Annotated in this window: 79 protein-coding genes, 1 tRNA gene and 2 pseudogenes (1 of these 82 cut by a window edge); 34 read left to right on the top strand and 48 right to left on the bottom strand. The window is 59.4% G+C overall.

Annotated features, from left to right (window positions below; translation table 11 throughout):
• Nucleotides 1-524: 524 nt before the first annotated feature.
• The 11 genes from SOP95_RS06115 to SOP95_RS06065 form a co-directional block, all read right to left on the bottom strand.
• Nucleotides 525-1,169: a methionine ABC transporter permease gene (locus tag SOP95_RS06115; RefSeq protein WP_323606558.1), complete on the bottom strand. Its 645-nt coding sequence runs from the start codon at nucleotides 1,167-1,169 to the stop codon at nucleotides 525-527.
• Nucleotides 1,159-2,280 carry a methionine ABC transporter ATP-binding protein gene (locus tag SOP95_RS06110; RefSeq protein WP_323606557.1) on the bottom strand — a complete coding sequence of 374 codons (1,122 nt, stop codon included), beginning with the start codon at nucleotides 2,278-2,280 and terminating at the stop codon, nucleotides 1,159-1,161. The genes SOP95_RS06115 and SOP95_RS06110 overlap by 11 nt, the downstream gene beginning before the upstream one ends.
• Before the next feature lie 2 nt (nucleotides 2,281-2,282).
• Nucleotides 2,283-3,092 (bottom strand): MetQ/NlpA family ABC transporter substrate-binding protein, encoded by an 810-nt coding sequence (locus tag SOP95_RS06105; protein WP_323606556.1) that lies wholly within the window; start codon nucleotides 3,090-3,092, stop codon nucleotides 2,283-2,285.
• Nucleotides 3,093-3,211: 119 nt separating this feature from the next.
• Complete coding sequence (locus SOP95_RS06100; RefSeq protein ID WP_323606555.1) at nucleotides 3,212-4,570, bottom strand: LLM class flavin-dependent oxidoreductase; 1,359 nt, start codon at nucleotides 4,568-4,570, stop codon at nucleotides 3,212-3,214.
• Entirely contained in the window at nucleotides 4,570-5,763 is a 1,194-nt protein-coding gene (locus tag SOP95_RS06095; protein ID WP_323606554.1) for an SfnB family sulfur acquisition oxidoreductase, read from the bottom strand. The genes SOP95_RS06100 and SOP95_RS06095 overlap by 1 nt, the downstream gene beginning before the upstream one ends.
• Nucleotides 5,764-5,786: 23 nt before the next feature.
• Nucleotides 5,787-7,028, bottom strand: a complete 1,242-nt coding sequence (locus tag SOP95_RS06090; RefSeq protein WP_323606553.1) for an SfnB family sulfur acquisition oxidoreductase — start codon at nucleotides 7,026-7,028, stop codon at nucleotides 5,787-5,789.
• 215 nt (nucleotides 7,029-7,243) lie between these two features.
• Entirely contained in the window at nucleotides 7,244-8,005 is a 762-nt protein-coding gene (locus SOP95_RS06085) for a hypothetical protein (RefSeq protein ID WP_323606552.1), read from the bottom strand.
• A gap of 454 nt (nucleotides 8,006-8,459) precedes the next feature.
• Entirely contained in the window at nucleotides 8,460-9,215 is a 756-nt protein-coding gene (tcyN, locus tag SOP95_RS06080) for an L-cystine ABC transporter ATP-binding protein TcyN (protein WP_274075076.1), read from the bottom strand.
• Nucleotides 9,216-9,219: 4 nt separating this feature from the next.
• The gene (tcyL, locus tag SOP95_RS06075; protein WP_274075077.1) at nucleotides 9,220-9,885 is read right to left on the bottom strand and encodes a cystine ABC transporter permease; all 666 of its coding nucleotides are present in this window, start codon (nucleotides 9,883-9,885) and stop codon (nucleotides 9,220-9,222) included.
• Nucleotides 9,885-10,685 (bottom strand): cystine ABC transporter substrate-binding protein, encoded by an 801-nt coding sequence (tcyJ, locus tag SOP95_RS06070; protein WP_077186170.1) that lies wholly within the window; start codon nucleotides 10,683-10,685, stop codon nucleotides 9,885-9,887. The genes tcyL and tcyJ overlap by 1 nt, the downstream gene beginning before the upstream one ends.
• Before the next feature lie 292 nt (nucleotides 10,686-10,977).
• Complete coding sequence (locus tag SOP95_RS06065) at nucleotides 10,978-11,970, bottom strand: D-cysteine desulfhydrase (RefSeq protein WP_274075079.1); 993 nt, start codon at nucleotides 11,968-11,970, stop codon at nucleotides 10,978-10,980.
• A gap of 190 nt (nucleotides 11,971-12,160) precedes the next feature.
• Between SOP95_RS06065 and epsC the strand changes: the two genes are divergently transcribed.
• Complete coding sequence (gene epsC, locus SOP95_RS06060; RefSeq protein ID WP_323606551.1) at nucleotides 12,161-13,087, top strand: serine O-acetyltransferase EpsC; 927 nt, start codon at nucleotides 12,161-12,163, stop codon at nucleotides 13,085-13,087.
• Nucleotides 13,088-13,407: 320 nt separating this feature from the next.
• Complete coding sequence (gene betT / locus SOP95_RS06055; RefSeq protein ID WP_323606559.1) at nucleotides 13,408-15,363, top strand: choline transporter BetT; 1,956 nt, start codon at nucleotides 13,408-13,410, stop codon at nucleotides 15,361-15,363.
• 6 nt (nucleotides 15,364-15,369) lie between these two features.
• Here betT and SOP95_RS06050 read toward each other — a convergent pair whose 3' ends face one another.
• Complete coding sequence (locus SOP95_RS06050) at nucleotides 15,370-15,630, bottom strand: hypothetical protein (RefSeq protein ID WP_274075080.1); 261 nt, start codon at nucleotides 15,628-15,630, stop codon at nucleotides 15,370-15,372.
• Nucleotides 15,631-15,854: 224 nt separating this feature from the next.
• On the opposite strand from SOP95_RS06050, the pseudogene SOP95_RS06045 reads away from it, so the two are divergent.
• A pseudogene (locus SOP95_RS06045) lies at nucleotides 15,855-15,983 on the top strand (LysR family transcriptional regulator); the annotation flags it as partial.
• Between the two features lie 125 nt (nucleotides 15,984-16,108).
• Nucleotides 16,109-17,146, top strand: a complete 1,038-nt coding sequence (mgrA, locus tag SOP95_RS06040) for an L-glyceraldehyde 3-phosphate reductase (RefSeq protein WP_274075081.1) — start codon at nucleotides 16,109-16,111, stop codon at nucleotides 17,144-17,146.
• A gap of 90 nt (nucleotides 17,147-17,236) precedes the next feature.
• Here mgrA and tauD read toward each other — a convergent pair whose 3' ends face one another.
• The 7 genes from tauD to SOP95_RS06005 all read right to left on the bottom strand — a co-directional run bounded on the left by tauD (nucleotide 17,237) and on the right by SOP95_RS06005 (nucleotide 25,590).
• Entirely contained in the window at nucleotides 17,237-18,076 is an 840-nt protein-coding gene (gene tauD, locus SOP95_RS06035) for a taurine dioxygenase (RefSeq protein ID WP_323606550.1), read from the bottom strand.
• Between the two features lie 127 nt (nucleotides 18,077-18,203).
• On the bottom strand, nucleotides 18,204-19,037 hold the full coding sequence (gene tauC / locus SOP95_RS06030; RefSeq protein ID WP_323606549.1) for a taurine ABC transporter permease TauC: 834 nt from the start codon (nucleotides 19,035-19,037) through the stop codon (nucleotides 18,204-18,206).
• Complete coding sequence (tauB, locus tag SOP95_RS06025) at nucleotides 19,034-19,828, bottom strand: taurine ABC transporter ATP-binding subunit (protein WP_323606548.1); 795 nt, start codon at nucleotides 19,826-19,828, stop codon at nucleotides 19,034-19,036. The genes tauC and tauB overlap by 4 nt, the downstream gene beginning before the upstream one ends.
• Nucleotides 19,829-19,844: 16 nt before the next feature.
• Nucleotides 19,845-20,822, bottom strand: coding sequence for a taurine ABC transporter substrate-binding protein (gene tauA / locus SOP95_RS06020; protein ID WP_323606547.1), 978 nt, complete (start codon nucleotides 20,820-20,822; stop codon nucleotides 19,845-19,847).
• Between the two features lie 219 nt (nucleotides 20,823-21,041).
• Nucleotides 21,042-22,625 (bottom strand): glutamate--cysteine ligase, encoded by a 1,584-nt coding sequence (gene gshA / locus SOP95_RS06015; RefSeq protein ID WP_274075086.1) that lies wholly within the window; start codon nucleotides 22,623-22,625, stop codon nucleotides 21,042-21,044.
• A gap of 257 nt (nucleotides 22,626-22,882) precedes the next feature.
• The gene (locus SOP95_RS06010; protein ID WP_274075087.1) at nucleotides 22,883-23,266 is read right to left on the bottom strand and encodes a PaaI family thioesterase; all 384 of its coding nucleotides are present in this window, start codon (nucleotides 23,264-23,266) and stop codon (nucleotides 22,883-22,885) included.
• On the bottom strand, nucleotides 23,266-25,590 hold the full coding sequence (locus tag SOP95_RS06005; protein ID WP_274075088.1) for a Tex family protein: 2,325 nt from the start codon (nucleotides 25,588-25,590) through the stop codon (nucleotides 23,266-23,268). The genes SOP95_RS06010 and SOP95_RS06005 overlap by 1 nt, the downstream gene beginning before the upstream one ends.
• Before the next feature lie 360 nt (nucleotides 25,591-25,950).
• Between SOP95_RS06005 and ompR the strand changes: the two genes are divergently transcribed.
• Nucleotides 25,951-26,691 (top strand): osmolarity response regulator transcription factor OmpR, encoded by a 741-nt coding sequence (ompR, locus tag SOP95_RS06000; RefSeq protein ID WP_218441155.1) that lies wholly within the window; start codon nucleotides 25,951-25,953, stop codon nucleotides 26,689-26,691.
• A gap of 116 nt (nucleotides 26,692-26,807) precedes the next feature.
• Complete coding sequence (locus SOP95_RS05995) at nucleotides 26,808-28,121, top strand: ATP-binding protein (protein WP_274075089.1); 1,314 nt, start codon at nucleotides 26,808-26,810, stop codon at nucleotides 28,119-28,121.
• Nucleotides 28,122-28,275: 154 nt separating this feature from the next.
• On the opposite strand, the gene rimK is transcribed toward SOP95_RS05995, so the two are convergent.
• Together rimK and rimB are read right to left on the bottom strand one after the other, a co-directional pair.
• Nucleotides 28,276-29,181 carry a 30S ribosomal protein S6--L-glutamate ligase gene (gene rimK / locus SOP95_RS05990; protein WP_034148478.1) on the bottom strand — a complete coding sequence of 302 codons (906 nt, stop codon included), beginning with the start codon at nucleotides 29,179-29,181 and terminating at the stop codon, nucleotides 28,276-28,278.
• Nucleotides 29,178-29,657: a retropepsin-like aspartic endopeptidase RimB gene (rimB, locus tag SOP95_RS05985; RefSeq protein WP_046815336.1), complete on the bottom strand. Its 480-nt coding sequence runs from the start codon at nucleotides 29,655-29,657 to the stop codon at nucleotides 29,178-29,180. The genes rimK and rimB overlap by 4 nt, the downstream gene beginning before the upstream one ends.
• A 215-nt stretch (nucleotides 29,658-29,872) precedes the next feature.
• Here rimB and SOP95_RS05980 point away from each other — a divergent pair, with 215 nt between their 5' ends.
• The 3 genes from SOP95_RS05980 (at nucleotide 29,873) to SOP95_RS05970 (ending at nucleotide 33,115) form a co-directional block, all read left to right on the top strand.
• On the top strand, nucleotides 29,873-30,277 hold the full coding sequence (locus tag SOP95_RS05980; RefSeq protein WP_274075090.1) for an RNA-binding S4 domain-containing protein: 405 nt from the start codon (nucleotides 29,873-29,875) through the stop codon (nucleotides 30,275-30,277).
• A gap of 214 nt (nucleotides 30,278-30,491) precedes the next feature.
• Nucleotides 30,492-31,394, top strand: coding sequence for an Hsp33 family molecular chaperone HslO (hslO, locus tag SOP95_RS05975; RefSeq protein ID WP_323606546.1), 903 nt, complete (start codon nucleotides 30,492-30,494; stop codon nucleotides 31,392-31,394).
• 179 nt (nucleotides 31,395-31,573) lie between these two features.
• A complete protein-coding gene (locus SOP95_RS05970) occupies nucleotides 31,574-33,115 on the top strand; it encodes a phosphoenolpyruvate carboxykinase (protein WP_323606545.1) in 1,542 nt (513 codons plus the stop codon).
• Nucleotides 33,116-33,175: 60 nt separating this feature from the next.
• Here the strand turns inward: SOP95_RS05970 and SOP95_RS05965 are convergent, their stop codons facing one another.
• The 5 genes and pseudogenes from SOP95_RS05965 to SOP95_RS05940 form a co-directional block, all read right to left on the bottom strand.
• Entirely contained in the window at nucleotides 33,176-34,030 is an 855-nt protein-coding gene (locus SOP95_RS05965) for a DMT family transporter (protein ID WP_274075176.1), read from the bottom strand.
• A gap of 43 nt (nucleotides 34,031-34,073) precedes the next feature.
• Nucleotides 34,074-34,268 (bottom strand): annotated as a pseudogene (locus SOP95_RS05960) (DUF1493 family protein); the annotation flags it as partial.
• 233 nt (nucleotides 34,269-34,501) lie between these two features.
• Complete coding sequence (locus SOP95_RS05950; RefSeq protein ID WP_274075093.1) at nucleotides 34,502-34,789, bottom strand: helix-turn-helix domain-containing protein; 288 nt, start codon at nucleotides 34,787-34,789, stop codon at nucleotides 34,502-34,504.
• Nucleotides 34,790-34,791: 2 nt separating this feature from the next.
• Nucleotides 34,792-35,106, bottom strand: coding sequence for a type II toxin-antitoxin system RelE/ParE family toxin (locus tag SOP95_RS05945; protein WP_274075177.1), 315 nt, complete (start codon nucleotides 35,104-35,106; stop codon nucleotides 34,792-34,794).
• Between the two features lie 87 nt (nucleotides 35,107-35,193).
• Nucleotides 35,194-35,484, bottom strand: a complete 291-nt coding sequence (locus SOP95_RS05940) for a hypothetical protein (RefSeq protein ID WP_323606544.1) — start codon at nucleotides 35,482-35,484, stop codon at nucleotides 35,194-35,196.
• Between the two features lie 344 nt (nucleotides 35,485-35,828).
• Here SOP95_RS05940 and SOP95_RS05935 point away from each other — a divergent pair, with 344 nt between their 5' ends.
• The 3 genes from SOP95_RS05935 (at nucleotide 35,829) to SOP95_RS05925 (ending at nucleotide 39,669) form a co-directional block, all read left to right on the top strand.
• A complete protein-coding gene (locus SOP95_RS05935; RefSeq protein ID WP_323606543.1) occupies nucleotides 35,829-37,757 on the top strand; it encodes a RecQ family ATP-dependent DNA helicase in 1,929 nt (642 codons plus the stop codon).
• Between the two features lie 118 nt (nucleotides 37,758-37,875).
• The gene (locus tag SOP95_RS05930) at nucleotides 37,876-39,102 is read left to right on the top strand and encodes a 3-hydroxyacyl-CoA dehydrogenase (protein WP_323606542.1); all 1,227 of its coding nucleotides are present in this window, start codon (nucleotides 37,876-37,878) and stop codon (nucleotides 39,100-39,102) included.
• Nucleotides 39,103-39,249: 147 nt separating this feature from the next.
• Nucleotides 39,250-39,669 (top strand): acyl-CoA thioesterase, encoded by a 420-nt coding sequence (locus tag SOP95_RS05925; RefSeq protein WP_323606541.1) that lies wholly within the window; start codon nucleotides 39,250-39,252, stop codon nucleotides 39,667-39,669.
• A 70-nt stretch (nucleotides 39,670-39,739) separates the two neighbouring features.
• Here SOP95_RS05925 and SOP95_RS05920 read toward each other — a convergent pair whose 3' ends face one another.
• From SOP95_RS05920 to SOP95_RS05905, 4 genes are all read right to left on the bottom strand, one after another.
• A complete protein-coding gene (locus SOP95_RS05920) occupies nucleotides 39,740-40,237 on the bottom strand; it encodes a glycine zipper domain-containing protein (RefSeq protein ID WP_274075098.1) in 498 nt (165 codons plus the stop codon).
• 354 nt (nucleotides 40,238-40,591) lie between these two features.
• Nucleotides 40,592-42,940, bottom strand: a complete 2,349-nt coding sequence (locus SOP95_RS05915) for an FdhF/YdeP family oxidoreductase (RefSeq protein ID WP_323606540.1) — start codon at nucleotides 42,938-42,940, stop codon at nucleotides 40,592-40,594.
• Complete coding sequence (gene fdhD / locus SOP95_RS05910; protein ID WP_274075100.1) at nucleotides 42,937-43,776, bottom strand: formate dehydrogenase accessory sulfurtransferase FdhD; 840 nt, start codon at nucleotides 43,774-43,776, stop codon at nucleotides 42,937-42,939. Before fdhD ends, SOP95_RS05915 begins: the two co-directional genes overlap by 4 nt.
• A 92-nt stretch (nucleotides 43,777-43,868) precedes the next feature.
• Nucleotides 43,869-44,756 (bottom strand): LysR family transcriptional regulator, encoded by an 888-nt coding sequence (locus SOP95_RS05905; RefSeq protein ID WP_323606539.1) that lies wholly within the window; start codon nucleotides 44,754-44,756, stop codon nucleotides 43,869-43,871.
• A gap of 128 nt (nucleotides 44,757-44,884) precedes the next feature.
• Here SOP95_RS05905 and lysM point away from each other — a divergent pair, with 128 nt between their 5' ends.
• Complete coding sequence (gene lysM / locus SOP95_RS05900; RefSeq protein WP_323606538.1) at nucleotides 44,885-45,334, top strand: peptidoglycan-binding protein LysM; 450 nt, start codon at nucleotides 44,885-44,887, stop codon at nucleotides 45,332-45,334.
• Nucleotides 45,335-45,434: 100 nt separating this feature from the next.
• Here lysM and yrfG read toward each other — a convergent pair whose 3' ends face one another.
• Nucleotides 45,435-46,097: a GMP/IMP nucleotidase gene (gene yrfG / locus SOP95_RS05895; protein WP_323606537.1), complete on the bottom strand. Its 663-nt coding sequence runs from the start codon at nucleotides 46,095-46,097 to the stop codon at nucleotides 45,435-45,437.
• 90 nt (nucleotides 46,098-46,187) lie between these two features.
• On the opposite strand from yrfG, the gene nudE reads away from it, so the two are divergent.
• Nucleotides 46,188-46,754 (top strand): ADP compounds hydrolase NudE, encoded by a 567-nt coding sequence (gene nudE, locus SOP95_RS05890; protein ID WP_274075104.1) that lies wholly within the window; start codon nucleotides 46,188-46,190, stop codon nucleotides 46,752-46,754.
• Nucleotides 46,751-47,578, top strand: a complete 828-nt coding sequence (gene cysQ / locus SOP95_RS05885) for a 3'(2'),5'-bisphosphate nucleotidase CysQ (RefSeq protein WP_274075105.1) — start codon at nucleotides 46,751-46,753, stop codon at nucleotides 47,576-47,578. Before nudE ends, cysQ begins: the two co-directional genes overlap by 4 nt.
• A 63-nt stretch (nucleotides 47,579-47,641) precedes the next feature.
• Here the strand turns inward: cysQ and SOP95_RS05880 are convergent, their stop codons facing one another.
• The 4 genes from SOP95_RS05880 to rfbC all read right to left on the bottom strand — a co-directional run bounded on the left by SOP95_RS05880 (nucleotide 47,642) and on the right by rfbC (nucleotide 51,968).
• Entirely contained in the window at nucleotides 47,642-48,097 is a 456-nt protein-coding gene (locus SOP95_RS05880) for a YiiD C-terminal domain-containing protein (RefSeq protein ID WP_274075106.1), read from the bottom strand.
• Between the two features lie 40 nt (nucleotides 48,098-48,137).
• Nucleotides 48,138-49,532, bottom strand: coding sequence for a sigma-54-dependent transcriptional regulator (locus SOP95_RS05875; protein WP_274075107.1), 1,395 nt, complete (start codon nucleotides 49,530-49,532; stop codon nucleotides 48,138-48,140).
• Entirely contained in the window at nucleotides 49,529-51,337 is a 1,809-nt protein-coding gene (locus SOP95_RS05870) for a sensor histidine kinase (protein WP_274075108.1), read from the bottom strand. Before SOP95_RS05870 ends, SOP95_RS05875 begins: the two co-directional genes overlap by 4 nt.
• A gap of 82 nt (nucleotides 51,338-51,419) precedes the next feature.
• Complete coding sequence (gene rfbC, locus SOP95_RS05865; RefSeq protein WP_274075109.1) at nucleotides 51,420-51,968, bottom strand: dTDP-4-dehydrorhamnose 3,5-epimerase; 549 nt, start codon at nucleotides 51,966-51,968, stop codon at nucleotides 51,420-51,422.
• A 186-nt stretch (nucleotides 51,969-52,154) separates the two neighbouring features.
• Here rfbC and SOP95_RS05860 point away from each other — a divergent pair, with 186 nt between their 5' ends.
• From SOP95_RS05860 to SOP95_RS05845, 4 genes are all read left to right on the top strand, one after another.
• Nucleotides 52,155-55,067, top strand: coding sequence for an aminotransferase (locus tag SOP95_RS05860; RefSeq protein ID WP_323606536.1), 2,913 nt, complete (start codon nucleotides 52,155-52,157; stop codon nucleotides 55,065-55,067).
• A 265-nt stretch (nucleotides 55,068-55,332) separates the two neighbouring features.
• Nucleotides 55,333-56,211: an N-carbamoylputrescine amidase gene (aguB, locus tag SOP95_RS05855; protein WP_046815314.1), complete on the top strand. Its 879-nt coding sequence runs from the start codon at nucleotides 55,333-55,335 to the stop codon at nucleotides 56,209-56,211.
• Between the two features lie 5 nt (nucleotides 56,212-56,216).
• Complete coding sequence (gene aguA, locus SOP95_RS05850) at nucleotides 56,217-57,323, top strand: agmatine deiminase (RefSeq protein ID WP_323606535.1); 1,107 nt, start codon at nucleotides 56,217-56,219, stop codon at nucleotides 57,321-57,323.
• A gap of 244 nt (nucleotides 57,324-57,567) precedes the next feature.
• Entirely contained in the window at nucleotides 57,568-57,780 is a 213-nt protein-coding gene (locus SOP95_RS05845; RefSeq protein ID WP_274075112.1) for a hypothetical protein, read from the top strand.
• Between the two features lie 195 nt (nucleotides 57,781-57,975).
• Here SOP95_RS05845 and SOP95_RS05840 read toward each other — a convergent pair whose 3' ends face one another.
• Nucleotides 57,976-60,069, bottom strand: a complete 2,094-nt coding sequence (locus SOP95_RS05840) for a TonB-dependent receptor (protein WP_323606534.1) — start codon at nucleotides 60,067-60,069, stop codon at nucleotides 57,976-57,978.
• Nucleotides 60,070-60,512: 443 nt separating this feature from the next.
• Here SOP95_RS05840 and SOP95_RS05835 point away from each other — a divergent pair, with 443 nt between their 5' ends.
• From SOP95_RS05835 to SOP95_RS05820, 4 genes are all read left to right on the top strand, one after another.
• Entirely contained in the window at nucleotides 60,513-61,799 is a 1,287-nt protein-coding gene (locus SOP95_RS05835; protein WP_323606533.1) for an OprD family porin, read from the top strand.
• A gap of 323 nt (nucleotides 61,800-62,122) precedes the next feature.
• Entirely contained in the window at nucleotides 62,123-62,341 is a 219-nt protein-coding gene (locus SOP95_RS05830) for a tautomerase family protein (protein ID WP_175376510.1), read from the top strand.
• The gene (locus SOP95_RS05825) at nucleotides 62,338-62,982 is read left to right on the top strand and encodes a DsbA family oxidoreductase (protein ID WP_323606532.1); all 645 of its coding nucleotides are present in this window, start codon (nucleotides 62,338-62,340) and stop codon (nucleotides 62,980-62,982) included. The genes SOP95_RS05830 and SOP95_RS05825 overlap by 4 nt, the downstream gene beginning before the upstream one ends.
• Nucleotides 62,983-63,024: 42 nt before the next feature.
• Entirely contained in the window at nucleotides 63,025-63,735 is a 711-nt protein-coding gene (locus SOP95_RS05820) for an SDR family NAD(P)-dependent oxidoreductase (protein ID WP_323606531.1), read from the top strand.
• A 72-nt stretch (nucleotides 63,736-63,807) separates the two neighbouring features.
• Here SOP95_RS05820 and SOP95_RS05815 read toward each other — a convergent pair whose 3' ends face one another.
• Nucleotides 63,808-64,248, bottom strand: coding sequence for an Lrp/AsnC family transcriptional regulator (locus tag SOP95_RS05815; protein ID WP_033040011.1), 441 nt, complete (start codon nucleotides 64,246-64,248; stop codon nucleotides 63,808-63,810).
• 139 nt (nucleotides 64,249-64,387) lie between these two features.
• Between SOP95_RS05815 and SOP95_RS05810 the strand changes: the two genes are divergently transcribed.
• The 8 genes from SOP95_RS05810 to SOP95_RS05775 all read left to right on the top strand — a co-directional run bounded on the left by SOP95_RS05810 (nucleotide 64,388) and on the right by SOP95_RS05775 (nucleotide 72,464).
• On the top strand, nucleotides 64,388-67,435 hold the full coding sequence (locus tag SOP95_RS05810; protein WP_323606530.1) for an aminotransferase class III-fold pyridoxal phosphate-dependent enzyme: 3,048 nt from the start codon (nucleotides 64,388-64,390) through the stop codon (nucleotides 67,433-67,435).
• Nucleotides 67,436-67,648: 213 nt separating this feature from the next.
• Entirely contained in the window at nucleotides 67,649-68,437 is a 789-nt protein-coding gene (locus SOP95_RS05805; RefSeq protein ID WP_323606529.1) for an ABC transporter substrate-binding protein, read from the top strand.
• A 64-nt stretch (nucleotides 68,438-68,501) separates the two neighbouring features.
• Nucleotides 68,502-69,149: an amino acid ABC transporter permease gene (locus SOP95_RS05800; RefSeq protein ID WP_274075120.1), complete on the top strand. Its 648-nt coding sequence runs from the start codon at nucleotides 68,502-68,504 to the stop codon at nucleotides 69,147-69,149.
• A 10-nt stretch (nucleotides 69,150-69,159) separates the two neighbouring features.
• Nucleotides 69,160-69,819 (top strand): amino acid ABC transporter permease, encoded by a 660-nt coding sequence (locus tag SOP95_RS05795; protein WP_274075121.1) that lies wholly within the window; start codon nucleotides 69,160-69,162, stop codon nucleotides 69,817-69,819.
• Nucleotides 69,816-70,583 carry an amino acid ABC transporter ATP-binding protein gene (locus SOP95_RS05790; RefSeq protein ID WP_323606528.1) on the top strand — a complete coding sequence of 256 codons (768 nt, stop codon included), beginning with the start codon at nucleotides 69,816-69,818 and terminating at the stop codon, nucleotides 70,581-70,583. The genes SOP95_RS05795 and SOP95_RS05790 overlap by 4 nt, the downstream gene beginning before the upstream one ends.
• Before the next feature lie 518 nt (nucleotides 70,584-71,101).
• Entirely contained in the window at nucleotides 71,102-71,284 is a 183-nt protein-coding gene (locus SOP95_RS05785; protein ID WP_150747378.1) for a type II toxin-antitoxin system HicA family toxin, read from the top strand.
• A gap of 143 nt (nucleotides 71,285-71,427) precedes the next feature.
• Nucleotides 71,428-71,829: a type II toxin-antitoxin system HicB family antitoxin gene (locus SOP95_RS05780; RefSeq protein ID WP_323606527.1), complete on the top strand. Its 402-nt coding sequence runs from the start codon at nucleotides 71,428-71,430 to the stop codon at nucleotides 71,827-71,829.
• Nucleotides 71,830-72,017: 188 nt separating this feature from the next.
• A complete protein-coding gene (locus SOP95_RS05775) occupies nucleotides 72,018-72,464 on the top strand; it encodes a hypothetical protein (protein WP_323606526.1) in 447 nt (148 codons plus the stop codon).
• A gap of 102 nt (nucleotides 72,465-72,566) precedes the next feature.
• On the opposite strand, the gene SOP95_RS05770 is transcribed toward SOP95_RS05775, so the two are convergent.
• Nucleotides 72,567-73,376: a DNA cytosine methyltransferase gene (locus SOP95_RS05770; RefSeq protein WP_323606525.1), complete on the bottom strand. Its 810-nt coding sequence runs from the start codon at nucleotides 73,374-73,376 to the stop codon at nucleotides 72,567-72,569.
• Here SOP95_RS05770 and SOP95_RS05765 point away from each other — a divergent pair.
• Together SOP95_RS05765 and SOP95_RS05760 are read left to right on the top strand one after the other, a co-directional pair.
• On the top strand, nucleotides 73,268-74,119 hold the full coding sequence (locus tag SOP95_RS05765; RefSeq protein ID WP_323606524.1) for a phage integrase: 852 nt from the start codon (nucleotides 73,268-73,270) through the stop codon (nucleotides 74,117-74,119). The two genes, SOP95_RS05770 and SOP95_RS05765, sit on opposite strands and share 109 nt — an antisense overlap.
• 19 nt (nucleotides 74,120-74,138) lie before the next feature.
• Complete coding sequence (locus SOP95_RS05760) at nucleotides 74,139-74,342, top strand: hypothetical protein (protein WP_323606523.1); 204 nt, start codon at nucleotides 74,139-74,141, stop codon at nucleotides 74,340-74,342.
• 93 nt (nucleotides 74,343-74,435) lie between these two features.
• Here SOP95_RS05760 and SOP95_RS05755 read toward each other — a convergent pair.
• From SOP95_RS05755 to SOP95_RS05730, 6 genes are all read right to left on the bottom strand, one after another.
• A tRNA-Thr gene (locus SOP95_RS05755) sits at nucleotides 74,436-74,511 on the bottom strand.
• A 395-nt stretch (nucleotides 74,512-74,906) separates the two neighbouring features.
• Nucleotides 74,907-76,136, bottom strand: a complete 1,230-nt coding sequence (locus SOP95_RS05750; RefSeq protein ID WP_323606522.1) for a methyltransferase — start codon at nucleotides 76,134-76,136, stop codon at nucleotides 74,907-74,909.
• A complete protein-coding gene (locus SOP95_RS05745) occupies nucleotides 76,117-76,806 on the bottom strand; it encodes an ABC transporter permease (RefSeq protein ID WP_274075128.1) in 690 nt (229 codons plus the stop codon). The genes SOP95_RS05750 and SOP95_RS05745 overlap by 20 nt, the downstream gene beginning before the upstream one ends.
• Nucleotides 76,803-77,498, bottom strand: coding sequence for an ABC transporter permease (locus tag SOP95_RS05740; protein ID WP_046815302.1), 696 nt, complete (start codon nucleotides 77,496-77,498; stop codon nucleotides 76,803-76,805). The genes SOP95_RS05745 and SOP95_RS05740 overlap by 4 nt, the downstream gene beginning before the upstream one ends.
• 72 nt (nucleotides 77,499-77,570) lie before the next feature.
• On the bottom strand, nucleotides 77,571-78,317 hold the full coding sequence (locus tag SOP95_RS05735) for an ABC transporter substrate-binding protein (protein WP_274075129.1): 747 nt from the start codon (nucleotides 78,315-78,317) through the stop codon (nucleotides 77,571-77,573).
• A 13-nt stretch (nucleotides 78,318-78,330) separates the two neighbouring features.
• Complete coding sequence (locus tag SOP95_RS05730; RefSeq protein WP_007972784.1) at nucleotides 78,331-79,104, bottom strand: ABC transporter ATP-binding protein; 774 nt, start codon at nucleotides 79,102-79,104, stop codon at nucleotides 78,331-78,333.
• A 563-nt stretch (nucleotides 79,105-79,667) separates the two neighbouring features.
• Between SOP95_RS05730 and gabP the strand changes: the two genes are divergently transcribed.
• The gene (gene gabP, locus SOP95_RS05725; RefSeq protein WP_274075130.1) at nucleotides 79,668-81,059 is read left to right on the top strand and encodes a GABA permease; all 1,392 of its coding nucleotides are present in this window, start codon (nucleotides 79,668-79,670) and stop codon (nucleotides 81,057-81,059) included.
• Between the two features lie 77 nt (nucleotides 81,060-81,136).
• Here the strand turns inward: gabP and vapC are convergent, their stop codons facing one another.
• The 4 genes from vapC to SOP95_RS05705 all read right to left on the bottom strand — a co-directional run.
• Entirely contained in the window at nucleotides 81,137-81,544 is a 408-nt protein-coding gene (gene vapC / locus SOP95_RS05720; RefSeq protein WP_046815298.1) for a type II toxin-antitoxin system tRNA(fMet)-specific endonuclease VapC, read from the bottom strand.
• Nucleotides 81,544-81,774, bottom strand: coding sequence for a type II toxin-antitoxin system VapB family antitoxin (gene vapB, locus SOP95_RS05715; protein WP_274075132.1), 231 nt, complete (start codon nucleotides 81,772-81,774; stop codon nucleotides 81,544-81,546). The genes vapC and vapB overlap by 1 nt, the downstream gene beginning before the upstream one ends.
• Nucleotides 81,775-81,943: 169 nt before the next feature.
• Nucleotides 81,944-82,396 (bottom strand): hypothetical protein, encoded by a 453-nt coding sequence (locus SOP95_RS05710; protein ID WP_274075133.1) that lies wholly within the window; start codon nucleotides 82,394-82,396, stop codon nucleotides 81,944-81,946.
• Nucleotides 82,397-82,402: 6 nt separating this feature from the next.
• On the bottom strand, nucleotides 82,403-82,795 hold the 3' portion of the coding sequence (locus tag SOP95_RS05705; protein ID WP_274075134.1) for a hypothetical protein. Its footprint extends 24 nt past the window's final position; 393 of the gene's 417 nt are visible here — the last part of the coding sequence; its start codon lies beyond the right edge, outside the window; its stop codon occupies nucleotides 82,403-82,405.

Below are 82,795 nucleotides of genomic sequence, written 5' to 3'. Positions count from 1 at the left end.
CCTCGCTGCCGTTGGCTGTTTAGACTGCCACCGTGGCGCATTGACGCCTCGGCTGGGGCGAGTCCATCCAATTACAATGGATCGCGTCGGTCATCTGCAGGAGCTGGCTTGCCAGCGATGGCGGCCTTACGTATCGCCTACTAAACGATTGGGTGGCGGCTGTACGCAGGTTAGTAGGCCGGTCAATAGGAAAACCGGTGCACCCGAAGGTGCCACGCACAGCCACCATATTCCGCATGCGGCAAAGTGCCGACATGAGCATGGAAACGCTATGCGCCTATTGTTCCGGGCTACTAAACCCGATCACTGATGAGCAGTGACGGACCGAGACTAACCACGGAATTTGGCAGGCGCAAGCGAGCGGAATAATCTAGGAAACGTCCTGCAAAGGAAAGGGATTTAGCCTTCAGAATTGCCGATTTTCTTGTACGAAATATCGCCAAGATCGCAGCCTTCGGCAGCTCCTACAGGGTGTACACATTCCCTGTAGGAGCTGCCGAAGGCTGCGATCCTTTGATCTTGATCTAGCGTTTGTTCAACCCCCGAGCCAACCTATCCCCACCCAACTGAATCACCGCCACCAACGCCACCAGCAACACAATCACCGTCAGCATGATCTGACTGTCAAAGCGCTGATACCCATACCGGTACGCAATATCCCCCAAGCCACCCGCCCCAATCGCCCCGGCCATGGCCGATGAGTTGATCATCGTCACCAGCGTGATGGTGAAGCCCCCGACTATCCCCGGCAGCGCCTCAGGCAACAGCACATGCCAGACGATATGCCCACGTCGGCAGCCCATGGCCTGCGCCGCTTCGATCAAACCATGATCGACCTCGCGCAGGCTGACCTCGGCGATGCGTGCAAAGAACGGCGTGGCAGCGATGGTCAACGGCACCACGGCCGCCCACACGCCATAGGTGGTACCGACGATCAACCGGGTGAACGGAATCAGCGCCACCATCAGGATCAGGAACGGAATCGAGCGGAACAGGTTCACGAAGGCACCCAGTGCGCGGTTCAGCGCCGGGGCTTCGTAGATGCCGCCCTTGGAGCTGGTGACCAGGACTACCGCCAGCGGAATCCCCGCCAGCAGTGCGATCAACGACGACACGCCAACCATCAGGAAGGTGTCGATGAAGCCTTGCAGCAAGCGATCAAACCACATAACCCAGTACCTCCACCTGTTGCGCCCATTGGCCGGCGCGTTGACGCAATGCGTCGGCGCCCAGAGGCGAGCCGGTCACCGCCAGCAGCAGTTGCCCCAGCGCGTGCCCCTGAATCCGTTCCACACCGCCCTGCAACAGACGCACGCGGCCACCGAGTGCAGCGAACAGCGCGGCAAGGTCTGGTTCGGCATGGGCCGTTCCGGTGAATTGCAGGCGCAGCACCACGGCATCCTCCGAAGACTGCGCTTGTTGATGCAGGCGGCTTTGCAGCTCGGGCGGCAGGGCGTGTTGCAGTGGCGCGAGCAGGGTCTTGCTGACCTCATGCTGAGGGTTGCCGAAGACTTCCCAGACCGGGCCTTGCTCGACGATTTGTCCATGTTCCAGGACCACCACGCGATCGCAGATCTCGCGGATCACCGCCATTTCGTGGGTGATCAGGATGATGGTCAGGCCCAGGCGCTGATTGATCTCACCCAGCAGGCCGAGGATCGATTGGGTGGTCTCCGGGTCCAGTGCCGAAGTGGCTTCGTCGCACAGCAAAATCGCCGGGTCATGCACCAGCGCGCGGGCGATGCCGACGCGCTGTTTCTGCCCGCCGGAAAGCTGCGCCGGGTAAGCCTTGTGTTTGCCCTGCAGGCCGACCAGTTCCAGCAGTTCACGCACCTTCTGCTCGCGTTTTTCCTTCGGCACTCCGGCGACTTTCAGCGGCAACTCGACGTTCTGCCAGACGGTCTTGGCCGACATCAGGTTGAAGTGCTGGAAGATCATGCCGATGCGCCGACGCAGCGCCACCAGGCGGTCTTCGTCGAACTCGCCAATGTCCACCTGATCGATCAGCACGCGACCCGAGGTCGGTTGTTCGAGGCGGTTGATGGTGCGGATCAGCGACGACTTGCCGGCGCCGCTGCGGCCGATGATGCCGAACACCTCACCGCGCTGAATCGCCAGGTCGATGCCTTGCAGCGCCGCCACCGGTCCTTGCTTGCCGTCGTAGGTCTTACCCAGGCCGATGAAGCGCACGTGGGCCCGATTGAGCGCCGGGTGCAGTTCGGTCTGGTCAGCATTCTTGAGCGCTGGAATGTCCAGTCGCCGTTGCGTGGCTGCCGTCATGCTCAGCTCTCCCAGCCGGCTTGGTAGAGCTTGCCGTGGGCTTTATCCAGGGCTGCGCGAACGGCCGGCGAGTGTTGGTAGATGTCGACGAACTTGATCAGGCGCGGGTCGGTTTTGCTTTTCGGCTGGATCACGAACTGGATCACGTATTCCTTGTGGTCGAGGCCGTCGAACAGCAGGGCGGAGCCGGCGTCGAAGGTTTTCGCCAGGCGGATGTAGGCCGGGTAGCCCTGTACCAGATCAGCGTCGTCATAGGCGCGCACCAGTTGCACGGCTTCGACCTGCAGGATCTTGATGTTCTTCGGGTTGGCGATGATGTCTTCTTCGGTGGCCTTGTAGCCGACACCCGGTTTGAGCGTGATCAAGCCGGCCTTGGCCAACAGCTGCAAGCCTCGGCCGCTGTTGATCGGGTCGTTGGCGATGGCCACGCTGGCGCCTTGCGGCAGCTCGTCGAAGCTTTTGTATTTCTTCGAGTAGAGGCCGACGTTGTTGATGATCCCCGGGGCGAAGGGCACCAGGTCAAAGCCGGAGGCGTTCCTCGCGTTTTCCAGGAAGGGGATGTGCTGGAAGTAGTTCACGTCGATGTCGCCGGCGGCGAGGCTGACGTTGGGCGCGATCCAGTCGGTGAACTCCACCAGTTCGACTTTCAAGCCTTGTTTGCCGGCTTCTTCTACTGCCGCTTCCAGGGGAATGGCGAAGGCGGCGGTGGTGCCGATTTTCAGTGGGGCGTCGGCGGCGAACACTGCGCAGCTGAACAGGCCGAGGGCCAGGGCCAGTGCTTTGACTGGGTGGTTCAGGAGTTTTTTTGTCATGGTAGTTTTCCAGTCAGTGCATGAGTTTTGTGTTGTCTGGTCAGGCCTCATCGCCAGCAGGCTGGCTCCCACAGTGGGAATGCATTCCAAATGTGGGAGCTAGCCTGCTGGCGATGCTTTTAGCGTCGGTAGGCAGAGCCGGTATGCTGGCCAGGCAAATGCGCCTCGCCATGAAACAGCTTTTCGCGCAAGGACCCGTTGTCGTAGGCGGTCTTGTACGACCCGCGCCGTTGCAGCTCCGGAATCACCAGCTCAATGAAATCCACATAGCTTTCCGGCGTGACGATCCGCGTCAGGTTGAAACCGTCCAGCCCGGTTTCGGCGATCCACGATTCCAGCTCATCGGCCACTTGTTCAGGCGAGCCGACCACGGTGATGTAGCGTCCGCCGAGGGCGTGTTGGTCGAGCAATTTGCGTCGGGTCCAGTCGTTGTTCTGCAGGTTTTTGGTGGCGGACTGGATCGCGTTGCTCTTGACGTACTGGATCGGTTCGTCGATGGCGTACTCGGAAAAGTCGATCCCGGTGGAGGCCGAAAAATGCGCCACTCCCGCCTCGGCGCTGGCGTAGCCCAGGTATTCGGCGTGCTTGGCCCAAGCGAGTTCTTCAGTCGCGCCAACGATCACGTTCAAGCCCATGAACACCTTGATGTCCTCGGGATTGCGCCCGGCCTCGACGGCGCTGGCGCGGACCTTGTCCACCTGTACCTTGGTCGACGCCTTGGTCTGCCCGCTGATGAACACGCATTCGGCATGCCGCCCGGCGAACAGCAATCCGCGATCGGAACTGCCAGCCTGGAACAGCACCGGGGTGCGCTGCGGCGAGGGTTCGCACAGGTGATAACCCTCCACCTGATAGAACTCGCCCTTGTGCTCGACCTTGTGCACTTTTTCCGGTTGCGCGTAGATCCGTTGCTGCGCATCGTTGAGCACCGCGCCGTTTTCCCAGCTGCCTTCCCAGAGTTTGTAGAGCACTTGCAGGTATTCATCGGCCTGGTCGTAGCGGCGGTCATGCTCGACCTGTTCGCTCAGGCCCATGGCCTTGGCGGCGCTGTCGAGGTAGCCGGTGACGATGTTCCAGCCCACCCGACCGCGGCTCAGGTGATCCAGCGTGGACATGCGCCGGGCGAACAGGTACGGCGGTTCGTAGGTGAGGTTGGCAGTGAGGCCGAAGCCGAGGTTGCTGGTCACGGCAGCCATCGCCGAGACCAGCAGCAGCGGGTCGTTGACCGGCAGCTGGATCGACTCTTTGAGCGGCACATCCACCGAGTTCTGGTAGACGTCGTAGACGCCGACGATGTCGGCGATGAACAAGCCGTCGAACAACCCGCGCTCCAGCAGTTGCGCCAGTTCGGTCCAGTATTCGATCGTCTTGTACTGGGTCGAGGTGTCCCGTGGATGCGTCCACAGGCCATGGTTGATGTGCCCGATGCAGTTCATGTTGAACGCGTTGAGCAGGATCTTCTTTTTCGCGTCGGCCATCAGATGGTCCCCCGCAGCGGCGGGTTTTCATCGTTCAGGTAGTAATTGCCGACCGCGTGGTACTTCCAGCGCACCGGGTCGTGCAGTGTGTGCACCCGGGCATTGCGCCAGTGGCGATCCAGGCCGTGCTCGATCAGGGTGGCTTGGCTGCCGGCCAGTTCGAACAAGGTCGTGCCGGCGGCGAGGGAGATTTCGGTGCTGATCGCCCGGGCTTCGGCGACGGCAATCGACGCGGCGGCGACGCTTTCGGCATTGGTGTCGGACTGTGCCTTGTCGAGGAATTCCCCGGCGCGCTCCAGCAAGGCTTCGGTGGCGTGCAGGCGAATGCTCAAGTGGCCGAAGCTCTTGATGGTCAGCGGGTCGTCGGTGGCTTTTTCATGGGTGGCGTCGATCCACGGCCTGGTCTTGGTGCGCACGAAATGCAGCGCATCTTCATAGGCCGCGCGGGCGATGCCGGTGTCGATGGCGGCATGGAGAATCTGCGCCAGCGGGCCGACCGGGGTCGGGCGCTCGAACGCGCTTTGAAACGGGATCACGTCTTCGGCGGCAACAAAGACATCTTCGAACACCACTGAACCGCTGCCGGTGGTGCGCTGGCCGAAGCCGCTCCAGTCGTCGATCACGGTCAGGCCTTTACTGTCGCGCGGGACGATCGCCAGTTGCTGCACGCCGTTTTCATCGATCACGGAGGTCGGGATGCGCTGCGCGTAGATCGCGCCGGTGGCGTAGAACTTGCGACCGTTGATGCGATAGCCGTCACCATCGCGAGTCAGGCGGGTGACGCGGTCGTGGGCGGTTTTGGTACCCAGTTCGGCAAGGGCATTGCCGAATCGCTGACCGGCCAATACTTCAGCGTACAGACGTTTTTTCTGCTCTTCGTTGCCATTAACCCGCAGTACTTCGAGGGCGTAGAAATGGTTCTGCGGGATTTGCCCGAGGGAGCCATCCGCCTGGGCGATCAGGGCGATGACCTTGGCCAGGGTGACGTTGGAAACGCCGGCGCCGCCGTGTTCCTTGGGCACGCTGATGCCCCACAGGCCCGAGCGGGAAAACACTTCCAGTTCCGGGTGTGGCAAACGGCGTTCGCGGTCGCGCAGGGCGCTGTCGCGTTTGAAATCTTCGGCCAGGTCGCTGGCGACGATCAGGGCTTGCTCGTCGCTGGTGATGACCGCGACGTGTTGAGAAAGGGTCATGTGTTTCTCCAGATGTCTGGTCGTCAGATCCAGGAATGGCGAGCGGGCAAAGTGCCGTTCAGGTAATAGGCACCCACCGCGTGATATTTCCAGCGCACCGGGTCGTGCAGGGTGTGCACCCGGGCGTTGCGCCAGTGGCGGTCGAGGTTGAATTCGGCGAGGGTGGCGCGGCTGCCGGCCAGCTCGAAGAGCTTTTCGCTGGCCTGCAACGAGATCTCGGTGGTCAGCACTTTGGCTTCGGCCACGGCAATCGAGGCGCGGGCGGCAGACTCGGCGGTGAGCGGCGCGGCGCTCACCTGGTCGAGCACCTGCCCGGCCTTGCGCAGCAGTGCTTCGGCGGCGTGCAGTTCGATTTTCAGCTTGCCGATGTCGGCGATCACGTACAGGTCATCGCTGGCCCGTTCGACGTTGGCGTCGACCCATGGCCGGGCGCGGGTTTTGACGAATTCGATGGCGTCGTCGATGGCGCCACGGGCGATACCGGCGTCGATGGCGGCTTGAATCAGCTGCGAGACGGCGCCTTGGGTATTGGGTTTTTCATTGATCTTCCAGTTGTCCACCACCAGCTCGGCATCGACCCGCACGTTGTTGAGCAAAATGGTGCCGCTGGCGGTGGTGCGCTGGCCGAAACCGGACCAGTCATCGACGATGCGCAGCCCCGGCGTACCGCGACGGACGAAGGCCAGCACCTGCTTGCCGTCATCGTTGAGCGCCTTGACCGCGACCCAATGCGCGAACAGCGCGCCGGTGGAATAGAACTTCTGCCCGTTGAGGACAAACCCATCACCGTCGGCGGTAATGCGCGCCTTGAGTTCCAGGGTGTTTTTAGCACCGCGCTCCGGCCCGGTATTGCCGATTCGCCAGCCTTCCAGGACGCTCTTGAACAGCTGTTTTTTCTGCGCCTCGGTGGCGCTGCCGAGCACCAGGTTGAGAATGCCGAACTGGTTCTGCGGAATCTGTCCCAGGGCTGGGTCCGCCGCGGAAATGATCGCGAACACCTCGGCCAGGGTGACAAATGAAACCTGCGGGCCGCCGTACTCGCGGGGAATGGCGATGCTGCCCAGGCCGCTGCGGGTGAATTGTTCGATTTCCGACCACGGCAGCTTGCGCTGCTGGTCGCGCCGGGCAGCCTGCAGGCGAGCGACTTGCGCCAGCTCATGGGCGGCCTTGATGGCCTGGGCATCGTTGCGCAGCACGTGCGCGGGCAACAGCAAGGGGGCGATGTCCAGGTCACTCTGGACGATTGCATCAGCCAGACTGGACATCAGTGCCACTCCTTGGCTACACGCAATGCCCTGGCGATCTGCACTGGGGTGATTGTGTTCCGGACCATACCTACCTCACATCTCATGGAAACACCGCGGGGTGCGGCGAACGAAAACAAGAATGTCCGGTGGTCCGGTTTATATACCCTAAACGTGTATAAATGTTTTTTGAACTAACTTTTAGGAATATGTATAGAAGGTCAAGCTGCGCCTCATCACTTTCGTCGTTCGGCGGCATTGAGGTGTTCTTTTTTCGGCACCTTGAGATAGGGATTGGCACAACCAATCTTCAACGCCCGTGCTGGCGCCCAGCGCGAATTGTTGCCGACACGATCAAGGATGCAGTAAGTCACCTCCAGGCGCAGGTCTTCGCCGGCTTCGAGAATGATCGCCGGTGGCACCCAGATCTGAATCGGCTGGCCCACCTCACTCTCCTTGAGTGGCGGCAAATCCATGCGGGCATCGCCCCAGCGCAGGGTGATTTCGTCATCGGCGGCCATGTTCAGGTACGGCTCGATAGTGACTGGCACGCCGCGCTTGATCTGGTTGGGATTCACCCCCTGCCGGCAAATCGTTCCGGGAAGTTTTACCGGTGCCAGGCTCTGGTTCTCGTCGCCAGTCAGCGCAGTAGGCTGTCCACCGGGGCACTCGAGTTTTGACTGCAGCCGCCGGGCGGGCGATACGATCGGGGCCTGCCCGATTTGCATGATTCGATAGTGAACGCGAGAAGCGCCACTGGCGATAAAGCTCTCGGGTACCCGTAGCTGAACGGGTTGGCCGATCTCATTGGCCTTCAGGGCCCTCGAGGCGACGTAGCAGTTGTCCCAGAACAGTTCGATCAGGTCGCCTTCGTCCATCCCGGGGTAGGGTGGCACCTCGATCAGCAAGTGCGCGGCCGAGGCGAGGTTGATCCCGGCCTTGTGGGACTGCGCCAGTGTCGGGGCGGCAAGTTCGATTTTATTTGAGGTGCATGTCATGGAAGTCTCCTTGATGTTTTGCAATGAAGTCCGTTTCGGGAAACAACAGCAAAACCGTTCATTACTTTGATTTGAAATAATGATTTGGCGTGATCAGTGCCGCTGGCAGGAGACTAGATAAGAGTGCGCTGGAGTCAGTGTCAATAGAGTGGACTAGTTAAATGAAGTGCTGGGTGTTATTCAGAAAACTCCTACGCGTTAAAGTTAATAAGCCGTTCCGATGAGTCGACTTTACCTGCTCAAGGCGCCGTTTTATGAGGGGCTGGCGCATTATATGGGTTCACGATGCGCTTGGATGTCCAGTCGGCAAAACTGTTGCGCAATACATATATGTATCGAGTGCGCTGACAAGATGTGCTTGTCGTGCACGTACATTTAATTATGTAAGAGTAAGAGTTTGGTGCGGGGAGGGTGGCACTTCCATCCATGGAAGTTGACCGATGTTACGAGAGGTTTAGTTGTGGGCGTTGTTCAGGAACTTGCTGAGAAACTGTTTCGTGCGTTCTTCCTTGGGGTTGGCAAACAACGCCTTCGCTTCGCCTTGTTCGACGATCACGCCCTTGTCGAAAAACACCACACGATTGGCCACGTCGCGGGCAAACCCCATTTCGTGGGTGACGATGACCATGGTGCGATTCTCCTCGGCCAGGCTGCGAATGGTCGACAGGACTTCGCCCACCAGCTCCGGGTCGAGCGCCGAGGTCGGTTCATCGAACAGGATCACTTCCGGCTCCATCGCCAGCGCGCGGGCGATCGCCACACGCTGTTGCTGACCACCGGAAAGGCGGCGCGGGTAAGCGTCTTCCTTGCCTGCAAGGCCGACCCTGGCCAACAGCTTTTTACCCAGGGCAACGGCCTCGGCGTGCGCGATCTTCTTGACGATGATCGGGCCTTCGATAACGTTTTCCAGGGCGGTGCGGTGGGGGAACAGGTTGAAGTTCTGGAACACGAAGCCCACGTGCTGGCGCAAACGGCGCACCAGGCTCTGTTGCTGGTTAAGCGGGCGGCTGGTATCGATCTCGATGTCGCCGACCTTGATCCGGCCGCTGGTGGGTTCTTCGAGGAAGTTCAGGCAGCGCAGGAAGGTGGTCTTGCCCGAGCCGCTTGGCCCGATGATCGCCACCACCTCGCCTTCCTTCACTTGCAGATCGATGCCGTTGAGCACCACTTGACCCTTGAACTGCTTTGTCAGTTTTTCCACGACAATCATGGGGTCAGGACTCCTGGTCGTGCCGGTTGACCCGTGCTTCCAGCTGGTTCTGCAGGTGCGACAGCACCGTAGCCAGGACCCAGTAGATCAGCGCGGCGGCAAGGTACATGGTGAAGACTTCAAAGGTACGGGCGGTGATCAGCTGTGCTTGGCGGAACAGCTCCGGCACCTGGATGGTGGCCGCCAGCGCGGTGTCCTTGACCAGCGAAATGAAGCTGTTGCCCAGTGGCGGCAATGCGGTGCGCATCGCCTGCGGCAGGATGGCCCGGCGCAGGGTTTGCGCGCGGGTCATGCCGATACTGGCGGCAGCTTCCCATTGGCCGCGCTCGATGGAACTGATCGCCGAACGCAGGATTTCACAGGCATAGGCGGCCATGTTCAGCGAGAAGCCGATCAGGGCCGCCGGCAGCGGGTCGAGTTCCATGCCCAATTGCGGCAGGCCGTAATAGATCACGAACAGTTGCACCAGCAACGGCGTACCGCGAAAGAACGACACGTAGATGCGGGCGATCCAGCTGATCAGCTTGAAGCGCGACAGGCGCATCAGTGCCAGGCCGAAGCCCATCACCAGGCCGAAGAACATCCCGCCCAGGCTCAAGATGACCGTGTAGTAGGCCCCCTTGAGCAGGAAGGGCAGGGAGTCCAGTGCGAGTTGAAAAGCTTCTTCCATTATTGAGTGACGTCAGCGCTGAAGTATTTTTCCGAAAGCTTTTTCAGCGTGCCGTCGGCGCGCAGCTTGTCGATGGCCTTGTTCACGGCTGCCAGCAGTTCAGGCTCGCCTTTGCGCAGGGCAATGCCGGCCTCCTGGCGGGAGAACGCTTCACCGGCAGCGGTGGTGTCCTTGGCTTTCTTGGCGTATTCCAGCGCGGCCAGACGGTCGATCAGGATGGCGTCGATACGGCCGACACGCAGGTCCTGGAACTTGGTCGGATCGTCTTCATAGGTGCGCACGTCAGCGGTCGGCACGTTGGCCTTGACCCACTGCTCGTAGTTGGTGCCCAGGCCCACGCCGACTTTCTTGCCACCCAGGTCGGCCGCGGACTTGATGTTCAGCTCGGCGGCTTTCTTGGTCAGTACCAGCGCCTGGATTCCGGAAACGGTGTAGGGCTCGGAGAAGTCATACTTCTTCTTGCGCTCTTCGGAGATGGTCACCTGGTTGATCACCGCGTCCAGGCGCTTGGATTCCAGTGCCGCGAGGATGCCGTCCCATTTGGTCGGTTGCAGCTTGACCTTCACACCCAGCTCTTTGGCCAGGGCTTCGGAGAACTCGACTTCGAAGCCGGTCAGTTTGCCGTCGGCGTCGACGAAGCTGAACGGTGGGTAGGTGCCTTCCAGGCCGACGTTGATCACGCCTTTGTCCTTGATTTGTTGCAGCTGCTCACCGGCCACGGCCTGGCCAATCAGGCCGGCACTGAGGGCCAGGCCCAGCGAACCCACCAGCAGATTTCGACGTAGTGCGGAAAAATTCATGACAAGCCCCTGTGTTTTCTTATGGAAGACGCTTAAGGAAAGTTGGCAAATTCGGGATTTGGACGACTGCGATATCCTGCCCTAAAGCAGCGTATGCGTCTCGCTGCAAATTCGCCTGCGGCGTGACTATATGATGGTGCTTTTAGATTAGAAAATAATAAATTCTATTTTTCTTATTTCTTAAAGGAATATGAGTTGCCTGATGAAAAGATCGCAGCCATCGGCAGCTCCTACAGGGGATTGCGTACATCTGCAGGAGCTGCCGAAGGCTGCGATCTTTTGATCTTGGTTCTTACAAGAAGCTCGTATAGGCAAACAACGCCGGCGCCCCGCCGGTGTGCAGGAAGATGATCGGGCCCTCATCGAAACGTGAACGTCCGATCCCGTCCAACAAACCCGCCATGGCCTTGCCAGTGTAGACCGGGTCCAGTAACAGGCCTTCCTGGCCGGCCAGCAGCTTCACCGCTGCCAGCGTCCCGGCATTGGGCTCGCCGTAACGTGGCGAGAAATACTCGTCCCACAACTCGACCTTGAAACTCTCAGGCAACGTCACCCCCAGCAACTCGGCGGTACGCTCGGCCAGGCCCTGGACCTTTGGCCGCTGGTCTTCATCGCTGCGCGAAACCGTGACGCCGATGACTGGCAATTCCGGCAATACTTCGCTCAACGCCAATGCCAGGCCGCTGTGGGTTCCGGCGCTGCCCGAGGCGAGGACGACGGCGGCAAAATTCAGCCCGGTGTCCTTGATCTGTTCGGCCAGTTCCAGACCGGCTCGCACGTAACCCAGGGCGCCCAGCGCATTGGAGCCACCGATCGGCACCAGATACGGCTTCTTGCCGTTGCTGCGCAGGCGAGCAGCCAGGGATTGCAATTGCTCGTCGGCGTTATCCAGATTTTCGACCAGCTCGACCTTGGCATCGAACAGATCCAGCAACAGCCGATTGCCGTTGCCGACATAATTGGCGTCGTCGGTGCCCAGGGGGTTTTCCAGCAGGGCCACGCAGCCCAGACCCAGCTTGGCCGCAATGGCAGCGGTCTGGCGTACATGGTTGGACTGCAGCGCTCCCGCCGTGATCAAGGTATCTGCGCCCTGGGCCAGGGCATCGGCCGCCAAATATTCGAGTTTGCGCAGCTTGTTGCCGCCCATCGCCAGTGGGGTCAGGTCATCGCGTTTGACGTAGACGTCGCGCCCCAGCCAGGCCGACAAGCGTTCGAGTTTTTCGAGGGCGGTCGGTTGGCCCAGCAGGTCTAGACGGTTGAAGCGGGCAAGCTGTTGTTTGATCATGGGTCCGTACTGGCGGTGGAAGGTCTCTGGACTATAGGCACGCCACTTTGTCGGGGCAACCGTGAATCGCTTATAGCCGATTGTAATTACGACAGCACAATTGGTTCTTAATTTCGCTTGCGAGCCTTGCCGTAAAGTAATCGCCGTCAGTGCGGCCAGACTGTCCGGCCGCCCGTGAGGAGTTTTTACCGTGAGTGAGCGTTCCAGTCATTGGCAGTTGCAAACCATCGTTAGCCAACTGCGTACGGCACGTGAGCAGTGGCGTGCACAAAACGGCCGCGCCAGCGGTGAGCAGGGTGGTCGCGAGTTGCCGTCACGGGCCGCCATGGCGGAGATTCTCGAGGCACTCTGCGGGGCACTGTTCCCGATGCGCCTGGGGCCGGTAGACTTGCGCGAAGAGAGTGAGGATTTCTACGTCGGCCACACCCTCGATGTGGCGTTGAATGCGTTGCTGGCGCAGGCACGGCTCGAATTGCGCTATGCCGCCCGTCACAGCGCCCAGGCCGACACTGAGGTCGAGGCGAAAACCATTCAGATCATCCAGGACTTCGCCCTCGCGTTGCCGGGGCTGCGCAGTCTGTTGGACACCGACGTTCTGGCGGCTTATCACGGCGATCCGGCGGCACGCAGCGTCGACGAAGTGCTGCTGTGCTATCCGGGCATCCTGGCGGTGATTCACCATCGCCTGGCCCACCATCTATATCGCGCCGGCTTGCCATTGCTGGCTCGCATCAGCGCGGAAATCGCCCACTCGGCCACCGGTATCGACATTCACCCGGGCGCGCAGATTGGCCGCAGTTTCTTCATCGACCACGGGACCGGTGTGGTGATCGGCGAGACCGCGATCATCGGCGAGCGGGTGCGGATTTATCAGGCGGTAACCTTGGGTGCCAAGCGCTTTCCGGCGGATGAAGACGGCCAGTTGCAGAAGGGCCAGGCGCGGCATCCGATCGTCGAGGATGACGTGGTGATTTACGCCGGGGCGACGATTCTGGGGCGGATCACTATCGGCAAGGGCTCGACCATTGGCGGCAATGTCTGGCTGACCCGCAGTGTGCCAGCGGGCAGTAACCTGACCCAGGCCAATCTGCAACTGGATGACGGGGCTCAGAAGTAAGAAGCTGTCAGCAACCCCCTGTAGGAGCTGTCTCGTGCAACGAGGCTGCGATCTTTTCAGAAGCACCGCAAAAGCAAAAATCAAAAGATCGCAGCCTACGGCAGCTCCTACAAAAGCATGACCGCCGAGCCCTGGAATTAGTCCTTAGCCCCCTATTCATGTTTAACTTGAACGTTCATTCAAGTTAAACCGGTGGTTCGCTGCCCGCTCACAACAGGAGGCTTGCCTTTGCTGAGTCCGATTTCTACAGCCACGATTGACCCCTTCGAGGTGCACCTGCAATGAGTGCATCGTCCATTCCCCCAAGCGGCCTGGTCCGCATGAATCCGCCGGTGTTCTACTTCGCGGCGACCTTCATTCTGCTGTTCGGCATCGTGGTCATTGCCATGCCCGAACAGGCCGGCGCCTGGCTGCTGGCGGCGCAAAACTGGGCGGCCAACACGGTTGGCTGGTACTACATGCTGGCGATGACCCTGTATCTGGTCTTCGTGGTGGTCACCGCGTTATCGGGCTACGGCAAGATAAAACTCGGTGCCGACCACGACGAGCCCGAATTCAGTTATCTGTCCTGGGCCGGCATGCTGTTCGCCGCCGGGATCAGCATCACGCTGTTTTTCTTCTGCGTGTCCGAGCCCCTGACCCATATGCTGCAACCGCCCCAGGGTGAGGCCGGCACGGCGGATGCGGCGCGGCAGGCGATGCAGATCCTGTTCCTGCACTGGGGCCTGCATGGTTGGGGCGTGTTCGCCTTTGTCGGCATGGCGCTGGCCTACTTCGCCTACCGGCATAACCTGCCGCTGGCCCTGCGCTCGGCGCTGTACCCGCTGATCGGCAAGCGCATCAATGGCCCCATCGGTTACGCGGTGGACGGCTTTGGCATCATCGCCACGGTGTTCGGTCTCGGTGCCGACATGGGCTTTGGCGTGTTGCACCTCAATTCGGGCCTGGACTACCTGTTCGGCATTGCTCACACCCAGTGGATCCAGGTCGGCCTGATCACGCTGATGATGGGCGCGGCGATCATCGTCGCGGTGTCCGGCGTCGACAAGGGCGTGCGGGTCATGTCCGACATCAACATGCTGCTGGCCTGTGCGCTGCTGCTGTTCGTGTTGTTCGCCGGGCCCACCCAGCACCTGCTCAATACCCTGATCCAGAACGTCGGCGACTACCTCGGCGCCTTGCCGATGAAGAGTTTCGACCTCTACGCCTACGACAAGCCTAGCGACTGGCTGGGTGGCTGGACGGTGTTCTACTGGGCCTGGTGGATCGCCTGGTCGCCGTTCGTGGGCCTGTTCATTGCGCGGATTTCCCGTGGCCGCACCATCCGCGAGTTCGTTTTCGGCGTGCTCCTGATTCCGCTGGGCTTCACCCTGGCGTGGATGTCGATCTTCGGCAACAGCGCCATCGATCAGGTGCTCAACCACGGCATGTCGGCGCTGGGCATGTCGGCCATCGACAACCCGTCAATGACCCTCTACCTGCTGCTGGAAACCTACCCGTGGAGCAAGACCGTGATCGCGGTCACGGTGTTCATCAGCTTCGTGTTCTTCGTCACCTCCGCCGATTCCGGCACCGTGGTGTTGTCGACGCTGTCCGCCAAGGGTGGCAACCCGGATGAAGACGGGCCGAAATGGCTGCGGGTGTTCTGGGGCGCAATGACTGCGCTGGTGACCAGTGCGCTGCTGTTTTCCGGCAGCATCGATGCGTTGAAGTCCGCCGTGGTCCTGACTTCGCTGCCGTTCTCGCTGATTTTGCTGTTGATGATGTGGGGCCTGCATAAAGCGTTTTATCTGGAATCGCAGAAGCAGATTGCGCAGATGCATTCCCTGGCACCAGTGTCCGGTTCGCGGCGCGGTGGTTGGCGCCAGCGCTTGAGTCAGGCGGTGCATTTCCCGTCGCGGGACGAGGTCTATCGCTTCCTCGATTCGACGATACGCCCGGCCATCGAAGAGGTGTCGGCGGTGTTTATCGAAAAGGGCCTGAAGGTCGTGACTCACCCTGAGCCGGTCAATGACAGCGTCAGCCTGGAAATCGGTCACGGCGACGAACACCCGTTCATCTATCAGGTACAGATGCGCGGCTACTTTACGCCGTCATTCGCCCGCGGCGGCATGGGCTCCAAGGAACTCAACAACCGGCGCTATTACCGGGCCGAAGTGCATTTGAGCGAGGGCAGTCAGAACTACGATCTGGTGGGATACACCAAGGAACAGATCATCAACGACATCCTTGACCAGTACGAACGGCACATGCAGTTCTTGCACCTGGTGCGTTGAGCGGGTCTAGGCCTCGGTGGTCATCACCATGAACAACACCAGCGCCGCCACCGGGATACCGAACACGGCGCTGCCCACCACCAGTTCCGTGCCCAGCGGCTGGCCGGCATGCACCATGCCCACCGCGCCATTGATCAGCGTCAGGGCCAGCCACAGCACGATGAAGCTGTAGGCCAGGACCTGGCGGGGGAAGCCGATCTTTTCGCCGATGTACAGCATCAGGGCGAGCAGGATCAGGCCAAAAGTGATGATGATGGTGGTGTGCATGGTGTGTTTTGCCTGCCGGATGTGTATTGACTGGTCGGCCGCCTTCGCGAGCAAGCCCGCTCCCACAGGGTATCTCCTTTGAACATTAATCTTGTGAGCAACCGGGATCAATGTGGGAGCGGGCTTGCTCGCGAATGGGTCACTTCGATATCGGTTTGAGCATAGTTAAACCAACCCACCGTTCACTCGCAGAATCTGCCCGTTGACCCAAGCCGAATCCGGCCGCGGAAATTTATGTCGCCTCAGCGATCGCCGGACTGGGCCTGATCCAGTACCCGCACAACCGGCACATGTCGCCACGGGTTCGGGTGTTTGTGGATTGGTTGGGGGAGGTGTTTGCGGGGGCCGTTTGAATGGAAAAATGTGAAACGTTTCAGCCATTTTTCGAGTCTCAGGTTTTCTGGCGTTTGTCTGGGCGTATGCTGGGCGACTGGCAAAGCAGTCGAGACCAGATTCAAGACAGGCAAGAGAGGATTCGATGACTTACACCGCTGCCGAAAACCGCTACGACTCCATCCCCTACCGCCGCGTTGGCCGCAGCGGCCTGGTACTGCCGGCGCTGTCCCTGGGCCTGTGGCACAACTTCGGCGACAGCACGCCGATCGATACCCAGCGCGCGTTGTTGCGCACGGCTTTCGACCTTGGGATCAACCATTTTGACCTGGCAAACAACTACGGCCCTCCGTACGGCAGTGCCGAGATCAATTTCGGCCGTTTGCTGCGTGAAGACTTCAAGCAGTACCGCGACGAGCTGATCATTTCCAGCAAGGCCGGTTGGGACATGTGGCCCGGCCCTTACGGTCAGGGCGGCGGCTCGCGCAAGTACGTGCTTGCCAGTCTCGACCAGAGCCTGCAGCGCCTGGGCCTGGACTACGTGGATATTTTCTACTCCCACCGTTTCGACCCCGACACCCCGCTGGAGGAAACCGCCAGCGCGCTGGCCACGGCGGTGCAACAGGGCAAGGCGCTGTACATCGGCATCTCGTCTTATTCCGGGGTGAAAACCCGTGAAATGGCGGCGTTGCTCAAAGAGTGGAAAGTACCGCTGTTGATTCACCAACCGGCTTACAACCTGCTTAATCGTTGGGTGGAAAAGGACCTGCTGGACACCACCGATGAACTCGGCACCGGTGTCATTGCATTCACACCGCTGGCCCAGGGTTTGCTGACGGACAAGTACCTCAACGGCGTGCCGGCGGATGCGCGGGTCAACCGTCCTGGCGGTGGTTCGTTGCAGGCCTCGCACTTGTCCGAGGCCAACATTGCGCATGTGCGTGCACTCAACGAGATCGCCAGGCGTCGTGGCCAGAGCCTGGCGCAACTGGCGCTGGCCTGGACCCTGCGTGACCCGCGGGTGACCTCGGCGCTGATCGGTGCCAGCCGGCCGGAGCAGATCATCGAGAACGTCGGGGCGTTGAAGAACCTGAGTTTCAGTGCTGAGGAGCTGGCGGAGATTGACCGGTTTGCCCAGGAGGGTGGGATCAATCTTTGGGAGAAGCCTTCTACCGCTGAGTAAGCTGTAAAGCAAAAGATCGCAGCCTGCGGCAGCTCCTACAGGGGAACGCATTTCCTTGTAGGAGCTGCCGCAGGCTGCGATCTTTTGATCTTAAAAAAACGGCACATCTCCCAACACCGTCGCCCGCTGCATCACCCGCCGCGCCGGGCGATAGTCATCCACCGCGTAATGCTGGGTCACGCGGTTGTCCCAGAACGCGATGTCGTCTTTCTGCCAGCGCCAGCGAATGGTGAATTCCGGCCGGGTCGAATGGGCGAACAGGAACTTCAGGATCGCCTCGCTCTCGGTGTCCGATAGCTCGTTGATCTTCGAGGTGAAGCCCTCGTTGACGAACAGTGAGCGACGCCCGCTCACCGGATGCGTGCGGATCACCGGGTGCGACAGCGGCGGATTCTTGCGCCGTGCCTCTTCCCATTGGGCCAGCGCTTCGGGCGTGTTGCCATAGCGCTCCAGCGGAAACGAACGGGTGAAGTCATGGGTGGCGGTCAGCCCTTCGAGCAGGGTTTTCATCGGCGCCGACAAGGCTTCATACGCCGCGATGCCGCTGGCCCACAGGGTATCGCCGCCAAACTCCGGCAGCAGCTTGGCACTGAGCACCGCGCCCATGGCCGGGGTTGGCAGGAAGGTCACGTCGGTGTGCCAGATCGCGTTGTCGCGCACGTCTGTGACGGCGGTGTCGAGGATCAGTACCTCAGGTTGTTCCGGCACGTTCGGGTAGATCGGGTGAATGTGCAGGTCGCCGAAATTGGCGGCGAATCGCGCCTGCTGCTGCGGCGTGATCGGCTGGTCACGGAAGAACAGCACCTGATGCTTGAGCAGCGCCTGCTCTATGGCGTCGCGTTGTTCCAGGTTCAGCGGCTGGCTGACGTCGACGCCGCTGATTTGCGCGCCGAGGGCCGAGCTTAGAGGGACGATGGTCAGGTGGCTCATGGTGGTTCTCTTCAATCCGGGGCGTTCTTTTTGTGGGAGCGGGCTTGCTCGCGAATGCAGACTGTCAGGCAACAAAAAGTGACTGTCACACCGCTTTCGCGAGCAAGCCCGCTCCCACATTTAAAAATCAGTGAGCCTGGCCGTGCCATGGCACCAGTTTGCGTTGCAAGGCGCGCAGGCCCATCTCCATGGCGAAGGCGATCAGCGCGATCACCAGAATCCCCAGCACCACCACATCGGTGACCAGGAACTGCGCAGCCGACTGCACCATGAAACCCAGGCCGCTGGTGGCGGCGATCAGTTCGGCGGCCACCAGTGTCGACCAACCAACTCCGAGGCCAATGCGCACGCCAGTCAAGATATCCGGCAAGGCACTGGGCAGGATCACATGGCGAATCAACTGCGCGCGGGTCGCACCCAGTGACTGCGCGGCGCGCAGTTTCGCCGGGTCTACCGTGCGCACGCCGGTCGCTGTAGCGATGGCGATCGGGGCGAAAATCGCCAGGTAGATCAGCAGCACTTTCGACAACTCACCGATGCCGCACCAGATCACGATCAGCGGCAGGTACGCCAGCGGAGGAATAGGGCGGTAGAACTCGATCAAAGGATCCAGCACGCCCCGGGCAATCCGGTTGGCACCGATGGCGATGCCTACCGGAACGGCGGTCAGCACCGCGAAGCCGAGGCCCAGGCCGATGCGGCTGAGGCTCGCGCCCAGGTGCTGCCACAAGGTCGAATCCATGTAGCCGCTGGTGACCAGCAACCAGCCTTTTTGCAGCACGGCGGACGGTGGCGGCAGAAACAGTGGTTCGATCATTCCAGTGGCGGTGACCGCCCACCAGATGGCAACGAGCGCGACCAGGGTCAGCACGCTGATCCAGCGAGTGCTCAAACTGCGGCGCAGGGACGTGACCGTGGAGCCTGGCTTGACCGCTGCAACGGGAACTTCGTAGCTGCTCATGCGCGCTCCTGCCGCTGGGCGGCGCTGCGTTGGGAGAACACTTTGGCGAGTACGTGTTCGCGGGTTTCGATAAAGCGTGGATCGGACTTGATCGACCGGGCCGATTCCCCCGCGGCGTAGCGCTGGCCGAAATCCAGCTGCAGTCGCTCGACGATCTGCCCAGGATTCGGCGCCAGCAGAATCAGATCCGTGGCGAGGAACACCGCTTCTTCAATGTCGTGGGTAATCAGGAACACCGGCTTGGCGGTGCGCCGCCAGACTTGCAGCAGCAGCTCCTGCATCTGTTCGCGGGTGAAGGCGTCGAGGGCGCCGAAGGGTTCGTCCATCAGCAACACCCGCGGGTCGGCAGCGAGCGCGCGGGCCAGGCCGACACGTTGCTTCTGGCCGCCCGAGAGTTGCCAGATACGGCGGCTTTCGAAGCCGGAAAGGTCCACCAGCGCAAGCATTTCCCTTGCGCGGACTTCGCGTTGGTCCCGGGCAACGCCGGCCAATTCCAGGCCGAAACCTACGTTGGCCAGCACGTCCTGCCAGGGCAGCAAGGCGTCGTCCTGGAACACCACGCCGCGTTCGGCGCTCGGCCCTTTGACCGGCACGCCGTCAAGGGTGATGCGCCCGGCGCTGGGCTCGACGAAACCGGCAATCAGGTTCAACAGCGAAGTCTTGCCACTGCCGGACGGACCGAGGGCCACCAGCAACTGCTGGGGGCCGAGGGTCAGGGAAATATCCGCCAGCACTGGTGCAGGGCTGCCGGGGTACTGTGCGCTGATGCGCTCCAGCTGTAGCAAAGCCATCGTCATTAACTCCCGATCAATCCGTGATGAACTTGGCGCTGACGTACGGCGCGTAGTCCGGCAGCACAGCGTCGACCTTGCCTTGTTCCTTGAGGAACGCGGCGGTGTCGGTGATGGCCTTGGTGGTCGGCGCGCCGAGGGTGATCACCTGGTCAGCCGCCAGTGGGTAGACGTTGCCTTGCAGCAGCAGCGGAATGTCGCTGGCCTTGGCGCCGGAGAGTTTTACCAGCTTGTCGACGTTGCCTTGATTGGCCAACCAGGCTTGTGGGTCCTTGCGGTATTCGGCGTAGGCATCCAGGGTGACTTTGGCGAACGCGGTGACGATTTCCGGGTGCTTCTCGGCGAAGTCCTTACGCACGATCCAGGCATCGAAGGTCGGCGCACCGAACTTGGCCAGTTCGCCGGAGGTGATCAGCACTTTGCCGTTTTCCTTGGCTACACCGAGGGCCGGGTCCCACACGTAAGTGGCGTCGATGTCACCGCGTTTCCACGCGGCAATGATGGCTGGTGGAGCGAGGTTGAGCACGGTGACTTTCGAGGGGTCGATGTTCCAGTGCTTGAGCGCGGCCAGTAGGCTGTAGTGGCCGGTGGACACGAACGGTACGGCGATTTTCTTGCCGATCAGGTCCTGCGGGGTCTTGATCCCGGAACCGTCGCGGGCCACCAGGGCTTCGGCGGCGCCGATCTGGGTGGCAATCAGGAAGGTCTCCACCGGCACCTTGCGGGTGATGGCGGCTGTCAGCGGGCTGGAACCGAGGTAGCCGATCTGCACGTCACCCGAGGCGATGGCGGCGATGATGTCGGCACCGTTATCGAATTTGCGCCAGTTGATGTCGGCCTTGGTGGCTTTTTCATACGCGCCGTCGGCCTGGGCGACTTTTGCCGGGTCTACCGTGGTCTGGTAAGCGACGGTCACGTCAGCCGCCTGGGCAAACAGACTCGCCGCAGCCAGGGAGGCGGCCGCCAGCAAGCGAAGAGGGAAATTCAGTTTCATCGGGAAGCTCCTTGTCAGGCGACCGAGAGTCGGCGTGAAAAGGAGACTAAATGATATAAGAATCCGAAAATAAATAACTTTTTCGAATGAGCTTATGAGCGGAAAATTCTAAGAGTCTCTTTGTAGGAGCCGGCTTGCTGGCGAACCAGGCGGCGCGGTGTGACGGTTGCACCGCCTTCGCTGGCAAGCCAGCTCCTACAGGTTTTGCGTGATTTTCGATTAATTGCTGATCGCCAGGATGCTTGCCTGGTACGAGCCGACAAACACATCGAAATCACCGACTTCGTTCTGCTCCAGCTCCGCTTGCTGAGCCAGCGACGAACGCGCCCGCTCTTCAAACTTCGCCTGTTGCTCGGCCGGCAACGGCTCGCTGCGGAAAAACTCCGCGTGGACCCGGCTCTGACGCAGGGAGAACTGGGCAAAGCTTTCCTTATGCTCGGCCATGGCCGCCAGTACCTGGGCCGATGGCGTCAGGGCAGGGTTCTGGACCTTGGCCATCTGCGCGTCCAGCGCCTTGCTGTGGGCATCGCCGCCGTGGCTCTGATCCAGCAGCGCGGCCAGCGGTGCAATGCGCTCCAGCAATTGGCCAGCCCACTCCTTCAGGTCGACCGGTTGCCCGTCGCGTTGCAATTGCAGGCCCGGGCGACGACCTTCCTTGACCACGCTGAGGAAGTTGGAGGTCGCATTCCCGCAGCTGGTGTTGGTCAGCAACGGACTGTCGTTCAGCGCGCAGTACAGCAGGAACGCGTCGAGGAAACGCGACTCGGTGAGGTCGATGCCCATCGGCAGGAAGGGGTTGATGTCCAGGCAGCGCACTTCGACGTACTGGATGCCGCGGGCCACCAACGCCTGGATCGGCCGCTCGCCGGTGTAGGTCACGCGTTTCGGGCGGATGTTGGAGTAGTACTCGTTCTCGATCTGCAGGATGTTGGTGTTGAGCTGGACCCACTCACCGTCCTTATGGGTGCCGACTTCGACATAAGGCGGATAGGGTGTCGCCACCGCTTTGCGCAGGCTGTCGGTGTAGCTGTTCAGGTCGTTGTAGCACGGCGTCAGGCCGGCCTGGGCGTTGCTCTGGTAACCCAGGTCGCTCATGCGCAGGCTGGTGGCGTACGGCAAGTACAGGGTATCCGGGTCCAGCTGTTCCAACTGGTGCGAGCGACCACGCAGGAACCCGGCGTCCAGCGCAGGGGATGCGCCGAACAGGTACATCAGCAGCCAGCTGTAGCGGCGGAAGTTACGGATCAGCGCGATGTAGGACGACGACTGATAGTCGCGGTCGGTGCCGACAAAGCCTTCGGCCTGCTTGAGCAGCGGCCAGAGTTTTTCCGGCAGGGAAAAGTTGTAGTGAATGCCGGCGATGCACTGCATGGTCTTGCCGTAGCGCAGGGCCAGGCCCTTGCGATAGACGTACTTGAGCTGACCGATATTGGACGTGCCGTAGTAGGCGATCGGGATATCTTCCTCGGCCGGCAGCGGACACGGCATCGAGGGGCTCCACAGGTACTCGTTGCCGAGCTTGCTGTAGGCAAAACGGTGAATGCTGTCCAGGCTCGCCAGCGTATCGGCCGGGTCGGGCAGGGCCGGGGTGATGAACTCCAGCAGCGACTCGGAATAATCGGTGGTGATCTGTTCGTTGGTCAGCGCGGAACCCAATTCTTCCGGGTGCGGCGTTTGCGCCAGGCGACCTTCATCGGTCACGCGCAGGCATTCACGTTCGATGCCGTGAAGGCACTGTTCGAGCAGAGAGAGGTTTGCGCGCTCGCCGAGCAGAGCCAGGCGGCGGTTGAGAAGTTCGCTCAAGTTGGATTCCTTCACGCGTCAGTCGCCCCAATATGGGGGTGGGCAAGACGGTCTACAAGGGTGAAGTTAAAACTGGCGTTTTCGCCTGGTTTTGGAACTCGCCGCAATCGATGTGGGAGCGGGCTTGCTCGCGAAGAAGTTGTGTCAGCCAACAGATAATTACCTGACACACCGCCTTCGCGGGCAAGCGCGCTCCCACAGGAAATTCCGACGCTGTGGTCACAGCGCCGAAATTAACTCAAATCGATGACATCTAGCTACAGGACAGCGAACGTGCCTTGTGCTTTAGCGACCAGTTTGTCGCCTTGCATCACATCGGCTTCGACCACCAGCGTGCGCCGACCCGGGTGGATCACCCGGGCCGTGCACATCACCTCGCCGTCAGCGACGGCGCGGATGTAGTTGATCTTGCACTCGATGGTCGCGCTCTGCTGGTCAAAGCCGTGGGTGCTGGAGCAGGCCAGCCCCATGGCAATGTCCACCAGGCTGAACAAGGCCCCGCCGTGCAGCTTGTTGGCGCGATTGCGCAGTTGTGGCTCAAGCACCAGGGCGACTTGCGCCACCCCGGTTTCCAGGCTGTGCAAACGGCAGCCCAGCAGCTTGAAAAATGCGCTTTCGGTGTACCCGGCAGGGACGTCCATCAGCGCTTCTTCAACTGTTTGGCGTTGGCGAACAGCGACGCCATGGCGTTGTTGCTCGGCGCTGCGGCCGTGGTTTCCTTGCGCGGTGCGGTGTTCTGGGATTGGCGTGGCGCCGAACCCGGACGCGCACCACGGGCGCCGTCGATTTTCTCGCCCGGGGTGTCGCTCATGCGCATCGACAGGCCCACGCGTTTACGCGGGATGTCGACTTCCATGACCTTGACCTTGACCACATCACCGGCCTTGACCGCTTCCCGTGGATCCTTGATGAACTTCTCCGAAAGTGCGGAGATGTGCACCAAACCGTCCTGATGCACGCCGATATCGACGAATGCGCCGAAGTTTGTCACGTTGGTGACCACGCCTTCGAGAATCATGCCCAGCTGCAGGTCCTTGAGGTCTTCGACGCCTTCCTGGAACTCGGCGGTCTTGAACTCGGGACGCGGGTCGCGACCAGGTTTTTCAAGCTCTTGCAGGATGTCGGTGACCGTCGGCAGGCCGAAGGTTTCATCGGTGTACTTCTTCGGATCGAGGCGCTTGAGGAACGCGGCATCGCCGATCAGCGAGCGGATATCGCGGTCGGTCTCGGCGGCGATGCGCTGTACCAGGGGATAGGCTTCCGGGTGCACGGCGGACGAATCCAGCGGGTTCTCGCCGTTCATGACGCGCAGGAAACCAGCGGCCTGTTCGAAGGTTTTTTCGCCCAGGCGCGCGACTTTCTTCAGCGCCGCGCGGGTCTTGAATGCGCCGTGCTCGTCGCGGTGGCTGACGATGTTCTGCGCCAGGGTCGCGTTGAGGCCGGAGATCCGCGCCAGCAACGCCACGGAGGCGGTGTTGACGTCGACGCCCACGGCGTTCACGCAGTCTTCGACCACCGCATCCAGGCCACGGGCCAGTTTCAGCTGCGACACATCGTGCTGGTACTGGCCGACCCCGATGGATTTCGGATCGATCTTCACAAGCTCCGCCAGCGGGTCTTGCAGGCGGCGGGCAATCGAAACGGCACCACGGATCGAAACGTCCAGATCCGGGAATTCCTTCGAGGCCAGTTCAGACGCCGAGTACACCGAAGCGCCCGCCTCGGAAACCATGACCTTGGTCATCTTCATGGCTGGGTATTTTTTGATCAGCTCGGCGGCCAGCTTGTCGGTCTCACGGCTGGCGGTGCCGTTGCCGATGGCGATCAGGTCCACGGAGTGCTTGGCGCACAGGGCGGCAAGAATCGCGATGGTCTGGTCCCACTTGTTGTGCGGCACGTGCGGGTAAACCGTGGCGTGATCGAGCAGCTTGCCGGTGGAGTCGACCACCGCAACCTTGCAGCCGGTACGCAGGCCCGGGTCGAGGCCCAGGGTTGCGCGCGGGCCGGCCGGTGCCGACAGCAGCAAGTCGTGCAGGTTGTGGGCGAACACGTTGATCGCCTCGGTTTCCGCGCCGTCGCGCAGCTCGCCCAGCAGGTCGGTTTCCAGGTGGGTGTAGAGCTTGACCTTCCAGGTCCAGCGCACCACTTCGCCCAGCCATTTGTCGGCGGCGCGGTTCTGGTTCTGGATGCCGAACTGCTGGCCGATCATGCCCTCGCACGGGTGCATGGTGCCCGGCAGTTCGTCGCCGACCTTCAGCGCGGAGCTGAGGATGCCTTCGTTGCGACCACGGAAAATCGCCAGGGCGCGGTGCGACGGCATGCTTTTCAGCGGTTCGTCGTGTTCGAAGTAGTCGCGGAACTTGGCGCCTTCCTCTTCCTTGCCAGCGATCACGCGGGCACTGAGGGTGGCTTCCTGCTTCAGGTAGCTGCGCAACTTGTCGAGCAAGCCGGCGTCTTCGGCGAAGCGCTCCATGAGGATGTACTTGGCGCCTTCGAGGGCTGCCTTCACGTCGGCCACGCCTTTTTCGGCGTCGATGAAGCGCGAGGCTTCGGTTTCCGGGCTCAGGGTCGGGTCGTTGAACAGACCGTCAGCCAATTCGCCGAGACCGGCTTCCAGGGCGATCTGGCCCTTGGTGCGGCGCTTCTGCTTGTACGGCAGGTAAAGGTCTTCGAGACGGGTCTTGGTGTCGGCGAGCTTGATGTCGCGTTCGAGTTGCGGGGTCAGCTTGCCTTGCTCCTGGATGCTGGCAAGGATGCTGATGCGCCGTTCGTCGAGTTCTCGCAGGTAGCGCAGACGCTCTTCCAGATGACGCAGCTGGGTGTCATCGAGGCTGCCGGTCACTTCTTTCCGGTAACGGGCGATGAAGGGCACCGTGGAGCCTTCATCGAGTAGCGCGACGGCCGCTTCGACCTGTTGTGGGCGTACGCCGAGTTCCTCGGCGATGCGGCTGTTGATGCTGTCCATAAAACCACCTGACAAATTGTGAAAGCAGGCTCGCAGGCGCGCAGATAAAGGCCTGGCGAGTCTGGTTGAGCGGCCTGGCCTGCGCCGCTACCTGGATCAAAGGTATCCCGTTGACCCGTGAAATCGAACAATTACTGCCGGCGCCATGAAAATAAAAAGCAGCTGGCCGGCGTAACGATCAGACGTTGCCTGACACAAAAGGCCGCGCATTATAACCAGCGTTGCGTCCTTCGGGGACATCGCAGGTTGTAGGCATAATCCCCGGATTTCTGGCGATAAAGGAAAAATCTGCTAACAATGCACACGGTGCGTATAACGGCAGCTACGCCATAATGCGCGCCGAGATCAAAGGAGCATCCAATGAGCAGCACTGCACAAACTGCTGAAGGCGAAAAAATTCTTATCGTTGACGACGATCCAGGGCTGAGCAGCCTGTTGGAACGTTTTTTCGTCAGCAAGGGCTACCGCGCCCGCGCCGTACCGAACACTGAGCAAATGGATCGCCTGCTGGCGCGCGAAGTGTTCAACCTGGTCGTCCTCGACCTGATGTTGCCCGGCGAAGACGGCCTGACCGCCTGCCGCCGCCTGCGCGGCGCGAACAATCAAATCCCGATCATCATGCTGACCGCCAAGGGCGATGAGCTGAGCCGGATCAAGGGCCTGGAGCTGGGCGCCGACGATTACCTGGCCAAGCCGTTCAACCCGGACGAGCTGATGGCCCGCGTAAAAGCCGTCCTGCGTCGTCAGTCGGCTCCAGTGCCGGGCGCGCCGGGCAGCGAAGACGAAAGCGTGACCTTCGGTGACTACGAGCTGTCCCTGGCCACCCGCGAACTCAAGCGTGGCGAAGAAGTGCACATGCTCACCACCGGCGAATTCGCGGTGCTCAAGGCATTGGTGATGAATGCCCGCCAGCCATTGACCCGCGACAAGCTGATGAACCTGGCCCGTGGTCGTGAGTGGGATGCCCTGGAGCGCTCCATCGACGTGCAGATTTCCCGCCTGCGCCGGATGATCGAACCCGATCCGTCCAAGCCACGCTACATCCAGACCGTCTGGGGTGTGGGTTACGTGTTCGTTCCGGATGGCGCCGCCACCAAGTGATCGACGATTTGTAGGCGCGGGTTTGTGCGGGCAACGGGCAAGATGGCCTTGCCCGCAGACTCGCGACCGGCAATGTGCGAGCATCGCTCGCTCCTGCACGTGTTTAACGGTTACCCATGAAAACCCCGGTTTGGTTCCCCCAGAGTTTCTTCTCCCGCACCCTTTGGCTGGTGCTGATCGTCGTGCTGTTTTCCAAGGCGCTGACCCTGGTTTATCTGCTGATGAACGAAGACGTGCTGGTGGACCGCCAGTACAGCCATGGCGTCGCCTTGACGCTGCGCGCCTACTGGGCCGCCGATGAAGAAAATCGCGAAAAGATCGCCGATGCGGCAACCCTGATCCGGGTGGTGGGCGCCGGTGTGCCGGAGGGCGAACAACACTGGCCCTACAGCGAGATCTATCAGCGGCAGATGCAAGACGAACTGGGGGCCGATACCGAGGTGCGCTTGCGCATGCACTCGCCACCGGCGCTGTGGGTTCGGGCGCCCAGCCTGGGCGATGGCTGGCTGAAAGTGCCGCTGTATCCGCACCCGTTGCGTGGCCAGAAAATCTGGAATGTGCTCGGCTGGTTCCTCGCCATCGGCCTGCTTTCCACGGCCTCGGCGTGGATCTTCGTCAGCCAGCTCAATCAGCCCCTCAAACGCCTGGTGTATGCCGCGCGGCAACTCGGCCAGGGGCGCAGCGTGCGCCTGCCGATCAGTGATACGCCCAGTGAAATGACCGAGGTCTATCGCGCCTTCAACCAGATGGCCGAAGACGTCGAGCAGGCCGGTCGCGAGCGCGAACTGATGCTGGCCGGGGTTTCCCATGACCTGCGCACGCCGTTGACCCGGTTGCGCCTGTCGCTGGAGCTGATGGGCGACCATAACGACCTGACGGACGCCATGGTGCGCGATATCGAGGACATGGACGCCATTCTCGATCAGTTCCTGGCGTTCATTCGCGATGGTCGTGACGAGTCGGTGGAGGAGGTGGACCTGAGCGATCTCGTCCGCGAGGTCGCCGCACCGTACAACCAGAACGAAGAGAAAGTACAACTGCGCCTGGAGCCGATCCAGCCGTTCCCGTTGCGGCGGGTGTCGATGAAGCGGCTGTTGAACAACCTGATTGGCAACGCCTTGAATCATGCGGGCAGCGGGGTCGAGGTGGCGGCTTATGTGTCCGGGGATACCAGTGCGCCTTATGTCGTCCTGAGCGTCATGGACCGTGGCGCCGGGATAGATCCATCCGAGCTGGAAGCCATTTTCAACCCGTTCACCCGGGGTGACCGCGCTCGGGGCGGCAAGGGTACTGGTTTGGGACTGGCGATCGTGAAGCGGATCGCTTCGATGCATGGTGGCAATGTTGAGTTGCGCAACCGTTCGGGGGGCGGCCTGGAAGCGCGGGTGCGCTTGCCGTTGGGGCTGATGTTGCCGCGGGACGCTGTTTAAAACCCGATTTTTCAGTGGAGCTGATGGCCCCTTCGCGAGCAAGCCCGCTCCCACAGTGATCTGGGGTGTATCCAAAGTCTGTATTCACTGGAAATCACTGTGGGAGCAGGCTTGCCCGCGAAGGCGGCTTCCTTGCCACCAACAGATTCGGCGTTTAACCCTTTCCTTTGGTCCGAGTCATATTCGGCCCACCATTCTTCTCAAGATGCTCAATGATGATCCCCGCCACGTTCTTGCCGGTGGTGGTCTCGATCCCTTCAAGCCCCGGCGATGAGTTCACCTCCATCACCAGCGGCCCGTGATTGGAACGCAGGATGTCCACCCCCGCCACGGCCAGGCCCATGACCTTCGCCGCACGCAAAGCGGTCATGCGTTCTTCCGGGGTGATCTTGATCAGGCTGGCGCTGCCACCGCGATGCAGATTGGAGCGGAACTCCCCGGGCTTGGCCTGGCGCTTCATGGCTGCAATGACTTTGTCGCCCACCACGAAGCAGCGAATGTCGGCGCCGCCGGCCTCCTTGATGTACTCCTGGACCATGATGTTCTGCTTGAGGCCCATGAATGCCTCGATCACCGACTCCGCCGCCGTGGCGGTTTCGCACAGCACCACGCCGATACCCTGGGTGCCTTCCAGCACCTTGATCACCAGGGGGGCACCGTTGACCATTGCGATCAGGTCGGGAATATCGTCCGGCGAGTGGGCAAAGCCGGTGACCGGCAAACCGATACCCCGACGTGACAGCAATTGCAGCGACCGCAGCTTGTCCCGCGAGCGAGCAATGGCTACCGATTCGTTGAGGGGAAACACCCCCATCATTTCGAACTGGCGCAACACCGCGCAACCATAAAACGTGACCGACGCGCCGATCCGCGGGATTACCGCGTCGAAGCCTTCCAGCGGCTTGCCGCGGTAGTGGATCTGCGGCTTGTGACTGGCAATGTTCATGTAGGCGCGCAGGGTATCGACCACCACCATTTCATGGCCGCGTTCGGTACCGGCTTCGACCAGGCGGCGGGTGGAATACAGACGCGGGTTCCGCGACAGCACAGCGATCTTCATGCAACACCTGTGGAAGAGGTAGATACCGGGAACACCGGCTTGTCTTGTACATATTTGATGCCCGGATTGACGACCAGCTGGCCATCAATCAGGGCTTTGGAGCCGAGCAACAGGCGATAACGCATGGATTTGCGGCAGGCGAGCGTGAACTCGACCCGCCAGACCCGGTCGCCGAGGGCCAGGGTGGTGCTGATCACGTATCGCACCTGCGCATGACCGTTGGAGCTTTTAATGGTTTTTCTCGTCACCAGGGGTGCTTCGCAGCGGCGGTGACGCAACTGCACCACCGTGCCCAGGTGCGCGGTAAAGCGCACCCATTGCTCGCCGTCGCGTTCGAATGTTTCGATGTCGGTGGCATGCAGGCTGGAGGTGCTGGCGCCGGTGTCGATTTTTGCCCGAAGGCCCGCGACTCCCAAATCCGGGAGCGCCACCCACTCGCGCAGACCGACAACGGTCAAATGGTCAAATGTCTTCAAATTTGCTCAACCGGTAGAAACCGCTCTGGCCGCAAGCGGCAGAATTCGCGGTATTCACGCAGAATAATGGTTAAAAGGCGACAGATATCTACGGCCCGGATTTCCAGCCCCGCGAGGCAGTTCTGGAATGACTGCATTGTAATCCGAGACGGCTTAATTCTTGGTACGAGGAAACGGTAGTACAGTTCATCAATATTTCAGGATGAGGAAATTCCATGGCACAAAAAAACGAAGAGGATGACAAAGTCCGGCTCGATAAATGGCTGTGGGCAGCGCGGTTCTATAAAACCCGTGCCTTGGCCAAGGCGGCGATCGAAAGCGGCAAGGTGCACTGCCGGGGCGAGCGCTGCAAACCGGGCAAGGAGCCGCGTATTGGCGACGAATTCGTGATCCGTACCGGTTTCGAGGAGCGCACGGTGGTGGTCCAGGCGTTGTCGATCGTGCGCCGTGGTGCGCCCGAAGCACAGACGCTGTATGCCGAGACCGAAGCCAGCATCGCCAAGCGCGAGAATGCCGCGGCCGAGCGCAAGGCAGGTGCCTTGGGCGTGAGTACCGATGGTAAGCCGAGCAAGAAACAGCGGCGCGATCTGTTCAAGTTTCGCGGCAGCAGCAACGAGTGATTGACCGGAGCCACCGATCGCGCCAATCAGGCCAGGACTTGTAATTGCGCCTGTGCGTAGCCATATGAGGTAATTAGTCTGCCGTGTTTGTGCCATTCGTCGTAAAGCGCGCACAGCCACTGGCCTGCAGGCCATAACCAGGCAGCCATACGCTATAGCCAAGGCGTAACCTCGTTCTGTAAACACTTTTGTCACCTATTCAGATACCAGACTTATGACCGACTTACCGGATAACGACTTCACCCAACGCTTCATCTTCGATGACAGCGACACCCGCGGCGAGATGGTTTCGCTGGAACTCAGCTACGCTGAAGTCCTGGCCAAGCACGCCTATCCGGAGCCGGTTGCGCAACTGCTCGGCGAGCTGATGGCGGCTGCGGCGTTGCTGGTCGGCACCTTGAAGTTCGATGGCCTGCTGATTCTTCAGGCCCGCTCCGAAGGCCCGATTCCGCTGCTGATGATCGAGTGCTCCAGTGAGCGCGACATCCGTGGCCTGGCCCGTTATGAAGCGGACCGGATCGCACCCGATGCCACCCTGGCCGACTTGATGCCGGATGGTTCGCTGACGTTGACCATCGATCCGAAGCAAGGCCAGCGCTACCAGGGCGTCGTCGATCTGGACGGTGAAACCTTGTCCGACTGCTTCACCAACTACTTCGTCATGTCCCAGCAGATCGGTACGCGCATCAAGCTCTGCGCCGATGGCCGCCGCGCCCGTGGCCTGTTGTTGCAGCAACTGCCCGCCGATCGCCTGAAAGACGAAGAAGAACGCGCCGCCAGCTGGCAACACCTCACTGCGCTGGCGACCACCCTGACGGCCGATGAGCTGCTGGGCCTGGACAACGAAACCGTGCTCCATCGTCTCTATCACGAAGAGCAGGTGCGTCTGTTCGATGTGCAGAAACTGCGCTTCCGTTGCAGCTGCTCGCGCGAACGTTCGGCCAATGCGTTGGTCAGTCTGGGTATGGAAGACGCGCAAAACCTGGTGGTCGAACACGGTGGAAAAATCGAGATCGATTGCCAGTTCTGCAACCAGCAGTACCTGTTCGACGCCGCCGATGTCACCCAATTGTTCGCCGGAGCGGGTGTCGAGACGCCGTCAGATACCCGGCACTAAAACGGTTCAGCGCAGGTAAATTCACTGGAAAGTGGCGTAATAGCGCCGTTACGACGGGAGGGCCCTACTCTTTTTGGGCTTTTCTGGCATAATCCGGCCCACTTTTTTCGCGGTAGTAGTGCACGACTTTCTACTACAAAACGTTTGGAGCACTCGGCCACTGGCCGACGGGGAACCTCATGACGCAAGCCAATAACGCCGTGTACACCGATCTGAGTGTTGATGATCTGGTTAAAGAAGCCCTCAACCGCGGTGAAGGCGAGCTTGCCGATACCGGCGCACTGGTTGTTCGCACCGGTCACCGTACCGGCCGTTCGCCAGTCGATCGTTTCATCGTTGAAGAGCCGTCCACCTCGGCCGCCATCGCCTGGGGCCCGATCAACCGCAAGTTCCCGGCCGACAAGTTCGATGCCCTGTGGGATCGCGTCGAGGCGTTCAACAACGCGCAAGAGCACTTCGTTTCCCACGTGCATGTAGGCGCGGCCGAAGATCACTACCTGGCCGTGAAGATGACCACTCAGACTGCCTGGCAGAACCTGTTTGGCCGTTGCCTGTTCATCAACCCGGCTCAGTACAACCCGGCTGGCCGTGAAGAGTGGCAAGTGCTCAACGTTGCCAACTTCGAGTGCGTGCCTGAGCGTGACGGCACCAACTCCGACGGTTGCGTGATCCTCAACTTCGCGCAGAAGAAAGTGCTGATCGCTGGCATGCGCTACGCCGGTGAAATGAAGAAAGCCATGTTCTCGGTGCAGAACTTCCTGCTGCCGGCCGCCGACGTGCTGCCAATGCACTGCGCTGCCAACATCGGCGAAGAAGGCGACGTGACCCTGTTCTTCGGTCTGTCCGGCACTGGTAAGACCACCCTGTCCGCCGACGAAAGCCGTTACCTGATCGGTGACGACGAACACGGCTGGGGCGAGGGCGTGGTGTTCAACATCGAAGGCGGTTGCTATGCCAAGTGCATCGACTTGTCCGAGAAGAACGAGCCGGTCATCTGGAAAGCCATCAAGCACGGCGCGGTCCTGGAAAACGTCGTTATCGACGATGCCAAGCACGCCGACTACGCCGATGTCAGCCTGACCCAGAACAGCCGTGCCGCCTACCCGCTGGAGCACGTTGCCAAGCGTTCCGAGAAGAACCTCGGTGGCGAGCCGAACGCTGTGATCTTCCTGACCTGCGACCTGACCGGCGTACTGCCGCCAGTGTCGATCCTCAACGAAGAGCAAGCGGCCTACCACTTCCTGTCCGGCTACACCGCTCTGGTGGGCTCGACCGAAATGGGTTCGGGCAGCGGCATCAAGTCGACCTTCTCCACCTGCTTCGGCGCACCGTTCTTCCCGCGTCCAGCTGGCGAATACGCAGAGCTGCTGATCAAGCGCATCCGCGGCTTCGGTTCCAAGGTTTACCTGGTCAACACTGGTTGGACCGGTGGTGGCTACGGCGTCGGCAAGCGCTTCAACATCCCGACCACCCGTGCGGTGATCGCAGCGATCCAGAGCGGCGCGCTGATCGGTACCGAAACCGAGCACCTGGACACCATCAACCTCGACGTGCCACTGGCCGTACCGGGCGTTGAGACTGGCCTGCTGAACCCACGCAATACCTGGGCCGACAAAGCCGCCTACGACGAAGCCGCCAAAGCACTGGCCGGCCTGTTCATCGAGAACTTCAAGAAGTTCGAAGTGAGCGACGCGATCAAGGCTGCCGGTCCTCAGTTGTAAGTGTTGGTTTGACGCAATGAAAAAGCCGCCCTTCGGGGCGGCTTTTTTGTGGGCGACGTTTCAGGTTTTCAGGTGCAAGACAAACGCGCCGACCAACACCAGTACTACCCCCAGTACCTGCACCTTCCCCAGCCGTTCCTTGAAAAATACATACCCCAGAATAGCCGCTATCCCCCCCGACAACGTGCTGATCACCGTCACCACCGAAACCGACCCGGCCACTGCGCCCCAGGCGAATGACGAAAACCCGCCGAGGTTCATCAGGCTGGCGCCGGTCAGCGTCACGCAGTTTTTCAGCGGCGGGATTTTCAAGCCGTCGTCGATCCTGAGCACGATCACCACCAGCACTATCAGGCCCACCAGATACGCGAGCCAGAGCATCGTTACCGGCCCGAGTGTCTGCAGGACGAAGCGGCCTTGCAGCCAGAAACTGGTGCCGTAGAACACTGCCGCCAGCAACGCGTAGGCGATGGAACTGCTGGCTTGTGTGGTGTGGGGTACCTTCGGGTCGGAGTGAATGCTGGACAGAACCACACCGAGCACACAAAGGCCGATGCACAGCAACTGGATCAGGCTGATGTGTTCGCCGCCGGCCCAGGACAACAGCGTGGTCACCACGCCATAGGATGTCACCAGCGGGGCGACGATGGAGGCTTTGCCCAGGGCGAAGGCCTTGGACAAGGCCAAGGCGCCGGACACCGTCAACACGGCGGCGGCGAGGCCGAATAGCCAGGTTTCCAGCGGGGCGGCCAAGGACCGCAGAATGAATACCGGGAAAGCGACCAGCAGCAGGCTCATGATGGTAAAGCCCAGCGCCTGACCGAAATACACGGCACGTTTGACGCCAACCGCGCGGGCGTTCAAGCCCACCAGAAAATCCGTGCCGCCCCACAGCACGGCGGCCAACAAGCCCATCAGAACGTCCACGCAATGTCCTTATCGTTATTCGCCGGGGACGCTACAGGCTTTCAAGTTCATCCGTGTCCCAGCGTTGGGCATTGATGGCCCGGTAGAGCATGCCGATGGTCAAAGGCACCTTGTCGCCACGACCCTTGGCTTTGCGCTTAAGGAATACATCGTAGCCGTCAGGCTGGAAATAGCGATAGCTGTCGTAATCCACGAAATCGATGGCGAAGTGGTCTTCCAGGGTTTGACTTGGGCAAATCTTATTGTTCGTCAGAGAGGATGGGAAGGGCGGGAGCAGATTGCGGCGAAGCATTTTGCATGTACTTGGCGATGGCTTTTTCTCGAGTGGACAGTGGTTTTTCGAGATCTGCCGGCGACGTGTTGAATCCTGCAAAACGCAAGCTTGCTAGATGTTTGAGCGGCTGACCTTTTCGTAATACGACTGTTTTTGTTTGAGCGTTAGCTTGCTATAACGTTGCTTCAGGTGGCTAATGCATTCAATACATGGACAGGGTCATTATGAATAGCTTTCAGCAAAGCCTTAGCCGGCCCCGTTGGCTCGCGACGGCCCTGCTCCCAATTTCGCAAAGTGCCAAGTTGGACGTCGATCAATGCTGCGAATTTGGCTTGAGTTAAACCAGTGGCCTTACGGATTTCTTTGACGTGCAACGCAACTACTTGAAATTCGCGGGAAGGTCGCCGCTCACCCCGTACAATCTCGTCCATCTGTTGTACGCTTTCCATCAGCTCATCAAAAAATTTGCTCATGGTTATCTCCAGTGTTCAATGACTGCTTTCAACGCTTTGCGCTCATCGGCGGTCAAATCTTGTTGTTCATTTTTAGGGTAGATCATCAATAAAGCGATTTGCGATGCCGAGATGAAATGATAGTAAATCACTCGAGCTCCGCCTCGTTTACCATGTCCCTTCGCTGCGACCCGCATTTTGCGGATCCCGCCTGTCCCTTCGATAACGTCGCCGGCTGAAGGGTTCGACACCAGCAGCTTCTGTAATATCGCGTAGGCATCGTCATCCAATAATTCTTTGGCTCGACGAGTGAAGATTGAGGTTTCAATAAAAATCATCAGTAATGTACGCCATTGGCTTACTTTTTGGCAGTGCCGGCGGTCCTGAATGACCTCCGCTTTTTCAGTTGCGACCATTATTGTTCTTCAGCCGGTCAGTTTCGGCAGGCGTTGCCGGGCGATGTCGAGCAGGTCGTTGCCGTCCTGGGTCAGCAGGTACAGCGCATTGACGATGTTGGGGATATCGCGGGTGTCGGCCGGTTTGAAGCACAGGCAATACAAGGTCTCCAGCAGGTCGCTGGCGGCGCGGATGCGCTGGCGGGCGGCGTCGAGGATTTCCAGGGGATCGGCCTCGGTGTCGATCACCAGTACCGGGGATTCGCTGTTGCTGGATTTGAGCGGGCGATAGCGGTCGGTCAGTGGGTCGGGGCGGATCATCGAGGTGGGTCCTGTGCGAAATCGGCAAGTGCGCCCGGTAAGCCCAGACACGGTTTTTCAGCCTTGCCGGAAACTATAGAAGGGCGTGGTGTTGTGCGACAAGACGGCGGAGATCGACAGGTGTTGTAGGGTTTTGCGCGGTTATTGAGGAAAGGGACTACAGACGCCGCAGAAGCTGTAGGGCATTTCGAATTTCGCCGCCCGCGAAGGCGATTTGCCAGGCGCCGCACTCCCAAGCCATCCGCTGTATCATCCCGTATCGTTTTTGCCCCCGACCTTTTCTCGACTCGCTGCGATCGCCGGCTAGGCTTTGCTCATCGCAGCAGTCAACGGAGTGACAGCTTATGCACAACACCCTGGAACAGGTTTTCGGTTATCCACAGTTTCGGCCCGGCCAGGAGGCAACGATCAGCGCAGTGCTGGCGGGGCGATCGGCGGCGGCAATTTTCCCCACTGGCTCCGGCAAGTCCCTTTGCTATCAGCTGTCGGCCGTATTACTGCCGCACCTGACGTTGGTGGTCTCGCCATTGCTGGCGTTGATGCAGGATCAGTTGGCGTTCCTGCAACGCCACGGCATTGCGGCGGGCAGTATCGATTCGGCCCAGAGCCGCGATGACGCCAGCGATGTCATGGCCCGCGCCAAGTCCGGCGAACTGAAAATCCTGATGGTCTCCGTGGAGCGCTTGAAAAACGAGCGCTTTCGTAATTTCCTGCAGCAGGTGCCAATCTCGTTGCTGGTGGTGGACGAGGCGCACTGCATCTCCGAATGGGGGCATAACTTTCGCCCGGATTACCTCAAGCTTCCGGACTATCAGCGCCAGTTCAATATCCCCCAGGCGTTGTTGCTGACCGCCACCGCGACCCCGAAAGTGATCGCCGATATGCAGGCGAAATTCGCCATCGAACCTGGCGATGTGGTGACCACCGGTTTCTATCGGTCGAATCTCAATCTGTGGGTCGAGCCGGTTCGCGGCCAGGACAAGCGTCGACGCCTGGTTGAATGGATGAGCCAGCGACCCGGCCAGCCGAGCATTGTCTACGTCACCCTGCAGAAAACCGCCGAGCACATTGCCGAACATCTGCAGCGCCATGGCATTCAGGCCGAGGCCTATCACGCCGGCTTGCCTCACGAGCAGCGTGAAGGCATCCAGAAGCGTTTCATGGGCGGGCAGTCCAATTGCATCGTCGCCACCATCGCTTTCGGCATGGGCATCGACAAGAGCGATATCCGTAACGTCGTGCATTTCGACCTGCCCAAATCGATCGAAAACTACAGCCAGGAAATCGGCCGAGCCGGGCGTGACGGGCTGCCATCGGACTGCCTGGTGCTGGCCAACCGTGACAGCCTCAACGTGCTGGAAAACTTCGTCTATGGCGACACGCCTGAACTGGACGGTATCCGCTGCGTGCTCGACGAGATGCAGGCCGCCGCGCCCGAGGGACAATGGGAGTTTCTGCTGGGGCCACTGGCGGACCAGAGCAACATCCGCCAGCTGCCGCTCAAGACCTTGCTGGTTCAGCTGGAGCTTCGTGGTCTGATCGCTCCGCGTTATGCCTACTACGCCGAATACCGGTTCAAGTATCTGCAGGAGCCCGAGCAATTGCTGGCGCGCTTCGAGGGTGAACGCAGGGATTTCGTCGCGGCGATCATCCAGACGTCCCCGCGCGCGCGTACCTGGGCCACGGTGAATTTCGATGCACTGTACGAACAGCATCAGGCCGAGCGCAGTCGGGTGGTCAAGGCGCTGGATTATTTCCAGGAAAAGGGCTGGGTCGAGCTTGAGAGCAAGCTGATGACCGAGGTCTACAGCCTGCTGCAAACCGATTTCGACAGTGCCGAGTTGAGTGCAGAGCTGCACGCCGGCTTCACTCGGCATGAACAGACCGAGGTTGCGCGGATACACGCCATGCTGGATCTGTTCGCCACTGATCGCTGCCTGGGTTATCGCCTGGCCGAGTATTTCGGCGACGAAAATGTGCCCCGTCAGTGTGGGCATTGTTCGGTTTGTCACGGGCAAGTCGCACGACTGCCAGCACCCCCGGAGTTGCCTGCGCTTGTGGATAAAAATTTCGAGGCGCTGTGTAGCGATTTTATCCACAAGCATGAACAACACACGGGGAGTTTGCCGTCGGCCGAGCGTGTGACGCGGTTTCTGTGCGGGATCAGTGTGCCCTTGTTTACCAAGCTCAAGGTGCGGACGATTTCGGGATTTGCGGTGTTGGAAGATTATCCGTATGCCGAGGTTCGAGGGTGGGCCGAGACACATCTCTAACCCGTGTGTGGGCGCATCCATCCGCTGAATGTTGCTCATCACAGGAATAAATTTCAAAAAAGCGCAGCGGCTGACTATGGTGAGGGCTGTCTTCGGATCGCCAACAAGAGAGCAGAACATGAGCCAGACACCGTTCGATATTCAGCGCGCAGCCGTGATCGGCGCGGGCACCATGGGCCGTGGCATTGTCATGTGCCTGGCCAACGCCGGGGTAGCGGTGCAATGGGTCGATAACAATCCGCAGATGCTTGAACAGGCACTGGTCACCGTGGCGGACACCTACGCCCATAGTGTTCGGCAAGAACGCATCGATCAGGCCGAGGCCGATGCCCGTATCGCGCGGGTCACGGCAGCGGCCAATTATGCGGCCATCCGTGACGTCGACCTGGTGATCGAAGCCGTTTACGAAAACCTCGAGCTCAAGCAGTCAATCTTCCGCGAACTGGATGGCCTGCTCAAACCTGAAGCCATTCTGGCGAGCAATACTTCAGCACTGGACATTGATGCCATCGCTGCCGTTACACGCCGTCCGCAACAAGTCCTGGGCCTGCACTTTTTCAGTCCGGCGCACATCATGAAGCTGCTGGAAATTGTCCGTGGTGCCCAGACTGCACCAGCGGTGCTTGAGGCCGCACTGGTGTTGGGCAAACGCATGGGCAAGGTCAGCGTGGTGTCGGGCAATTGCGACGGCTTCATCGGCAATCGCATGCTCAATACCTACGTGCTGGAGGCGCGCAAAATGCTGCTGGAGGGTGCTTACCCTTACCAGGTGGATGCGGCGCTGCAAGGTTTCGGTTTCGCCATGGGGCCATTCCGCATGTTCGACGTGGTTGGCGTCGATTTGCAATGGCGTGCCCGGCAACTGTCCGGCGTTGGGCAGGATGCGCCAGAGGTGCAGGTGGATAACCGTCTGTGTGAATTGGGCCGTTTTGGCCAGAAGAGCGGCGATGGCTTCTACCACTATGAACCGGGTAGTCGTCAGGCTGAGCACGACCCGCGGGTCGATGTGCTGGTACTGGAAGTCAGCGAAGGGCTGGGGTTCCATCGTCGCGAGATAAGCCAGGAAGAAATCCTGGAGCGCTGCCTGCTGGCGCTGGTCAATGAGGGCGCGAAGATTCTTCAGGAAGGCATCGCCGGATCGGCCCATGACATCGATCTGGTTTACCTCAACGGATACGGGTTCCCGGCGGACAAGGGCGGGCCGATGGCCTGGGCGGATCAGCAGGGGTTGGCGGATATTCATCAGCGGCTGTTGGCACTGGAGACCCGCCAGGGCGATCACTGGAGCCCGGCGCGGTTGATTGGTGAGTTGGCGGCGGCGCGGAAAGGGTTTGCCGACAAGTAATTGATGTGGCGCCTGTTCCGGCGCCTTCGCGAGCAAGCCCGCTCCCACAGTTGAAGGCGTTCCACTGTGGGAGCGGGCTTGCTCGCGAAGAACGATAACGCGGTTTTTCGCCTTAAATTGGTCATCCAACCCCAGGAATCAACGCTGATGCCCCAACGCTCCGACTACCCGCACTTGCAACCCATCACCACCCGTTGGCACGACAACGATGCCTACGGTCACGTCAACAACGTCACCTACTACAGCTACTTCGACACGGCGGTGAACACCTACCTTATCGAAGTCGGTGGCCTGGACATCCACGATGGCGAGGTGGTGGGTTTCGTGGTGAGTTCGGCCTGTGATTACTTTGCTTCCATCGCCTTCCCGGATCGGATCGAGATCGGCTTGCGGGTCGGCAAGTTGGGCAGCAGCTCGGTGCAGTACGAATTGGCGGTGTTCAAGCAAGGGGAAGACGAGGCCTGTGCGGCGGGGCGCTTCGTGCATGTGTTCGTCGACCGGGCATCGAATCAGCCGGTGGCGATTCCGCTCGCATTGCGCAGTGCGATGGAGCGCCTGGTAGTTTAAAACGGGCAAAAAAAATCGCAGCCCTTGGGCTGCGATTTTATCTATCAGTGAACCGCCTGGTATTCCGGGATCAGTCACGATGGCGATAGTACTTGTGATGCTTGCGGTGGCCATACGCATGACCGCGACCTGGGTGGCCGTCACGGTAGTAACGACGATCATCATGACCGCGATATCGACGACCGTCATGATCATCGTCATCATCATCGGCTTTGTTGCCCATATAGTTACCCAGCGCGCCACCGGCACCGCCGCCTGCTGCGGAGCCGATCAGGCTGCCGGTGGTGCCGCCAACGCTGCGGCCAACCACGTTACCGCCTGCTGCGCCCAACGCACCGCCAATGGCGGCTTCGCCACGGCTGCGTTTGTCTGCGCCGACTGCGCTACCACCCGCGCCGCCCAGGGCCGCGCCGATGGTGGAACCTGTATTGCCGCCCAGCGATTGGCCGACGACCGAGCCCAAAACCCCGCCCAATGCGCCGCCCACACCTGCTTCGGTGGTGCCGCCAGCAGAGGCCATGCCACTGACCAGGCCAAGGGACAACAAGAGAATCGAGGAGAACTTCATGGAGGAACCTCAAGGGGATGACGACGCGATCCTGAGGCTGTGTCATGGGCGTGACAATCGAAATCCGACGAGTAACACGACTTGAGCACATTTCTATAAGTTGCTGTTTTTTGGGCGGAACTTAATGGTTTTTCGCCGGTCTTTAGTTACTTCGGATAGGCCGTTTTTGTGAAAAACGGCCTTTTTTGTGGGCGTTTGGAAACTGTTTCATCCGGGTTATTCGTTGGATGATCCACCGCTTTCGCGAGCAAGCCCGCTCCCACATTGAATACCAGGCGTACATAAAATCTGTGTTCGCTGAAGATCAAATGTGGGAGCGGGCTTGCTCGCGAAGACGCCAGTCCAGACGCCGAATCAGGCCGACCTGGCCATGATCAACCCAGTCTCACTCGCCGCTTCCAACCGGATCGCCACGAACTTCGACGTTGGTGTATGGCTGCCATCCCCGGTGCTCTCCAGCGGCACCAGCGGATTCACTTCCGGATAGTACGCCGCCGCTTGTCCTGCAGGAATATCAAATGCCAGCAGCGTGAAGCCCTTCACCCGTCGTACAACGCCATCATCCCAGATCGACACGATGTCCGCCTTCTGCCCCGGCTTGAAGCCCAGGCGAATGATGTCAGCTTCGTTGACGAACAGCACATCACGTTGGCCTTTAACCCCGCGGTAACGGTCATTGAGACCATAGATCGTGGTGTTGTACTGATCGTGGGAGCGCATCGATTGCATGATCAGGTCCGGCAACACACCGGTGGCGCGGGTACGTTCGTGAACCAGATCCCTGGGCAGCGCGTTCGGGCGGAAGTTGGCCCGGCCGGATGAGGTATTCCACTTGCGCGCGCCGGCGCTGTTGCCCAGGTAGAAGCCGCCTGGGTGCTTGACCCTTACGTTGAAATCCTTGAAGCCTGGGATGGTATCGGCAATCAAGTCGCGGATGCGCCTGTAGTCGGCCACCAGCCAGTTCCAGTCGACCGGATGGCTGCCCAGGGTCGCGGCGGCGATGCCGGCCAGGATCGCCGGTTCCGAGCGCATCTGGTTCGACAGTGGCTGCAACTGTCCGTTGGAGGCGTGGACCATGCTGAACGAATCTTCGACAGTCACCGCTTGCGCGCCTTCAGTCTGGATGTCGATGTCGGTACGGCCCAGGCACGGCAGGATCAGGGCGTCTTTGCCGTGAGTCAGATGGCTGCGGTTAAGCTTGGTGCTGATCTGCACGGTCAGGTCGCAGTTGCGCAGGGCCTGGAAGGTGCGCGGGCTGTCCGGGGTGGCTTGAGCGAAGTTGCCACCCAGGCCGATGAAGACTTTGGCCCGGCCTTCGGCCATGGCATGAATCGCCTCGACCACGTTGTGGCCGTTTTCCCGCGGAACCTTGATCTGGAAGCGACGCTCCAGGGCATCAAGGAACGCCACGGGTGGCCGTTCGTTGATGCCCATGGTCCGGTCGCCCTGCACGTTGCTGTGGCCACGCACCGGGCACAGGCCGGCGCCTGGCCGTCCAATGTTGCCGCGCAGCAACATCAGGTTGGCGATTTCCTGGATGGTCGCGACCGAATGGCGATGCTGGGTGATGCCCATGGCCCAGCACATGATGACGTTCTTGCCCTTGGCGTACATGCGCGCCGCTCGCTCGATTTCCACCAGGGGCAGGCCGGACTGCTCGACGATCTGCTCCCATGGGGTTTCGTCGATGGCGGCCAGGTAGTCCAGTACATTGACGCTGTGTTCGTTGAGGAAGGCGTGATCAAACACCGCAGGCTCGCCCGCATTCTGTGCATCACGCTCCCATTGCAGCAGGAATTTCGCCATACCCCGCATGATCGCCATGTCGCCGCCCAGCGCCGGACGGAAGTACGCGGTGTTGGTCGGTTTGTCGCCATTGGTGAGCATTTCGATCGGGTGTTGCGGGTGCTGGAAGCGCTCCAGGCCGCGCTCTTTCAGTGGGTTGATGCACACCACCTGTGCGCCGCGCTTCACTGCTTCACGCAACGGTTCGAGCATCCGAGGATGGTTGGTGCCGGGGTTCTGGCCCCAGACGAAAATCGCATCGGCGTGTTCGAAGTCGTCGAAGGTCACGGTGCCTTTGCCTACGCCGACACTTTGTGACAACGCAACGCCGCTGGCTTCGTGGCACATGTTCGAACAGTCGGGGAAGTTGTTGGTGCCATAGGCGCGCACGAACAGTTGGTACAAGAAAGCCGCTTCGTTACTGGCCCGGCCGGAAGTATAGAACTCGGCCTGGTCCGGGCTCGCCAAGCCGTTCAGGTGTTTGGCGATCAGCGCAAAGGCAGCGTCCCAACTGATCGGCTTGTAGCGATCGGTCTCGGCGTCATAGCTCATCGGCTCGGTCAGCCGGCCCTGATATTCAAGCCAGTAGTCGCTTTGCTCCAGCAGCGAAGTGACGCTGTGTTTGGCGAAAAAACTGGCGTCGACGCGGCGTTTGGTCGCTTCCCAGTTCACCGCCTTGGCGCCGTTCTCACAGAACATCACCATGCCGGCTTCGTTGGAGTCACCCCAGGCGCAGCCGGGACAGTCGAAGCCGCCGTTCTTGTTGGTCTTGAGCATCATGCGCAGGTTTTTCAGCGCGTTGTCGCTGGTCAACCAGGCCTGGGCGACGCTGATCAGTGCGCCCCAACCTCCGGCCGGGCCTGTGTAGGGTTTGTAGCGAGGGACAGGTTTCTGGTCGGCTTGACGGTGTTGACTCACGCTTGGTTCTCCAACGCTGGGCTGTAGACCCGCGGCGCATTCTTTTGTGGCAGATGGATGAGATTGAGGTTGTGGCGACGGGCCCATTGCACGGCGAGCCCTGTCGGAGATGACAGGCTGACCAGGGTCTGGATGCCGGCGCGCAAGACTTTCTGGATCAATTCGAGGCTGCAGCGACTGGTGACGATCGCCAGCCCGCCTGCCGTCGGAATGTTTTGCCGGATCAAGCCACCAATCAATTTGTCGAGGGCGTTGTGCCGGCCGATATCTTCACGGCCCAGCAACAGTTGGCCCTGGTCGTTCATGAACACAGCCGCGTGCACCGCCCCACAGTGCTGGCCAAGCGGCTGGAACGCGCCAATGCGCTGGCGCAGGCCATCGAGCCATTCAATGGGTGGCAGCGGGGCGCCGGGCAATACCTGGAGGTCCGGCAATGCCTGCTCGACCGCTTCCACGCCGCACAGCCCGCAACCGCTGGTACCGGCCAGTTGCCGACGCTGTTGCTTGAGGTTCCAGAACGCGCGATTGGCGATGGTCACTTGCGCGTACTGCGCCGAGCCCGAGCCGCTGAGTTGCAGGTCATAGATGTCCGTGGCGTCCTGGATGATGCCGCTGCCCAGGCTGAAGCCGACGATGAAGTCTTCAAGGTCCGTGGGCGTTACCAGCATCACCGCCTGGCTGATGCCGTTATAGGCAATCGCCAGTGCGACTTCCTCGGCCAGCGCGGTGCTGGCCGACTCCGAATGTTCGAGGTTGCTGTAGCTGTACGTTTGGCTGGCGTCGGGCGCGGGCGTTTCGAGGGCAGGCGCCGCGCAGGCTGGGCGCTTGGCGTTCATGGCATCACCGAGGGTTTGATCAGCTTTAAGACTAGGCGCGGCAACTTGTCACGTCTAATCGCTATTACTGATCTGCCGATAGATGCCGTCGATCAAGCGCCGATCAACGATTGTTGATAAAGCGCAAAACAGGCCTCCGCCAAGGCCGAGCGTGGCGCGCTGCGTCGCATGATCAGCCCCAGCCGGCCAAGGGTCTGGGCGTTTTCGATCGGTTGCAGGCGCAAATGATCGGTCAGTCCTTCCAGGCCTCCGTCCAACGGCATCACCGCGCAGCACAAGCCACCGTGCACAGCTTGTAACAGTTGATGAACGGCATCGGTTTGCAACAAAGGCTGCGGGTTGAGCCCTCGACTATGGAAGTTGTGGTCGATGGACTGGCGAAAGTGCATGCCGCTGGTGAGCATGCCCAGCGGTAATTCGATCAGCGACTCCCAACTCAGCGGTGTATCGCCAAAGGTAAAGAAACGCTGATCGTAGAGCAGGCCCATGCGGGTTTCACTGAAGGTCAGGGAATCGAAGCGCTCGGCATCCAGGCGTTCGAGGTAGGACACGCCGAGGTCCAGGCGATTGTTCGCCAGTTGTTCGAGGATCTGCTCGGAACTCAGTGCCGAGAGTTCGAAGCGCAGGTTCGGGTGTTCCGTGTGCAGGCGTTGCAGCAGCGGCAAGGGATCGAAGCTCGACAGCGGCACCACGCCCAGGCGCAGGGTGCCGACCAGGTTACCGCGACAGGCGGCCGCCTCGGCGTACAGGCCATCATAGGCCGCCAGAACGGTGCGCGCCCAAGCCAGCACCCGCTCGCCAGGTGCAGTGAAGCCTTCGAAGCGCTGGCCGCGATTGACCAGCGGCAGGTCGAGTTCTTCTTCGAGGCTGCGCAGGCGCATGGACAGGGTCGGCTGGGTAATGTGGCAGCGCGCGGCGGCCTGGCCGAAATGGCGGGTTTCGTCCAGAGCGATGAGGAATTTCAGCTGCTTGATGTCCATCTTCGTTCCTGGAGGCGGGAAGGGGCGATTCTATCGCAAGCGGCGTCATTGGTCGGTTTGGATTGGCAAATGACTGCCGTGGTCTAGGCTTTTGCGTCTGGAACCCGAAACCCAAGGAGAGCGAAACAATGAGCCTGTTCAGTTTTCTAAAAGAAGCCGGTGAAAAAATCCTCGATGCGTTGACGCCGGACAAAGCCGAAGCCAACAGCGAGGCGTTGACCAAGCATGTGCAGCGTGCGTTGACGGGGATCGACACTTCCAAGATTCAGGTCAAGGTCGAGGGCGATAAGGTCATCGCCAGCGGCGAAGCGAATACGCAGGAAGAGAAGGAGAAAATCCTCCTGGCCCTGGGCAATGTGGCAGGTGTCAGCGGTGTTGAAGACGAGATCACTGTTACTGGACCTGTGGTCGTGGCGGCGAAGTTTGTCGTGGTCGAGAAGGGCGACACCCTGAGTGCCATTTCCTTGCGCGTGTATGGCAATGCCAACCTGTACAACAAAATCTTCGAGGCCAACAAACCCATGCTCAAGGATGTGAACAAGATCTATCCGGGGCAATCGTTGCGGATTCCCGAATAATGTGAGGCTCTGTAGGAGCTGCCGCAGGCTGCGATCTTTTGATCTTGTTTTTAAAGATCACAGTCAAAAGATCGCAGCCTTCGGCAGCTCCTACAGGGAATCAAAGGCCGGTTATCAAATCCCGATAATCACCCACTGCGGCAAATTCAGCGGTGTCCTTGGGCCCCTTTTGGCTGTCCGGCTCTTTCACGGCCAGCAAATGCCCCACACCAAAATCCCGCGCACTGCGCAGGATCGGCAAGGTATCGTCGATAAACAGGCTGCGCGCCGGGTCGAAGTCGATGTCGGCCTGCAAGGCATCCCAGAACTGCGGGTTTTCCTTGGGGAAACCGTAATCGTGGGAGCTGATCAGGCGCTCGAAATAGGGTCCCAGTTCGATTCTTTCCAGCTTCAAGGACAGCGAATCGCGGTGTGCGTTGGTGATCAGCACCACGCGTTTGCCTGCACGCTTGATCGCTGCCAGGAAGGTGTCCGCATCCGGGCGCAGGGCGATCAGATGAGCGGTTTCCAGTTTCAGCTCGCGCACCGGCAGCTTCAGTTCGGCACTCCAGAAATCCAGGCAGTACCACTGCAGCTGGCCGGCATTGCGTTCAAACAGGGGCTGCAGTTCCATATCGGCCATGGCCCGACTCACTCCGTGCCATTCGGCATAGCGCTTTGGCAGGTGCTCCAGCCAGAAATGGTTGTCGAAGTGCAGGTCCAGCAGCGTGCCGTCCATGTCCAGCAGAACGGTATCGATATCGCGCCAGGGCAGCAGGGACATAAAAACTTCTCCAGCGGTAAAAAAAGGTATCCGGGGACAACAAACAGGATAGGCCGGGTATAGTAACCCGCTATCGCCCAGGAGCCGCTCATGCGCCAGAAACCCACCATCCTCGCCCGCGAGATTGTCGCCACCAGCCGTTTGTTCTGCGTCGAGGAACTGAAGCTGCGTTTTTCCAATGGCGTGGAGCGCACCTATGAGCGGCTGGTCGGCAAGGGTGCAGGTTATGGCGCCGTGATGATCGTGGCGATGCTCGATGCGGACCATGCTGTCCTGGTCGAGGAATACTGCGGTGGTACCGATGAATACGAATTCTCGCTGCCCAAAGGCTTGATCGAGCCAGGTGAGGACGTTCTGGCGGCAGCCGAGCGCGAGCTCAAGGAAGAAGCCGGTTTTGGCGCGCGACAGCTTGAGCATTTGACCGAGCTGTCGCTGTCCCCCGGTTACATGAGCCAGAAAATCCAGGTGGTCTTGGCCACTGACCTGTACGAAGAACGCCTGGAAGGTGACGAACCTGAGCCGATGGGCGTGGACAAGGTCAACCTGCGCGAGTTGTCGGCGCTGGCGCAGAACCCGAAGTTCACCGAAGGCCGGGCCTTGGCAGCCTTGTACCTGGCCCGTGACCTGTTGACCCAGCGCGGGGTGTTCCAGCCATGAATTTTCCCCACCCATTGATGGCGCCGGTGGTCGAGCTGGCGTTGCAGGCCGGCGATGCGATCCTGCCATTTTGGCGCACCGGCACGCAGGTGACCGCCAAGGCGGATGATTCACCCGTGACGGCCGCAGACCTGGCCGCTCACCATCTGATCCTGGCCGGGCTGACGGCACTCGATCCGAGCATCCCGGTGCTGTCCGAGGAAGACGCCAACATCCCCCAGAGCGTACGCGCCGGATGGCAGCGCTGGTGGCTGGTGGACCCGCTGGACGGCACCAAGGAATTCATTTCCGGCAGCGAAGAGTTCACCGTCAACATCGCGTTGATCGAGCAGGGGCGCGTGGTATTTGGCGTGGTGTCGATGCCGACCAACGGGCGTTTCTATGTCGGTGGTGCCGGGTTCGGCGCGTGGCGTGGCGATCAAGGTGGCACGCCCGTGGCGATTGCGGTGCGTGATGTTCCGGCCCCCGGTCAGCCGTTCACCGTGGTTGCCAGCCGTCGCCATTCCAGTCCAGAGCAGGAACGCTTGCTGGCTGGGTTGAGCGCCAGCCTGGGAGAACTGGAACTGGCCAACATCGGCAGTTCTCTGAAGTTCTGCCTGTTGGCCGAGGGGGCGGCGGATTGTTATCCACGCCTGGCGCCGACTTCGCAGTGGGATACAGCAGCGGCTCAAGGCGTGCTTGAAGGGGCGGGTGGCGAGGTGCTCGATTTGAAGGGGGCGCCGTTCTGTTATCCGGCGCGGGAGTCGCTTTTGAATGAGTTCTTTTTGGCGCTGCCGGCCAAGGCTGCTTGGCGGGAGCAGTTGTTGGCGTTGGCTCGAGGTTAAAATCAAAAGATCGCAGCCTGCGGCAGCTCCTACAGGGGTATTCGTATGGCTGCGATTTTTGCGTTAGCGGTGTAGCACGTATTGCCCGACAAACTTCACTGCATCCTCATCGCTACCCGCGTTTACGACTCGCGTATGCAGGCTCAATCGCGCCCGTCCGTACCGCTGATACATCGCCAGGAATTTCTTCCACACCTGCGCACTCGGCGCCTGGCAAATGGCGTGTGCATCGCCTGTCACTGGCAGCGGGTAGTTGATCTGCCCTTCCTGAATAACGATGTGCCCGTCGCTTATCCCTTCTTCTTTCAGGCGTAAATGCAGCCAACCCCAACCGGCCAGTACCGCGCCGCAATACAGGCTGCCGCCGAACATGGTGCTCTTGTGGTTGACGTTGGCGTCCAGCGGCAAGTACAGGCGCAGTTGCTGATCGTGCCAGTCGAGCACCTTGAGGCCCATGTCCCGGGTGAGGGGAATGTCGTGGTGGAGGACGGATTCCAGTTGACGACTGTCGCGGCTCATTCAGGGGCCTCTTGTTTGTAGTGGATGAGTGGGCGGCGGCTCAATCGAGGTCGTCGCCATGGGTGGAGGTGCCGCTGTCGGCAAAGCTCAGGCCGTGCTTGCGCAATTTGTCATGCAAGGTCTTGCGTGGAATGCCAAGCGCCTCGGCGACGCTGCGTACCGAGCTGTGCGAGCGCGCCAGTTCCGCGGCAATCAGGGTTTTTTCGAAGTTTTCCACCTGCTCGCTCAACCCGCCGCTGACCATGTCTACCGTCGTGCCAACCGAGCCTTGCACCTCGTTGTTATCCAGCGCCAGTTCCAGGCCCAGGGCGAAGCGTTCGGCCGCATTTTGCAGTTCGCGCACGTTGCCAGGCCAGGTGTGGCGCAACAGCAGGGCGCGTTGCCCGGGTTGCAGTTCATGCGGCGGCAAGCCGTGGCGGGCGCTGGCTTCATCGGCGAAATGCTGGAACAGCATCAGCGCATCTTCACCGCGTTCGCGCAGTGGCGGAATGCGCAGGGGCGCGACGTTCAGGCGATAGTACAGGTCGGCGCGGAAGCGCCCCTGATCGGCGGCCTGACGCAGGTCTTCCTTGGTGGCGGCGATGATGCGGATGTCCAGCGGGATCAGTTGATTGCCGCCCAGACGTTCGACCACCCGCTCCTGCAGCAAGCGCAGCAATTTCACCTGGACGTCCAGGCTCATGCTTTCGATCTCATCGAGAAACAGCGTGCCGCCGTTGGCAAACTCGAACTTGCCGATGCGGCGTTTCTGCGCACCGGTGAAAGCGCCTGGCTCGTGGCCGAACAACTCGCTTTCGACCACCGACTCGGCCAGCGCCCCGGCGTTGATCGCCACGAACGGACCATTGCGCCGATTCGACAGGTCATGCAGCGCGCGGGCCACCACTTCTTTGCCGGCCCCGGTCTCACCGAGGATCAGCACGTCCGCCCGGGTCGCCGCCAAGGCGCCGATTTGCTCGCGCAGGCGCAGCATCGAGGGCGAGTGTCCGACCAGGCGTGTGCTCAATTCATTGCGATCGCTCAGGGCCAGGCGCAGGCTGCGGTTGTCCAGCACCAGTCGGCGCAGGGCCAGGGCGCGGCGAACGCTGTCGAGCAGGGCGTCGCTGGCGAAGGGTTTTTCCAGAAAGTCATAGGCCCCGGCTCGCATGGCTTGCACCGCCAGCGGCACATCGCCGTGGCCGGTGATCAGCAGCACCGGCAGTTCCGGGTCCTGGGCGTGGAGTTCGGTCAGCAGTTCGATGCCGTCCATGCCCGGCATGCGGATATCGCTGACGACCACGCCCGGCCAGTCGCGCTCCAGTTGCGCGGCCAGGCCCTTGGCTTCTGCCAGCGGCAGAATCTTCAGGCCGGCCAGGTCAAGGGTCTGGCTCAAGGCCTGGCGCAGATGGGGATCGTCGTCGATCAACACGACCTGGATGCGGTTGTCGATGGTCATGCACTTCGGTCCTCGGACGGTTGCAGGCTCACACCCGGTGCGCCTGCGCGCAGTTTCAGGGTAATCAGGGCGCCGCCTTCCTTGTGGTTGGCGAACGACAGTTCGCCGCCGAAGGCGCGCATCAGGGTCTCGCAGATCGCCAGCCCCAATCCAAGGCCCTGGGTGCGGGTCTTGGTGGTGTAGAAGGGCTCGCTGGCGCGGCCGAGGGCCTCCAGGCAGAAACCGGGGCCGTTGTCGCGAATGTACAGGTTGACGCCATCGGCCGTGGATTGGGCACTCAACCAGAGTTTTCGCGGCGGGCCTTTTTCCGTCAGGGCATCCAGGGCGTTGGCCAGCAGGTTGCCCAGCACCTGGCGCAGGCGGGTTTCTCCGGCCTCTACCCACAAAGTGGCGGCGGGCAAGTCGCGGATCAACTCGACTTCCATACTGCGCCGACGCTTGGCCAGCAAGGCCAGGGCATCGTCCAGCGCCGGTTGCAGGGCGACGCTCTCCGGGGCATGGCGATCGCGCCGGGCAAAGGCGCGCAGGTGAGCAATGATCGACGCCATGCGTCCGGTCAATTCGCTGATCAGCTTGAGATTGCCGCGGGCATCGTCGGTGCGCTGGTGGTCGAGCAGCACTTCGGCGTTTTCCGCGTAGCTGCGGATGGCCGCCAAGGGTTGGTTGAGTTCGTGGCTGATGCTTGCCGACATCGTGCCCAGGGCCGACAGCTTGCCGGCCTGCACCAGGTCATCCTGGGCGCGAACCAGTTCTTGCTGGGCCTGTTCGCGTTCCAGCACTTCCTGTTTGAGTCGACGGTTGAGGCCCTCAAGATCACTGGTGCGCTCGGCCACCCGGCCTTCCAGTTCGCGCCGGGCCTTGGCTTCGAAGGCGATCCGTTCCAGGTAGTGGCGGCGGCGTTGCATCATCAGGCCGAGCAACAGCATCAACACCAGCAGCGTCGCGCCACCGATGGCGAGCACCGTGCGCACCGGGCGATCTATCAGGGTGCGCGGGGCGAGGATGCTGACGTTCCAGCCGGTTTCCGCGATCGCCTGGGTCTGGGTCAACCAGGCGTTGGGATTGAGCTTCAGCGGCTTGGGTTCGCGGGTGGGGTAGGGCTGGATTGCGGTGATTGCCTTGCGCTCTTCTTCGCTCAACTCACGGGTCGAACGAAAGCGCCATTCGGGCCGCGAGGTGAGGATGACCACGCCGTTGTGATCGGTCAGCAGCAGTTGCTCCGGGGTTTTGCCCCACAGGCTTTCGGTGTGGTCGAGGTCGACCTTGACCACCAGCACGCCGGTGATTTTCTCGCCCTCGCGCACGGCAGCGGCGAAGAAGTAGCCACGTTTGGCGGACGTGGTGCCCAGGCCGAAAAAACGTCCGAGTCGACCGGCCATGGCTTCGCTGAAGTACGGCCGGAAGGCAAAGTTACGACCGACGAAGCTGTCGTGCTTGTCCCAGTTGGAGGCGGCCAGGGTCTTGCCCGTGGTGTCCATCAGGTACATGACTTCGGCGCCGGTCTGGGTGCTGATGTTTTTCAGCAGACGGTTGGCGTTGCCCTGGGTGACGCCATCGTCCGGCGCGCCAAGCACGGCGCGCAGGGCTGGCAGGTCGCCGAGGATCTGCGGCAATACTTCATAACGATGCAGGGTGCCCAGCAGGTTGGCGACGTAGAGATCGAGGGTCTGGCGATTCTGCCCGGCCAGTTCGCTGCGGTAATAGCGCTCGGCCAGATGCTCCAGCGGCCACAGCAAGGGCGCCAGGCACAACGCGAGCAGGGCCAGGCTGCGCCAGCGGGGTCTGCGGGGAAGGGTCGGAGTCATGATCATCGAGCGCCTGTGGGTACAGGTGCATTATGCCTAGGCTTGCCGACGCAGTCTGCGCGCTGAAACGGGCGCCGCCGTTTCAGTCGAAGACGTCGGCGTCCTTGAAGAATGCGGCGGCCTGATCCCTGGCCGACAGTTGCGGCGCTGTATCCAGCGGCGGCCACTCGATGGCCAGGTCCGGATCGTCCCAACGAATGCTGCGCTCGGCCACCGGGTTGTAGTACTCGGTGGTTTTGTAGAGAACCTCGGCGAAATCACTCAACACCAGGAAACCGTGGGCGAAACCCTTGGGGATCCACAGCTGGCGATTGTTCTGCGCAGAAAGGCGTACGGCCACCCATTTGCCGAAATGCGGCGAGCTGCGCCGCACGTCGACGGCGACATCAAGAATTTCCCCGGCGCAGGCCCGAACCAGCTTGTCCTGGGTGTTCTCCAGTTGGTAATGCAGCCCGCGCAGCACGCCTTGTTGCGAGCGCGAATGGTTGTCCTGAATGAATTGCGTATTCAGGCCAGTGGCTTCCTTGAAAGCCTTGGCGTTGAAACTTTCGTAGAAAAACCCCCGTTCGTCACCGAAAACCTTGGGCTCGATGATCAAAACACCGGGCAGGTCGGTGGTCACAACATTCATGGGTTTCTCCAACGATGGGCATTGATGGTCGCCATTCTTGCCTAGAGTGCCTGCAAGGGCGAGTGTCATGTGGTTTTTTTCTTGGTAGTTGACCGATCCAGCCGCTTGCCAGCCGTTTCAAGGGGGTTGCGTATCGCCTTGAGCAGTGGCGATATAGGCGCCTAATAAAATTTCAGGGGTCGTTGTATGCCGCTCGCCACGTTGATTCATCGCGCCAGTTTGCCCAGCCCGCAAGTGTCAGCGGAGCAAGCGCTAGAGCTGCTGCAGGCGCATTACGGGCTTAGCGCAAGATTACAGCCCCTGGGCAGCCAGCAGGATCTGAATTTTCGCGTCGACAGCGATCAGGGGCGGTTTGTCCTGAAAATCTGCCGGGGCGACTATTCGGCGCTCGAGCTGCAAGCCCAGCATGCCGGGCTCAAGCACCTGGCTGAGCATCCTGACGTCCATGTGCCGCGGGTGATTGCGGCGAAAAACGGTGCGGACCTGTTGTCCCTGGAGGTCGCAGGCCAAGCGGTGCATGTGCGTCTGCTGGATTACATCGAAGGACAATCGCTGACGCACCTCGAACATTTCAATCGCACGGTGGTGGCCGGTTTCGGGCGGCTGTGCGGTGAAATGGACCTCGCACTGGCGGATTTTGACCATCCGGGGCTGGTGCGCACCCTGCAGTGGGACGCGCGCCACGCCCATGCGCTGATCGCCCATTTGCTGCCGGTGATCAAGGATGAAACCCAGCGCCGCCTGATCGTTGAAGCGTGCGAACAGGCAGAGCGCCATTTGTTGCCACTGCAAGACAAGTTGCCCGTGCAAGCCATTCACATGGACATCACCGACGACAACGTGGTCTGGCAGCGCGATGCGCAACGCCATTGGCAGTTGCAAGGCGTGATCGATTTCGGCGACCTGATCCGCACCTGGCGCATTACCGACCTGTCGGTGACCTGTGCCGCGTTGCTGCATCATGGCGGAGGCGATCCCTTCTGCATTTTGCCGGCGGTGCAGGCCTATCACGCGGTCAATCCGCTGCAACACGAAGAACTGCTGGCGCTGTGGCCGCTGATCGTCGCCCGCGCGGCAGTACTGGTGCTCAGTGGCGAACAGCAGGTCAGCATCGATCCGGGCAATGCCTATAGCCGCGACAACCTGGTCCACGAGTGGGAAATTTTCCGTGTGGCCACCTCGGTGCCGTTGGCGCTGATGGAAGCGGCCATCCTGTCGGCCGTCGGACAGCGCCTGCCGGACATTGGCAGCGAAGGTTTCGCACCGCTGCTGCCGAGCCTGGTGGGGCGCGAGTTTGCGTTGATCGACCTCGGCGTGCTCAGCCCGCATTTCGAGGCCGGTAACTGGGAGCAGGAAGGCATCGATCAGCGCCTGTTGGACGAAGCCTCCGCTGCCCACGGCCTGGCGGCCAGTCGTTATGGGCAATATCGGTTGTCGCGCACGCGCCCGGACACTGCCGGCGAACCGGACACTTGTCCCTTGCACGTCGAGTTGCGCGTGCCCCATGGCACGGCAGTCGAAGCGCCGTTTGCCGGGGTGGTGCACCAGCCGATGGCCGGGGTGCTGCAACTGGATGGTCCGCAACTGAGTGTGCGGTTGTGGGGCGTAACGCCATCGCTGCACAGCGGTGCGGCGCTGGTAAAAGGCCAGGTGCTGGGCTCGGTCAGCGGGCCGTTGATCGTGCAGTTGTGCCGAGGTGCGTCGATCAGTGCGCCACTGTTCTGCACACCTTCGCGCGCCGCCGCCTGGCAAGCGCTTTGCCCGTCGCCGGCGACGCTGCTGGGCCTGGCGTGCGATGCGCAGGAAGAACTCGATTCGCAGACCTTGCTGGCTCGGCGCGACGCCAGTTTCGCCCGTACGCAAAAACACTATTACGTCGACCCGCCGCGTATCGAACGCGGCTGGCGCAACCACCTGATCGACATGCAGGGCCGCTCCTACCTCGACATGCTCAACAACGTCGCGGTACTCGGCCACGGCCACCCGCGCATGGCGGCGGTTGCCAGCCGTCAGTGGTCGTTGCTCAACACCAACTCGCGGTTCAACTATGCGGCGGTGGCCGAATTCTCCGAGCGTTTGCTGAAACTGTCGCCAGAGGGCATGGATAGGGTGTTCCTGGTCAACAGCGGCAGCGAGGCCAACGACCTGGCCATTCGCCTGGCGTGGGCCTACAGCGGCGGGCGCGACATGCTCAGCGTGCTGGAGGCCTATCACGGCTGGACGGTAGGCGCGGATGCGGTCTCGACTTCGATCGCCGACAACCCCAAGGCCTTGAGCAGCCGTCCGGACTGGGTGCACCCGGTGATCGCGCCGAATACCTATCGCGGCGAATTCCGCGGCCCTGACAGCACGCCGGACTACGTGCGCAGCGTCGAACACAACCTGGCGAAAATCGCCGAGCAAAAGCGTCAACTGGCCGGTTTCATTTGCGAGCCTGTGTACGGCAATGCCGGTGGTATTTCACTGCCGCCGGGGTACTTGCAGCAGGTTTACGCAATGGTCCGCGCCCAAGGCGGCGTGTGCATCGCCGACGAAGTGCAAGTGGGTTACGGGCGCATGGGCGATTTCTTCTGGGGGTTCGAAGAGCAGGGCGTGGTGCCGGACATCATCACCATGGCCAAGGGCATGGGTAACGGCCAGCCCCTGGGTGCAGTGATCACCCGCCGGGAAATCGCCGAAGCGCTGGAGGCCGAAGGGTATTTCTTCTCGTCCGCCGGCGGCAGCCCGGTCAGTTGCCAGATCGGCATGGCGGTGCTGGATGTGATGGAAGAGGAAAAGCTCTGGGAAAACGCCCAGGTGGTCGGCGGGTACTTCAAGGAGCGTCTTGAAGCGCTGATCGATATTCATCCGTTGGTCGGCGCGGTGCATGGTTCCGGGTTTTATCTGGGGGTGGAGTTGATCCGCAACCGTGAAACCCTGGAGCCGGCCACCGAGGAAACCACGGCGTTGTGCGACCGTTTGCGCGAGCTGGGGATCTTCATGCAACCGACTGGCGATTACCTGAATGTGCTGAAGATCAAGCCGCCGATGGTCACTACGCGCCGGAGCGTGGATTTCTTCGTGGATATGCTCTCGAAGGTGCTCGCGGAGGGTCTGTAAACACATACTCACTGTAGGAGCGAGCTTGCTCGCGAAGAGGCCGTGTCAGCCACGAATTCTTGTCTGATTGACCGCTTTCGCGAGCAAGCTCGCTCCTACAGGGAGTGGTGGTGTTAATTCGATTGTTATCGGGTTTAAGTGTGAAATTTTAGACGCATGGCACATCTGTCGCTTCTAAAGCCGATATTTATCGGCTATAAAGTCGCCAATGCCAGGGTGTGGATCAACCATGCCCGACCGTCACGCACTTGCCCGGAGATGATTCATGAGCCGTAACGTTACCGTCGCCGCTACCCAGATGGCCTGTTCCTGGGACCTTGAAGGCAATATCGAAGTCGCTGAACGGCTGGTCCGCGAAGCCGCCGCCAAGGGCGCGCAGATCATCCTGATCCAGGAACTGTTCGAAGCGCCGTACTTCTGCCAGAAGCCGAACCCGGATTACCTGCAGCTGGCGACGACGGTCGAAGACAACGTCGCCATCAAGCACTTCCAGAAAGTCGCCAGGGAACTGCAAGTAGTGCTGCCGATCAGCTTCTACGAACTGGCAGGCCGTGCGCGTTTCAACAGCATCGCGATCATTGACGCCGACGGCAGCAATCTCGGGATTTATCGTAAAAGCCACATTCCAGATGGCCCTGGCTACCACGAGAAGTACTACTTCAACCCGGGCGATACCGGCTTCAAGGTGTGGAACACCCGCTACGCGAAAATCGGCGTGGGCATCTGCTGGGACCAGTGGTTCCCCGAGGCTGCGCGCAGCATGGCGTTGCAAGGCGCGGAAATCCTGTTCTACCCGACCGCCATCGGCAGCGAGCCGCACGACAAGACCATTTCGTCCCGTGATCACTGGCAACGCGTGCAACAGGGCCACGCCGGCGCTAACCTGATGCCGCTGATCGCCAGTAACCGCATCGGCAACGAAGAACAAGACGGCTACGACATTACCTTCTATGGTTCGTCGTTCATCGCCAACCAGTTCGGCGAGAAGGTGCAGGAACTCAACGAAACCGAAGAAGGCATCCTGGTTCACACCTTCGACCTCGACCAACTGGAACACATCCGTAGCGCGTGGGGCTCGTTCCGTGACCGTCGTCCGAACCTGTACAGCGCGCTGAAAACCCTCGACGGTTCCCTGGAGTCCTGATCGACATGACCACTTTGAGCAGCACCCCTCGCGCAGACGGCTTCTACATGCCGGCCGAGTGGGCACCACAAACCCAGACCTGGATGATCTGGCCCGAGCGTCCGGACAACTGGCGCCTGGGCGGCAAGCCGGCGCAAGCCGCGCACATGGCGGTGGCCAAGGCCATCGCCCGTTTCGAACCGGTCACCGTGGCGGTGTCCGCCGGCCAGTACGAAAACGCCCGTGCCCGCCTGGACGTACCCAATATCCGCGTGGTCGAGATGTCCAGCGACGATGCCTGGGTCCGGGACACAGGACCGACGTTCGTCATCAACAACAACGGCGAAGTCCGCGGCGTGAACTGGGACTTCAACTCGTGGGGCGGTTTTGACGGTGGCCTGTATTCGCCGTGGAACCGCGACTCGCAGGTGGGCGGCAAGATCCTCGAGATCGAGCGCAGCCAACGCTACCGCACCGAGGGCTTCGTGCTTGAAGGCGGCTCGATCCATGTCGATGGCGAAGGCACGCTGATCACTACCGAAGAGTGCCTGCTCAACCGCAATCGCAACCCGCACCTGAACCGTGCGGAAATCGAAGCGGTGCTCAGTGCGCATCTGGCTGTGGATAAGATCATCTGGTTGCCGGACGGCTTGTTCAACGACGAAACCGACGGCCATGTGGATAACTTCTGCTGCTACGTGCGTCCCGGAGAGGTGCTGCTGGCCTGGACCGACGATCCACAGGACCCGAACTACCCACGCTGCCAGGCCGCGATGAAAGTGCTGCAAAACAGCACCGACGCCAAAGGTCGCCCATTTACGGTGCACAAGATGCCAATTCCAGGGCCGCTGTATGCGACCGAGGAAGAATGCGCAGGTGTCGACCCGGTGGATGGCACCCAGGAACGCAATCCGAGCGTGCGTCTGGCCGGTTCGTATGTGAACTTCCTGATCGTCAACGGCGGCATCATCGCCCCGAGTTTCGACGACCCGCTCGATGGTCCTGCAAAAGAAATTTTGCAGAACCTGTTCCCCCAGCATGAAGTGGTCATGGTGCCTGGCCGTGAACTGTTACTGGGAGGCGGCAACATTCACTGCCTTACCCAACAACAGCCAGCACCGCACAAAGAGTGAGTGCAGTTGTAACAGCTTGAGTTAGTGGCGAAATCAGAGAGGCAAACGTTTTCGCGCGCAACTTTGTGGGAAGCCCGCAGCCCTTAAGGACTGCGGGCTTTTTTGTATCCGCTTGTCGACAGCGCGCACGCCTTGGCATAGCTCTTGTATCTGCGAAGGTGTAATGCCGGGAGGGGAGAACTTAGTTGTTCTGTCATAAACCTTGGATAAGTTAGCCGCTCAAAAACCGGGAGAGAGCGTTGAAATGAACGCCGAAGTGAATGTGGCAAGTGAGCGGGCGTTGCATCCCCTGGCAGTCAATGGCGAGTCGCTGCAGATCCTGGCGCACTGGTTAAAGTCCAATGGAACGCGTCAGATCACACAAAGTGATCCGCGCCGGACGATGATCGAGCGCTACCCCGCTGGTTTGTTCAGCGAAGCGGAACTGGATGCGTTGTGGGATGTGATGGAAGGATAAGAAGAAAAACAACGGATTGAAAAAACAAAAGCGCTGCCGGGATGGCAGCGCTTTTTTTATGGGCGACAAGTTGTAGAAAATTACCCCGCCCCCCTGTAGGAGCTGGCTTGCCAGCGATAGCGGTAGGTCATTCAACATCAATGTTGAATGTGATGGCCCCATCGCTGGCAAGCCAGCTCCTACAGGGTGATGGTGCTAGAAACTGTAAGTCCCGGTCACCACAACGCTGCGCGGCTCACCCGGCTGAATCTGCGCCGCACTGGTGGCCGACGAGTAATACGTCTTGTCACTGATGTTGTTCAGCGCGGCGCGCAGATCCCAATCCTTCTGCCTGAACCCGGCCAACGCATCCCAGCGGCCATAACCCGGCAGCACGGTGGTGTTGAGGTTGTCGGCATAACGATCGCCAACCAGGGTCAACCCGGTTTCGGCATACCAGCCCGTTTCAGGTTTCCAGGTCACGAACAGGCTGCCGTTACGCTTGGCCACGTTGCTGATGCGATTTCCTTCAAAGCCATTGTTGTCTTCCTCGATGGTCGCGTCCTGAAGACCTACGCCACCGCGCACATACCAGTCGCCGGTGATCTTGCCGGTGGCGGTCAGCTCTATCCCACGCGAACGTTGCTTACCGGTCAGCAAGGTAATGGTCGGGTTGTTCGGATCACTGGTGCGGCGGTTGTAGAGTTCCAGTTCGTAGATCGCCAGCGTGGTGCTCAGGCGATCGTCGAGCCAGTCGCTTTTCACGCCGATTTCTTTCTGCCTGGTCAGCTCCGGGCTCAGGTCGTTGGTATTGCCGGCCGCACCCGGAGTGATGCCGATCAAACCACCGCCGACCGGCGAAAACGTCTTCGACCAGGAGGCATAGAAAGAATGATTCTGCAGCGGCGTCCACACCAGCCCTACGCGAGGGCTGGTGCTGTGGCTGTCACGGTCTTCGGAAATGTCCCGCAGCTTGTTGGTCGACTCGATGTCGAACGTGTCGTAACGCAAGCCGGCGAGCAGTTGCCATTGATCGTTCAGTTGCAGCTGATCCTGCACATACACCGCACGGCTTTCGACCTCGGTGTGCGAGCTGCTGGAGACCTGCATGCGACCGGTGTGGCGTAAATCCCGATTGGGGTTGTTCAGGTCCAGCGGCGGCACCGGTGAACTGCCCGGGCCTGAGGTGGCGGCGGTGTACAAGGTCGGATCGCGCCGCTGGCTGCCGATCTCGATGCCGGTCAGCAGGCGATGTTCCAGGCCGAAGGTATCGAACCCGCCTTCCAGTTCAACGTTGTTGTAGACGTTGCGGGTGGTCAGGTCCTGTTGCCAGTGCTGGCGCGTGACCTGGTTGGTGGTCGGGTTGTAGCCGGTCAGGTAGGTGTTGTCGAAATCGCTGTTGAGCTTGAACACGCCCAGGGTCTGGCGCAGTTGCCAGTTGTCGCTGAGCTCGTAGGTGAGCTTGGAGCGCAGCGATTGCGACTTGTCGTCGATGAAATCGTGCTCGCTGCCGTAGGTCGTGTCGCGTCCGACGTCTGCCGGGCGGCCGTTGACCCCGGGGACACCGCGATCCGGCGTACGGTTGTAACGGCTGTATTCGTACTGCACCAGCCAGTTCAGGTCCGGCGTCAGCTGCCAGCTCATCGAGGGTGCAAACAACTGGCGATTACCACTCACGCCATCGCGGAAACTGTTCTGGTCCATGTTGCCCATATTCAGGCGCAGGCTGATGTTCTCGGATGGATCGCTGCTGAGGTCGGCATACAGGCTGCGAAGATCATCGCTGCCGCCCTGGGCTTCGAGGGTCGAGCGGCGGCCGAACTCCGGAAGTTTGCTCACCCGGTTGACGATCCCGCCCTGGCTGCCGCGGCCGTACAACACGGCGGCCGGACCTTTGAGCACGTCGATGCGTTCGATGTTGTGCAGGTCGCGCACGTATTGGCTGTCGTCACGGATACCATCGAGATAGAAGTCGTTGCTGGCGTCAAAACCACGGATGCGCAGGCTGTCGAAGCGGGTGTCGGCGCCGCTGCTGACGTTGGGGATGCCACTGAGTGCGGTGCCCAGGTCGTTGGTGCCGTAATCGACAACGTTGGCGGTCTTGATCGAGTCGATGGCTTGAGGCACGTAGCGCACCGGCGTGTTGGTGCGGGTCGCCGTATTCGTTTCCTTCACACGTGGGTCATCGGCCTCGGTTTCGGCACTGATGGACGTGGCAGGTAAGGTGGTAGGCGCAGCGTAGGAAAAACCGGCAGATATCAGAGCAGAAAGCCCAAGGCTGAAGGGCGTAAGGCGAAAAGGGGCAGGCATTGAAGAACGCATCCGTAGGATTTTTAGGGGTGTAACAAGAGCGGCGCGAATGATAATGCTTGCTATTTACTTGTGTTAATTATTCCTGAGAAGGTGCTCTGCTTGATTGTTTCCAATTGTGTCGCAATTGTTACTTTTGCCTTTTCAACGTTATTTGAAGTCGATAAGACTGCGCGTCCGTTGAGGTTTTCTGCCAAGCAAACTCATTTCTTAGAGGAATTTCGCCGGGTTATAGACGATTCATGAAATTGACACATCGTTAAGGCCGCGGCTACGATCCGGTCCAACGCCTGTGGCAGACCGCCATGACCGAAAAATAATTAAAAGGCCCGCCGCGAGAGATCGTGGGCGGGCCTTTTTGTTTGTGGGATGAAAAAAGAGCGCGATAGCGCCGTTTCGGCCGTTGAACACAGCGCGTTTCAACCCGTAATAAGGAAAACAACATGTTGAACAAGCGAATCAGCCTGATCGCTCTGGGGATTTTGAGCGCTACACAGGCCATGGCTAACGACCAGGCCGAATCCAAGGGATTTGTTGAAGACAGCAGCCTCAAAGTGCTGCTGCGCAATGCCTACATGAACCGTGACTACAAAGACGGCAACCCGGATAAATCCGAGTGGGGCCAAGCGGCCATCGGTACGTTCTCGTCCGGCTTCACCCAAGGCACCATCGGCGTGGGTGTGGATGCCTTTGGTCTGTACGCGCTCAACCTGGAGCGTAATGAAGACCGCAGCGGCGCCCAGGGCATCGACTTTTTCAAGCAGGGTTCCAGCGGCGAACCGGCTGACGACCTGGCCAAAGCTGGCGCAGCCGTCAAATTCCGTCTGTCCAGCACAACGCTGACCTACGGCGACCAGATGCCGGTGCTGCCGGTACTGAGCTACGACAACGGTCGTCTGCTGCCGGAAAGCTACACCGGTACCCTGATCACCTCCAAGGAGATCAAGGGCCTGGAACTGAACGCCGGTCGCTTCACCGCCGAATCGCGCAAAAGCGCTGAAGGCCATGACAGCGGTGGCTTGAAGTCGATCAACGTGTTGGGCGGTAGCTACCAGTTCACCGAACAATTCAAGGCCGCGTTATATGCCTCCGACGTCGAAGACGTGCTGAAGAAGCAATACGTGAACGCCAACTACGTGTTCCCGTTCGACAAGGATCAGTCCCTGACCCTGGACTTCAACGGCTACCGTACCAAACTGGACGACTCTTACGTCCGTGACAACGGTATTACCGGCGACGACAACAAGATCTGGAGCCTGGCAGCCACCTTCGCCACCGGCCCGCACTCGTTCACCCTCGCTCACCAGCGCAGCACCGGCGACAGCAACCTGGGCTACGCCTACGGCGGCTACCAGAAAGATCAAAACCGCGTCGGCGACGGTGGCAACACTATCTACCTGGCCAACTCCTACTGGTCCGACTTCAACGCCGAAGACGAACGCAGCTGGCAACTGGGCTACGGCCTGGACTTCAGCACCTTCGGGGTGCCGGGCCTGAGCTACAACTTCGCCTATGTACGCGGTGACAACATCACCACCTCCACCAGCGAAGGCGGCACCGAGCGCGAGATCTTCAACCAGTTCAAATACGTCGTACAAAGCGGCCCGGCCAAAGACCTGAGCGTGAAGCTGCGCAGCTCGATCCTGCGCGTGTCGCAGAAGTCGAGCGAGTACAACGTCAGCGGTAACGAAGTGCGTGTGTTCGTGGACTACCCGATCAACATTTTCTGATGATGGGTTGCGGTATCGAGGCCTGATGTAAGGCTGAGAAAAAGAAGAAGCCCCGACTGGTTCGGGGTTTTTTTGTGAGTGCTTGTTGGCTCATGTCGTCAAAAGGCGATATCGGGAACACGTCTTGAGAACGTCGTCCGCGGCGACATGTTCCGAGACTGGATAAACACCGCATCTCGATACGCTGAAGTTTGACTTGGCTTATTACCTCACGTAACTAATGATGTTCCCGCCCCCACCTTTATCCCCTCCAGCTAACTCCATACATTGAGCTCCAACGCCTCTCCCATCATTCCGACGGGAAGGTCACTGGAGTTTCGATCATGCCTTTTGTAAGCGTACGCATCACCCGCGATGGCGTTACCACCGAGCAGAAAGCTCAGGTGATTGCCGAGATCACTGAAACACTGGAACGCGTCCTCAACAAACGCCCTGACCTGACCCACATCGTGATCGAGGAAGTCGACACCGATAACTGGGGCTATGCCGGTATCACCACCACCCAGTACCGCAAACAACTGGCGGAGGAGGGGAAGTCATGACGGCGTCGGTGACCATCGATTTCGTTTCCGACGTGGTGTGCCCATGGTGTGCTCTGGGGGCGACGGCGCTGGAGCAGGCGATCGAGAACGTGGCGGGTGAGGTGGCGGTCGAGCTGACCTACAAGCCTTTCGAGCTGAACCCGGACATGCCGGTTGAAGGCGAGAAAGCCGTCGAGCACTTGATGCGCAAATACGGGCGCACCGCCGAGGACGTCGCCTCTGGCAAGGCGATGCAGATCGCTCGCGGCGAGGCCATCGGCTTCAAGTTCGATCTGGAAAAGCGCACGCACTTCTACAACACCTTCGACGCTCACCGGTTGTTGCTCTGGGCGCGGGAAGAAGGCCGCCAGGTGGCGCTGAAGAAGATCCTGCTGCGCGCTTACTTCAGCGAAGGCCAGAACCCGAGTGATCAGCAGACGCTGGTGCGCCTGGCGGGTGAAGCCGGGTTGGACGAGGCCCGTGCACACAAGGTGCTGGCGTCAGGCGCCTTTGCCGAAGAGGTGCGTGAGCTTGAAGCGTTTTATCGGCAGCACGGCATCAATTCGGTCCCGGCCCTGGTGCTCAACGGTCGTCACCTGGTGTCCGGCTCGCAATCGGTCGAGTACTACGAACAGATGTTGAGACAAATGGCACAAGCCTGATTACCAAATTTTTAAATCATCATTTATCAGTAGAGGTTCATCATGAGCAATTCGAAAAAAGTCGTTGTCATCACTGGCGCATCCCAAGGTCTCGGCGACGGCATGGTCAAGGCCTTCCGCGAGCTCGGTTACCAGATCGTCGCCACCTCGCGCTCGATCAAGCCATCCACCGATCCGGACATCCTCACCGTGGCCGGTGACATCGGCGAGCCAGAAACTGCACAGCGCGTGATTCGTGAAGCGATCGCCCGTTTCGGCCGTGTCGATACCCTGGTCAACAACGCCGGGATCTTCATCGCCAAGCCGTTCACCGCGTACACCGCTGAAGATTACGCCAATGTTTTGTCGGTGAACGTCAACGGTTTCTTCTACATCACCCAACTGGCCATCGCCGAGATGGAAAAACAGGGCAGCGGCCACGTGGTCAACATCACCACCAGCCTGGTCGACCACGCCATCGACGGCGTGCCATCGGTACTGGCCTCGCTGACCAAAGGCGGCCTGAACGCGGCAACCCGTTCCCTGGCCATCGAATACGCCAAGCGCGGCATTCGGGTAAACGCGGTATCGCCCGGCATCATCAAGACCCCGATGCACGGCGAAGAAACCCACGCCGCACTGGGCGCACTGCACCCGGTCGGGCATATGGGCGAGATCGATGATATTGCGCAGGCAGTGGTGTATCTGGACGGCGCCAAGTTTGTTACTGGCGAGATCCTCCATGTAGATGGTGGGCAGAGCGCGGGTCACTGAGTCCTGGGTTTTCAAACTGCTCAAACAACAAAGCCCTTGTATTGCTACAAGGGCTTTGTTTTTAGGGCCGCATCAGGAAGTCTGCCGATCAATATCGCGTCGAAGCACGACAGCGGTGGTGATGTCTTCAACGGTTTCGTGACTGGCTACTGCGTCTCTAACCCGATTCAGATCATCGATCGTTCGCGATTCGATCTCGATGACCAGATCAAGCTGGCCACTGACCGAGGAGACGCGTCGTACCTGGGAGTTCTGGGCAAGCAGGTCCAGCAGGCTTATTGCCGGTGTGCGCTTGAGGCTCACAAGCAGGATGGCGCGAATCACGTTTGCGTCGATTTCGCCGATATCAGCCCGGTAGCCCCGGATCACACCATTGCGTTCAAGGTTGATGACGCGCTCGCTGGTGGCGCTTCTTGACAGTCCAATTCTCGCGGCCAGGGCCTTCAGGGCAATGCGCGCCTCTCTGGACAGGATTTCGAGTATTTCGCGATCTTTCGTGTCCAGGTCGCGCATCAGAACTCCCTAATTTTGCTACCGAATTTGTGCCGGTCGATTCCGACAATATGCAGGCCAAAGCCGACCGCATACCTACTGCCGTCCAAGGCTCCGCGTGCCAAGCTATCTGAAAAAAATGGCCTGGAAAACAATTACCATGACTAATCTTTCCCATCCCGCCCCCCAGTTCTCGACGGCGGAAGCCGAAAAGCTCGGTGAGCAGCTTTTCGACGTTATCGGCACAGCCACGCCACTGGACGGTGAACGAGACCGCAACTATCGGTTGAGGACAGGCACCGATGCGGGGTGGATTCTGAAAGTCGTCAACTCGACGGAACCGCGTGTTGAAAGCGAGTTTCAGACGGCCATTCTCAGTCACCTTGCCAGTTGCAGCCCAGAGCTTGCCGTGCCCTTTCTCAAGAAAAGCCTGGCGGGTGATTTCCTCGCCTCGGCAGTGGCACCTTCTGGCGAAACCCATGCGGTTCGCCTGGTCGGCTGGTTGCACGGAACGCCACTTGCCGAGGTCCCTCGTACGTTCGAATTGATGCGCAGCCTCGGTCAATCTTTCGCAGAGGTAGATCGTGCACTTCAGGGCTTCATTCATCCGGGCGCGGTACGTGATCTCGACTGGGATTTGCGTCACGCCGCACGTTCGCGCTCACGCTTGCATTTCGTGAAAGACGCGGACAAAAGGGCGATTCTGGAACGGTTCATTGACAGGTTCGAAAGAACCGTTCAACCCAAGCTTGCGCGTTTGCGCACACAGGTCATACACAATGACGGCAATGACTGGAACATCCTCGTCGATTCCTGCAACCATCAGAAAGTCTCGGGCATCATCGATTTCGGCGATGCCGTCCATACGATAATGATTGCCGAAGTAGCCATCACCTGTGCTTATTCCATCCTCGACATGGAAGATCCAATCGGCGCGGCCGCTGCCCTCACGGCCGGTTTCCATGAGAAGTACCCTCTGCATCCCGAGGAGGTCGACGTCCTCTTCAATCTCATTGCGATGCGCCTGGTCACGAGCGTCACGTTGTCGGCATTGCGATACGGCCAGACGCAAGACAATCCCTACCTTGCCATCAGCGAAGCGCCGGCCTGGCGCCTCCTGGAGAGGATGGATCGCATGAACCCTCGACTGGCGACGGCGATCCTGCGCAAAGCCTGTGGTTTTGACGCGATCGAAGGCGCCGGTGCGGTTCGCCGCTGGGTGGCTGAAAACAGTAAGTCTTTTGCGGATATCGTGCGTCCATCTGCGGCGACCATGAACAAGGCGATCGCTCCATTCGGGGATGCTTCGCACGTAATGACGATCGCCTCGGCCGAGCAGCGTCCAGCGCAGGCAACCCAGTGGTGGAATGAGTTTTCTGCCGAGCACAAGGTGCCGCTCGGCATCGGACCCTGGGGCGAGGAAAGGACCATCTACACCGACACGGCATTCGAATCGCGCTTCATTGAAGGGCAGCGTCGGATCATTCACGTCGGTGTCGATTTGATCATGCCCGCCGGCACACCTCTCTATACGCCTGTTGCCGGTGTGGTGCAGAGCGTCGAGGTCGAGCCTGAGCCGCTTGGCTATGGCGGTTTGATCATGCTCGAGCACTCGCCTGAAGATTGCCCTCCCTTCCTGACCCTGTGGGGTCACATGGCCCATGAAGCGCTGGCGCGACTTAAACCCGGCGACCGACTTGAGGCTGGCGCGCTGGTTGGATACATGGGCGCGGATACGGAAAACGGTGGGTGGATCCCCCATGTACATTTTCAGATGTCCACGGACACCGGGTTGAAAGCCAGCGAGTTCATTGGCGTCGGTGAGCGGGCTTATCTTGAGGTTTGGGCCGACCTTTTTCCCGATGCATCGACCCTCGCCGGGATTGCTCCGGAAACCTACAGCCAGGACGGCTGCACCAAGGCTGAGATCGTTGCCAAGCGTAAGGAACTGCTGCTTCCAAACTTGTCGATTTCCTATTCAGATCCGATCAAGTTCGTACGCGGTGATGGGGTTTGGTTGATCGATAACTTCGGCAGAGCGTATCTGGACTGCTTCAATAACGTGTGCCATCTCGGCCACTCCCATCCAGATGTGGTGCAAGCGCTTTCACGCCAAGCCGCACGCCTGAACACCAACACGCGTTATCTGCACGACAATATCGTGGAGTACGCAGAGCGGCTCACCGCGACGTTACCTGAAGGTTTGGCGGTCGCTTCCTTCGGCTGTTCAGGCAGTGAAGCCAACAGCCTCATGCTCCGGATGGCGCGCAATCACACGGGTCGTAACGACGCCATTGTGCTGGATTGGGCCTACCACGGCACGACACAGGAGCTGATCGATCTCAGCCCTTACAAATATAAGCGCAAGGCCGGTAAAGGACGTGCAGACCATGTGTTCGAAGCGGTCGTCCCGGATGCTTATCGAGCTGAGCAAGATTGGCCGTACGAGGAGCTCGGCAAGCGTTTCGCTGAGAGTGTGGCGGATCAGATTGAGCTCATGCGCAAGCAAGGTCGATCCCCGGCATTCTTTTTGGCGGAGTCCATTCCAAGTGTCGCCGGGCAACTGTTCTTCCCGGATAACTACTTGAAAGAAGTCTATGCAATGGTTCGCGCAGAGGGTGGTCTTTGCCTGGCGGACGAAGTCCAGGTCGGCTTCGGTCGTGTTGGCAGCCACTGGTGGGCATTTGAAACCCAGGGCGTCGTTCCCGACGCAGTGTCCATGGGCAAACCCATTGGCAATGGGCATCCCATGTCGGCGGTTGTTACTACGCGCGAAATGGCAGACAGCTTCAACAATGGCATGGAGTACTTCAATACCTTCGCCGGTAGTCCGGTTTCATGTGCTGTAGGGCTCTCGGTACTCGATGTGATTGAGCGCGATGACTTGAAACTCAACGCACTGACCGTTGGCAACTATCTGCTCGACGGCTTCAGTAAGTTACAGCGGCGATACGATGCAATAGGCGATGTGCGCGGGCTGGGTCTTTTTCTCGGAATAGAACTTGTCACCGATCGCAAAACGAAAATTCCAGCCACGGCGCTGGCGAAAAAAGTAGCCGATGGTGCCAGGGAGCGAGGCGTTTTGATCGGTACTGAAGGCCCCTATGACAATGTCCTGAAAATGCGTCCGTCGATGATTTTCAGTCAGAAGAATGCTGATTTCCTCCTTGAAGTCCTGGACGAAAGCTTCAAGGCCGCACTCCAGTAAGGGGTCAAAATCGGGGGCGTGCAGCAAGGGTCCTGGTTGATCAGTCTCTTCGCACGCTGCCTTCCCGGCATAGTGTCGGTCAACTCCGGCAATGTGTCAGGCAGGCTGGCACCTTGCTGGGTGCTTTCCAAAATAGCCTATGCAAAGATTTTCCTGAAGGCTGGGTGAAGAGCCCCAAAACAATAAATAATAATTCTTCCGAGGTGCCATCCGATGCTAACTAAAAGGCTCAAGGACTTGATTGTCGCTTCCACTGTGGTGGTGGCGGCACTGGTTTTTACCTCCGCTGTTCACGCTGATGATTTGAAGTCAATTCAGGATTCCCAAGAGATTCGTATTGCGATGAGCGGGCAATACGTTCCCTTCAGCTTTGTTAACGAGAATAACCAGGTTGTCGGATTCGACGCCTCCATCAGCGAGGCACTAGCTGAGCGGATGGGGGTAAAAGTGACGATCATCACGACCCCGTTCGACGGGATCATTGCCGGTCTTCTGGCGAAAAAATACGACGCCATCATCGCGTCCATGACCATTACGCCGGAACGCCAGAAGGCCGTGGATTTCGTTGGGCCCTATTACCACGCTGGCCGCACGATCGTGGTGAAGGACAGCTCTTCGATCAAAAGTTTTGATGATCTCAAGGATGTTGTGGTTGGCGTCACGCTGGGGGATGCCCACGATAAATGGGCCAGGGCTCGCGGCAACCTGAAGGTGAGATCGTACAAGGGTCTTCAGGAAATGCTGGTTGATCTGGATGCCGGTCGTATCGACGCGCTGGTGATGGACAGTGTTCCGGTGCTGGTCGCCGTCAAGGAAACCGGGCAGAAGGTTCGCATCATTACTCCACCCGAGAGCGATGGTGGCATTGAAGGTATGGGTATTGCACTGCGCAAGAATAACCCTGAGCTCAAGGCGACGATGCAGAAGGCGCTTGAAGAAATGCTCGCCGATGGCACTTACGAAAAGATCTCCATGAAATGGATTGGCAACGATATCCGCTAATTCATCTTTAGCCTGGCCCGACTTTTTCATCGGGCCAGTCAATCGGCCTTTTCTGAGCGTTTCCATGGATCTGACACTCATACAGCGCACATTCCCGTTTTTTCTGGAAGCGGCCTGGATCACGGTGCAAATCTCGGTACTTGCACTGCTACTGGGTTTCCTGGTCGCCATCGTGCTGGTCGCTGCGCGGTTGTCCACTTTTCTCATCTTTCGCAGCCTCGCAAGAATCTACATCAGCGTTTTTCGCGGCACTCCCTGTCTGGTCCAGCTGTTCATCATTTACTTTGGCGGGCCGCAGGTCGGGGTTGAATTGGAGCCCTTTGCCGCAGGCGTGATCGGCTTGGGCCTGAACATCGCGGCCTACATGGCCGAATCCATTCGTGGCGCCATCATCAACGTCGATCCTGGCCAGGAAGAAGCTGCACGTTCAATTGGTTTCGGGCGGGGCCAGACGTTATGGCACATCAAGCTGCCACAAGCGGCAAAGCTGATGATCAGGCCGCTGGGCGTAAATGCTGTCGCGCTTATCAAAGGTTCTGCATTGGTGTCGACGATCTCCGTGGTTGAACTTTCATATACCGCGCAACGCTTTATCAGTTCAACGTACAAGCCTTTTGAGATTTTCATGGTGTCTGCACTGCTTTATATCGTGATGGTCTATTCGGTCAGATTTGTTGTTGACTACCTCGATAATCGCTTCGCGGCAAGGTGAGAGCATACAGATGCAAAACCTGGATCTTAGTATCGTTACTCCCTATTCCGAATTGCTGGCGACGGGCCTCTGGTGGACAGTCGTAATGTTTTTAAGCTCAAGCATATTGAGTTTGATCGCCGGGGTAGCCTTTGCACTCATCGTTCTTTATGCGCCTAAGCTTCTGGCGCTACCCGTGCGCTTTATTACCTGGCTGCTCATGGGAACTCCACTCCTGCTGCAGTTGTATTTGATCTATTACGGTCTTGTGCAAGTGGGGATCGATATTCCTGCACTGGTGGCAGGCATCATAGGCCTTAGCCTGCACTTCGCCGTCTACAATGCCGACGTCATTCGGGCTGGCGTGATGTCAGTAGACCCTGGTCAAATCGAAGGTGCCCGGTCCATTGGTTTCAGTCGCGGGCAGACTCAGCGCTACATCATCGTGCCACAAGCGCTGCGTAGTACTATTGCGCCGCTTGGAAATAACCTGATTGTCTTGTTAAAGGACACATCACTGGTTTCCATCATCGGTATTGCCGAGTTGGTGTATAGCGCGCAACTTGCCGTGAGCGAGACCTATAGCCCGTTTGAGTTCTATCTGACGGTCGCGGTTATTTACTATGCAGCCAATCTTGTTCTCGAGGCCGGCCTGCATCTTCTCGAAAGAAAGGTAGAGATGTCACGATGACCAAAAATGAATTCATGGTTGAGGTGAAGGGCGCTCGCAAGGCCTACGGAGCAATTGAAGTACTCAAGGGCATCGATCTTTGCGTACCTCGCGGAAAAATAATCGCCATTATCGGCCCCAGTGGTTCCGGCAAAAGCACACTTCTGCGGTCAATCAACCACCTGGAAGTACTGAACGACGGAGAGATCTGGCTGGAAGGTGAGCAAGTCAATCGGCCATTGAAAGGTCGTGCGTTTGAACAGCATATCAATGCTGTGCGCCAGCAGATGGGCATGGTTTTTCAGCACTTCAATTTATTTCCGCATTTGACCGTGTATGAAAACATCGCCCTTGGCCCGATAAAACTCAAAGGGCTTACGAAAAAGGAAGCACGTGAGCTGGCACTGGAATACTTGTCAAAAGTCGGGTTGGCCAACAAGTTCGACGAGTATCCTTCTCGGCTGTCAGGGGGACAGAAGCAGCGCGTAGCCATCGCCAGGGCACTGGCCATGCAGCCGAAAGTCATGCTGTTCGACGAGGCCACCTCGGCACTGGACCCTGAGCTCGTCGAGGAGGTCAACCTGGTTATGAAGCAACTTGCGGCCGAGCATATGACCATGTTGATCGTCACGCATGAAATGCGTTTTGCAGGCGAAGTGGCAGACAGGATTGTCTTTATGGACGGTGGGGTTGTAGTAGAGGAAGGGGCGCCAGCAGAGATCTTGCAGAACCCGGTCCACGAACGAACCCGGTCGTTCTTGAAAAAGCATCTGCACGAAAGATGAGGTGAGCTTATCGCAGACAAACAAAAGGCCCGCATCGCTGCGAGCCTTTGTTTTGTATGGTGCCGGCACCAGGAATCGAACCCGGGACCTACTGATTACAAGTCCATGCAGTTGCGCAATGAACATTAGAAAAAGCTGCGAAACCTGCATTTTCCGTGATTATTTCAACGATGTTCAGCAAGTATTCTTAATGGGTGTGGACGGAATGTGGACGTTCCAAGGCTGGCCCGCTTTCACAAACCTACATAGACCTTCAATGAGTGAAATACCTCTTTCCTGCCTCCGGCCCAACGCCTGCCTGTTCCGGAGCCCTGATTGCACCTCCTGCTGCGTTGCACAAAAAACGGATGCGAGGCCCGTCGGCGGGAGGGGGAAAAGTGCGTTCTCACTCCCTTTTTCTTTGGATCGTTCGGATCTAACTGACGAAGGTGACTCTGTGTGTATTGTGTGTATTCGACATTGACTGATTTGTCATTCGTGTGTACTATACACAACATCGGAGCAAGGGGAGGGACAGGATGCGGAGTAGAGAGGTGATTGATTTGATGCTGGCGGATGGTTGGGAGGAGGTGGCCGTAAAGGGCAGCCATCACCAATTCAAGCATCCCACCAAGCCAGGCCGGGTGACAGTTCCACACCCCAAGTCTGAAATTGCTAAAGGAACGCTACATAGTATTTTGAAGTCCGCCGGCCTCAAATGAGGCCGAACGAACCGCCTGAAGCCCTGCAGATGGGGCTTTCGGTGGATCGGTTAGGTAATAGTGACTGTCCTTAGACGGACGCTTGCTCTGGCTCAACCGATTGAAAAGCGTATAGCACGCTTGCAACTCAAGGGAGTGCACTAATGAAATTTCCAGTCGTATTACATAAAGACGCTGATTCTGATTACGGGGTGACTATTCCCGACGTGCCTGGATGCTTTTCGTCCGGTAGCACCTTCTCGGAAGCACTCGAAAATGTACACGAAGCACTGGCGCTACATTTAGAAGGGTTGGTTGCTGACGGTGATGCTCTACCACAAGGAAAGGAAGTAGATGCGCACTTAGATAATCAAGATTACGAAGGTGGTGTATGGGCAGTGGTCGATTTCGATCTAACTCCATATCTTGGTAAGTCAGTTAGATTTAACGCTTCTCTGCCTGAAAATCTGTTGTTACGTATCGATGAAAAAGTTAACAAAGATCACCGCTACTCTTCTCGTTCAGGTTTTTTGGCCACAGCAGCGTTGCGAGAGCTTGCCGTCTAATTGGCAATTTTTACGTTGAGGGCGCCTATGGCGCCTTTTTTGTTGCCAGTATTCGAATGGTGTCGTGATCGGAGCATCGAGTGAATGTCTTCTTTGTCATATATTTCAGGCCTCAGTGGCGGTCGCGAAAAATGAAAGGTGTAAGTTCAGGTTTATAAGCTCTGATGGCGTTCAGCATGGAAATCAGCATGAAAGATATCGTTGCTCTAGTTTTCTCTGGGTGCGCAGTCATTATTTCTGTGATCAGCTTAATTAGAACCGGAACATCTATTTCTGTTTTTCGAGAGAAATCGACCGATTCAGTCACAATTACTAATAACAGTCCGCATGCGGTTACCATTATAGAGTTTGGGGTAGTAACTCCAGCAGGCAACTTCGAACCAATTGACTGTGAAGATTACAGCTTGCCTCTGCCTCATCGTCTTGATGCGCGAGATATTGCCAAATTCGAGCCTAAAACATTTGCCACGATAGCCAGAACGTTAGTGCAGATGAATTTCGGTCGAGAGGGTACGTACTTCAGAATGGCAGGTGGTAATTTCTTTGGAAGCAAAGGAAAAGTTTTTAGCGATGTCGGTTTTTTCAAGCGCCGATGGTGGTGGCTACGAAGCAAATTAATCAAGCAAGGCCTTTAGCCCAGCGCTTCACAGACAACGATTGGCGTCTGTTTCCTTAAGGCACGTATGCACCGGTAAGCCGCTCCAACTTTGACTGAAGCGGTTTTCTCGATCAAAGATTCAACCCACTCTAATCAACCCCCGCCCAACCCACTCCGCAACCTGCGTAACAACGGCATTTCCGGCAGCGAAAGCTTCCGCAAGGTTGGCCGCATCCAGTCTGAGACAAAACCCATCATCTTCAGACGCTCGCTGCCGCTCAGCCATCTGATCCCATCCGTGCGGGTGAGCGACGAAAGTGGTACAGCCCATAGTGATCTGAGATCCGGCTTTGTTTGCCAATAGAGTATTGGTAGCCCAGGCATCCGCTGGCCGTGGCCACTGGATCGAGCGAGACGCTGGAGGTATTGCGTCCACTGGCGCGGCGTCAGCCAGGAACTCGATGGGGGGCATTCTTCGATAACCTTCGACCAGGAATACTCGGCGACGTTGCTGGGGAACTCCGAAATATTGAGCATTAAGCACTCGCCAAAATCCCACATACCCGCAGTCCGCAAGGGCCCTGATGACTGTTTCAAAGTCACGGCTATCGTTGACAGCGACTGGGACTCTCAGAGATGTCGCGGTGCTGGCTCGGCTATGACGGTCAAGAAACTTGAAGACGGCCGGTATGAAGTAGACTGACGGCCGGAAGGGCGTAATGGTCCTAGAATTCGGAAGATCCTGCGTACCAAAAACGAAGCCTTGAATTATCAGAACCGGATCATGGGGACGGTGCCAGGGGGGAATTTGAGAAAAAGCAGAAGCGAGACGAGCGGCGGTTGTCCGCGCTGATAACGCTCTGGTTTGACAGCCATGGCCGCACGCTGAAACGAGGTGAAGAGCGAAAGCGTGCGCTGCAGAGCATGGCTGAGCGGATGGGGGATCCATGTGCGGCAGATTTCAGCACCAGCCATTTTACGACTTACCGGGCCGATCGCCTGGCTGGCAAATACAACCGCGAAAAGATTGGCAGTGGTCGCAAGAAGGGTGAAGAGGCGAAACCCGTCAGCGCAAATACGTTGAACCACGAACTGGCTTACCTGCGCGCTGTATTCAATGAGCTTGAGCGGCTTGGGGAATGGCAGGGGGATAACCCGCTGGGGAAGATGCGGGCGTTGAAGTTCGACGAAACGGAAATGGCCTATCTGAGTGCAGCGCAAATTCCTCCATTGCTCGCCAGCCTCGACTCGAGTTCAAAGGCAGCAGGCTTGATCGCCAGGATCTGTCTTTCGACTGGGGCGCGTTGGTCGGAGGCAGAAGGTCTCAAACCGAACCAGGTACGCGATAAGCGCATCCACTTCACTCGCACGAAGTCCTCAAAAAATCGAGTTGTGCCAATCTCCGACAGCTTGGCCAATTTGCTCAAAGGGGAGCTGCCTTTCCCTGTGAGCTACAAAAAATTCGAGAAGTCGGTCGATGCGATCGGGCTGGAGCTGCCGGCGGGGCAATTGACTCACGTTCTGCGTCATACCTTCGCGAGTCATTACATGATGAATGGCGGAGATATTCTTACATTGCAGCGTGTCCTGGGACATTCATCCCTGGCGATGACGATGCGTTATGCCCACTTCAGTCCGGGACACCTGGCGGAAGTGGTTAACCTCAACCCCCTGGCTTCTGTGTCAGGGTAATGCTGAAAAGGAATGCGATATGGCTTTTGTAAATTTGAAAGACATTAAGGCTCAGGAGTGGGTGCTGAATATCGACCTCATCTCTCACGTACTGCCTAGTGATGAAGGTGGATGGGAAGCGGGTGGAGTTGTGTATTTGAAACAGACGATTGCTGGCAATCGGAACCTGATAAATCTTTCTGGCGTAGAGATCCAAAACCTGTTCAAGAAGATTTTGGATTGAGATGTGGACAGTTTGTGGACGCTGGCGATTAGTGAAAAGGAGTAAAGCATAACCCCAGAAACGACAAAGCCCCGCATTGCGGGGCTTTGAATATGGTGCCGGCACCAGGAATCGAACCCGGGACCTACTGATTACAAGTCAGTTGCTCTACCATCTGAGCTATACCGGCATGTCAGGGCGACGATTATAGCGATTGGGAAGGTTCTGTAAACCCCTGAATTCAGACTATTTTTGCGCGGTGCTTGATCGAGTGTTTCCAATGCTTGCCGAGCGTCATGACGGGGTGCAAAACGATGTGCCAGAGCCGCTGTTTCATGCGTGTGCTGTTGCCCATCTGTCGATGGTTTATGTCTTTTGTTCGAATGCTTATGCACAACGGGATTTGCGCTTCACCCGGTTAACAGTGCTTTTGTGGATCCGTTCTCATTAGCTCGCAAATGCCTGTTTTTCTGGTTTTTTATTCTTTGTATGAAATCTGAACAGTGCCGTATCAGGGCTGAAACAGCTGTAAAGATTGGATCCATGAATATTTCATCAACAGAGTTATCCACAGGCTGTGTGGCGTTAAGAACGTTCCGCCAGCAGAAGAATGTTGCGCGGTGTGAGCGAGGTTTCGCAGAAGGTGCCGAGGCGAACGGTGTAATCCTGCTCTTGTAGGAATAATGCCCGATCCAGCACCAGCCAAAGCTCCAGCGGGCGTCGGAAAAGCCCGCGCACAAGCTCTAGATTGCGGACCTGGGCCAGGCGCTGCCAACCGGCGGCTTCGAGTGCGGGCCAATCCTGGGCGCCGATTGTGGATAACTCCTTGTGATCGGCCAGGTGTTGGCAGTATTCGGCAAAGGGTTTTTCCAGCCAGGCGCTGGCCAGGGATGGGGTCGGCAGGTACTCGTCAACGCCTCGCAGCTGTCTTTGCAGCAAGTCGAAACCCAGGCGTCGGGCCATCGAGATGTCGCGTTGGCGTCTTACGCGAGCGCCGGCGGTGACGGTTTCACTCATCGGCAGCCCCAGATCGTCGAGGGACAGCTGTAGGTCAGAGCGTTCGGCGGCTGAGGATATCGGTGAGTACCGGCCAAGGCTGGTCCGGTTGTAGCAACAAGGGGCGATGGCGAGTTGCTTGCAACCGGCTGCACTGGCGAGCCGGATCAGTCGCACATGCAAATCGCCGCAGGCGTGCAGAGCGACGGGTGTGTGCTGATCTTCCAACAGCAACGCCGCATCGGCCGCCAGTACGTCCTGTTCGACATGCAACGCGTGCAGTCGATGCCGCAGGCTGAGCGCCTGGCCGCTGGTTACCAGCGCCGGATCGTATTCCAGGCAGGTCAGTTGCTGCCCAGTTTGCAGAAGGCGTCGACCCAGGTGTCCCTTGCCCGAGCACCAGTCCAGCCAGTGCGTGGCGGTATCGTCAAAGTGCAGTCGGCTGGCAAAGGCTTCGATTTGCTGCCACTTGCGCCCCGGCACATCCACATTCAGTCGATGAGCTGGCGCTTCGAGCGCATAAGCAGGCAATTCATCCACCGCACTCAGCGCCAGTGACATGGCCGCCAGCGAAGCAAAAGGCTGCGGCGCATCCACAAGGGCAGGGTGGTTGTGAGCGCCTTCCGCCTCGTCCAGCGACCGCCCGCGTAGCCAGGTGGCCAGTTCGGGGTAGGAGGTTTCCCATGGCAGCTGCAGATGAGTGAACGGCCGTGGTTTCCACAGCGCCTGATGCGCTGTCAGAAAAGTATCCAGCGCAGTGAAACGGGCGAGCAGTTCCTCGCCCGTCAGCACTTGGGGATCAACGCCCTTGGCAGGCATCGACGCGCAACCAGCGCTCCAGCAGCTTGAAGCCGCGTACCAGCACGTAGGCCATCAACAGATAGAACATGCCGGCGGCGAAGAAGATCTCCACCGGCAGGTAGGTCCGGGCGATGATGGTGCGGGCCATGCCCGTCAGTTCCAGCAGGGTCACGGTGCTGGCCAGGGCGCTGGCCTTGAGCATCAGGATCACTTCGTTGCTGTAGGCCGGCAGGCCGATGCGCGCGGCACGGGGCAGCATGATGAAGATCAGCGCCTTGGTTTTGGACATGCCCAGGGCGCGCGCCGCTTCGATCTCGCCCGGTGGAATCGCCTGGATGGCCCCGCGCAGGATCTCGGCGATGTAGGCCGCGGTGTGCAGGGTCATGGTCGCCGTGGCGCACCAGAACGGATCGCGCAAGTAAGGCCACATGGCGCTGGTACGGATCGCGTCGAACTGCGCCAGCCCGTAATAGACCAGGAACAGTTGCACCAGCAACGGCGTACCACGGAAAAAGAAGATGTAGCCGTAGGGAAACGCCCGCACCCACCACAGGCGCGAGGAACGCGCGATACCCAGGGGAATCGCCAGCAGCAGGCCGGCGATGACGGCAATGGCCACCAGTTCCAGGGTCAGGGTTGCGCCCTGGGCCAGTTTCGGCAGCCACTTGATGATGACTTCCCAGTTCATTGAGTGCTCCTCGCGAAGCCGCGAGCGGCGCGTTTTTCCAGGAAGTGCATGCCGGTCATGGCCAGGATGGTCAGGCTCAGGTACATGAACGCAGCAACCATATAGAAGGTGAACGGTTGCTTGGACACGGTCACGCCGATTTGCGCGTGACGCATGATTTCTTCCAGGCCGATCACCGAAACAAGCGCCGTATCTTTCATCAGGATCATGAACAGGTTGCCCAGGCCGGGCAGGGCGATACGCCACATCTGCGGCATGATCAACTTGGTGAAGATGCGAAATTTCGACAGGCCCAGGGCCACACCGGCTTCACGGTGGCCTTTGGGGATGGCGAGGATCGCGCCGCGAAACACTTCCGTGGCGTAGGCGCCAAAGCACAGGCCCAGTGCAATCACACCGGCAGCGAAGGCATTGAGCTCAAGGTCAGGGTTGCCGAAAAACTCGCCCAGGGCGCGCATCAGGTTGACCGTGCCGAAGTAGATCAACAGTACCCAGAGCAGTTCCGGGATGCCGCGAACCAGTGTCGAATAGGTGCCGCCAAGCCATTGCAACGGCTTGTACGGGGAAGTCTTGGCCAAGGCGCCGAGCAGACCGAGCACCAGCCCCAGGCACAGGGCCGAGAGTGCCAGTTTCACAGTCATCAGCGCGCCAGCGGCGAGCGCCGGGCCGAATCCGTAGAGGTCGATAATCATGGATTTCTTTTCAAATCGCGGCAGGCAATACCGTGAACCGGCGCCATCAGGCGCCGGTCAGGCAGGTCAGGATCAATAGATGCTGAACGGGAAGTACTTGTCGTTGATCTTCTTGTAGGTGCCGTCAGCAACGATTTCTTTCAGTGCGAGGTTCAGCTTCGCGCGGATCGGGTCGTTCTTGCGGACAGCAATACCGATCTTGTCGCTTTCTTCCACCGGGTCGCCTTTGAACTCGTAGGATTTGCCGGCGTCGCTCTTGAGCCACTCGTAGTTGACGTACTTGTCGGCCAGGATGCCGTCCAAACGACCGGAAGTCAGGTCCAGGTAAGCGTTTTCCTGGGTGTCGTAGAGTTTGACTTCAACGCCTTCCATGTTGTCTTCCAGCCAGGTACCCGCCAGCGTCGCGCGCTGTGCGCCGATCACTTTGCCTTTCAGCGAGTCCTTGTCGGTCTTGAAGTCGACGCTTTTAGGCGCGATGAACTGCAGCTTGTTGGAGTAGTACGGGTCGGTGAAGTCCACCGCTTGCTTGCGCTCGTCGGTGATCGACATCGAGGAGATCAGGAAGTCGAACTTCTTGGCGTTCAGGGCCGGTATGATGCCGTCCCAGTCGGAGGTCACGACGGTGCACTCGACTTTCATCTTGGCGCACAGGGCGTCGCCGATTTCCTTGTCGAAGCCGACGACATTGCCGCTGGCATCTTTGTTGTTGAACGGCGGGTAGGCCGCTTCGATGCCCATCTTCAGGGTTTCAGCCATGGCACCGGCGCTGAACGCCAGGGTAACGGCGGCGGCCAGGAAGACCTTCTTGAAATTCTGCATGCGGTTAGCTCCGTTAGCGGTTGCTGGACATGAATTGTTTGCAGCGCGCCGAAAGCGGGTTTTCAAATACCTGCTGTGGCGATCCTTGCTCTTCTACCAGGCCCTGGTGGAGGAACACCACTTCGCTGGAGACCTGACGGGCAAAGCCCATCTCATGGGTGACCAGCAGCATGGTGCGGCCTTCTTCGGCCAGTGCGCGGATGACATTAAGTACTTCCTGGACCATTTCCGGGTCAAGCGCGGAGGTGGGCTCGTCGAACAGGATGACCTTGGGCTGCATGGCCAGGGTGCGGGCGATAGCCGCGCGCTGTTGCTGGCCGCCGGACAACTGCGCCGGGTAGGCGTGGCGCTTGTCGGCGATGCCGACCTTGGCCAGCAGGGCTTCGGCGACTTCGATGGCTTCGGCCTTGCTCTGGCCGAGCACGCGGCGCGGGGCCTCGATGATGTTGTCGAGCACGCTCATGTGCGGCCACAGGTTAAAGTTTTGAAACACAAAACCTATTTCGCTGCGCAGGCGGTTGATCTGCTTGCCGTCGGCAGCGACCAGTTCGCCGTTCTTCGCGGCCTTGAGCTTGAGTTCTTCGCCGGCCACCAGGATCTGGCCCTGGTGCGGGTTTTCCAGCAGGTTGATGCAGCGCAAGAACGTGGACTTGCCGGAGCCGGAGGAGCCGAGGATCGAGATCACGTCGCCGTCGCGGGCGGTCAGCGAGATGCCCTTGAGCACCTCCAGCGAGCCGTAGCGTTTGTGCAAGTTGCGGATTTCAAGCGCGGGCGTGGCCTCAGCCATGTGCGTTCCTCATTGTGTATTCGCTCCTGCTGTTGGTCGCCTTCCTGGCGAGGCGGCCAAGCTAGCATAGCGTTTCAAAGGCAGCCAACAGCGCTACGGGCAGTAAACGGGTGGCATGTGGCAGGTTGTCGCATCGGCGCAGCAGACTGTCGCCCCATCAACAACCGAACAGCCGTTTGAACCCTGCTTTCAGATAAAAGCGTGGTGGCTGTCGCGTAAAAAAGGGCGCGATGTTGCCAGCTTTGGCGGGGGGTTGGAAGCGCTAACCGGCCAAAGGTGGCGGATCTGCCCTTTTATTGTGCGTCGAGGGATTTTGGGGTGTGTTTCCGGTGCGCTGGTTCGTCCATAAAGTGAGTCGCAGGGTAACGTTCTGGCAAAGTGCCATTAATATCAATGGCTTGCGATGACTGTCCGGTCCGGGCGAAATTCCCGGGTTAGAAGGGTTTGAAACATTTTGGCGCAAATATTGCGTGCAGATTCCGGAACGCCCCGTTTGTTTCTTTTTACAAGAAGGAACACAAGCGGGATGCACGCATTCGCTTTTCCTTACAAAGGTAGTTTCAATGAGCAGTACCCAAAGCTCTAACGGCCTCGAACAGGGGCTCAAACCGCGGCATGTCACCATGCTGTCGATTGCCGGGGTTATCGGTGCCGGCCTGTTCGTTGGCTCGGGCCACGCCATCGCTGCAGCAGGCCCGGCCGTGCTCCTGGCTTACGCGGCCGCCGGCATGCTGGTGGTGTTGGTGATGCGCATGCTCGGTGAAATGGCTGTCGCCTCGCCGGACACGGGCTCCTTCTCGACATATGCCGATCGCGCGATCGGTCACTGGGCCGGCTTCACTATCGGCTGGCTGTACTGGTGGTTCTGGGTGCTCGTCATCCCGTTGGAAGCCAACGCCGCCGCCACCATCCTGCATGCCTGGTTCCCTGGCGTGGACATCTGGGCCTTCGCCCTGGTCATCACCATGCTGCTGACCGTGACCAACCTGTTCAGCGTGAAGAACTACGGCGAGTTCGAGTTCTGGTTCGCCCTGATCAAGGTCCTGGCGATCATCGGTTTTATTGTGCTCGGCGTCATGGCGATCTTCGGCTTTCTGCCAGGCAGCCAGGTTAGCGGCGTTTCCCACCTGTTCGATACCCAAGGCTTCCTGCCAAACGGCATGGGCGCGGTGTTGGGTGCCATTTTGACCACCATGTTCTCCTTCATGGGTACCGAGATCGTGACCATCGCGGCCGCGGAATCGAAGAACCCAGGCAAGCAAATCTCCAAGGCCACCAACTCGGTGATCTGGCGGATCGGCTTGTTCTACCTCGTCTCGATCTTCATCGTCGTGGCCCTGGTGCCATGGAACGACCCGGTCCTGGCCAGCCTCGGCTCCTACCAGACCGTGCTTGAGCGCATGGGCATTCCGAACGCCAAGATGATCGTTGACATCGTGGTTCTGGTCGCCGTGACCAGTTGCCTGAACTCGGCGCTCTACACCTCGTCGCGCATGCTGTTCTCCCTGGGCAAGCGCGGTGATGCACCGGCCATGTCCACCCGCACCAACAAGAGCGGCACGCCATACTGGGCAGTCATGCTGTCTACTGGCGCAGCGTTCCTGGCCACATTCGCCAACTACGTGGCTCCGGCTGCGGTGTTCGAGTTCCTGCTGGCCAGCTCCGGCGCCATTGCGCTGCTGGTGTACCTGGTGATTGCGATCTCGCAACTGCGCATGCGCAAGCAGCGCATGGCTCGCGGTGAGAAAATCGTGTTCAGCATGTGGCTGTTCCCGGGCCTGACCTACGCGGTGATCGTGTTCATCGTCGCGGCCCTGACCATCATGCTGTTCCAGGAAGCTCACCGCGTGGAGATCCTCGCGACCGGCCTGCTGGCCGTTATGGTCGTCGCTGCCGGCTTGCTGGTAGCGCGTCGGCGCAAACTGGAGAAGCGTGGCGCGGTAGTGCTGAGCTGATTCGTACCGCGTAATGCAAAACGGCCGCTGTCAGTGATGACAAGCGGCCGTTTTTGTTTGTGTCGATTGCTTTGTGTTCATTCGGCATGAACCCAGTCTTCTACGCGTAACCCCGGAACGCGCTCAAACTCCCGCAGGTTGTTGGTGACCACGATAAACCCGCGCGAGCGTGCGTGCCCGGCAATCATCTGGTCGTACGGACCTATGGGTTTGCCTGCCTTTGCAAGTTCGGATCGAATCATTCCAGTGTGTGCTGCTGCTTCGTTGTCGAAGGGAAGGACTTCAAGTCGGGCGGCGAATCCCTCGATGACCGCCAGGTTTCTTTCGGGGGCTGCCGATTTTTCCGCGCCGTAAATCAGCTCCATCAACGTGACCGCACTGATGCACAGTTGGCCGTGATGACGGTTGAACGCCTCCCGTACCATTTGTGGCTTGTTCTTGATGGTGAAGATGCAAATGTTGGTATCGAGCATGTACTTGATCATCAGAACGAATCACGCTCCTGATCGGCGGGTTGCTCGCGATCGGCCATGAAGTCTGCCGTAATGCTTTCGCCATCGAACCAACTGTCCCAGGTTTCACCAGCGGGCGTGATGATGCGGCTTCGACCGACGGCGACGACGTCGACTCGTTTCACGTCGTTCGGCATGGCTACAGCTTTCGGCAGGCGAACCGCCTGGCTTCGATTGCTCATGAAAAGAGTTGTCTGTTCCATCTGGGCCTCCTGCGCTTTTGCTGGCGCAATAAGTCCAAAGGATAGGTTTTGTTTTGGATATGTCAATGGGATATACATTGTGGCTGACTGAAGGAGTGCGCTCGATTCAGGACCAAAAACGGCCGCTGTCAGTGATGACAAGCGGCCGTTTTTGTTTGAGTCGTAACCTTTATTCGGCTTTTTCTTCCGGCGCTTCCAGCGACTCGCGGTAGACATCCAGTGCAGCGCTGAAATCGGTGATGAACTGTGGCTCGCTCAACCATGCCTGGGCGGTCTCGCGGTCCATGCCGTCGGCCCACATGCGGTAGTCGATCAGCATGTCGGCGGCCAGGTGGGTGGCGGCCATGCCTTCGTCGTCGGCGTTTTCCATGTCCAGCAGTTCTGGATGGTCGATGATGATAAAGGCCAGGTTCGTCAGCAACACCGAGAGCATTTCGCTGCGGCTGACGGCTTCCGCGTCGCGCATTTTGCTGAACATCGCCAGGGTGTATTCCGGGATCGGCTCGGCGAGGTGGCCAAGGTCATCGTCCAGCGCGGCGGGTTTGCGGCCGTGGATGTTGATCTGCTTGGCTTTGGCTTTTGCGCGCTTGGCGCGTTTCTGTTGCTTGTTCAGGGAGGCCATGGGAACTCAGTTCGGTTTCTGTTGGGTTTGCGCAGCAATGGCGTCGGACGCCGCCACGTAGTCAGCCTGGAAGGCTGGGGATTCGATCCACGCCAAAGCGCCGGCTTCGTCGGTTTCGGTGGACCATTGGCGATATTCGATCAGCGCGGCGAGGATAAAGTCCATCGCGCCTTCTTCACCTTCCTGCTCGTACACCAGCTCCAGCAGCGGGTCTTCGAGGAAAGCCGTGCACATGGCCTGCTGGCTGAGCTTCTCGGCGTCGATCATTTTCTTGAACAGTTCGGTCAGGTCCACCGACTCGAAGTCGATGCGATCGTCGTTCGGGTCCAGCTCGACCGGCGCAGCAGCTCGCTGGGTGCGGTTCTGCTTGGCCTTGGCCTTGGCGCGGGAGGCGCGTTT

The sequence above is a fragment of the Pseudomonas sp. YuFO8 genome, from assembly GCF_035065025.1.
Taxonomy (GTDB): Bacteria; Pseudomonadota; Gammaproteobacteria; order Pseudomonadales; family Pseudomonadaceae; genus Aquipseudomonas; species Aquipseudomonas putida_AE.
This window is presented reverse-complemented; position numbering and strand designations above follow the sequence as displayed.

Bases quoted from the DNA above. Each gene is read 5' to 3' on its own strand.
- gabP (WP_274075130.1), top strand. From the start codon at position 79,668: ATGAGCAGTACCCAAAGCTCTAACGGCCTCGAACAGGGGCTCAAACCG.
- SOP95_RS06105 (WP_323606556.1), bottom strand. From the start codon at position 3,092: ATGACAAAAAAACTCCTGAACCACCCAGTCAAAGCACTGGCCCTGGCC.
- SOP95_RS06100 (WP_323606555.1), bottom strand. From the start codon at position 4,570: ATGGCCGACGCGAAAAAGAAGATCCTGCTCAACGCGTTCAACATGAAC.
- tauC (WP_323606549.1), bottom strand. From the start codon at position 19,037: ATGAGCAGCTACGAAGTTCCCGTTGCAGCGGTCAAGCCAGGCTCCACG.
- tauA (WP_323606547.1), bottom strand. From the start codon at position 20,822: ATGAAACTGAATTTCCCTCTTCGCTTGCTGGCGGCCGCCTCCCTGGCT.
- tauB (WP_323606548.1), bottom strand. From the start codon at position 19,828: ATGGCTTTGCTACAGCTGGAGCGCATCAGCGCACAGTACCCCGGCAGC.
- mgrA (WP_274075081.1), top strand. From the start codon at position 16,109: ATGACTTACACCGCTGCCGAAAACCGCTACGACTCCATCCCCTACCGC.
- SOP95_RS05810 (WP_323606530.1), top strand. From the start codon at position 64,388: ATGACTAATCTTTCCCATCCCGCCCCCCAGTTCTCGACGGCGGAAGCC.
- tcyL (WP_274075077.1), bottom strand. From the start codon at position 9,885: ATGGAAGAAGCTTTTCAACTCGCACTGGACTCCCTGCCCTTCCTGCTC.
- SOP95_RS05745 (WP_274075128.1), bottom strand. From the start codon at position 76,806: ATGAACTGGGAAGTCATCATCAAGTGGCTGCCGAAACTGGCCCAGGGC.
- SOP95_RS05805 (WP_323606529.1), top strand. From the start codon at position 67,649: ATGCTAACTAAAAGGCTCAAGGACTTGATTGTCGCTTCCACTGTGGTG.
- SOP95_RS05940 (WP_323606544.1), bottom strand. From the start codon at position 35,484: ATGATCCGCCCCGACCCACTGACCGACCGCTATCGCCCGCTCAAATCC.
- tcyJ (WP_077186170.1), bottom strand. From the start codon at position 10,685: ATGAATTTTTCCGCACTACGTCGAAATCTGCTGGTGGGTTCGCTGGGC.
- SOP95_RS05760 (WP_323606523.1), top strand. From the start codon at position 74,139: ATGGCTTTTGTAAATTTGAAAGACATTAAGGCTCAGGAGTGGGTGCTG.
- SOP95_RS05860 (WP_323606536.1), top strand. From the start codon at position 52,155: ATGCCGCTCGCCACGTTGATTCATCGCGCCAGTTTGCCCAGCCCGCAA.
- SOP95_RS05800 (WP_274075120.1), top strand. From the start codon at position 68,502: ATGGATCTGACACTCATACAGCGCACATTCCCGTTTTTTCTGGAAGCG.
- SOP95_RS06095 (WP_323606554.1), bottom strand. From the start codon at position 5,763: ATGACCCTTTCTCAACACGTCGCGGTCATCACCAGCGACGAGCAAGCC.
- rfbC (WP_274075109.1), bottom strand. From the start codon at position 51,968: ATGAATGTTGTGACCACCGACCTGCCCGGTGTTTTGATCATCGAGCCC.
- SOP95_RS05880 (WP_274075106.1), bottom strand. From the start codon at position 48,097: ATGAGCCGCGACAGTCGTCAACTGGAATCCGTCCTCCACCACGACATT.
- hslO (WP_323606546.1), top strand. From the start codon at position 30,492: ATGACCGACTTACCGGATAACGACTTCACCCAACGCTTCATCTTCGAT.
- ompR (WP_218441155.1), top strand. From the start codon at position 25,951: ATGAGCAGCACTGCACAAACTGCTGAAGGCGAAAAAATTCTTATCGTT.
- SOP95_RS05845 (WP_274075112.1), top strand. From the start codon at position 57,568: ATGAACGCCGAAGTGAATGTGGCAAGTGAGCGGGCGTTGCATCCCCTG.
- SOP95_RS05750 (WP_323606522.1), bottom strand. From the start codon at position 76,136: ATGCCTGCCAAGGGCGTTGATCCCCAAGTGCTGACGGGCGAGGAACTG.
- nudE (WP_274075104.1), top strand. From the start codon at position 46,188: ATGCGCCAGAAACCCACCATCCTCGCCCGCGAGATTGTCGCCACCAGC.
- SOP95_RS05710 (WP_274075133.1), bottom strand. From the start codon at position 82,396: ATGGCCTCCCTGAACAAGCAACAGAAACGCGCCAAGCGCGCAAAAGCC.
- SOP95_RS05830 (WP_175376510.1), top strand. From the start codon at position 62,123: ATGCCTTTTGTAAGCGTACGCATCACCCGCGATGGCGTTACCACCGAG.
- SOP95_RS05930 (WP_323606542.1), top strand. From the start codon at position 37,876: ATGAGCCAGACACCGTTCGATATTCAGCGCGCAGCCGTGATCGGCGCG.
- SOP95_RS05835 (WP_323606533.1), top strand. From the start codon at position 60,513: ATGTTGAACAAGCGAATCAGCCTGATCGCTCTGGGGATTTTGAGCGCT.
- SOP95_RS05785 (WP_150747378.1), top strand. From the start codon at position 71,102: ATGCGGAGTAGAGAGGTGATTGATTTGATGCTGGCGGATGGTTGGGAG.
- SOP95_RS05775 (WP_323606526.1), top strand. From the start codon at position 72,018: ATGAAAGATATCGTTGCTCTAGTTTTCTCTGGGTGCGCAGTCATTATT.
- SOP95_RS05980 (WP_274075090.1), top strand. From the start codon at position 29,873: ATGGCACAAAAAAACGAAGAGGATGACAAAGTCCGGCTCGATAAATGG.
- SOP95_RS05870 (WP_274075108.1), bottom strand. From the start codon at position 51,337: ATGACTCCGACCCTTCCCCGCAGACCCCGCTGGCGCAGCCTGGCCCTG.
- SOP95_RS06010 (WP_274075087.1), bottom strand. From the start codon at position 23,266: ATGGACGTCCCTGCCGGGTACACCGAAAGCGCATTTTTCAAGCTGCTG.
- SOP95_RS06050 (WP_274075080.1), bottom strand. From the start codon at position 15,630: ATGCACACCACCATCATCATCACTTTTGGCCTGATCCTGCTCGCCCTG.
- SOP95_RS05970 (WP_323606545.1), top strand. From the start codon at position 31,574: ATGACGCAAGCCAATAACGCCGTGTACACCGATCTGAGTGTTGATGAT.
- SOP95_RS06005 (WP_274075088.1), bottom strand. From the start codon at position 25,590: ATGGACAGCATCAACAGCCGCATCGCCGAGGAACTCGGCGTACGCCCA.
- SOP95_RS05780 (WP_323606527.1), top strand. From the start codon at position 71,428: ATGAAATTTCCAGTCGTATTACATAAAGACGCTGATTCTGATTACGGG.
- yrfG (WP_323606537.1), bottom strand. From the start codon at position 46,097: ATGTCCCTGCTGCCCTGGCGCGATATCGATACCGTTCTGCTGGACATG.
- SOP95_RS05935 (WP_323606543.1), top strand. From the start codon at position 35,829: ATGCACAACACCCTGGAACAGGTTTTCGGTTATCCACAGTTTCGGCCC.
- SOP95_RS05995 (WP_274075089.1), top strand. From the start codon at position 26,808: ATGAAAACCCCGGTTTGGTTCCCCCAGAGTTTCTTCTCCCGCACCCTT.
- SOP95_RS05840 (WP_323606534.1), bottom strand. From the start codon at position 60,069: ATGCCTGCCCCTTTTCGCCTTACGCCCTTCAGCCTTGGGCTTTCTGCT.
- tauD (WP_323606550.1), bottom strand. From the start codon at position 18,076: ATGAGCCACCTGACCATCGTCCCTCTAAGCTCGGCCCTCGGCGCGCAA.
- aguA (WP_323606535.1), top strand. From the start codon at position 56,217: ATGACCACTTTGAGCAGCACCCCTCGCGCAGACGGCTTCTACATGCCG.
- SOP95_RS05735 (WP_274075129.1), bottom strand. From the start codon at position 78,317: ATGCAGAATTTCAAGAAGGTCTTCCTGGCCGCCGCCGTTACCCTGGCG.
- SOP95_RS05925 (WP_323606541.1), top strand. From the start codon at position 39,250: ATGCCCCAACGCTCCGACTACCCGCACTTGCAACCCATCACCACCCGT.
- SOP95_RS05945 (WP_274075177.1), bottom strand. From the start codon at position 35,106: ATGATTTTTATTGAAACCTCAATCTTCACTCGTCGAGCCAAAGAATTA.
- SOP95_RS05820 (WP_323606531.1), top strand. From the start codon at position 63,025: ATGAGCAATTCGAAAAAAGTCGTTGTCATCACTGGCGCATCCCAAGGT.
- SOP95_RS05920 (WP_274075098.1), bottom strand. From the start codon at position 40,237: ATGAAGTTCTCCTCGATTCTCTTGTTGTCCCTTGGCCTGGTCAGTGGC.
- SOP95_RS05815 (WP_033040011.1), bottom strand. From the start codon at position 64,248: ATGCGCGACCTGGACACGAAAGATCGCGAAATACTCGAAATCCTGTCC.
- SOP95_RS06115 (WP_323606558.1), bottom strand. From the start codon at position 1,169: ATGTGGTTTGATCGCTTGCTGCAAGGCTTCATCGACACCTTCCTGATG.
- lysM (WP_323606538.1), top strand. From the start codon at position 44,885: ATGAGCCTGTTCAGTTTTCTAAAAGAAGCCGGTGAAAAAATCCTCGAT.
- SOP95_RS05905 (WP_323606539.1), bottom strand. From the start codon at position 44,756: ATGGACATCAAGCAGCTGAAATTCCTCATCGCTCTGGACGAAACCCGC.
- SOP95_RS05950 (WP_274075093.1), bottom strand. From the start codon at position 34,789: ATGAGCAAATTTTTTGATGAGCTGATGGAAAGCGTACAACAGATGGAC.
- SOP95_RS06110 (WP_323606557.1), bottom strand. From the start codon at position 2,280: ATGACGGCAGCCACGCAACGGCGACTGGACATTCCAGCGCTCAAGAAT.
- vapC (WP_046815298.1), bottom strand. From the start codon at position 81,544: ATGATCAAGTACATGCTCGATACCAACATTTGCATCTTCACCATCAAG.
- SOP95_RS06065 (WP_274075079.1), bottom strand. From the start codon at position 11,970: ATGATCAAACAACAGCTTGCCCGCTTCAACCGTCTAGACCTGCTGGGC.
- SOP95_RS05965 (WP_274075176.1), bottom strand. From the start codon at position 34,030: ATGGGCTTGTTGGCCGCCGTGCTGTGGGGCGGCACGGATTTTCTGGTG.
- rimK (WP_034148478.1), bottom strand. From the start codon at position 29,181: ATGAAGATCGCTGTGCTGTCGCGGAACCCGCGTCTGTATTCCACCCGC.
- cysQ (WP_274075105.1), top strand. From the start codon at position 46,751: ATGAATTTTCCCCACCCATTGATGGCGCCGGTGGTCGAGCTGGCGTTG.
- tcyN (WP_274075076.1), bottom strand. From the start codon at position 9,215: ATGATTGTCGTGGAAAAACTGACAAAGCAGTTCAAGGGTCAAGTGGTG.
- SOP95_RS05875 (WP_274075107.1), bottom strand. From the start codon at position 49,532: ATGACCATCGACAACCGCATCCAGGTCGTGTTGATCGACGACGATCCC.
- fdhD (WP_274075100.1), bottom strand. From the start codon at position 43,776: ATGAACGCCAAGCGCCCAGCCTGCGCGGCGCCTGCCCTCGAAACGCCC.
- SOP95_RS06085 (WP_323606552.1), bottom strand. From the start codon at position 8,005: ATGACATGCACCTCAAATAAAATCGAACTTGCCGCCCCGACACTGGCG.
- aguB (WP_046815314.1), top strand. From the start codon at position 55,333: ATGAGCCGTAACGTTACCGTCGCCGCTACCCAGATGGCCTGTTCCTGG.
- SOP95_RS05730 (WP_007972784.1), bottom strand. From the start codon at position 79,104: ATGGCTGAGGCCACGCCCGCGCTTGAAATCCGCAACTTGCACAAACGC.
- SOP95_RS05795 (WP_274075121.1), top strand. From the start codon at position 69,160: ATGCAAAACCTGGATCTTAGTATCGTTACTCCCTATTCCGAATTGCTG.
- betT (WP_323606559.1), top strand. From the start codon at position 13,408: ATGAATCCGCCGGTGTTCTACTTCGCGGCGACCTTCATTCTGCTGTTC.
- SOP95_RS05790 (WP_323606528.1), top strand. From the start codon at position 69,816: ATGACCAAAAATGAATTCATGGTTGAGGTGAAGGGCGCTCGCAAGGCC.
- SOP95_RS05825 (WP_323606532.1), top strand. From the start codon at position 62,338: ATGACGGCGTCGGTGACCATCGATTTCGTTTCCGACGTGGTGTGCCCA.
- SOP95_RS06090 (WP_323606553.1), bottom strand. From the start codon at position 7,028: ATGTCCAGTCTGGCTGATGCAATCGTCCAGAGTGACCTGGACATCGCC.
- SOP95_RS05740 (WP_046815302.1), bottom strand. From the start codon at position 77,498: ATGATTATCGACCTCTACGGATTCGGCCCGGCGCTCGCCGCTGGCGCG.
- SOP95_RS05770 (WP_323606525.1), bottom strand. From the start codon at position 73,376: ATGGATCCCCCATCCGCTCAGCCATGCTCTGCAGCGCACGCTTTCGCT.
- vapB (WP_274075132.1), bottom strand. From the start codon at position 81,774: ATGGAACAGACAACTCTTTTCATGAGCAATCGAAGCCAGGCGGTTCGC.